At 57.8% G+C, this 93283-nt stretch carries 85 protein-coding genes, 7 tRNA genes and 1 pseudogene (1 of these 93 only partly in view); 57 read left to right on the plus strand and 36 right to left on the minus strand.

Going from position 1 to position 93283, the window contains the following annotated elements:
• Nucleotides 1-486: the 3' portion of a PspA/IM30 family protein gene (locus tag L8V22_RS01500; protein WP_238799763.1), read on the plus strand. 375 nt of this gene lie to the left of the window's left edge; only the last 486 of its 861 coding nucleotides appear in the window; its start codon lies beyond the left edge, outside the window; its stop codon occupies nt 484-486.
• Between the two features lie 74 nt (nt 487-560).
• Here the strand turns inward: L8V22_RS01500 and L8V22_RS01505 are convergent, their stop codons facing one another.
• The 3 genes from L8V22_RS01505 to L8V22_RS01515 are packed head-to-tail and all read right to left on the minus strand — an operon-like array spanning nt 561 to nt 2448.
• The gene (locus tag L8V22_RS01505) at nt 561-1181 is read right to left on the minus strand and encodes an energy-coupling factor transporter transmembrane component T family protein (protein ID WP_238799764.1); all 621 of its coding nucleotides are present in this window, start codon (nt 1179-1181) and stop codon (nt 561-563) included.
• A gap of 11 nt (nt 1182-1192) precedes the next feature.
• On the minus strand, nt 1193-1885 hold the full coding sequence (locus L8V22_RS01510; protein ID WP_238799765.1) for an energy-coupling factor ABC transporter ATP-binding protein: 693 nt from the start codon (nt 1883-1885) through the stop codon (nt 1193-1195).
• Nucleotides 1885-2448 (minus strand): biotin transporter BioY, encoded by a 564-nt coding sequence (locus L8V22_RS01515; protein ID WP_238799766.1) that lies wholly within the window; start codon nt 2446-2448, stop codon nt 1885-1887. The genes L8V22_RS01510 and L8V22_RS01515 overlap by 1 nt, the downstream gene beginning before the upstream one ends.
• A gap of 163 nt (nt 2449-2611) precedes the next feature.
• Between L8V22_RS01515 and L8V22_RS01520 the strand changes: the two genes are divergently transcribed.
• From L8V22_RS01520 to L8V22_RS01540, 5 genes are all read left to right on the plus strand, one after another.
• The gene (locus L8V22_RS01520; protein WP_238799768.1) at nt 2612-2827 is read left to right on the plus strand and encodes a DUF3046 domain-containing protein; all 216 of its coding nucleotides are present in this window, start codon (nt 2612-2614) and stop codon (nt 2825-2827) included.
• 182 nt (nt 2828-3009) lie between these two features.
• Nucleotides 3010-4146 carry a recombinase RecA gene (gene recA / locus L8V22_RS01525; RefSeq protein WP_238799770.1) on the plus strand — a complete coding sequence of 379 codons (1137 nt, stop codon included), beginning with the start codon at nt 3010-3012 and terminating at the stop codon, nt 4144-4146.
• 51 nt (nt 4147-4197) lie between these two features.
• On the plus strand, nt 4198-4800 hold the full coding sequence (recX, locus tag L8V22_RS01530) for a recombination regulator RecX (RefSeq protein WP_238799772.1): 603 nt from the start codon (nt 4198-4200) through the stop codon (nt 4798-4800).
• Nucleotides 4801-4845: 45 nt separating this feature from the next.
• Nucleotides 4846-6408, plus strand: coding sequence for a tRNA (N6-isopentenyl adenosine(37)-C2)-methylthiotransferase MiaB (gene miaB / locus L8V22_RS01535; protein ID WP_238799781.1), 1563 nt, complete (start codon nt 4846-4848; stop codon nt 6406-6408).
• Between the two features lie 22 nt (nt 6409-6430).
• Entirely contained in the window at nt 6431-7057 is a 627-nt protein-coding gene (locus L8V22_RS01540; protein ID WP_238799782.1) for an Rv2732c family membrane protein, read from the plus strand.
• Between the two features lie 38 nt (nt 7058-7095).
• Here the strand turns inward: L8V22_RS01540 and L8V22_RS01545 are convergent, their stop codons facing one another.
• Both L8V22_RS01545 and L8V22_RS01550 read right to left on the minus strand, forming a co-directional pair.
• Complete coding sequence (locus L8V22_RS01545; RefSeq protein WP_238799784.1) at nt 7096-8223, minus strand: GNAT family N-acetyltransferase; 1128 nt, start codon at nt 8221-8223, stop codon at nt 7096-7098.
• Nucleotides 8223-9527 carry a DUF349 domain-containing protein gene (locus tag L8V22_RS01550; protein WP_238799786.1) on the minus strand — a complete coding sequence of 435 codons (1305 nt, stop codon included), beginning with the start codon at nt 9525-9527 and terminating at the stop codon, nt 8223-8225. The genes L8V22_RS01545 and L8V22_RS01550 overlap by 1 nt, the downstream gene beginning before the upstream one ends.
• Nucleotides 9528-9663: 136 nt before the next feature.
• Between L8V22_RS01550 and L8V22_RS01555 the strand changes: the two genes are divergently transcribed.
• From L8V22_RS01555 to dapF, 3 genes are read left to right on the plus strand one after another with little or no spacing between them, the layout of a single operon-like run.
• On the plus strand, nt 9664-10263 hold the full coding sequence (locus tag L8V22_RS01555) for a hypothetical protein (protein ID WP_238799788.1): 600 nt from the start codon (nt 9664-9666) through the stop codon (nt 10261-10263).
• Entirely contained in the window at nt 10263-11159 is an 897-nt protein-coding gene (gene miaA, locus L8V22_RS01560; RefSeq protein ID WP_238799790.1) for a tRNA (adenosine(37)-N6)-dimethylallyltransferase MiaA, read from the plus strand. The genes L8V22_RS01555 and miaA overlap by 1 nt, the downstream gene beginning before the upstream one ends.
• Nucleotides 11160-11164: 5 nt before the next feature.
• A complete protein-coding gene (gene dapF, locus L8V22_RS01565; protein ID WP_238799793.1) occupies nt 11165-12025 on the plus strand; it encodes a diaminopimelate epimerase in 861 nt (286 codons plus the stop codon).
• Nucleotides 12026-12048: 23 nt separating this feature from the next.
• On the opposite strand, the gene L8V22_RS01570 is transcribed toward dapF, so the two are convergent.
• A complete protein-coding gene (locus L8V22_RS01570) occupies nt 12049-12660 on the minus strand; it encodes a hypothetical protein (RefSeq protein ID WP_274707477.1) in 612 nt (203 codons plus the stop codon).
• 35 nt (nt 12661-12695) lie between these two features.
• The gene (locus L8V22_RS01575; RefSeq protein ID WP_238799796.1) at nt 12696-13493 is read right to left on the minus strand and encodes a hypothetical protein; all 798 of its coding nucleotides are present in this window, start codon (nt 13491-13493) and stop codon (nt 12696-12698) included.
• Between the two features lie 75 nt (nt 13494-13568).
• On the opposite strand from L8V22_RS01575, the gene hflX reads away from it, so the two are divergent.
• The 3 genes and pseudogenes from hflX (at nt 13569) to L8V22_RS01590 (ending at nt 17494) form a co-directional block, all read left to right on the plus strand.
• A complete protein-coding gene (gene hflX / locus L8V22_RS01580; protein WP_238799798.1) occupies nt 13569-15062 on the plus strand; it encodes a GTPase HflX in 1494 nt (497 codons plus the stop codon).
• A gap of 30 nt (nt 15063-15092) precedes the next feature.
• On the plus strand, nt 15093-16373 hold the full coding sequence (locus L8V22_RS01585) for a uracil-xanthine permease family protein (RefSeq protein ID WP_269966379.1): 1281 nt from the start codon (nt 15093-15095) through the stop codon (nt 16371-16373).
• Between the two features lie 131 nt (nt 16374-16504).
• Nucleotides 16505-17494: pseudogene (locus L8V22_RS01590) on the plus strand (HNH endonuclease signature motif containing protein).
• 68 nt (nt 17495-17562) lie between these two features.
• Here L8V22_RS01590 and L8V22_RS01595 read toward each other — a convergent pair.
• Genes L8V22_RS01595 through L8V22_RS01605 form a run of 3 tightly spaced genes read right to left on the minus strand, consistent with a single transcriptional unit; the run spans nt 17563 to nt 20968 of the window.
• A complete protein-coding gene (locus tag L8V22_RS01595; RefSeq protein WP_238799800.1) occupies nt 17563-17832 on the minus strand; it encodes an HPr family phosphocarrier protein in 270 nt (89 codons plus the stop codon).
• Between the two features lie 54 nt (nt 17833-17886).
• The gene (locus L8V22_RS01600) at nt 17887-19989 is read right to left on the minus strand and encodes a PTS fructose transporter subunit IIABC (protein WP_238799801.1); all 2103 of its coding nucleotides are present in this window, start codon (nt 19987-19989) and stop codon (nt 17887-17889) included.
• 13 nt (nt 19990-20002) lie between these two features.
• Complete coding sequence (locus L8V22_RS01605) at nt 20003-20968, minus strand: 1-phosphofructokinase family hexose kinase (protein ID WP_238799804.1); 966 nt, start codon at nt 20966-20968, stop codon at nt 20003-20005.
• 196 nt (nt 20969-21164) lie between these two features.
• Here L8V22_RS01605 and ptsP point away from each other — a divergent pair, with 196 nt between their 5' ends.
• A complete protein-coding gene (gene ptsP / locus L8V22_RS01610) occupies nt 21165-22853 on the plus strand; it encodes a phosphoenolpyruvate--protein phosphotransferase (RefSeq protein ID WP_238799806.1) in 1689 nt (562 codons plus the stop codon).
• Nucleotides 22854-22875: 22 nt separating this feature from the next.
• On the opposite strand, the gene L8V22_RS01615 is transcribed toward ptsP, so the two are convergent.
• Together L8V22_RS01615 and lexA are read right to left on the minus strand one after the other, a co-directional pair.
• Complete coding sequence (locus L8V22_RS01615; protein WP_238799808.1) at nt 22876-23658, minus strand: DeoR/GlpR family DNA-binding transcription regulator; 783 nt, start codon at nt 23656-23658, stop codon at nt 22876-22878.
• A 352-nt stretch (nt 23659-24010) separates the two neighbouring features.
• Nucleotides 24011-24715, minus strand: coding sequence for a transcriptional repressor LexA (lexA, locus tag L8V22_RS01620; protein WP_238799810.1), 705 nt, complete (start codon nt 24713-24715; stop codon nt 24011-24013).
• Nucleotides 24716-25443: 728 nt separating this feature from the next.
• Between lexA and nrdR the strand changes: the two genes are divergently transcribed.
• Entirely contained in the window at nt 25444-25902 is a 459-nt protein-coding gene (gene nrdR, locus L8V22_RS01625; protein ID WP_238799815.1) for a transcriptional regulator NrdR, read from the plus strand.
• Here nrdR and hrpA read toward each other — a convergent pair.
• Nucleotides 25899-29786, minus strand: a complete 3888-nt coding sequence (gene hrpA, locus L8V22_RS01630) for an ATP-dependent RNA helicase HrpA (RefSeq protein ID WP_238799832.1) — start codon at nt 29784-29786, stop codon at nt 25899-25901. The two genes, nrdR and hrpA, sit on opposite strands and share 4 nt — an antisense overlap.
• 106 nt (nt 29787-29892) lie before the next feature.
• On the opposite strand from hrpA, the gene L8V22_RS01635 reads away from it, so the two are divergent.
• Nucleotides 29893-30801, plus strand: coding sequence for a hypothetical protein (locus L8V22_RS01635; RefSeq protein ID WP_238799834.1), 909 nt, complete (start codon nt 29893-29895; stop codon nt 30799-30801).
• A gap of 88 nt (nt 30802-30889) precedes the next feature.
• On the opposite strand, the gene L8V22_RS01640 is transcribed toward L8V22_RS01635, so the two are convergent.
• Nucleotides 30890-31834: a hydrogen peroxide-inducible genes activator gene (locus L8V22_RS01640; protein WP_238799836.1), complete on the minus strand. Its 945-nt coding sequence runs from the start codon at nt 31832-31834 to the stop codon at nt 30890-30892.
• 160 nt (nt 31835-31994) lie between these two features.
• Here L8V22_RS01640 and L8V22_RS01645 point away from each other — a divergent pair, with 160 nt between their 5' ends.
• Both L8V22_RS01645 and ahpD read left to right on the plus strand, forming a co-directional pair.
• Nucleotides 31995-32588, plus strand: a complete 594-nt coding sequence (locus L8V22_RS01645; RefSeq protein ID WP_238799840.1) for a peroxiredoxin — start codon at nt 31995-31997, stop codon at nt 32586-32588.
• 97 nt (nt 32589-32685) lie between these two features.
• Nucleotides 32686-33210, plus strand: a complete 525-nt coding sequence (gene ahpD, locus L8V22_RS01650; RefSeq protein ID WP_238799841.1) for an alkylhydroperoxidase, AhpD family — start codon at nt 32686-32688, stop codon at nt 33208-33210.
• A gap of 88 nt (nt 33211-33298) precedes the next feature.
• Here the strand turns inward: ahpD and L8V22_RS01655 are convergent, their stop codons facing one another.
• Both L8V22_RS01655 and L8V22_RS01660 read right to left on the minus strand, forming a co-directional pair.
• The gene (locus L8V22_RS01655; protein WP_238799844.1) at nt 33299-35842 is read right to left on the minus strand and encodes a DEAD/DEAH box helicase; all 2544 of its coding nucleotides are present in this window, start codon (nt 35840-35842) and stop codon (nt 33299-33301) included.
• Nucleotides 35843-35876: 34 nt separating this feature from the next.
• Nucleotides 35877-36941 (minus strand): proteasome assembly chaperone family protein, encoded by a 1065-nt coding sequence (locus L8V22_RS01660; protein WP_238799845.1) that lies wholly within the window; start codon nt 36939-36941, stop codon nt 35877-35879.
• Between the two features lie 242 nt (nt 36942-37183).
• Here L8V22_RS01660 and L8V22_RS01665 point away from each other — a divergent pair, with 242 nt between their 5' ends.
• Complete coding sequence (locus L8V22_RS01665) at nt 37184-38269, plus strand: DUF4192 domain-containing protein (RefSeq protein WP_238799848.1); 1086 nt, start codon at nt 37184-37186, stop codon at nt 38267-38269.
• A gap of 12 nt (nt 38270-38281) precedes the next feature.
• Here the strand turns inward: L8V22_RS01665 and galE are convergent, their stop codons facing one another.
• From galE to L8V22_RS01710, 9 genes are all read right to left on the minus strand, one after another.
• Entirely contained in the window at nt 38282-39268 is a 987-nt protein-coding gene (gene galE / locus L8V22_RS01670; protein ID WP_238799854.1) for a UDP-glucose 4-epimerase GalE, read from the minus strand.
• 2 nt (nt 39269-39270) lie between these two features.
• Complete coding sequence (locus L8V22_RS01675; RefSeq protein ID WP_238799855.1) at nt 39271-39948, minus strand: metal-dependent transcriptional regulator; 678 nt, start codon at nt 39946-39948, stop codon at nt 39271-39273.
• A gap of 223 nt (nt 39949-40171) precedes the next feature.
• On the minus strand, nt 40172-41185 hold the full coding sequence (locus tag L8V22_RS01680) for a sigma-70 family RNA polymerase sigma factor (protein ID WP_238799857.1): 1014 nt from the start codon (nt 41183-41185) through the stop codon (nt 40172-40174).
• Between the two features lie 182 nt (nt 41186-41367).
• Nucleotides 41368-42147, minus strand: coding sequence for a helix-turn-helix transcriptional regulator (locus tag L8V22_RS01685; RefSeq protein WP_238799859.1), 780 nt, complete (start codon nt 42145-42147; stop codon nt 41368-41370).
• A gap of 157 nt (nt 42148-42304) precedes the next feature.
• Nucleotides 42305-43678 carry an L-serine ammonia-lyase gene (locus L8V22_RS01690; protein ID WP_238799861.1) on the minus strand — a complete coding sequence of 458 codons (1374 nt, stop codon included), beginning with the start codon at nt 43676-43678 and terminating at the stop codon, nt 42305-42307.
• A 46-nt stretch (nt 43679-43724) separates the two neighbouring features.
• Nucleotides 43725-45140 carry an SLC5/6 family protein gene (locus tag L8V22_RS01695; RefSeq protein ID WP_238799864.1) on the minus strand — a complete coding sequence of 472 codons (1416 nt, stop codon included), beginning with the start codon at nt 45138-45140 and terminating at the stop codon, nt 43725-43727.
• Nucleotides 45141-45498: 358 nt separating this feature from the next.
• Nucleotides 45499-45942 (minus strand): D-aminoacyl-tRNA deacylase, encoded by a 444-nt coding sequence (dtd, locus tag L8V22_RS01700; RefSeq protein WP_238799866.1) that lies wholly within the window; start codon nt 45940-45942, stop codon nt 45499-45501.
• 43 nt (nt 45943-45985) lie between these two features.
• Nucleotides 45986-47557, minus strand: coding sequence for a DUF7782 domain-containing protein (locus L8V22_RS01705; RefSeq protein ID WP_238799869.1), 1572 nt, complete (start codon nt 47555-47557; stop codon nt 45986-45988).
• Between the two features lie 15 nt (nt 47558-47572).
• The gene (locus tag L8V22_RS01710) at nt 47573-47947 is read right to left on the minus strand and encodes a DUF3099 domain-containing protein (protein ID WP_238799871.1); all 375 of its coding nucleotides are present in this window, start codon (nt 47945-47947) and stop codon (nt 47573-47575) included.
• A gap of 137 nt (nt 47948-48084) precedes the next feature.
• Between L8V22_RS01710 and L8V22_RS01715 the strand changes: the two genes are divergently transcribed.
• Nucleotides 48085-48336 (plus strand): DUF3039 domain-containing protein, encoded by a 252-nt coding sequence (locus L8V22_RS01715; RefSeq protein WP_238800067.1) that lies wholly within the window; start codon nt 48085-48087, stop codon nt 48334-48336.
• Nucleotides 48333-50099, plus strand: coding sequence for a DEAD/DEAH box helicase (locus tag L8V22_RS01720; protein WP_238799880.1), 1767 nt, complete (start codon nt 48333-48335; stop codon nt 50097-50099). Before L8V22_RS01715 ends, L8V22_RS01720 begins: the two co-directional genes overlap by 4 nt.
• A gap of 98 nt (nt 50100-50197) precedes the next feature.
• Here L8V22_RS01720 and L8V22_RS01725 read toward each other — a convergent pair whose 3' ends face one another.
• Both L8V22_RS01725 and ppgK read right to left on the minus strand, forming a co-directional pair.
• Entirely contained in the window at nt 50198-51658 is a 1461-nt protein-coding gene (locus tag L8V22_RS01725) for an RNA polymerase sigma factor (protein WP_238799895.1), read from the minus strand.
• Between the two features lie 199 nt (nt 51659-51857).
• On the minus strand, nt 51858-52616 hold the full coding sequence (gene ppgK, locus L8V22_RS01730) for a polyphosphate--glucose phosphotransferase (protein WP_238799897.1): 759 nt from the start codon (nt 52614-52616) through the stop codon (nt 51858-51860).
• Here ppgK and L8V22_RS01735 point away from each other — a divergent pair.
• A complete protein-coding gene (locus L8V22_RS01735; protein WP_238799899.1) occupies nt 52615-53502 on the plus strand; it encodes an inositol monophosphatase family protein in 888 nt (295 codons plus the stop codon). The two genes, ppgK and L8V22_RS01735, sit on opposite strands and share 2 nt — an antisense overlap.
• A 111-nt stretch (nt 53503-53613) precedes the next feature.
• Nucleotides 53614-53904, plus strand: a complete 291-nt coding sequence (locus L8V22_RS01740) for a DUF4193 domain-containing protein (RefSeq protein ID WP_238799907.1) — start codon at nt 53614-53616, stop codon at nt 53902-53904.
• Between the two features lie 116 nt (nt 53905-54020).
• Here L8V22_RS01740 and L8V22_RS01745 read toward each other — a convergent pair whose 3' ends face one another.
• Complete coding sequence (locus tag L8V22_RS01745) at nt 54021-54479, minus strand: DUF3093 domain-containing protein (protein WP_238800069.1); 459 nt, start codon at nt 54477-54479, stop codon at nt 54021-54023.
• A 142-nt stretch (nt 54480-54621) separates the two neighbouring features.
• On the opposite strand from L8V22_RS01745, the gene dut reads away from it, so the two are divergent.
• The 5 genes from dut to dxs all read left to right on the plus strand — a co-directional run bounded on the left by dut (nt 54622) and on the right by dxs (nt 60108).
• Nucleotides 54622-55095 (plus strand): dUTP diphosphatase, encoded by a 474-nt coding sequence (gene dut, locus L8V22_RS01750; protein WP_238799909.1) that lies wholly within the window; start codon nt 54622-54624, stop codon nt 55093-55095.
• 46 nt (nt 55096-55141) lie between these two features.
• On the plus strand, nt 55142-56089 hold the full coding sequence (locus L8V22_RS01755; RefSeq protein ID WP_238799911.1) for a DUF3710 domain-containing protein: 948 nt from the start codon (nt 55142-55144) through the stop codon (nt 56087-56089).
• A 17-nt stretch (nt 56090-56106) separates the two neighbouring features.
• On the plus strand, nt 56107-56829 hold the full coding sequence (locus L8V22_RS01760; protein WP_238799913.1) for a DUF3159 domain-containing protein: 723 nt from the start codon (nt 56107-56109) through the stop codon (nt 56827-56829).
• Entirely contained in the window at nt 56822-58045 is a 1224-nt protein-coding gene (locus L8V22_RS01765; RefSeq protein WP_238799915.1) for a class I SAM-dependent RNA methyltransferase, read from the plus strand. Before L8V22_RS01760 ends, L8V22_RS01765 begins: the two co-directional genes overlap by 8 nt.
• A 137-nt stretch (nt 58046-58182) precedes the next feature.
• The gene (gene dxs / locus L8V22_RS01770; RefSeq protein WP_238799922.1) at nt 58183-60108 is read left to right on the plus strand and encodes a 1-deoxy-D-xylulose-5-phosphate synthase; all 1926 of its coding nucleotides are present in this window, start codon (nt 58183-58185) and stop codon (nt 60106-60108) included.
• A gap of 21 nt (nt 60109-60129) precedes the next feature.
• Here dxs and L8V22_RS01775 read toward each other — a convergent pair whose 3' ends face one another.
• Together L8V22_RS01775 and L8V22_RS01780 are read right to left on the minus strand one after the other, a co-directional pair.
• On the minus strand, nt 60130-61374 hold the full coding sequence (locus L8V22_RS01775) for an HRDC domain-containing protein (RefSeq protein ID WP_238799924.1): 1245 nt from the start codon (nt 61372-61374) through the stop codon (nt 60130-60132).
• A 1-nt stretch (nt 61375) separates the two neighbouring features.
• A complete protein-coding gene (locus tag L8V22_RS01780) occupies nt 61376-62035 on the minus strand; it encodes a DUF3000 domain-containing protein (RefSeq protein ID WP_420839928.1) in 660 nt (219 codons plus the stop codon).
• Nucleotides 62036-62182: 147 nt separating this feature from the next.
• On the opposite strand from L8V22_RS01780, the gene hemQ reads away from it, so the two are divergent.
• Nucleotides 62183-62884, plus strand: coding sequence for a hydrogen peroxide-dependent heme synthase (gene hemQ, locus L8V22_RS01785; protein WP_238799926.1), 702 nt, complete (start codon nt 62183-62185; stop codon nt 62882-62884).
• A 110-nt stretch (nt 62885-62994) separates the two neighbouring features.
• Here hemQ and msrB read toward each other — a convergent pair whose 3' ends face one another.
• The 5 genes from msrB to L8V22_RS01810 form a co-directional block, all read right to left on the minus strand.
• Nucleotides 62995-63417 (minus strand): peptide-methionine (R)-S-oxide reductase MsrB, encoded by a 423-nt coding sequence (msrB, locus tag L8V22_RS01790; protein WP_238799928.1) that lies wholly within the window; start codon nt 63415-63417, stop codon nt 62995-62997.
• A 9-nt stretch (nt 63418-63426) separates the two neighbouring features.
• Nucleotides 63427-64578 (minus strand): glycosyltransferase family 87 protein, encoded by a 1152-nt coding sequence (locus tag L8V22_RS01795; RefSeq protein ID WP_238799936.1) that lies wholly within the window; start codon nt 64576-64578, stop codon nt 63427-63429.
• A 6-nt stretch (nt 64579-64584) separates the two neighbouring features.
• Complete coding sequence (locus L8V22_RS01800) at nt 64585-65283, minus strand: pyrimidine reductase family protein (protein ID WP_238799938.1); 699 nt, start codon at nt 65281-65283, stop codon at nt 64585-64587.
• Between the two features lie 71 nt (nt 65284-65354).
• Nucleotides 65355-66257 (minus strand): DMT family transporter, encoded by a 903-nt coding sequence (locus L8V22_RS01805; protein ID WP_238799940.1) that lies wholly within the window; start codon nt 66255-66257, stop codon nt 65355-65357.
• Between the two features lie 70 nt (nt 66258-66327).
• Nucleotides 66328-66402, minus strand: a tRNA-Val gene (locus tag L8V22_RS01810).
• 243 nt (nt 66403-66645) lie between these two features.
• Here L8V22_RS01810 and L8V22_RS01815 point away from each other — a divergent pair.
• The 16 genes from L8V22_RS01815 (at nt 66646) to L8V22_RS01890 (ending at nt 76075) form a co-directional block, all read left to right on the plus strand.
• Nucleotides 66646-66721, plus strand: a tRNA-Gly gene (locus L8V22_RS01815).
• A gap of 47 nt (nt 66722-66768) precedes the next feature.
• Nucleotides 66769-66840, plus strand: a tRNA-Val gene (locus L8V22_RS01820).
• Nucleotides 66841-66878: 38 nt separating this feature from the next.
• Nucleotides 66879-66954, plus strand: a tRNA-Gly gene (locus L8V22_RS01825).
• A gap of 30 nt (nt 66955-66984) precedes the next feature.
• A tRNA-Cys gene (locus L8V22_RS01830) sits at nt 66985-67055 on the plus strand.
• A 27-nt stretch (nt 67056-67082) separates the two neighbouring features.
• Nucleotides 67083-67154 (plus strand) — tRNA-Val (locus tag L8V22_RS01835).
• A 43-nt stretch (nt 67155-67197) separates the two neighbouring features.
• Nucleotides 67198-67273: transfer RNA gene (locus tag L8V22_RS01840), tRNA-Gly, on the plus strand.
• 103 nt (nt 67274-67376) lie between these two features.
• A complete protein-coding gene (locus L8V22_RS01845) occupies nt 67377-67604 on the plus strand; it encodes a hypothetical protein (RefSeq protein ID WP_269966380.1) in 228 nt (75 codons plus the stop codon).
• A gap of 200 nt (nt 67605-67804) precedes the next feature.
• A complete protein-coding gene (locus tag L8V22_RS01850; protein ID WP_238799944.1) occupies nt 67805-68371 on the plus strand; it encodes a copper resistance CopC family protein in 567 nt (188 codons plus the stop codon).
• Entirely contained in the window at nt 68371-68973 is a 603-nt protein-coding gene (locus L8V22_RS01855) for a copper chaperone PCu(A)C (protein WP_238799946.1), read from the plus strand. The genes L8V22_RS01850 and L8V22_RS01855 overlap by 1 nt, the downstream gene beginning before the upstream one ends.
• Before the next feature lie 2 nt (nt 68974-68975).
• Entirely contained in the window at nt 68976-70202 is a 1227-nt protein-coding gene (locus L8V22_RS01860; protein ID WP_238799948.1) for a Dyp-type peroxidase, read from the plus strand.
• A gap of 77 nt (nt 70203-70279) precedes the next feature.
• Nucleotides 70280-72343: a threonine--tRNA ligase gene (gene thrS, locus L8V22_RS01865; RefSeq protein ID WP_238799957.1), complete on the plus strand. Its 2064-nt coding sequence runs from the start codon at nt 70280-70282 to the stop codon at nt 72341-72343.
• A 103-nt stretch (nt 72344-72446) separates the two neighbouring features.
• Nucleotides 72447-72932: an HIT family protein gene (locus L8V22_RS01870; RefSeq protein WP_238800073.1), complete on the plus strand. Its 486-nt coding sequence runs from the start codon at nt 72447-72449 to the stop codon at nt 72930-72932.
• Nucleotides 72925-73530, plus strand: a complete 606-nt coding sequence (gene pgsA / locus L8V22_RS01875) for a phosphatidylinositol phosphate synthase (RefSeq protein ID WP_238799959.1) — start codon at nt 72925-72927, stop codon at nt 73528-73530. Before L8V22_RS01870 ends, pgsA begins: the two co-directional genes overlap by 8 nt.
• 36 nt (nt 73531-73566) lie before the next feature.
• Nucleotides 73567-74511 (plus strand): phosphatidylinositol mannoside acyltransferase, encoded by a 945-nt coding sequence (locus L8V22_RS01880; RefSeq protein ID WP_238799961.1) that lies wholly within the window; start codon nt 73567-73569, stop codon nt 74509-74511.
• Nucleotides 74511-75614 (plus strand): glycosyltransferase family 4 protein, encoded by a 1104-nt coding sequence (locus L8V22_RS01885; RefSeq protein ID WP_238799963.1) that lies wholly within the window; start codon nt 74511-74513, stop codon nt 75612-75614. Before L8V22_RS01880 ends, L8V22_RS01885 begins: the two co-directional genes overlap by 1 nt.
• The gene (locus L8V22_RS01890) at nt 75614-76075 is read left to right on the plus strand and encodes a hypothetical protein (protein WP_238799965.1); all 462 of its coding nucleotides are present in this window, start codon (nt 75614-75616) and stop codon (nt 76073-76075) included. Before L8V22_RS01885 ends, L8V22_RS01890 begins: the two co-directional genes overlap by 1 nt.
• Before the next feature lie 14 nt (nt 76076-76089).
• Here L8V22_RS01890 and L8V22_RS01895 read toward each other — a convergent pair whose 3' ends face one another.
• Nucleotides 76090-77283, minus strand: a complete 1194-nt coding sequence (locus tag L8V22_RS01895; protein WP_238799974.1) for a DUF2029 domain-containing protein — start codon at nt 77281-77283, stop codon at nt 76090-76092.
• Between the two features lie 329 nt (nt 77284-77612).
• Between L8V22_RS01895 and L8V22_RS01900 the strand changes: the two genes are divergently transcribed.
• From L8V22_RS01900 to L8V22_RS01960, 13 genes are all read left to right on the plus strand, one after another.
• Nucleotides 77613-78485, plus strand: coding sequence for an acyl-CoA thioesterase (locus L8V22_RS01900; RefSeq protein ID WP_238799981.1), 873 nt, complete (start codon nt 77613-77615; stop codon nt 78483-78485).
• Between the two features lie 93 nt (nt 78486-78578).
• Nucleotides 78579-79334, plus strand: a complete 756-nt coding sequence (locus L8V22_RS01905; protein WP_238799983.1) for a YebC/PmpR family DNA-binding transcriptional regulator — start codon at nt 78579-78581, stop codon at nt 79332-79334.
• A gap of 179 nt (nt 79335-79513) precedes the next feature.
• Complete coding sequence (gene ruvC, locus L8V22_RS01910) at nt 79514-80080, plus strand: crossover junction endodeoxyribonuclease RuvC (RefSeq protein ID WP_238799990.1); 567 nt, start codon at nt 79514-79516, stop codon at nt 80078-80080.
• Nucleotides 80081-80114: 34 nt separating this feature from the next.
• Nucleotides 80115-80732: a Holliday junction branch migration protein RuvA gene (ruvA, locus tag L8V22_RS01915; protein WP_238799993.1), complete on the plus strand. Its 618-nt coding sequence runs from the start codon at nt 80115-80117 to the stop codon at nt 80730-80732.
• A 23-nt stretch (nt 80733-80755) separates the two neighbouring features.
• Complete coding sequence (ruvB, locus tag L8V22_RS01920) at nt 80756-81835, plus strand: Holliday junction branch migration DNA helicase RuvB (protein ID WP_238799994.1); 1080 nt, start codon at nt 80756-80758, stop codon at nt 81833-81835.
• A 73-nt stretch (nt 81836-81908) separates the two neighbouring features.
• The gene (yajC, locus tag L8V22_RS01925) at nt 81909-82271 is read left to right on the plus strand and encodes a preprotein translocase subunit YajC (protein WP_238799995.1); all 363 of its coding nucleotides are present in this window, start codon (nt 81909-81911) and stop codon (nt 82269-82271) included.
• 241 nt (nt 82272-82512) lie between these two features.
• Complete coding sequence (secD, locus tag L8V22_RS01930) at nt 82513-84405, plus strand: protein translocase subunit SecD (RefSeq protein ID WP_238799996.1); 1893 nt, start codon at nt 82513-82515, stop codon at nt 84403-84405.
• A gap of 2 nt (nt 84406-84407) precedes the next feature.
• Nucleotides 84408-85568, plus strand: coding sequence for a protein translocase subunit SecF (gene secF / locus L8V22_RS01935; RefSeq protein WP_238800003.1), 1161 nt, complete (start codon nt 84408-84410; stop codon nt 85566-85568).
• 130 nt (nt 85569-85698) lie between these two features.
• Nucleotides 85699-87288 (plus strand): ABC transporter substrate-binding protein, encoded by a 1590-nt coding sequence (locus L8V22_RS01940; protein WP_238800010.1) that lies wholly within the window; start codon nt 85699-85701, stop codon nt 87286-87288.
• A 54-nt stretch (nt 87289-87342) separates the two neighbouring features.
• A complete protein-coding gene (locus tag L8V22_RS01945; RefSeq protein WP_005324978.1) occupies nt 87343-87888 on the plus strand; it encodes an adenine phosphoribosyltransferase in 546 nt (181 codons plus the stop codon).
• 85 nt (nt 87889-87973) lie between these two features.
• A complete protein-coding gene (locus L8V22_RS01950; RefSeq protein ID WP_238800012.1) occupies nt 87974-90262 on the plus strand; it encodes a RelA/SpoT family protein in 2289 nt (762 codons plus the stop codon).
• Between the two features lie 187 nt (nt 90263-90449).
• The gene (locus tag L8V22_RS01955) at nt 90450-92522 is read left to right on the plus strand and encodes a bifunctional metallophosphatase/5'-nucleotidase (RefSeq protein WP_238800014.1); all 2073 of its coding nucleotides are present in this window, start codon (nt 90450-90452) and stop codon (nt 92520-92522) included.
• Between the two features lie 97 nt (nt 92523-92619).
• Entirely contained in the window at nt 92620-93192 is a 573-nt protein-coding gene (locus tag L8V22_RS01960; RefSeq protein ID WP_238800016.1) for a DUF421 domain-containing protein, read from the plus strand.
• Nucleotides 93193-93283 lie beyond the last annotated feature (91 nt).

Genomic DNA, 93283 nt, shown 5'->3' on the forward strand with positions numbered 1-93283 from the left:
GCGCTGCAGCAGGCTGAAAAGGCTAAGCATGCGGTTCAGCGCAACAACGCCGCGCTGCGTGAAAAGGTCAATGAGCGCTCCAAACTGCTCTCCCAGCTGGAGCAAGCAAAGATGCAGGAAAAGGTTTCCGAGTCGTTGAACTCCATGAACGAGCTGACCGCTAATGGCAACACTCCATCCCTGGATTCTGTGCGTGATAAGATTGAGCGGCGCTATTCCAAGGCATTGGGCCAAGCCGAGCTTGCAGAGAACTCTGTGGAAAACCGCATGGCAGAGGTGCAGCAGGCTGGCGTGCAGATGGCCGGCCACTCCCGTTTGGAGCAAATTCGCAGCGAAATGAACTCCTCCAAGTCCGTGGAAGGCAATAAAACCCAGGCTATTGAGGGCAATAAAGCTCCCGGCTCTGCTGCCGATAGCGCAGCGCAGCCTGGCACCGCTGCCGACGATGCGGTGCAGGCCCGTTTGCGTGAGTTGCGTGGGGAGTAAAGCCACAACTTCTTAGAAATTACCGCCTTCCCCGAAGAAAATCTCTCGGCCCAGGAAGGCGGTATTTTTAGCTCTCAGTCGCCGACGCCTCGGGCTTGTAGTGCTTCACCCATGGCCCGTGCACGCCGGATGGAGCGAATGATGACAGGGGTGCCAAATGCCAAAGGCGACATGCCAGCACCGCGCGCTTTGCGGGCATCGAGGACCTCATAGACGGTTTCAAACATGAGTGGGATGAGCCGAATCGTCAGTGACATGGCTAGGCTGATGTTTTCTACCGGCACACCTACTCGCTCAAGCGGCTGCAGCGATTCTTCTAAAGACTCCATGATGGCGTCCACAGTGGACGTAAGCGTCAGCAAGAATGCGGCCATCATGGCAGCGAAGACATTGAGGAACATCACCGCCGCATAATCGAAGTCCTTTGCCCACCATTGAAAGCTTGCCAAGGGAACCAAGAATAGCAGCGGTGGCCACACTTGGCTCCAAGCAATGCGCAGTGGAATCTGGGCGCAGCCATAGAGAATGACAACAAAGATGACACCGCCAGCTGCCCACGGAATGGACTTGAAGAAGAGGCTGGTGACCAGAATAAAAACGAGTAGGAATGCGATCTTCCAGCTGGGTTTGAGCCGGTGAACAAAGCTGGTGCCGTCAACATAGACCGAGAGCGGGAGATTCGTGCGTCGCTGCATGGCAATCCTTCCTACAGCGGCCGCTGGGCCATGAGGTTTTGGTAGAAATCTATGACCTCCGCTGGTTGTCCATCAGCGGCGATGCGATGGTCATCGATGCAGATGACACGATCAAAATCGCGGAGAAAATCCAGATCGTGGGTGACTACAATCAGCTGCTGCTCCAGCCGTGCGAATTCCCTTTTGATCCGATCGCGGTTGCGCAGATCCAGCAGGGTAGTGGGCTCATCAGCGATGACGAGAATGGGATCGATAACCATGACGGCTGCCAGCGCGAGGAGCTGCTTTTGTCCGCCGGAAAGTGTATGCGGTGAGCGCTCGGCAAGCTCTCCGAGCCCAAAACGCTCAAGAGCAGCATCTACCCGGGCGGTGCGCTCGTGTTTGGGTAATTTAAAGCGGCGTAGCGAAAATGCCACGTCATCGCGCACATTGGGCATCACAATCTGATTTTCGGCGTCCGAAAAGACAAAGCCTACTTTTTCGCGCACCTTTTTGCCCTGCTTGGCGACGTCCATCTGGTCCACCGTCACCGTACCCTTACTGGGAGCTCCCAGGCCGTTAATGAGCCTAGTCAGCGTGGATTTTCCGCCACCATTTTGGCCGATTATTCCTATGCGCTGTTCAGTAAGCGTGAGGTTGATGTCCTCAAGCACGACGGTGCCATCAAAGGCTACCGTGACCGAGGAAAAATCGATGGTGGGCACTAGGAGGCCTTTCGTCCCATTAGATCGGGGAAAGCTGCATGGACACCGAGAGCGATAATGACGGCTACGACAAGCTTCGCGGCATCTACAGGAATGAAGGGCAGCTGGGCGGCAAAGGCCGGTCCAATCTCCAAGCCGGAGCGGATCATGAGGCCAAAGGCACCGCAGATGTACTGGACGGCGAGGCCGACCATGGCAGCAACGGCGAGTACGAGGGTCATGCCGCCCTTGTTCTTGGGGGAGCGGTAGGCGATAGCGCCGGAAATGGCCGGGGAAAGAACGTAGCCGATGATATAGCCCGCGGTAGGCCCCGCCAGTGCGCGCAGCGTGGTTCCGCCACCGGCCAAAACGGGAAGGGCAAGGCCCAAAAACAAGAAAAGGACACCTACGTATCCGCCGCGTTTGCCGCCCAAAATTAAGCCGGCGAGGATAAGCGCTGCATTTTGCAGCACGATGGGGACGCCTGCCGAGCCGATGGGAATGGAAACGAATGCGAGGACAATGACAAGGGCGGTAAACACGGCAACATATGCAATGGTGGTGGCCAGAGAGTTCTCTTTCATGATGAAGAGGTTAGCACTGCATGAAAACTGCAGACAATTATAGGTTTTGAACGATGTTCATTTAGAGCTTCAAGTTGGGTGCCAAAGGAAAGGCGGTGGACGAACAGTTAGCCTTTACCGGGCTGCTGGCGCGGCCTGTCGCACACTGAGTAGGATGGCCCGCATGCGATTGACCGAGTACCACCAGCTCATTGTGGATGAATTTGGCGAATCTAAGGGGAAATGGATAAGCCATTCGCATGTCTTGCCTGACCTAGGTGCAACCCCGGATGAGCTTATCGAACGCGGCGTCGATCCGCGTCGCGTGTGGCTGAGTCTGTGCGATGACTTTGACGTCCCGAAAGAGCGCAGGTTGGGAGTCGATTATCCGTCTTTGTAGCGCCACTTGGAGCGCCTTAGCGGTGTGTCTGCTTTCGAAATTCGAACAGATGTATGTAATATGGCGGAGGTGTCGACGTAGTCGTCTACAGTGGGATGGCGTTGATGGCGGGAACCGTTTGAGTTTCTCAGCAGTCTAATTATGCGTTAGTACATCGTTTTAGAAGATAGGGATGAAAATTTATGGCAACCAAAAAGAAGTCTTCTTCTGCCGCGGCTAAGGGAGATGACCGCCAGAAGGCGCTCGATGCCGCCATGGCCATGATTGAAAAGGATTATGGCAAGGGCGCTGTCATGCGCTTGGGCGATGACAATCGCCCGCCGATTAAGGCCATTTCTTCGGGCAATACCGCCATCGACGTCGCTCTGGGCATTGGTGGTTTCCCGCGTGGCCGCATCGTAGAGATTTATGGCCCTGAGTCTTCTGGTAAGACCACCGTCGCGCTGCATGCCATCGCATCTGCGCAAAAAGACGGCGGCATTGCCGCGTTTATTGACGCCGAGCATGCTCTCGACCCACAGTATGCTCGCCTTCTTGGCGTGGATACCGATAATCTCTTGGTCTCCCAGCCAGATACCGGCGAGCAGGCCTTGGAAATCGCCGATATGCTGGTGCGCTCCGGCGCTATTGACATCATCGTGGTTGACTCCGTGGCGGCTTTGACCCCGAAGGCGGAAATCGAAGGCGAGATGGGCGATAGCCATGTCGGCCTCCAGGCCCGATTGATGTCGCAGGCACTGCGCAAGATGACCGGTGCGCTGTACAACTCTGGCACCACCGCCATCTTCATTAACCAGCTGCGCGAGAAGATTGGCGTAATGTTTGGCTCGCCTGAGACCACCACTGGTGGTAAGGCGCTTAAGTTCTACTCCTCCGTTCGCTGCGATATTCGCCGCATTCAGACCTTGAAGGATGGCCAGGATGCCATTGGTAACCGCACCAAACTCAAGGTGGTAAAGAACAAGGTTTCCCCACCATTTAAGATTGCCGAGTTCGACATTATGTATGGCGAAGGCATTTCCCGCGAGTCTTCCATCATTGATCTTGGCGTAGAAAATGGCTTTATTCGCAAGTCCGGCTCATGGTTTACCTATGAAGGCGATCAGCTGGGCCAAGGTAAAGAGAAGGCACGTAACTTCCTGAAGGATAACCCGGATCTAGCCAATGAAATTGAGCAAAAGATTTTCCAGAAGCTCGGAATCGGTGAGGCCGCAGCCGAGAGTGAAGAAGCTGCCGCGATGGACGTTCCCGGCGCTGATGACCCATTGACCGATGAGTCCGTGGATCTTGTCCCCAATGTCGATTTTGATGACGACTAAAACCGTCTAGCTTCGTACCCCACCGTCTGCATCCCCTTCTGAATCTGCATTATGAATCAGCCCGCCCCCGAAAAGCTCGCCCAACTCCGACAGGCCCTCGAGGCCTATGAGAGTGGTGCGGCTGGGGGCGGGCTTTTTGATAGGGAAGCAGAAGAAGCCAAGGCTAAGGTTCGCTCCCGCGCTCTAGGACTTTTGGACCAACGATCTAGGTCCCGCAAAGAACTTTCTGACCGCCTGATTAAGGCGGATTTCGAACCGGACCTCATCGAGGACGTACTGGATGATTTGGCCCACACAGGGCTAGTGAATGACGCCGCTTTTGCACGAGAGTGGGTGCGCCAGCGTCATAAGCGTCGCGGGAAGTCTCGCTTGGCGCTTAACAGGGAGTTGCGTGAAAAAGGCGTGAGCGAGGCCGACCGTGCTGAAGCTCTCGAGCAAATCGACCCTGCCGATGAAGAGGCAATGGCGCATGCTTTGGCAGAAAAGAAGGCCGGTTCCATCAAGTCCGTTCCGCCGGATCGCAAGGAGCGCGACAAGGCACTACGACGCATCGTGGGTGTACTTGCTCGCCGTGGTTTCAATGAAGGGATGTCGCTGCAGATTGCCATCGCGGCGCTTGATGCGCGGTGCGCTGAATTGCGCGCAGAACGCTAATCGCGCCCTGTGGGATCGCGCCGGAGGAGCAAAGCTTCGACAGTTATGAGATGCTTAGCTTCATGGCTAAACTATGCCGACGTGGAGCAGACAATCGCAGATACCCGTACTTATGAAGTCCGAACCTTCGGCTGCCAGATGAACGTGCACGATTCCGAGCGCATCTCTGGTCTCTTGGAGGAGGCCGGCTACTCGGCAGCTGGCGAAGATGTAGAGCCAGATCTCATCGTCTTTAATACCTGCGCCGTGCGCGAGAATGCCGATAAGCGGCTCTACGGCACCCTGGGTGCCTTGAAGAAGACGAAAGAAAATCACCCGGGCATGCAGATCGCCGTGGGTGGTTGCTTGGCGCAAAAAGACAAGGACACCGTCCTTGATAATGCCCCGTGGGTAGACGCTGTATTCGGTACTCACAACATGGCTGCGTTGCCGACCCTGCTGGAACGCGCCCGCCACAACGATGAGGCCCAGGTGGAGATCGTCGATTCCCTGGAGGCTTTTCCATCCGTCTTACCTGCCAAGCGCGAGTCTGCCTATGCCGGTTGGGTTTCCGTTTCTGTAGGCTGCAATAACACTTGTACTTTTTGTATTGTGCCGTCTCTGCGTGGCAAGGAAGAGGACCGCCGGCCGGGCGATATTTTGGCTGAGGTCAAAGCGCTGGTGGACCAGGGCGTATCTGAAGTCACCTTGTTGGGACAAAACGTTAACGCCTATGGCGTCAATTTCGCCGACCCAGAGATGCCGCGAGACCGCTTCGCCTTTTCTAAACTTCTGCGTGAGGTAGGCAAGATCGAAGGCCTTGAGCGCCTTCGCTTTACCTCCCCGCACCCGGCGGAGTTTACTTCCGACGTCATTGATGCCATGGCCGAGACCCCCGCCGTGTGCCCGCAGCTGCACATGCCTTTGCAGTCTGGTTCGGACAAGGTCCTCAAGGACATGCGCCGTTCCTATCGCACGAAGAAGTTCCTCCGGATTTTGGATGAGGTACGCGAAAAGATTCCGCACGCCGCGATTACCACGGATATCATCGTGGGCTTCCCCGGAGAGACGGAAGAAGACTTCCAAGATACCATGGAGCTTGTGCGCCGCGCTCGCTTTGCCTCTGCCTTTACCTTCCAGTACTCGCCGCGCCCAGGTACCCCGGCCGCGGAGAGGGAGGATCAAATTCCCAAAGAGGTGGTCCAGGATCGCTTCGAGCGACTCGTCGCGCTGCAAGACAGCATCCAGGCTGAGGAGAACAAAAAGCTCATCAGCACGGACGTGGAGCTATTGGTTCAGGCAGGCGGCGGCCGCAAGAACGATGAGACTCACCGCATGACCGGCCGCGCACGCGATGGCCGCTTAGTACACTTCACCCCAGTTGATTCTGAGGGCGCGGATATTTCCGCCGCGATTCGCCCAGGCGATGTGGTCCATACCCAGGTCACTGGTGCGGGTTCTTTCTTCTTGCTTGCCGACGCCGCCGTTACCTCCCACACCCGCACCAAGGCCGGCGACATGTCTGCTGCCGGCGAGACTCCGACCACCGCGCCCATCGGCGTGGGCTTAGGCCTGCCGTCGATTGGTAAGCCCGCTGCTGCGGAATCTGGCGATTCTTGCGGTTGCTAGTAGGGGAGTAGGCTAGTAAGCCATGACTGAGGAATCTTCGACCACCGCGGCCCAAAAAGCAGCTACTGCGGAGCGCAGAGCAGCACAAACAATGGAACTCGGTGGGCACAGGGTGACGCTGTGCATTGCGGTGGTGGCCTATATCCTCTATCTGATTTTGCCCTACGCCGGCCCAGCCCATGGCTGGGAGGCGTTGACCTTCGGCACCACGTCCAGCGGAGTCAGAATTTCCATCATGGAAACCGTCTCCGCGTGGCTCGCTCTTATTGGTTTGGGCATCCTCACTCCGGTGACGATTTTGACCCGTCGAGCTACGTCGGGGCTTATCGCTTGGATGCTGGTGACTGTGTCCTTCTTCGCCAACCTGTGGGGATTCTGGTTCCGCGGCTCTACGGCTGATGGGGCGTCGTTAGGCATGTGGGTTGGAATGCTGGCAACCTTCCTTGCATTTTTGGCCTATAGCATGGTGGCGTTGCGCCGCAGCCCTGAACAAAAGGCCGCCGAAGCTCAAGTGCGTGCCACCGCCGGACAGCTCGATGAGGTGGGCGAGTTCCAATCCAGTCTTGATTACACACCACGGCAGGAGCCGATAGAGGACACTCGCCGCCAGCAAGCCGCTGAGCGACACCGCGCCCAACGCGGCGAGTAAAGCGCGCCGCCGCGTCTTTTTCTGCAACGCCTGCGGCTCTAGGGCCGCAGGCGCAACTCCCAGGCAGAAGAGCGGGAGAGTTCTCTGGCGCCAAGGCTGCGGTAGATGGCATTCATGGCCCCGTCTTTGGCCGCAACAGAACCGTAGCAACGCCGCACCCGTGGCCAATAACGCGCAACCTCATGTAGCGCTGTGAGCTTAGCTAACTGTGCGAGCCCGCGGCAGCGGTGCGGGCGATCGGTGACGGTCAAAGTCCACTCGCATACCGCAGGATTCGCGTCTTCATGCCTAGCCATTTCTGCCAAAGCGAGGATGTCACCCTCCTCGGCGGTGAGCGCGATAAGCAGTGTATGACCGCGGCGAGAACGCAGCCGGCTGTGGGCTTCGCGCAACCGAGTGCGAGTCCACATGATGGGCTCGACCGTCAGGTCTCCGGTTTCCGCGTCTTTAGATGCTAGGGTGAGCAGCCGCATCACTTCGTCGAGGTAGTCTTCCGGGATGTCGTAATCGGGCCACACCTGTGCTGTGATTCCCGCGGGAAGCAGCGCCGCCACGGGGCTTTCGGGGATATCCATGACAAGCTGGTGTTCCGCATGCCTTTGGGTAAAGCCGAGCTTGCGGTAGACGCTTGCCATGGCGTCGTAGTCTGGGTCCGCACCCGGTGGGTGCAAAAGACCCACGTGGGCTACCGTGCGGCCGAGATTCCGGGCCAGCTCCAGTGCTTTCGATCCCATCCATTCGGCGACTTTGCGCCCATCTTCATCGAGTTGCTCTCCGGGGAGAGGCAAATCGCACAAAACGCATTCAATCTCTGCGGCCTCACGCTCTTCTAAAAGCGGCAAGCTGATGTGGATGAATCCGAGATAGTCCAGTTCTGGGCTGGGATCGACCGCCGGAATCAGTGGCAAACCGAGCTCGGAGACTTCGCCAAGGGTGGAATCGCCGTCAACTACTGCAAAGAGATAAGTTTGTGACTCGCTCGACCCTTGTAGCCGCTGCACCACACGGCCTGGCGACGTTGATGCCGCGGCATCGCCGCTTGCTTCCTGGGCTGCAAGGTTGGCCCAGAAGACGAAGCTACGAATGCAATCCGCGGGTTCTTTAGAACGGGCGTCAGCGGCAGATGCATGCGGCGGCCGCGGCGGCGCAATATGGACGAGGTGCACTACTTATCGTTGACGGCATTAGCGGCGGCGTCGGCAAAAGCCTGCCATTGCTCAGCCTGCGCGCGCAGATCAGCGGCCTTTTTTGCATTGCCCTTGGCCTCAGCTGCCTCGGCCTGGGATTTAAAATCATCGACCTTTGCCTGGAACTGTGCCACACGAGCCTGAGCTTCTGGGTCGGTGCGGCGCCATTCGGACTTCTCCGCCTCGGTCACGCGCTGCTCGAGAGCCTCAATCTTGGATTCGTACTCGCGCACCTGCTTGCGGGGAACGAAGCCGATTTCCTCCCACTTTTCCTGCAACTCGCGCAGCTTGGCCTTAGCGCCCTCGATGCCCTTGGAAGGATCGATCTGGCCGTCGTATTCCGCAATCAAGGCGTCTTTGGCCTTGGCATTTTCTGCAAACTCGCGGTCGCGCTCGTGATTGACGGCGTTGCGAGCGTCGAAGAATTTGTCTTGGGCGGCGCGGAAGCGGGCCCAAAGTTTATCGTCCACCTCGCGCGGGGCGCGGCCGGCTGCTTTCCACTCGGTCATCAAATCACGGTAAGCACGAGCGGTAGGACCCCAATCGGTGGATTCCTGGATGGCTTCGGCGCGCTCGACGAGTTCCTCCTTCTTCTTACGGGCAATTGCACGGGCACGGTCGAGCTCGGCGAAGTGGGAACCGCGGCGGCGGTTGAAGGAATCGCGGGCGCGAGAATAACGCTTCCACAGCGCATCATCAGTCTTGCGGTCGATGCCCTTGATTTGCTTCCACTCTTCCAAGATGGCGCGGATGCGGTCGCCGGCGGCCTTCCATTCGGTGGAGTTTTCCGCAATATCTTCTGCCTCAGCGGCCAGCTTTTCCTTGGCGGCAATAGCTTCCTCGCGGCGGCGTTCCTTATCGGCCTGCGCTTGCTCGCCGGCTTCTACGGAGTGTTCGATTACCGCGTTCAGGCGCTGGTCTAAGGCTGCGATATCCCCAATGACTGCAGCAGTTGGTAGGGTTTCGCGCAACTGGGCTGCACTTCTTTTAATGCCGGCAGCCTCGCTGGGATTAGCGCGCAGACGAGCCTCGAGCAGTTCAATTTCGGTGGAGAGATCGTCGTAGCGCGCGCCGTAGTGCTGCAAGCCTTCCTCAGGGGGTCCGGCCTGCCATTCGCCAATCTTGCGCTCGCCCTCCGGGGCAGAAACGAAGACGGAACCATCCGCGGCGACTCGGCCCCACTTGGCCGGGTCATTCTTGCTCGGTGCCTGTACAGGAACGGGCTTTGCGGTGGGGCGAGGTCCCTTCTTGGGCATGGAACCTGGGGTAGGGATGGGAGTCATGAAAAGCCCTCCTATGCATAGATCGCCGCGCGTCACGGCTGCCGGATAAAATCATTGGATACATTACCGCGAATATCCCGCGCGTGCCCAGATTCCATTTAATTACCTCCACTTGGGTAGATAGTATGGAGGAATAATGTTCAATCTCATGGTTATGCCAGCCTCACCGGCGCTGGCCGTGGAGCTTTCTGCAAATGATGCTGCCTCCCGGGCACTGCTTGCCGCTGCCCGCACCCTTGCGGTGGAGGCTGCGGCGGCCGGACTAACCCAGGTAGATATCGTCGGCAGCCAGGATAAGCGCTGGCATACCGCCCATACCGGCAGTTTGCAGGCTTGGGGAGCCGCGACTGACCTGGGCGGTGGCAACTTTCTGCCGGAGATAATGGCCCGCTACGTGCTGCACAGTGTGCCGCAGCTCCACGTCCGCTCGAGCCGGGAGCACATCGGCCAACCGGATTCGGAGGCATTGACCGTCGTCGTGACGGATGGCAGCGCAGGCCTGACCGAGCGCGCCCCCTTGGCGCTCGTTCCCGGCGCGCAGGAGGCGCACGAGTGGTGCGAGGAGGTACTGATGGGGGCGTCGGCAAGCGGGGCAGGCGAGTGGCTTTCCCAGCGCGGCGTAGAAGAGCCCTTACTTTGGGAGGCATTGGCGGGGCTACAGCCGAAGAAGTCGCAGTTGCTTGCTACCGACGCAGCCCTAGGCGTTGGTCGCTATGTCGCAGGATGGGAGGTCTAATGCGCCCGATTGCAGTCTTTGGCCCCACCGCCTCGGGCAAATCTGCCTTGGGTCTGGCGCTTGCGCATGAACTGGACGGTGAGGTGGTCAACGTAGATTCCATGCAGCTTTATCGCGGCATGGATATTGGCACCGCAAAGCTCACTCCGGCCGAGCGCGAGGGGATCCCGCACCATCAGCTCGATGTGTGGGAGGTGACCCAGACCGCTTCTGTGGCGCGCTACCAGCGCGATGCCATCGCGGACGTGGAAGGGATCATGGCCCGCGGCAAAACCCCCATCTTGGTTGGCGGGTCCATGCTCTATGCCCAAGCGCTTGTCGACGACTGGCAGTTCCCACCCACCGACCCCACCGTGCGCGCCAAGTACGAGGCGCGGCGCGTGGAAATTGGCACGGACGCGTTACACGCAGAGCTGGCGCAGGTGGATCCGGCCGCGGCCGCCATTATTGAAGATAAGGACCCACGCCGTACTGTCCGCGCGCTCGAGGTCATTGAACTAACCGGCAAGCCCTATAAGGCCAGCCAACCGCCGAAGAACGCCCCGCCGCGGTGGGGCACCCGCCTGCTGGGGCTGCGCACCACCGCGGATTGGTTGAATCCGCGCATCGAGCTGCGTACGCACCAGATGTTTGAGCGCGGACTTATCGAAGAAGTTGAGCACCTGCAAACTCAAGGCTTGGTGGCCGATTCCACCGCCGGCCGCGCGATCGGCTATGCGCAGGTATTTCAAGCCCAGCGCGGCGACCTCACCTGGGATGAGGCCGTCGAACGCACGATTACCGGCACCCGGCGGTATGTACGCCGTCAACGCTCCTGGTTCAACCGTGATAAACGCATTACATGGCTGGATGCTGCGGGTGATACGACCGCCCAGGCCTTGCTCGCGCTAGGGTAGGGAGCATGAAATTTGCCAAGGGCCATGGAACTGAGAACGACTTCGTCATCGTCGAGGACCCCGCGGCCGCCACGCCGCTTGCACCTGCGCGCGTAGCGGCCCTGTGCGATCGCCGCGCCGGCATTGGTGGCGATGGCTTGCTGCGTGTCGTGCGTGCCGATGCCTTGCTTGCGGCCGGTGAAATCGAGGCGCTGGCCGAGGACATCGCGCCCGATGCCTGGTTCATGGATTATCGCAACGCCGACGGCTCCGTGGCCGAAATGTGTGGAAATGGCACCCGCGTTTTCGCTCACTGGCTGCGTTCGCGTGGCCTCGTGGAGGAAGACGAATTCACCATTGGCACTCGCGCCGGTGCGAAACGCGTTAAGGTGCACTCTTTTGATGAGCACGCGGCCGAGGTCACCGTGGAAATGGGCCCGGCCGAAGTAATGGGCGTGTCCACTGCTTCAATGGCTGGTGAGAGTTACGCCGGTCTGGGCATAGACATGGGCAACCCTCATCTGGCGGCCGTGGTTCCGGGTTTAGAAGCAGAGGAGCTGGCGGCAAAAACTCTGGAGCAGCCCGTCATCGATGATGCTTTCTTCCCCGCTGGCGTGAATGTGGAGATTGTGACCCCTCTGCGCGACGGCCACGTGCACATGCGTGTCTTCGAGCGCGGAGTAGGAGAGACCCGTTCCTGCGGAACCGGCACTGTGGCGGCCGCGACTGCCGCGCTTGCCGACGCCGCCGTTGACCACACCACCACCCCTCATGGCACCGTGCACGTACACGTGCCCGGCGGTGAGGTGACCGTGGAAATCTATGAGGGCGGCTCGCGCCTGACCGGCCCGTCCGCCATTATCGCCACCGGCGAGACCTCGCTGTAGACCGCGGCCTGCCCGGTGAGTGCTTAGGCGCTGTGCCCTTCGCGTTGTTCGTCCTCGAAGGCTTGCTCTTCGAGGGCTTGGCGGCGCAGGGTGCGGTTTTCCACTTCGTTCTTTTCATATTTCGGCCCGAGCGCAAAGGCAGCGCGGCGGGCTGAAAGCCATGTTTCTTTGAGCTCGCGGGCCCTTCCATCGGTTACCTTGAGCAAAGAATCCAGCTCGTTCGTGCTGACCTCTTCCGCGTTCACGCGCAGGTTCAACCGGCGCAGGAAACGCCGGGCGCCCGACAGCTCATAGTGGAAGGCTTCGATGCTGGGGTCAGAGCAATCCAAATCTAAAAGCGCCGGCCGGTAGAGCGTGCGGTCTGCGATTTTTTCGGCTGCCTCGGAAGATTGGAAGTCTTCGTATTCTGCAATGACGTCTTCGATATCTTCGGCAGAGAGGCGAATTGAGCCGCGTAGCGCCGCCTGCTCAGAAGCATCCGGGCGGGTATAGAGCATGAGCAGGGCTGCCGCAATCAGCAGCGCTGCGATGAAAAGACCAGGGATTTTGAGGGTCGCCACAACCGCTACTGATCCCACTAATATCAGCACAAGAACTAGTACGCGCCGGTTCCGCGCGTTTTCAGGAAATGGCATCCACACAGCTACTCCATTAGGCCTTTGCGTCCGTTTTAGTGGCCGCCGCAGCCGCAGCCGCCGGAGCCACAACCGCAGCCCGCACCATCGCCGCAACCGCCGCTGGGCAGCTCGATGGAAGCGGTAAGCATGGCGGTGCCGGCCACGATAGAGTCCTTCGCCGGCAGCTCTTGGACCTCTGCGGGAAGGCAGAGGTCGAAGGGGAAGAGGCCATCCATAACGAGGTGGGCGAATTTCTCGCCGGTGAGCTCGTTGGTGCGCCATTCGGATTCCATGACGCGGGCCGCGAAGGTAGCGGCCGGAGTGGGAACTTCCGCCCCAGAACCGGAAGAAATTACCTTCGCTCCAGCGGACTCAAAGAGCTCTGGGAATTCGCCCTTGGCCTCCTCATAAGCTGCAGCGGACTCATAGGTGCGCACATCAAGGCCCATCGCAGTAAGGGAAATTTGCTGCCATTGCTGCAAGGGTTCGTCGACAAGCAAAGGCCCCTGCGCCAGGTTCGCGGTGGCCTGGGCGATGGTGGTACCGAAAGGATCGATGATTTCCAGTAGAGCAAGAACATCGTTGACCATCTCCACGTGGGCGAACCCCTGCGTGACGGCATTAAAGCCAATGAAGGTGGCAAAAGGCTCTACCGCGAGGACATTGAGCTGCGCACCCGAGGGATCAGTGAACTGAATTAGCTGGCCCCCGCGAACCTCACCGGTGACGGCCAAGCGGTCGCTAGCGATGGCGGCTTCGACGGCATCTTGCCAGCGTTCGAAATTGAGGCCAATGGCCTGCATCTCGGTATTCTGCTTCACCCCGGTGTCCTTAACGTTCATGCTCGCCATTGTATCGCCTTGTGGAGCCAGTTAAGAATCTGCAATTCCCGCTTTCGGCCGCAACGTGTCAAAATGGACGGTAGTATGACCGAATTTTCCCAGCACAATAACGACGATCTCCTCGCCCGCGCATTCCGCGATAACGATGCCCCGGCCGCGCCGGAGGCGACACCCACCACTGGTGACCTCGACCTGGCAGAACGCAACGCTTTTCGCCGCGTAACCCGCGAGACCACCATCCGCGCCGCGGACACCACCGACGGCTACGAGGTGGAGTACCGAAAGCTGCGCCTCGAGCGCGTCATTTTGGTCGGCGTGTGGACCGAGGGCACCGTGGCCGAGGTGGAGGCCACCATGGATGAGCTAGCTGCGTTGACCGAGACCGCCGGTGCCGAAGTAGTAGAAATGATCTACCAAAAGCGTGATAAGCCAGATTCTGGCACGTTCATCGGCTCCGGAAAGGTCAAAGAACTGCGCGATATTGTCGAGGCTACCGGCGCCGATACCGTGGTCTGCGATGGTGAGCTTAACCCCGGCCAGCTCACCGCACTCGAGCGGGCGCTCAATACCAAGGTCATCGACCGCACGATGCTCATCCTTGATATCTTTGCCCAGCACGCCAAGTCCAAAGAGGGTAAAGCCCAGGTGTCCTTGGCGCAGTTGGAGTATCTCTATACCCATACCCGCGGTTGGGGCGGCAATCTCTCGCGCCAGGCGGGCGGCCGCGCCGGTTCCAACGGCGGCGTGGGACTGCGCGGTCCCGGTGAGACCAAGATTGAGACCGATCGCCGTCGCATCCGCACCGAGATGGCTCGCCTGCGCAAAGAACTGCGCGCAATGAAGACTGCCCGTGAAGTCAAGCGTTCCAAGCGCCAGCGATCGACCATCGCGCAGATCGCTATTGCGGGCTACACTAACGCCGGAAAATCTTCGCTCATTAACGCCATGACCGGTGCGGGCGTGCTGGTGGAGGACGCGCTTTTTGCTACGTTGGATCCCACCACTCGCCGTGCCACGCTTGCAGACGGCCGCCAGCTTGTCTTCACCGACACCGTCGGCTTCGTTCGCCACCTGCCCACGCAGCTAGTCGAGGCCTTCAAATCCACCTTGGAGGAGGTGCTGGCCGCCGATATCATGCTGCACGTGGTCGACGGCTCTGACCCATTCCCGCTCAAGCAGATTGAGGCGGTCAACCAGGTCATTTATGACATTGTCGCTGAGACCGGCGAGCAGGCCCCGCCGGAGATTATCGTGATTAACAAGATCGATCAGGCCGATCCACTCGTGCTCGCCGAGCTGCGTCACGTTCTCGACCACGAAGACGTGGTCTACGTATCTGCGCGCACAGGCGAGGGAATCGATGACCTAACCGCGCGCGTGGAGCTCTTCCTCAACTCTCGCGATAGCCACGTTAAGCTGCAAGTTCCTTTCACTCGCGGCGATGTGGTGGCCCGCGTTCACGCCGAGGGCACGGTGCGCCACGAGGAGTATACGGCCGACGGCACGCTTGTCGACGTCCGCCTTCCCACACCCGTCGCCCGCGAACTTGCCGAATTCATCGTGGAGGAAGTTTCTTAAAACCGCCCGGGTGATCCATAATTAAGGCTCGTGAGCTTAAAAGGTTGGACCGTCCATGGAGACGGTAAGAAGATTGCACCGGGCGCGGTTGTAGCGCCGGAAGAACGACTCAGCTGGGGCCGCACTATCGGCATCGGTATGCAGCACGTGGTAGCCATGTTCGGCGCCACGCTGCTAGTTCCCACCTTGACCGGATTCCCCGTCAATACGACGCTGCTCTTTTCCGGCCTCGGAACCATTTTGTTCCTACTTATCACGCGCAATCGCTTACCGTCCTATCTCGGCTCCTCTTTCGCGTTCATCGCACCGCTATCTGCTTCGCAGCAGTACGGTATCGCCGCGCAGGCCGGTTCCATTCTGGTCACCGGCCTCGTCTTGGCCGCTGTCGGTGTGGCCGTAAAATTTGCCGGGCGTCGCGTACTGGACGCCGTCATGCCTCCGGCCGTAACCGGTGCGATCGTGGCGCTTATCGGACTGAACTTGGCGCCGAATGCGGCGTCGAACTTCGCCTCTCAGCCGCTCGTGGCCGCGGTGACACTGCTCGTTATCCTGCTGGCTACCGTCGCTGGTCGCGGCATGATCTCGCGCCTGTCCATCTTGCTTGGCGTGGTTATCGGTTGGATCTTCGCCGCGCTGACCGGCAACCTCGGCGATGACGCCGTCGCAGCCATTGATGCCGCCCCGTGGGTAGGTCTGCCGGAATTCCACGCGCCTTCCTTCAACCTCTCCGCCATCGCCGTGGCACTGCCTGTGCTGGTGGTGCTCATCGCGGAAAATGTCGGTCACGTCAAGGCCGTCTCCGAGATGACTAAGCGCGACCTCGATGACCTGGCCGGCGACGCCCTGATTGCCGACGGCCTCGCTTCCACCCTCGCCGGCGGGTTCGGCGGTTCCGGTACCACCACCTACGCCGAAAACATCGGCGTCATGGCCGCGACTCGCGTGTATTCAACTGCCGCGTACTGGGTGGCTGCCTTTACCGCCATCCTGTTGGCCTTCGTGCCGAAATTTGGCGCGCTAATTTTCACCATTCCTACCGGCGTTCTAGGCGGCGCCTGCATCGTGCTTTACGGGCTCATTGGCATGCTGGGCGTGCGCATCTGGATGGACAATAAGGTCAACTTCAATAACCCGGTCAATCTGACCGCGGCCGCGGTGGCACTGATTGCGGGTATCGGTAACCTTACCCTTAGCGTGGGTGGGGTCTCCCTCGAGGGCATTGCGTGGGGCTCGGTGGGCATCATCGTGGCCTATCCGATTATGAAACGCCTCTACGATTCCGTCGGCGAGGGCCACGCCGCCAAGTATTAATTTTCCTGTTGTGGATAACTGCCCCTCGTGCGCCCGCGGCGGGCATTGTTGTTGACGGGCCAACGTGGGTTATCCACACCGAGTTGCTAAGTGGCTGGTGCGGTGCTGAGCAGCCTGTTTAACTCAGCGGCATGACCGCATTGGACGCATACTTAAATGCCGTGAGCAGCGGCATGGACATCGTCGCCGCCGCTTACGGGCTAAGTGATCGCGCGCTCATTGCGCGAGGCGCTTCCGATATCGCCGCGCGTGATCTGCTGCGTTTGTGCGATACCTACTTCGGCCGGTGCGGCTTTCCTGCTAAACAACGGGCAGCGAGAAAAACGACGCATTCCCTCGACGTTCTGCAGCTTATTGAGAAATATGCCCTGCGCTTGCCGACGCAGCGCGAGGCCTGGACCCTTCGCTCCGAACTATGTGCCTTTCGCGGCAGCGCTACGGCGCTTGAAAAACGTGCGCGAACCCTGGTACGCGAGCTTCGCCCGCGTCGCGCGCCAGAAAAGGGAGTGCGCATTACCCGCCGCTCCGGCGGTCCGTGGTCGCTGACCATTACTGGGGATTCGGCCGACGTGGCGGATATGCACGCTGCCTTGGATTCCAATAAGCCACTGGAATCTGCCAAAGATCTTTTTCTCGGCAAGGCAAATGGGGCGCGGGCGACGGTGACAACGCAGGTGGTACTCACCTTGGATGAGCTCGACCGAATCGTCGACGGCGGCGGCGAGGAAATTACCCTTCAACTCACCAATGGCGCACGAATGACAGGTGCTGAGCTGGTGGCGCGGACGCTGAGTGACCACGGCTATGTCACGCTCGTCCATCCGCATGAAGGGCCGGTGAACCTCTACCGGACCTCTCGCTTAGCCAACGACAAGCAGCGGTTGATGGCGGCTGCGGTGAATCCGGTATGCCCGTGGGAGAGCTGCAATTACCCTGCAGATAAGTGCCAAATTCACCACCTGAAGGCCTAGAAACATGGCGGCGAGACCAATGCTGCGAACCTCACGACGTGTTGTCCTTACCACAACGGCGTCAACGACGATGATCCCAATGCCCCGCCTCGCCGCGGCCGACTTGCGCGTGTACGCGGGAAGGTGACATGGGTGCCACCGTGGGGATAGGTGGCGCCGGCAAGCAAAAAGCTCCCCGCCGCACGGGTGGGGAGCATTTAGCCGATCCGTTTTAGAGCTTAGGAAGCATCCAAGTCCTTCTCGATGAGAGCAGCAATCTTTTCGACTGCTTCTTCGCTTTCAGAGGTAACGGTAACCTCATCGCCCTGCTCGGCGCCAAGAGCCATGATCATCAAAGAAGAGGCTGCATCGGTCTCATCCTCATCATCATCGCCGACCAAGTTGAGGAAGATATCCTCATCGAACTCGCTGGCAGCGTCCGCAATAATAGATGCAGGACGAGCGTGAAGGCCTACGGAAGAGCCAACCTTTACAGTCTTGGAAGCCATGAAAAATATCCTTTCTTATGGGGATTGATGCAATCCAGTGTACGAGTGTTTGGTTTAGGCCGCCACGTTCCGAGCGGCTTCTTCGACGGCCTTATTGGGCCAGAACTGCTTCATCGCCAACACCGCCGCGGTCGAGACAACCACGCCGGCCGCAATGGCGACGAGATAGCCCCAGAACGGGTCGATGGCGAAGAGGACGAACACGCCACCATGCGGCGCACGGGAGCCGACCGACAAGGCCATCGAAATCGCGCCCGTCACCGCGCCGCCGGCCATCATCGAGGGGATAACGCGGAACGGGTCGGCCGCTGCGAAGGGGATGGCGCCTTCCGAGACGAAGGAAAGACCCAGTAGCCACGCCGACTTGCCGTTTTCCTGCTCGGCCGGGGTAAACAGCGACTTGCGGATGAACGTAGCCAGCGACAGCGCAATCGGTGCAACCATGCCGGAAGCCATGACAGCGGCCATAATTTGCATGGAGGATTCGTCGCCGGTGGACAGTCCGGCCGTGGCGAAGAGGTAGGCCGCCTTATTAACGGGACCGCCCAAGTCGAAGCACATCATCAAGCCGAGGATGATACCTAAGAGCACGGCCGAGGAGCCGGACATAGACGACAGCCAATTTTGCAGGCCGTCCATGATAGCTGCCAGCGGTGCACCCAGCAGCAGGTACATTGCAAGGCCGACGATTAGCGAGGTCAGCAGTGGGATGATGACTACTGGCATGAGCGAGCCCAGCCAGCGCGGCACCTTCCAATTGCCAATCCACATAGCGATAAAGCCCGCCAGAAGGCCGGTTACCAGGCCACCGATGAATCCGGCGCCTAGGGTGACTGCGATTGCGCCGCCCGCGAAGCCTGGGGCGATGCCCGGACGGCCGGCAAGCGCGTATGCGATATAGCCCGACAGCGCGGCGACGATAAAACTCATCGCAGCTTGGCCGACGGCGAAGAGAACAGCGCCGAGATACAGCAAGAGCCCAGAGCGCTCAAAGTGCATGGGCTCGCCATCTACAGTTACGTCATGGCCAGGAAGATTGCCTAGTGAGAAATCCGTAGACAGCGCCTTCCAGCCATCGGCCATATCGGCGCCGCCGAAGAGGAAGCCTAGTGCGAGCAACAGGCCACCGGCCGCGACGAACGGGACCATATAGGACACGCCAGTCATAATGGCCTGTTGGATGCGCTTGCCCCAACCAAGCGACTTACCTTCCTCTTCCGCATCGGCGCGGGTGGCCGTGCCGGAAACCTTGTGGGCGTGGGGGTTGTGGGCGGCGGCAACGGCCTCGTCGAGCATGGTGCCGGGCTCGTTAATGGCGCGCTTGACGCCGGATTCGATCACCGGCTTGCCGGCGAAGCGTTCGCGGTCGCGCACGCCAACGTCTGTGGCAAAGATAACGGCATCGGCCGCGTCGATTGCGGCTTGGGAAACGGACTCGTTATTCGACGAGCCTTGGGTCTCCACGGTCAGCGATATGTCATCGCGCTCGGTCGCGGTTTGGGTGAGGGCATCGGCCGCCATGTAGGTGTGCGCGATACCGGTAGGGCAAGCGGTGATGGCCACGATGCGGGTGACTTCAGTAGAAGTCTTTGCGCTGGCGGTGGTCGCGGCCGAGGACGTGGCGGCGGAGGTGCCAGCAGCAGCGGGTCCTGCGGTGGTGCCCTGAGAAGCCGACTCTTCGGCCGGTTTCTTCTTCGGTTTTTCTGCGTTGACTACATCCAGTACGAGTCGAACGATTTCTTCCTTGGTGGGTGCGCTGCGCAGTGCCTCGAGGAAGTCTTTGCGCACTAAGGCACGTGCCAACTTGGATAGAATCTTAAGGTGGGCTTTGCCACCGCCGGCCGGAGCGGCGATGAGGAATACTAGCCGGGCGTCGCCGTCAGGGCCGGAGAAGTCCACACCGCGGCTGAGGCGGGCAAAAGCGAGGGTAGGTTCAGTAACTGCCTCGGAGCGGCAGTGTGGAATGGCAACGCCGCCCGGGACACCGGTACCGGCCTTGGCCTCGCGGTCGATGGCGGGCTGGGCCAATCCGGCAATATCGGTGGCTCGGCCGGTGGCATGGACCAGTGTCGCCAGGTTGGTAATAACGGAGTCCACGCTGTCGCCGAAGTCGGCGTCGAGCGCGACTAGGTCGGAAGTGATGAGGTCGGAAGCCATGATGCGGCACTCCTTAGGCAAGCGAGTTTACAGGGGTATGTGCGATATCAAGTTCTTCTGGGCGGGGGAATTGGGTACCCTGCTTGGATGCAGCAGCGGTTCCGTAGGCCACCGATTGCGCGAGGCTATCGGCCGGTGACTTTCCGGCGGTGTGGCCGAGAAGGTATCCAGCGAGTGCAGCGTCCCCAGCGCCCACGGTGGACTTCACGGTGGCCGGTGGGGGAGTTGCAGCCCAAGCGCCGTCGTCATTTACTAGGACTGCGCCGGCGCCGCCGAGTGTGACAAGTACCTCGGCTATGCCCTGCTTGACGACGTCGCGAGCCGCGCGAACCACCCCCGAATAATCGCCGCTGGCAGCTTGTTCCTCCAATTCGCGCCCGTCCGTGCCCGTGAGTTGGCCGAGTTCTAGGCCGTTGGGCTTAATGAGATCCGGAGCGGCGGACTGGAGATTTTTGCCGATAGCTTGCATCGGGGCATCGGAAGTATCAACGGCAATGCGGGCCTGTGGTGCGGCTGCGCGGACTGCGGAGATGAGGTCGCAATACCAATCGGTGCCTACGCCACGCGGCAGCGAACCGGCGAGAACCACCCAATCGGCCGCAAGGGCGCGGGCAGTGAGTTCGGAGGTAATTGCCTTGGAGTCGGCGTCGGAAAGCACGGGGCCTGGACCATTGACCTTGGTGGTGGTGCCGTTAGGTTCGGTGATGGTGGTGTTGACGCGAATGGGGCCGTTCATAGTAATAGAGGAGGTGGGGAGCCCAGCTGTGTGGATAAGGTTCAGAAAAGAATCTGAGTCGTGGGCTGGGAAAATCGCCAAGGTGGGCACGCCGGCCAAGTGTACGGCGTGGGTGACGTTGACGCCCTTGCCACCAGCAACCTGTGTGACTTCGCTAGCGCGGTGGACATCACCGCTGGTAAGTGGCTCGCTGAGTACAAGGGTGGCGTCGATACTGGGATTCGGGGTCAGCGTAAGAATCAAGTCGTCCCTTTCGCAGGTTGTATATTGGGGCCGAACGCCGTTGGAGGGGAACCTTTTGGGTGTGGCCCGCCCTTAATGTTGATTCTTGTCCGATTGTGCCCGAAAGTCAACAGGATTCCTGTGGTATACATTGCTTTTCTATCCGATTTGTGATGTTCTGGAACATAAAACTGCTATCTTCGAAGGAAGTACGCTCATGGAAAACGCGTCTGAGTCCACAATCAAAGGCACCGGTGTCGTTGCCGGAGTCGCCTACGCCGAAGCCGTGTGGGTCCGCCCTCGTCCCGCCCTGCCCACCGAGGGCAGTATCGACCCAGAGCAAGCGAGTGAATCTGAATATGACCGCTTCCTTGCTGCCGTAGATACGGTCGCTGGCCGCCTAGAGCAGCGCGCGGCTGCCGCGGAAGGCCAGGCAGCGGAAGTTCTGACCGCAACGGCAGGTATGGTCAAGGACCGCGGTTGGCACAAGGCAGTGCGCAAGAATATCCGCACCGGAAGGAATGCAGAGTTCGCTACTGTCGGCGCCACCGATAAGTTTGTCACCATGTTCGAGGCGGCCGGCGGAGTGATGGCAGAGCGCACCACCGATTTGAAGGATGTGCGCGACCGTGTCATCGCAGAACTACGCGGTGAAGACGAGCCGGGCCTGCCGCTGGTAGATGGCGAGGCTGTTTTGTTCGCGGATGACTTGGCACCAGCCGATACCGCAACGCTGGATACCAAGCACATCAAGGCCCTGGTAACCGAGCTGGGTGGTCCTACAAGCCATACGGCCATCATCGCGCGTCAGCTTGACATCCCGTGCATCGTGGCGGTCGGCTCTGCGCTGGCCGAGATCGAAGGCGGCACGCTGGTATTCGTCGATGGCGCAGTGGGCACCGTGACCTCTGGAGCCGACGAAGAGACCTCCACCAAGGCCGTTGCCGAGTATCGTGAGCGTGCAGCACGCGTGGCCCAGTGGCGCGGTCCGGCCGAAACTAAGGACGGCCACCGCGTGCAGCTGCTCGCCAACGTCGCTGATGGCAACGCCGCCCGAATCGCTTCGGAGTCTCAAGCAGAAGGCATCGGCCTGTACCGCACGGAATTGTCGTTCCTCTCGGCAAATGAAGAGCCCAGCGTAGACGAGCAGGCGAAGATATACGGCAAGGTCTTTAGCGCCTTCCCTGAGTCGAAGGTTGTTGTGCGCACGTTGGACGCAGGCTCCGATAAGCCAATCTCTTATGCCACGCTAAGCTCTGAGGAAAACCCAGCCTTGGGTGTTCGCGGTCTGCGCATTGCGCGCGATAACGAGGCGTTGCTTACCCGCCAGCTGGACGCCATTGCGCAGGCGGCCGCGGGCCGCGATGACGCCGCCTCTACGTGGGTTATGGCACCAATGGTGGCGACCTCCACCGAGGCGCAGTGGTTTGCCAACCTCTGCCGTGAGCGTGGCCTGACCGCCGGCGCCATGATTGAGGTCCCAGCTGCAGCGCTTATGGCAGATAAGATCATGCCGCATCTTGACTTCGTGTCCATCGGTACCAATGACCTCACTCAGTACACGATGGCTGCAGACCGTCTGTCTCCGCAATTGGCTTACTTGACCGACCCATGGCAGCCGGCCGTGCTGCGTCTTATCCAGCACACTTGCATTGTGGGGCAAGCCAACAATGTTGCGGTGGGCGTATGCGGCGAAGCAGCAGCTGACCCGATGTTGGCGTGTGTGCTTACCGGACTGGGCGTGAACTCGCTGTCTGCAGCCTCTACTGCCGTAGCGGGCGTAGGTGCGCAGCTGGCAGAAGTCACTCTGGAGCAGTGCCAGCAGCTAGCCGAGGTGGCTTTGGATGCGGAGAGTCCTGATGCTGCCCGCACCGCAGTAGTAGAGCGCATGGAATCCTTCGCCTAGACCAAGGCGAAGGATCGGGGGACTATTCGCCGGCGAGCACGACCTCAATTTCGCGCTCGCGCAGCGCCTCCACAAAGGAATCGGGGGCGGCAGTGTCAGTAATGACGACGTCGATATCTGCAGCAGGGGCAAAGCTCACTAGGTAGTCGTTGCCCAGCTTGCTGGAATCGCACATCACCACAACTTTGTGTGCGTTGGTAACAAAGGCGGACTTGATGGCTGCCTCTTGGGAGTCGGCCGTCGACAAGCCGTGATCTAGGGTGAGAGCATTGGTACCAATGAATGCGACGTCGGCACGCATCAGCGCCAGCGTGCGCAGCGCGGTATTGCCAACAACAGCTTGGGTGATCGCGCGGACCGTACCGCCAAGCAGCTGGACATCGGGCACCCCATTGCCTGCTAGGGATAAAGCAATGGGCAAACTATTGGAGACAATATTGAATTGTGCCTGAGGATATTGCTGCCCAATGAGCTCTGCGAACGCATTAATGGTGGTGCCCGCGTCAAGGAAAATGCTGCCGCCTCCCTGTGGCAGATAATCAAGCGCTGCTCGGGCGATGGCCGCTTTCGCGCCGGAGGCGGAGCGCTGTCGAGTATCCAGGGTAAGTTCCGCAGTCTGAAAGGACTGGGAAGCCACGGCGCCGCCGTGCACGCGATGGACGACGCCCTCGCGGTCTAGTACCGCAAGATCTCGTCGAATGGTCTCGGCTGTGACTTCAAAGCGCTCTGACAGTTCGGTGACATTGACGCGGCCTTCGACGGCTGTAAGGGACGCAATTTGTCGACGCCGTTCTTCTGCGTACATGATTCCTCCTAGGGCTTAGAGTCATCGCGGTATGGGGGTAAAAGTCTCCCCATTTGGTGGAAATGAAAATCCAGCGATGTTGTTTTACTTAGCCCATTGTCTCAAAATTCGGGAGTAACCGGACTAAAGCAGAAATTTGCACGGCTCTAACTAGGCTGCGAAACCGGAAAATGGCTGGTAGAGGCAAAAGTGGGAAAGTGGGAGTTTTGTCTCTTGCGCTGCCCGAGTTCGAAATAGTGCCAAAATGGGGGTGCTACATATGCTGGCGCGCCAATGGATAATGGGCATAGATAATCCCCGCAAAACCTGGTGTGGCTTTTGCGGGGATGGAAAGTGGGAGTTGGGAAAACTCCTAAAGCTTGCGGAATACGGATACGACCTTGCCCATAATCTCGGCATCATCGCCGTTAATGGGCGAGTAAGCATCGTTGTGTGGAAGCAGCCATACTCCCGAGGAATCGCGGTGGAATTCCTTGACTGTGGCTTCGGAACCATCAAGTAGTGCGGCGACGAACTCGCCCTCTTCAGCAACCGACTGGGAGCGAATAATCACCCAGTCGCCGTCAAGAATTCCGGCATCCCGCATCGAATCGCCGACCACCTGCAGCATATATAAATCGCCGCCGCCAACGACCTCGTCAGGCATAGGGAAGTAGGTGTCGACGTTCTCCTCGGCAGTAATGGGGGCTCCTGCAGCGATACGACCGACTACAGGGATATAAGAAACAGCACCTGCTGCCTCAGGAACCTGTGTTTCGGGCTTAGTCGGTTTGCGGCCCGGCTTCTTAGCGCCATCATCCGTATTGAGGTGACGAACGTCTACAGCGCGTGGTTTATTGGGGTCTCGCCGCAAAAACCCCTTCTCTTCCAGTTGCTTTAGCTGATAGGCGACCGAGGATGTTGACTGTAGTCCTGCTGCATCACCGATCTCGCGAATGCTAGGCGGATAGCCGCGCAGCATGACGGCATCACTGATGACATTCAGAATTCGCCGTTGACGTTCGGAGAGGGAAGCGTAATCGGATTTCTCGGTGGTCTTCTTTGGCTTGCGGCCCATTGCTGGCTCCTAGAAAAGGGGTTGGGTGGCTTCTTTGATGGTCAGTTGGCTGGTGGCATAGAAATCGCCTCACGTCATTTGTAGCACGAAAAGTACAAATGTTCGAGATTTACAGATTGGGGTGGACAAGTTTTCGAAGCGGTGCTATAAATCGAACATACCAACTAAATCGAACATTATGGCGACTGTGTTTCGGTCTGTGTCGGGCGGAATGCCTACGTTGAACTCGGTCGACGAAAGGAAAGTCATGTCTCTGCTAACCAATTCTCGCAATTACCTGGTTAATCGTAGCTCTGTAGAACCTTTAGTGGTTCCTTCCGCGTCTGTCTGGGATGTAGAGGGAGGTGACCGTAGGCCTACTCGTGGCGAAGTTAACTCGCGATACGTTCGAACTCTCCGGGTGGAACCTCGAGCGACATGCCGTTCGAACCGAGTGGTGGGTATGGGCCCTGAAAAACCTGCGAGAGAGATTCACGGTGATATTCACAAGTCGAACACAGGTAACTACGCCTTGGGTGCAGTATTTGGTATTGCAGTCTTTTTGGGCACGTTGTTGGGTGGATTAGCGGGGTCGGAAGAAGATGGCGCACCGCAACAGCCGGTTTCTGAAGTGCGACAAGTCGAGACTGCGGTTTCGGGCTAGATAGGTCAGCGAGCCAGGCCCGGTGGTCGCCCAGAACCGAAGGTGAGTAAACTACTGGCGTAACGATGTCAGTGAAAGGACCACTGTGTATTGCCCCTTTTGCCATAATGAGCAATCCCGCGTCATCGATTCTCGCGTGGTCGATGCTGGAGCGTCGATTCGCCGCCGGCGCGAGTGTGCTTCGTGCAGGGGTCGCTTTACTACAGTTGAAAAGGCCGTCCTGCTTGTGGTGAAGCGAAACGGTCTGGCGGAGCCTTTTAGTAGAGATAAATTGATTCGCGGTGTACGCCGAGCCTGTCAGGGGCGGGACGTTAGCGATGATGCCCTGAAGAAGTTGGCGCAAGAAGTGGAGGAGACAGTGCGCAGCCACGGTTCCTCACAGGTCAACGCCAATGAGATTGGCTTGGCGATTTTGGAACCGTTGCGCGACCTTGATGAGGTGGCTTACCTGCGCTTCGCTTCCGTGTATAAATCATTTGAAAGCGCTGACGATTTTGAATCTGAGATCCGCCTCATGCGTAGGCGCGACCGCGAGGATTTCTAGCGCAGTTTGTCCACCGCCTTTTGTATGCGACGGAGAGAAACTGCGTGAGCTGTGCCGAGCCGTTGAGCGAACAGGGAAACCCGAAGTTCTTCTATCATCCAGCGTATGTCTTTGACCTCACGGGTCTTTTCGCGTCCCGCCGGGAGGTTACGTAAACGGTTGGCGAGGTAGGCCTTAGCGTTATCTACCTCGGCTTGGCGGTCTGCGTCGCGGTCCGGATCCAGGTTCATGTCTTCGAGGCGAATGCGCATCGCTTGGATATATCGGGGGAGATGACGCAGGTGGGATATGCCATGGACCGTGATGGCATTAGGGGGCAGGAGGAAATCTAGTTGCTTGAGCATGTCATCGATGGCTGGGCCATCCCAGTGGGCGAGTTCTGCCCGCAGATTGGAGTACTCAGCGAGACCTGGGGCGATGGCTACTACCGCTTGGCGCACGCGGCCTGGAACTTGGGGCTTGACGGTGTCCTTGAGCTTTTGGAACGCGGAAGGAGTGCGGACCGGTCCGCCGGCTTCTAGCATTAGGTCGCGAATGGCTGCGACGCGGGCGTCATTGACCAAGCCATCGGCGCCGCCGTGGGGATAGGAGTCGACGGCAACACGTTGTTGCAGCGGCAGGCCCTTGACCATTTGTGCAGTATTGACCGCAACGTCGCGCATAAGGAGGGTGAGCGTGGTGGTGACCATGGCGGCATCTGCGGCCGCCTTGGTGGGATGTACCTTGAGCTCGACGCCATCCTTTGTGGCGACGAGGGCGGGGTAAGCCGTGACTTCGTGGCCGTCGACAGTGGTCGTGACCGTGTCATCGATGGCACCTAGAGTATCGTCGGTCCACTCGCTGACAGCGGTGGACTCAGCGGTACGGGAGACGCGGGACACGGAGGACTTGATGTGCCCGGCCTGACGACGGATGAGCCCTGCGAGGTCACGGTCCGAGTCGACTATTTTGCCGCGTTTGTCGATGGCACCGTAGTTCATCCGCAAGTGTGCCGGCAGCTTGTGGGGCTGGAAGTCGGTAGCGTTGATGCCTTGGCCGCCGAGCTCGCGGAGGACGTCGGCAAGCTGCTGGGTAATGGAGCCTTCATAGGGAATGAGGCGATCGATGGCACGCTCGGCGAATTCGGGCGCGGGAACAACAGTGCGGCGCAGGGCCTTAGGCAGGCTGCGGATGAGCTCGGTTACGAGCTCGAGACGCAGGCCAGGGACGAGCCAGTCGAAGCCTTCAGTGTCCAAGCCGGCGAGCATGGGGATGGGGACCATAAGGGTGACACCATCGAGTGGATCGCCGGGTTCAAACTTATAGGTTAGTTCGTAGTCGATGGATCCCTTGCGCCAGTGGTCCGGGAAGGCTTCTTCGGTCACCTCATGGGAGTCATCGATGAGCTTTTCCGGATCAAAATCCAGCAAATCAGGGTTGCGACGGCGTTCCTTTTTCCACCAAGAGTCGAAATATCGGCCGGTGGTTACCTTCGCTGGGATGCGCTGGTCATAGAAATCAAAGAGGGTGTCTTCGTCTACGATAAGGCCGCGTCGGCGTGCCTTTTCTTCGTATGCGGCGGCGTCGTCAAGCGCTTGGGCATTGGTTTTGAAGAAGGCGTGGTGCGTATTCCAATCGCCGACTATGAGGGCGTTGCGGATGAACATATCGCGCGCGGCGGTGGGATCGACGCGGTGGTAGGGCACGGTGCGGTCGGCCACGATGGGCACACCGTAGAGTGTGGATTTCTGGTGTGCGATGGCAGCAGCGCGTTTGCGGGACCAAGTGGGCTCGGAATAATTGTGCTTGAGCAGGTCTGCGCCGAGCTTTTCTACCCAGGCGGGATCGATAGCGGCGACATCGCGTGCCCAGAGGCGGGATGTTTCCACCAGCTCGGCAGCCATGAGGAACTCTGGCGGCTTTTTGGCCAGCGCGGAGCCGGGAAATACCAGGAATCGGGTATTGCGTGCGCCTTGGAATTCTTTGGAATTGCCGTCGCGAGCGCCGATATTGGATAACAGACCCGATAGGAGCGACATGTGAATATCATCGGAGCGGCGCTCGGTGCCTTCTTGGTAGGTCCAGCCTAGCTGCTTGGCGACGTCCTTGAGTTGGCGTACCAAGTCGAACCACTCGCGGATGCGCATGTAGTGGAGGAATTCCTGCTTCATGCGCTTGCGGAATTTATTGCCGGATTGCTCGTTGCGGGTTTGCTTGATGTAGTCCCAAAGCTTGAGCATAGACAAGAAATCCGAGGTCTTGTCTTTGAATCGGGCGTGGGCTTGGTCGGCCTGTGCTTGGAAGTCGAGAGGGCGCTCGCGTACATCCTGAATGGTCATGGCGGCGACGATCACCATGACGTCATCGAGGCATCCGTTGGTATTGGCTTCAATGAGCATGCGTGCCATGCGGGGATCTAGTGGAATGCGGGCGAGGTCGCGGCCAGTGGCGGTCAGTGCAGGCTTATCGTGCTTGTCGTGGAGAGCCCCTAACTCGTGGAGAAGGGTGAGACCATCGCGGATCGCCTTGTGCTCGGGTGGCTGGATGAAGGGGAATTGTTCGATATCACCTAGCTTGAGAGAGACCATTTGCAAGATGACGCTGGCGAGGTTGGTGCGCAGGATTTCTGGGTCGGTGAATTCGGGGCGGCTTTCAAAGTCCTGTTCGCTATAAAGTCGGATGGCGATTCCGTCGGCCACACGGCCGCAGCGGCCGGAGCGTTGGTTAGCGGATGCCTGAGAGATGGGCTCAATTGGCAGGCGCTGGACCTTGGTGCGCGTGGAATACCGCGAGATGCGGGCGGTACCGGTATCAACAACATAGCGGATGCCAGGCACGGTAAGCGAGGTTTCCGCAATATTGGTGGCCAGCACAATGCGGCGGCCACGGTGCTCGCTGAATACTCGGTGCTGTTCTTGGTTGGACAGCCGGCCAAAGAGGGGAGTGACTTCGACGTTTTTCCATTTCTTGCCTTCGATGGCTTCCATGGCATCGCGAATATCCCGCTCGCCAGGGAAGAAACAGAGGATATCGCCGTCGCCTTCGCGCATGAGCTCTTCGATGGCCTCAGTCAAACCGTCGAGCGGATCCTGGTCCACGATCTTCCCACCGGCTTCAAATTCGAGGGGACGGTAGCGGATTTCAACGGGGTAGGTGCGGCCGGAGACTTCGATGATGGGGGCGGGCTTGCCGTCGGCGTCGGCAAAGTGAGCGGCGAAGCTTTCTGGATCAATGGTCGCGGAGGTAATGATCACCTTGAGATCTGGGCGCTTGGGCAAAAGCCGCTTCAGATAGCCGAGCAGAAAGTCGATATTAAGTGAGCGCTCGTGGGCCTCATCGATGATGATGGTGTCGTATTTATTGAGGAAGCGATCACGCTGCATCTCGGCAAGCAGGATGCCATCGGTCATGAGCTTAACCGCGGTGGTCTCAGAGACGCGGTCATCAAAGCGGATGGCGTAGCCGACGGATTCGCCAATCTTTTGATCCATCTCGGAGGCGATGCGTTCGGCCACGGTGCGCGCTGCAATGCGGCGCGGCTGGGTGTGGCCGATTAATCCGCGGCGGCCGCGGCCCAAATCCAGACAAATTTTTGGGATCTGGGTGGTCTTACCCGAACCGGTCTCACCGGCGATAATGACAACCTGGTTATCCCGGATGGCCGCGGCAATATCGTCTCTGCGGGACGTGACGGGGAGGGAGTCGGGGTAGGTGATGGCGGGAACGGCGGCGTCGGTAAGTGCGACTCGCTCGGCCGCAGCACGGATATCAGCGCCGATTTCTTGCAACGCCTTAGGGGCGCGGGCTTTTTTCAAGCGGCGTCGGAAGGAGCGAGCTTCAGCGAGAGTGACATTGTCGAGTGCAGCGAAAAGTTCATCGCGGGAAGGGGTTTCATTCATAGTCATGACTAGGCACAGAGTTTACCTGCCCGCCAGAAATGAGGAAAAAGTTGTTAAAGTGGCAATACTTATTCATGCACTGATTGGCATTCCTTAAGGAGGGACCCCGGTTATGACGAACCCGTATTCGGGCGGAAATGATGATTTTCCGCGCTATGAACCGACAGATCACCCCGAAGACCGACCCAACTATGGCCAGCTTCCGTCTTATGACGGCAGCCATGAAGAAAACACCCAGGGCTATGCGGGCTACCAAGCAGGCCAGCGTCCTTATACCGGTAAGGTCTCTGCAGTAGACGCCGTTTCTTGGGCGTTTAGGACCGTCTTTGGCAATTGGAAGCTGTGGATCTTGGGAGCCCTAGCGCTTTTTGCTCTAAGCATTGTTCTTGTTGTGGTTGCAGCTGGCATCAATGCTGCGGGCGACTCCGGCACGGGTCAGGCAACCGCGGGCTCTTTGGTCTCTCAACTCATTTCGACTGTCCTAAGCCTTGTTTTGTCGCTGGTAGTTATGCGCCTGGCGCTTTTCCAGATTGATGACTCTCGCACCGGTTGGGGCTATCTTTTTAAGAACGTGCGCTGGTGGCAGCCGCTGGTCATCATGCTCGTCATCGGGGCGGTGTCGATGTTCATTGCATTCTCTGTAGTAGGTGGAACCGTCACTGGGCTGCTTGGTGACGCCGAGAATCTCACGGAGGAAGAAGCAACTGCGGCAGTATTAAGCGTCATGGGCATCATGGGCGTACTTTTGGTTATCAGCTTCTTTATTCAGCCGCTCTTCTCGCTAATGCAATGGTTCGCCGCCGACGGCGATAGCGTTGGTGACGCCGTGAAGAATGGCTTTCAGGCAGGTAAGAACAACTACGGTCAAATGTTGCTGCTCGCAATTTTGAACTTTTTCATCATTATCGGCGGCTTCTTGCTTCTGGGTATCGGCCTCATCGTGGCTTATCCGGTTACGCTCTTGGCGCAGGCGCATATGTTCCGCCAGTGCGCCGAGCGCAATACGATCCCGCAGGTATAGCACTAGATAGGTAAAGGCCACCGTTCCCTTTATGGGGCGGTGGCCTTTGGCGTGCTTGGCGACGTCGCAGCGCTCTTGGCCGGCGCGCCTACTGCTGAGAGCGTTCCAACGCCTTGTCGTAGGCGGAGGTGATAAGCGTGCCAAATTCGCGGAATTCCTCGCTGCGGGCAGCGGAGGAGCGGAATACGAGTCCGACCTCGCGCTCGGCTGTGACGTCGGGGGCGAAGTGGGCTATGGCGACATCCTTGCCATGGCATTCGGTGGCTAGGGCAGACTCGGGGACAAGGGTGCAGCCCAGCCCGCCCATGACCAGCTGCATGATGGTGGTTAGGGAGGAAGCGCGGGTAACAGAATTGGTGGCCTCGGCCGGGTTGATATTGGCATGACGGCAGAGATCGACGACCTGATCGCGCAAGCAGTGGCCGTCGTCAAGCAAGAGCAAATCTAGGTCCTTAAGCTCTGCGAGCTGGACATCTTCGCGGCCGGCGATGGGGTGATCGGGAGGGCAGACGATGGAGAATTTCTCCGTGTACAGCGGGCTATCTACCATGCCGGTGGCCTCTGAAGGAAGGGCCATGATGGCAAGGTCCAAGTTGCCGTTGCGCAGGCGGGTAATGAGGTGCTGGGTTTGCTCTTCTACAAAGCGAGGCTCGAGATCCGGGTAGGCCTCCACAAGCATAGAGAGAAGATCGGGGAGAATGTAGGGGGCGATGGTGGGGATAACGCCGATGGTTAGCGGTCCGGCAAGGGTGCCGTTGGCGCCGCGGGCGTGGGCCAGGAAGGTATCGGCAGCCTCGAGGGTGGCCTTGGCATAGGGAAGGAGAGTCTCACCGGCCGAGGTGACGATGACTTTGCGGGTGGAGCGCTCGATGAGCTGCAGGCCTAGACCCTGTTCGAGGGCAACGAGGCCCTGGGAAAGGGAGGGCTGGGAAATCTCTAGTTTGGCGGCCGCTGTACCGAAGTGCTTGTTTTCCGCAACGGTGACAAAGGTGCGCAGCTGAGCAAGTGTAGGGCGATACTCTTTATTATGCATGCCTATCACTCTAACACCTACCTATAGGATTTACTATTGACGCGAGCGGAAAAGATGGTATAACTGATCGTGTTGGGCCGGACACGGTCCGGCCCCGCTGCTTGCACGCCAAGCGGCAGGAAACTTAGAGGAAAAGCCTTTGCTTAAGGAGTTGAAGACTATGCCTATTATGACCGTCGGCGAGAAGTTCCCAGAGTTCAACCTCACCGCCCTGACCGGTGGCGATCTGCACGACGTCAATGCTAACCAGCCGGAGGATTACTTCGAGCAGGTTTCCCTGGATAAGTACGAGGGCAAGTGGAAGGTCGTCTTCTTCTACCCGAAGGACTTCACCTTCGTCTGCCCGACCGAGATCGCTGCCTTTGGCAAGCTGGACGAGGAATTCCAGGACCGCGATACCCAGATTCTTGGCGGTTCCACCGATAACGAGTTCGCTCACTTCAACTGGCGCGCAACCCACCCAGAACTGAAGGAAGTTCCATTCCCAATGTTCTCCGACGTGCGCCACGACCTCATCCGCGCACTGGGTGTAGAAAACGCTGATGGCGTTGCTGACCGCGCTACCTTCATTATCGACCCGGATGGCGTTATCCAGTTCGTGTCCGTTACCCCGGATGCCGTTGGCCGTAACGTAGACGAGGTGCTGCGTGTGCTCGACGCCCTGCAGTCTGAAGAGGTCTGCGCTTGCAACTGGGAGAAGAACGACCCCACCAAGAACATTAATAAGATGGACGTCGTTCAGTCCGCTCTCTAAGTCTCGCTGAGATGCAGGTTTACCCCGCTTTCGTGGCGGGGTTTCCTTTTAAATCCAGCGCAGAAAATTCCTATCAAAACCTCGAAGGAGAAAAGCTATGTCTATTGATAATCTGAAGTCTTCCCTGCCGGAGTACGCTAAGGACCAGAAGCTCAACTTGGGTGCCTTGACCCGCTCTAAGGACCTCGATGAGGAGCAGCTCTGGGGTTGCCTGCTGGCGTCTGCTGCCGCAACCCGCAATGACACCGTGCTGTCTGAAATCGCCGAGGAAGCTAAGGAACATCTCTCCGAGGAAGCTATCGAGGCAGCCTATGGTGTAGCTACTGTTATGGCGATGAACAACGTTGCCTACCGCGCTAAGGGCTGGTTGGGTGATGATTACGCACAGGTGAAGTTCGGCCTGCGTATGAATATCATCTCCAAGCCAGGGGTAGACAAGGCTAATTTCGAGCTGTGGAACACCGCAGTCTCCGCCATCAACGGCTGTGAGCATTGCCTGGGTGCCCACGCTCACGAGCTCAATGAAGCCGGCCTGAGCAAGGAGCAGGTCTGGGAGGCCGTCAAGGTCGCAGCCGTTGTTCAGGCTGTGGCACAGGCGATCCAGATTGAGGCTGCACGCTAAAATCCTCAGCTTATAGCCGCCCTCGCGCTTGCCGATGCCCCTCATTCCGGGGCCGCGGCAGCCAGGGCGGTTTTGTCGTATCCGTTGGCTAGTACTCCACGCTTAAGTCCGCTAGGCGGACTTCACCAGCCTCGTCGGAGGCATCGAGATCCACCGTAGCGACAAACTGGTAGGCGTGGTCGTCGGCCGGATCCTTGATGATCTGGCGCACGGACCAGACTCGCGAGTCAGTATCGGTCAGGCGGAAGAACTCGGGCCCGCGAGCCGCAGGGCCGGAATCGATATCGTCGTACTCATCGAAGTAGTCATCCAAGATGGCGCCGAAGTCCGGTACCTCGTCCAGATAGTCGAGCAGTTCCGCCAAGCGGTCTTCCTTTTCTAGCGCGAAGAGCTGCACCAACCGGAACATGTAATTGCGCACCATAATGGTAAAAGCACGACGATTGGCGGTGAGGGCGGTGGGATCCTCCACGCCAAAAGCAAGCTCGCGATCCACCGTGTCTTGGTCAATGGGGGAGTCTTCGCCTGCCATCTGCGCCCATTCGTCGACAAGCGAGGAATCTACCTGGCGGATGAGCTCGCCCAACCAGACCACGATGTCCTCGAGCTCTGGGGTGTTGTACTCGTCCGGAATAGACTGCTTAAGGGTACGCCAGGCGTCGGTCAGGTAACGCAAGATCACGCCCTCGGAGCGGGCCAAACCGTACGTGGCGACCAAATCCGAGAAGGTCATAGCGTTTTCGAGCATGTCGCGCACGACGGATTTGGGCCGCAGCTCGAATTCCTTTACCCACGCATTGGTCTCAGCAAAGGTATCGTAGGCCTGCTCTAAAAGCTCCTCGAGTGGCTTCGGCCAGGTGATATCCTCCACGATATTCATGCGGTCTGTGTAGTCCACCCCGTCCGCCTTCAGCGCGGCAATCTCTTCGCCGCGGCGTTGCTTCTGCTGGGCGATGAGCACCTGGCGCGGATCATCCAAAATGGATTCGAATACAGAAATAACGTCGAGATTATAGGTCTCTGCTTCCGGATCTAGCAGCGAGAGTGCGGCCAAGGCGAATGGCCCCAGCGGCTGGTTGAGCGCAAAATCGCGGGGCAGCTCTCGCACTAGGTGGTAAGGGCGGCCGTAGATATCCAACCCTTTGGTGGATTTTTGCACGACTCCTGAGTCCAACAGCCCGCGGAAGAGATCCAGAGCAGTGAGAATGTCCTTATTCTGCTTGCTGCGATTATCGTGATTGTCCCGCAGCAGGTGGCGCATGTGCTCATAGCCATTGCCATGTCGTGCCAATACATTAAGCAGCATCGAGTTAGAAACGCGGAATTGGGAGGTCAGCTGCTCGGGTTCAGCTTCAGTAAGTCGCGCGAAGGTCTTTTCGGACCACGAAACCTCGCCTTCTCGTGCGGACTTCTTCTTCAGCTTCTTAAGCCTTTTGGGGTCGTCGCCGATCCGGCGGCGCTCTTTGGCATTTTCAATCTCGTGCTCGGGAGCCTCGACCACAACAGTGCCCTCGGTGTCATAGCCCGCGCGGCCAGCACGCCCCGCAATCTGGTGGAACTCGCGCGATTTCAGGATGCGCTGGCGCTGACCATCGAACTTGGCAAGCCCAGTCATGAGAACGGTGCGGATGGGAACATTAATACCTACGCCCAGGGTATCGGTGCCGCAGATGACCTTGAGCAGTCCCTTTTGCGCTAGGCGCTCTACAAGGCGGCGATACTTGGGGAGCATGCCCGCGTGGTGGATGCCGATTCCTTTGCGAAGGAGCTTGGAAAGATCCCTACCAAAAGCAGTGGTGAAGCGGAAACCACCTATTTCCTGGGCAATGGTCTCTTTTTCTTCTTTGGTAATAATCCCTGAAAGGGAGGTGAGCGCTTGGGCGCGCTCAGCTGCCTCGCGCTGGGAAAAGTGCACCACATAAATGGGAGCCTTCTTATCGGCCAAGAGCTCTTCAATGGTCTCGTGCACCGCACTAAAAACATAGGAAAAGTCCAACGGCACGGGGCGGGTCGTGCCGGCAACGAGGTCGGTGGCACGACCGGTGCGACGAGTGAGGTCTTCTTCCAACCACGTGGTATCGCCCAGAGTGGCGGACATGAGTAGGAACTGCGCCTTGGATAGCTCTAGAAGCGGCACCTGCCAGGCCCACCCGCGGTCTGGCTCGGAGTAGTAGTGGAACTCGTCCATTACCACCTGATCGATATTGGCCTCAGCGCCATCACGAAGAGCTATATTGGCCACGATCTCGGCCGTCGCGGCGATGATGGGAGCGTTGCCGTTGACGGTGGCATCGCCAGTCATCATGCCCACATTTTCGGCGCCGAAAATATCGCAAAGGGCAAAGAACTTCTCGCTCACTAGTGCCTTAATCGGAGCGGTATAAAAGCTGCGCTGGCCGCGGGCCAAGGCAATGAAGTGCGCAGCATTAGCCACCATAGATTTTCCGGAGCCAGTAGGCGTGGCGAGGATGACATTATCGCCGGCCAAGATGCCGAGCGAGGCTTCTTCCTGAGCCGGATACAAACTAATGCCCCGGCCGGTGGTCCACGAGGTAAAGGTATCCCAAATCGCCTCGTCCACGAGGGATTCGGGTACTTCCGTTAAATCTGGCAGCAGCTGAGATAAGTTCACCCCCACCACCTTAGCGGCGATGGGGGTGGGTTAGTTAGATATCGTCACCTAAGTCGCCCTCACCCTGAGCAGGATCGGGGCCATCCTCGCCATCGTCGTCCTGTGAGTACTCATCCTCGGCGGAATCTTCGCGGTCATCGATCTCGGTATTGATGATCTGCTGGCTTTCTTCTTTATCCAAAGAGGCCAAGAAGGCTTGGAATTCTTCGCTGATTTCTTCGCCGGTAGGCACGGCTTCCTCGCCTGGCATGATCGCCTGCGGGTGCTCTCTGCGGTAGCGCTCCATATATGCGTCATACTGCTGTTCGAGCTGCTGCACCACGCCCTCGATTTCTTCCGAGCCACCAACTTGTTCTTCCAATTGGTTTTCCACCCGGGATATATCCGCCTCGATGCTACCCAAAGGAATATTGAGGCGTGCCGCCCGAGCCACCGAATCAAGCAACTGGAACGTAGCCTGTGGATAGGGCGAAGCCGCTAGGTAGTGCGGTACGTGGACGGTATAGCCAGCCACGGTGCGGTCCTTATCGGCCAGTGCCTTTTCCAAATAAAGCGCAGCAGAGCCAGGGACCATCATGGTGGAATCCATCGATAACATGTGCTCGGTTAGGCGAGAGGACGTACCATGCGCCGTGACCACCGTGGGGCGGGTATGTGGCACGGGCATCGGCGCAGCATAGAGCATGATGGTGTCCTCGATGTTGAACTTTTCCACCAGCTTAACCACAGCCGTAGTAAATGCCTCCCAGCGCATATCCGGCTCCGGGCCAGATAGAAGGAGGAAGGTTTTGCCGGAGTTATCCCGCAGGACCTTAATACCGAGGTCCATCGACTCGATTTCTAACGCCCGATCCTTGTCAATCGTGATGGCGGGGCGACGTGAGCGGTAATCAATAAGTTCATCAGAGTTAAATGACGCCAATTGGCGGCCTTCCAAGGCGGCCTTGAGATGGTCCGCACTTGCCTCGATGGCCTGGCCAGCGTCAGCATAACCGTGCATGGCAACAATCATGGTAGGGCCTTGTCCGTCACCGGAATCATCCCTAATCACCGGAGCCGGGTACTCCAGCTCATACATGCGGCGATCTTCTTCGTGCATGTTGTGTTACCTCCTTGCATTCTTACCTAACCCAACACCGCGGGCGTCCTCATTATTCCCGCCCGCGCTGCGAGGTTAAATAAACAATTGTGCCCCAAACTGTCGCGCATTGCCAGCGCAATCCCGGCCGGGGTGTGGACAAGCCGCTTTCCGACGCCCCCTTTACCCACCTATCCACAGAACACCACGGTCGCTCGTGCTCTGGCCTATACAAGCCTGCATGCGTAGCAGAAGCTGGGGCCATGAACATTACAACACCAACGCAGCCCATCCGTACGCCCGGCGATATCCTCGCCAATATTCCAGGAATCCTCGGATTCTTTCCCTCCGAATCAGTCATCCTCATCTCCATCCAGCCCAGCCCCCATGGATATAGCATTGGACCAGTAGCCCGCCTCAACTTGAACGATATCCCCGACGCCTTGCACGAAGTGATGGATGCATTTCATTGCGGAAACCCCGAAATCATCTTCTGCTTCGTCCTCTCACAGCGTAAAGAAGAAGAGCTTTGGGATATTTTTCACTCCCTTTACCGCTTTCAAGACCGCTCAGGACTGGGCATCGATGCCTGTTGGCTGGCCGAAGAACTATCAACTGATACCGCATATGACCTCATTTTTGGCCACGCCACCGAAAGCGGTGAAGGCCCGCTGCAGAATTGGATGGAAGGTACCATTCCAGCCATCTCGACGAGCCACTCGATGCGCGCCTGCGTAGAAAATGGCCTGCTCCCAGAACTTAATCGCAAAGACTTGGTCCGGCGCTTTAAAGACCCGAACCCGTACTTCGGGGAGGAAGAAATCGGTTCCATGGAACGCTGCGCTAAAGAGATAGCCGGACAGCTGCGTGCCGGGCACGGATACGGAACTACAGATCCAGTGCAATTGGTCAAGCACCTCATTTCCGATGTCCGCTATGTGCTCAGCGAGGTCGAATCGCTGGAGGAGACCTTGGAAAATGAAGAGTTGCTGTGCGTAGCAGCCATGTGGATGTCTACCACGTGGACCCGTGACCTAGTCATTGCTGAGCTAGTGTCCGCACCGCAGGAAGCGGGAGACCTCCTTTTAGCGGTGGCGCGTACTTTTCAAGGGCCCATCCGCTATAACGCCCTTGCCTTGTATGCGGCTAGCCAGGTATCCCATGAATTTGGAATTTATGCCGGTCCTGCACTTTCCGTGGTAGTAGAAGAGGCGCCCCATCACAATTTGGGGCGCCTCATAGCGCAGGGATATCGCAGCGGAATGGGACAGCGGCTAGTCTCCAGCCTGTGTCACGGTTGCGAGCTAGCGCGCGAAGCGGCGGGCCTTCCAGTCTCTAGCTCTGCTTAGAAACCGCGGCGTCTAGGACTGCTGTGCGGAATGTGCCTTATCGCCTAGCTGTCGGGTGAAATTCCATGCGTCGGTGACGATGGTTTCCAAGTCCGTGCGGGTGGGGTTCCACCCTAGCTCCCGCTTGATCTTCTCAGAGGAAGCAATGAGTGTGGCTGGGTCGCCTGCGCGGCGCGGAGCCACCTCGGCAGGGATTTCGTGGCCGGTGACCTTGCGGCACATCTCAATGACCTGCTTGACGGAGTACCCGTCACCAGAACCTAGGTTGTAAATGCGGTGCTTACCTGAATGATTGGATTCAAGAGCAAGCACGTGGGCATCGGCGAGGTCGCGAATATGGATATAGTCTCGGACTGGAGTGCCATCTGCGGTATCCCAGTCATCACCGAACATGAAGATCTTATCGCGGTGGCCTAATGCCACCTGCAGCACGATGGGGATGAGGTGGGTTTCTATCTCGCGGTTTTCACCGATATTCCCGTAGGCACCGGCCACGTTGAAGTAGCGCAGGGAAGTAGCGCCCAATCCATAAGCGTGGGCGAAAGAGGTGATCATGTAATCGATGGCCAGCTTGGTGGCACCATAAGGATTGGTGGGCTGGGTCGGCATCTCCTCCGTAATCGGCACCTGGTCAGGCTCACCATAGGTTGCAGCGGTGGAGGAGAAAACGAGGTTTTTAACATCGTTATCCCGCATGGCGTTGAGCAGCGTCAGAGTCGTTACGACGTTGTGCTGCCAGTACTCACCCGGCTTTTCCACGGATTCGCCCACTAAAGAGCGCGCGGCGAAGTGAATAACGCCCTCGAAGCCACCTTCTCCTAGGACTTCGGCGGCCTTGTCCGCCACGTCGCCTTCGACGATGCGGGCGTCCCCAGGGACGGCTTCCCGGTTGCCGGTGGAAAAATTATCAATGATGGTTACGTCATGGCCTTGCTCGACTAGTACTGCGGCACAGACGCTGCCGACATATCCGGCGCCACCGGTGACAAGAAGTTTCACGGTTATACCTCCACGCGCACTGCGTGCGCCAAATCGTCCGAAAGCACTACGCTGCCGCCTTCCGGTGTCGACAAGGTAATTGTGCCGCTGTTATTGACTACCGTCACCTTGGCGCCCACGCGAATGCCAGCATCGGTGAGTTCCTGGAAGGTTCCATCATCAACCTGCAAGATTTCATTGACTTGAATGACGGTGGCAGCAACCTGCTCGCCATTGGGGAGATCGACCGCGCGCGTGCCTTGGTCAGGCTGCGGAGCATCGAAACCAAGTGCAGACAGCGCCGGAATAGGATTACCAAATGGCGACCGAGTCGGATCATCGAGAACAGCCACCATGCGCTTTTCTACCTCTTCGCTCATCACGTGCTCCCACCGGCAGGCTTCGTCGTGGACCTTGGCAATGTCGAGCCCGAGGACGTCGGTAAGCAAACGCTCTGCCAAACGGTGCTTGCGCATGACTGCGGTAGCCAAGCCACGGCCCTTGTCTGTGAGATCCAAGCTGCGGTCGGTGCGCACGTGCAAAAGGCCATCGCGTTCCATTCGAGCCACAGTTTGAGAAACCGTTGGCCCAGACTGCTCCAAACGCTCCGCAATGCGAGCGCGCAGGGGAGTAATGCCTTCTTCCTCTAGCTCGTAGATGGTGCGTAGATACATCTCCGTTGTATCAACTAGGTCCCTCACGTGGGCATACCTTTCTGTGTGAATACAGTTTCGCGGCAAACTTCCCGACCAAGGACGGGAAAGCGCTTTCTAGACTCTGCAGTCCAGATTAGCCTACCTAAGTCTTTGCTCGCCGTGTCGAACTCTGCCGCTGCCTTTCTAACGCCAAACCCCGAGTCCATAGCCGCATTGTGCCGAATGGACTCGGGGAGAGGGTCTAGCCGCGGAAAGCGGCCAACCCGGATTAAAGAGCGTATTCGCGCAGACGATCGGCGCGGTTGCCATCGCGCAGCTTCGCCATAACTTCGCGCTCAATTTGGCGCACACGCTCGCGTGACAGGCCGAAGCGGCGACCAATCTGATCCAAGGTGCGCGGAACACCATCATCGAGGCCGTAACGCAGGCGGATTACGTCTTGTTCGCGCTTTTCCAAAGTGTCAATCACACCGCGAATATCGGAATGGCGCATGGATGCTACGACCGCAGTTTCCGCATCGGTAGCCTCGGCGTCTTCGATGAAGTCACCCAAAGGAGCCTCTTCATCGGTACCTACCGGCATATCGAGAGAGACTGGGTCACGCGACTGGCGCAGCAGCATCTCAATCTTGTTTTCATCAATGCCGGACTCCTCCGAGAGCTCCTCATTGGTAGCCTCGCGGCCCAGAGATTGATACATTTCGCGCTTGATGCGAGACAGCTTATTGACCTGCTCGACCAAGTGAACTGGGAGGCGAATGGTTCGGGACTGGTCAGCCATTCCGCGGGTAATCGCTTGGCGGATCCACCAGGTGGCATACGTGGAGAACTTGAAGCCCTTGGCGTAATCGAACTTCTCCATGGCGCGAATAAGACCGAGATTGCCCTCCTGGATGAGATCTAGCAGCGGCATACCGCGGCCGGTGTAGCGCTTTGCCAGCGAAACCACGAGGCGTAGGTTGGCTTCGAGCAGGTGGGAGCGTGCCTTTTTACCTTCGCGGGCGAGGATTTTCAGGTCGCGCTTTTCTGCACGGGTGAGCTTTTCAGCGTTATTGAGCTTGTACTCCGCGTACAATCCAACTTCGATGGTCTGCGCGAGTTCTACCTCATCTTCCGCGCTGAGCAGTGCGGTCTTGCCGATGCCGTTGAGGTAGACACGTACGAGGTCGGCAGAAGGATTGTCGTTGGTTTGGTTGCGGCGAGATCCGCGATCTACTTCCTGTTCCTCATCAGTAGCGGCACCTGAAGTGCCTTTGGCGGTGGTGGCAGATGTCTTCGTCATAATGAAGCCTCCTGAAATTGTCGCCGGTTTCACAAGGTACAACGGCGTCTTTAATAATTTAGTTCCCGTTGCGGCAAGAATCGCTAAAACGAGACGTTCCCCATGTCACAAGCCCACCTTTTCGGGGGAGATGCGTCATGGGGAACGAAATTGAACCGACGTTGACCAACGCCGTGGAACTATTAGCCGCGCACTTTTACGAGATAGCGGTAAATAGTGGGTTCTGAGACACCGAGGCGCTCTGCTGCGGCCGCAATTCCGCCTTTAAGGAGAAAGAAGCCCGTGTTCTCGAGCTCTGAAACCACTTCGAGGCGTTCATCGCGTTGCATGCGATTAACCGGGGTGCTCTGCTTAGAAATAGCTGAATCCAGCATGGAGTCCACAAGGTTTTCGACGTTGGAGCGAAGTGACTCGCTCACTTCCTCGTCTGATGCCTCTTTTACTGCTGCTTCATTATCTGGAGCCGGGTCTGGCACAGCGACGGGCCGCTGTGGCTGCTCGTCTGCTCCAGGATAGCCGCCGAAAGCCTTGGATTTATCGAATGCGGGATCATCGGCATTGCCGATCAGTGCTGCGGCCGCATCGCGGATGTGCACCAATTCGGATACATCAACATTTATGCACAGCATTCCGCGCATATGTCCGGAATCGTCTCGGATGAAGTAGCTAGAGGAGCGGCAAATCTTGCCTTCCGCATTGACGGCGCGGTAGCCGGTCATCATAGGGATTGCTGCGGCATCGCCCTGTTTCATAAACCATAGAGCGAAGTCGGTCACGGGTCCGCCAAGTTGCCGGCCAGAGATGTGGCCATTTGCGATGGCCATGATCGATTTATCGGGGACGTCGAGATCGTGGAGCACGATTTCGGTGTTGGGGCCCATTGCCTTTCCGAGGAATTCGACGAGGGGAATATACTGCTCGAGGAAATTTTCTTCGGAGGCATGGCCGCTAGGGAAATTCATTAGCTGAAGCATGTCCTTTAATTCCTGTCAGGTTATAGAGAATGTAACACACGGAATCGATTCGATGGAAGGAGGGAACAGTGGCAACTAAGCCGGGTGAGCACAAGCGGCTTAGTGCTGTGCTCACCCGGCTCATCGCTTCTCTACAGGGTGGACTCTATCCACACACCGGGACTGGTGGGTGAACTGCTAGAGCCAAGCCACCTTGTGAGGTCTCCCTGTACTTGGCGTTCATATCCTTACCCGTCTTGTACATGGTCCAGATGACTTCGTCCAAAGAAACGCACGGCTTGCTCTCACGCTCTAGCGCCATGCGGGCACTGGTGATGGAGTCGACCGCAGCAACAGCGTTGCGCTCAATGCAGGGTACCTGAACTTGTCCGAGGACCGGGTCACAGGTCAAGCCAAGCTTGTGTTCCATGCCAATCTCAGCTGCGATGCATACCTGCTCTGGGGTAGCGCCCATGAGCTGGGCGAGTCCGCCGGCAGCCATGGAGCACGCTACACCAACTTCACCCTGGCAGCCGACCTCAGCGCCAGAGATGGAAGCGTTCATCTTGTACAAGGAAGCAATCTGGTTGCAGGCGAAGATGTAATCAGCGAACATCTCCGTGGTAACTGGCTCGACAAACTTGTCGTAGTAAGCCAGAACTGCGGGGACAACGCCGCAGGCACCGTTAGTCGGAGCGGTAACAACGCGGCCGCAGGCTGCATTCTCTTCGGAAATAGCCAATGCGAACATGTTGACCCAGCTGAGGATATTCAGACCATCGTGCGGTTCGGACTGCTCGAGGCGACGCTTAAGGGCAGCGGCGCGACGGGGGACAAGCAGGGAACCAGGCAGCGGACCATCGGTAGAGGAGCCGCGCTTGATGCCGGTGTACATGACATCGCGAACCTTCCGCAGGTGCTCATTGACCTCATCTTCGGAGCACAGTGCCAATTCGTTGGCCAATCCCAGCTCGGGGAGGGTCATATTGTTCTTCTCGCATAGCTCGAGCATTTCTGCAGCGCTGGCGTATGGGAAGGGGATATCAACCTTGACGTCCTTGCGCTTGGCAAAGTCCTCCTGCTTGACGATGAAGCCGCCGCCGACTGAGTAGTAGGTCTTGTGCAGGATGTCCTCTTCGCCAGCGAAGGCGATAAGGCACATGCCGTTCTCGTGCATCGGGAGGTATTCGTCGTGGAAGAAGAAGCCGCCGTCCTTGGGGAATTCTACCTCGCGGGTGCCGCCCAACATGAGCTTTTCGCTGCTGCGGACGTTCTTCATGAATTCGGAGATGCCGTCGATGTCAACGGTCTCTGGCTCCTCACCGGCCAAGCCGAGGAGGATGGCTTTGTCAGTGGAGTGGCCGATACCCGTGAGAGAGAGGGAGCCGTAGACATTTGCCTGAACTCGGGTGACCTTGTCAAAGAGGTCCTTTTCCTTGAGCTCGTCTACGAATGCCTTGCCGGCCTTCATTGGCCCAAGGGTGTGTGAGCTTGAGGGGCCGATACCAATCTTGAACATATCGAAGATGCTGATGAACATTGTTCTTTCCTTGAATCCTCTGCGATTTTCTCGTCTGCGGCGGTGCTTAGAAGGCGTGGACGATGGAGTAGATGATGGTTGCTAGGGCGACAAGGCCCATGAAGAAGACGAAGTAGTTGGAAGCCTTGCCCTTGTAGCGCTGGAGAGCAGGAACCTTGTGGATGGCGACCATTGGGATGATGAAGAGCATGATGGCAATCGTTGGTCCACACAGGGTCTCAATCATGCCCAGGATGGAGGGGTCAGCCCAAGCGACGAGCCAAGCGGTAACCAGCATGAAGATGAGGGTGATGGTGTCGAGCTTGTGAGCAGACTGAGCGTCATCCTTGCTTGCGTTCTTGCTGCTCTTAACGACGAGGCCCTCGAAACCTTCGGCGGCGCCAAGGTAGTGACCCAGGAAGGACTTAGCGACCGCAATCATGGCGATGATGGGGGCAATCCACTGGATGAGCGGGTTGTCGAAGTGGTTAGCCAGGTAGGACAGAATGGTGATGTTTTGTGCCTTAGCTTCTGCCATATCAGCCGGGGAGAGGCTCAGGGCGCAGGAGAAGACGAAGAACATAACCACGACGACCATGAGGATTTCTGCGCGGAGCAAGGTCTTGCGGGACTTGGCTTCTGCGAACTTACCGTAGGTCTGGCGGCGGTCAACGGCGAAGGAGGAAATCATCGGCGAGTGGTTGAAGGAGAAGACCATAACCGGAACCAGGAGCATCAGGGTAACGCCCATGCTGTGGCCAGAGGCTTCGCGAGCAACGTTCAGGTCGAAGGAATCGAAGAGCGCGGTATTCCACTTCGGGATGAGGTAAAGGGAAAGCAGAACCAGGATGCCGATGAACGGGTACACCAGGTAGGACATGACGTGCACTACGACGTCCTTACCCATGCGGACAATCAAGATGAGGCCACCAACGAGCAAGAGAGAGGTAAGCCAACGGTGTGGCGGGGTAACGCCTAGCTGGTGCTCTAGGAAGGAGTTGACGGTGTTGGTGATGGTGACCGAGTAGACCAGCAGGATGGGGTAGACCGACAGGAAGTACAGGATGTTCATGAGAACGCCGGCCTTCTTGCCAAAGTGCTCTTCCACGACGTCCGTAAGGTCACCGTCTGGCTTGGAGCTAGACAGAACCAAGCGGGTCATTCCGCGGTGAGCCCAGTAGGTCATAGGTAGTGCTACAACCGTCATGATGAGCAGTGGAATGATGCCGCCGATACCGGCGTTAATAGGGAGAAAGAGGACGCCGGCGCCGATTGCGGTGCCGAACAGGGAGAGCATCCATACGGTGTCTTCCTTATTCCACTTCGGCGCACCCTTTTGGCCATCGAATGGGGTATCAATGCCGGGCGCTGGTGAAGCTTCCTTTGCAGCAGGTGATGCTTTGGAGGTCTTGAGGTTTTCGGGCATCTCGGCCCCGTTTTCTGGGTGCTGGGCCTCGTTGCGCCGCTTGAGTGAGTGGGACATTTTCTTTCCTACATCTAGTTGGTCGGCCGAAGCGGTGGGGCTTCTGCAACCGTGACTGAGAAAAATTTTCTCACTCAACTTTGCGTTAGTAGGACTTTGAGGAATTATCTCGCATCCCGCGTATCCAGCCCTTTTTGCTTCGCTGTGCCTTCAGTATAGAACAGAACCTCGCAGGGTGATAATAAATTATCGCACTGCAAGTAGGGCATTTATCACTCTCTGAGAATTTGCATTCCGCAGCACTTTATGCCCCGCTCTACACCTAGACCGAAAAATGGCGTATATCACGGAAACGTTTTCAAAAGGGCCTGCTTAACAGGTTTTAATTTTGCAGGTGGAGGAAAATGGGGGACGCGGGCTAGGTCTCAACCAAGACAGTGAAAGGGCCCTCATTTACAGAGGAGACGCGCATTTTAGCCCCGAATTGACCTGTTTCTACTGACACGCCGCGCTCTTTAAGATGCTCAATAATCGCTGTAATGACCGGTTCAGCTTCCGGACCTGGCGCGGCATCTGCCCACGAGGGGCGTCGCCCCTTGGCAGTTCGGCCGTACAAGGTAAATTGGCTGACCACAAGCACTGGCGCTGCGGCATCGATAACTGAGACTTCGCCGTCCAGAATGCGCAGTTCTGCAATTTTGCGCGCCATTTTCTCCGCCCGCGGCCGCCAATTATCCAGATCCTCGCGCGAGACGCCCACGAGAGCGAGGAGTCCGCCGGTAGTGGGGCAATCAATGGCCCCTACGGTTTCTCCATCGACGGTTACTGTAGCTTCCGAAACCCGAGTCAAAACTGCGCGCAAGGCTTATTTCTCCTTATATCTAGCGGATGGGGCAAAGGTGGGACTAGTTAAGGTCCGTTGAACTGGTGTCCAAGAGAAGATCTGCCGGGATAAGCAGACCGTGGCGGACCATATCTATGACGGCGGGAAGGGCAGCGGCGGTAATTTCTTCTTCGTCGAATCCGTGCGCCGCCGCATATAGCCCGATGGTTTCTTCTAGGTTCAGCCCCTGCGGGTTGAGCCCAGCGACAATCGCCGCGATGTGTTCATCTACCTCGTGGCTCCAGCGCGGGCCGTCCGAGCGGGTCAGGCGCAGGGCAGCCCGGGTGAACCCCTGCCGCAAATCTTCATCTGGGGTGCTGATGTCTTCGCGTGCCAAGCCGGGCCGTACCTGGAAGTGCTTTCCCTGCAGTTCGCCCGGTACGAGATCACGCAGCCAGGCCACACGGGCAAAGTATTCTTCAACTTCGGGACCAAGCGGATCGCTAAAGGCCTGCGGCATTTCTTCGGCCAAGATATCTGCAGGTTCATCGTCACCAATGCGTTGGATAGCCACGAAACCAAAACCAATGCCATTTACTTCGTGGTCCTGGAAATGCTCGAGCCAGGCGCGGGAGCGCTCTTGCCCCTCAGAGGAGCGAACATCGAGGGATTCATCTTCGAGCCAGGTGGATACATAGAGTGCGGGATCTGCCACGTCACGCTGAATGATCCAGGCAGCGATCCCCTTATCCGGCAACCAGGAAGCAACGCGTTGCTGCCATGTTTCGCCGCTGGTGTGCACCCAGGCAGCCAGAAGGTGGGCGGTTCCGCCGGGGGTTAGGTGTTCGGTGGCTTGTGAGACAACCAATTCGCTTGCACCGTCGAGGTTCAACCCGGAATCGCGGTAGACGTGGCCGACCTCAGGCAGACCTACAACAAATGGTGGGTTAGCCACGAGGCGGTCGAAGCGGCGGCCAGCTACAGGTTCGAACCACGAGCCTTGTAGAAGTTCCACCTTGTCGCCCTGACCCGCGGCCGCAATGGTGGCCGTGGCCAAATCCAATGCCCGCTCATGTACGTCAGTCGCGGTGATTTTTTCTGCACAATCGATTTGCCCCAGCAATTGGACACCCGAGCCGGTTCCCAAATCGAGAAGGCTGCCGACTGGGCTTACTGGCGTGGACTGCAACAAAGAGAGACTGGCCGCGCCTACCCCAAGCACGTGGTCAGGGCCAGGTACGTGTTCCACTAGGGATGCATCAACGTCGGAGAAGATGAGCCGGTTAGCGCCCACTATATTGTGGGGGCGGATGTCGAGGGCAATGTAGGCCTTGCCGTGGGCGTCGGCAAGCGCGACGTTGGCATCCAGCAATTGGGTTGCTAGACGCGCTCCTACGGCCTCACCCAAAAGCGTGGCTGGCAGGTGCTCGTGCAGGAGGAAAAAGCGGATCAACAAGTCCATCTGAGATTCGCTGTTCGCAGATAGCGCCACAGGTGCCGGTTCGCCGCGGAACAAGGCTTCGGTAACTTCCGGCCCTAGGTGGCCGGCCACGCCATCGGTAGTAAAACCGGCAGTGGTAAAGACATCTGAAAGTTCTGGGGCCAGCTTGGCTAGTGCCGCGGCATTGAAATCGGGTCCAAAAGCAGTCGTCATATGGGCAGGCTTCCTTTACTCTTCTTCGTGGTCGATGATGTCGTGTTTGGCCTCAATCGGCCGAGCCGTGCCGCTGGAGACCTGTGGTGGGTGTGTCTGGCCATAAAGCTGCCGATTCATGGCCGGCTTGTACACGTTCTTTTCGCGCTTGTCTTTCTTTTCTCCCCGGCCGTTGCCAATTACCACGGCGATCCATGGGAGGGGAAAGGTCACGCCCACCACGATGGCGGCCAGTAGCCACCAATGCATATAGAGGAAAACGCCTGCTATGAGCAAGGAAGGAACGCGCAAGAACTGGAAGATTCCGTACTGAATTTCGCGGCGCTTGCGATCCTGGCCAGGCGTGAGCTTGGCATCTGTGATGAGGTAGCGCTCTTTTTTGCCAAACAACCTAGACCCAGCTCCCCTCGTGTGAAGCGGAGATCCCTCGATAAGGGGAGAGGGGTGCAGCGGCTAGCATGCATGACGTGTACATGTTCTCCAAGGGTAGACGCATGACTCGCAAAGTTCGATGCCGATGCGGCAAAATGGAGCACGTGACTACGACTACGAAGACAATTGAACGGCCAGATATTCGTGAAGACACTTCGACGACGGATAATGACACGCCGAAGTTCTTCCATTACGTCAAAAAGGATCACATCCTCGATTCCGCAGTGAACGGCAAATACGTCGTTGCGCTGTGTGGCGAGACCTTCCCGGTGACCAAGCAGGCAAAGCCGGGTTCTCCGGTATGCCCCGATTGTGAGCGCGTTTATAAGGGTCTGCGCCGCAAGTGAGGACCTTTAAGAAGACGAACCTCCGCGCCTGGCAGCAATCCGCGCTCGATAAATTCCTCGCCACTAAACCGCAGGATTTTATGGCGGTGGCGACCCCAGGCGCCGGAAAAACCACCTTCGCGCTGCGCATTGCCACCGAGCTCATGGAAGACCGCACGGTCGAGCGCGTCATTGTGGTCGTGCCGACCGAGCACCTCAAAACTCAGTGGTCTAGCGCTGCCGCCCGGGTAGGTCTGGCTTTGGATCCCGCGTTTAGCAATTCCTCCGCGGTCAATCCTTCGATGGATGGCATCGTGGTGACCTATGCACAGGTAGGAATGCACCCCTTTAAACACCGCGCGGTGGCTTCTGCTCGGCGCACGTTGGTGATCCTGGATGAGATTCACCACGCCGGTGATGCCAAGAGCTGGGGCGATGGTGTCAAGGAAGCCTACGACGATGTCAACCATCGCTTGGCGCTTACCGGTACGCCTTTCCGCTCCGATGATTCGCCAATTCCATTCGTCCAGTACGTCGACGATGGGGAGGGCCACAAGGTCTCTCGCTCGGACCACACTTATGGCTATGGCGATGCGCTTGCCGACGGCGTCGTGCGCCCCGTTGTCTTCCTTTCTTACTCCGGCGAGGCCCGCTGGCGGGATTCGGCTGGCGAGGAACATGCCGCCCGCCTGGGCGACATTATGAATGCGGAGCAAACCGCCCGTGCCTGGCGCACCGCGTTGGACCCCAAGGGCGAGTGGATTCCTGCTGTGCTGCAGGCAGCGCATACCCGTTTGATGCAAATGCGGCGCAATATGCCGGATGCCGGCGGACTCGTGCTGGCATCGGATACGACAACCGCACGCGCGTATGCCAAGATCCTCAAGCAACTTTCCAATACGCCGGTGTCGGTGATTTTGTCTGATGACCCCGGTTCCTCAGACCGCATCCAGGAATTTTCTGAGTCCACCGATGAGTGGATGGTGGCGGTGCGCATGGTATCTGAGGGCGTGGACGTCCCGCGCTTGGCGGTAGGCGTTTATGCGACGTCCGCCTCGACCCCGCTGTTTTTCGCCCAGGCCATCGGCCGCTTCGTGCGCTCTCGCATGCCGGGCGAAACCGCTTCCGTTTTCCTTCCTTCGGTGCCTGTCTTGCTGGGCTTGGCAGAAAATATGGAAAAGTCCCGCGATCACGTGTTGGGTGAGGAAAAGCCGGACAAGGAAGGCTGGGACGATGAACTGCTAGAGCAGGCGAATCAGAAGAAGACCGAACCGGACATGCTGGAGAAGTCTTATGAGTCGCTAGGCGCCGAGGCTGAATTCTCCGGACTGCTCTATAACGGTTCCCAGTTCAACACTGGGGACATGACTACCGATGAAGAAGCCGACTTCCTTGGTATTCCCGGGCTGCTCGATGCGGACCAAGTCAAGGACTTGCTGCGCAAGAAGCAATCCGAGGAAATGGACCGTCGCGAGGCGGAGGAAAAGGCGCGGCGCGCGGCTGAGGCCGAGGAAGCTCACCGTCGCAAGCTTTATGGCATGGACTATGCGCCGGCCTCGCGGAAGAAGGCTGTGGAGGCGGAGTCAAGCGATACCGGGGTCGTCGATGAGCTAGGTCAGCTGCGCAAGGAACTTAACACGGTAGTATCCATCGCCGCCCAGCGCTCCGGACGCCCGCATGGTGCTATCCATACCGAGGTCCGCAAGGCCTGTGGCGGCCCGCCCACCGCGCTGTGCAATGCCGACCAGCTACGCGAGCGCATCGAATACCTGCGCAAGTGGTAGCTCGCAAGTGGTAGCTCGAGTAACTTTGCCGTTGAGGAGCTAGAAATTAAGCCCGCACCGAAATGGTGCGGGCTCTATTTCTCGTGCGGTTGCAGTGATTAGTCGAGGTAATCGCGCAGAACCTGAGAACGAGACGGGTGGCGCAGCTTCGACATGGTCTTGGACTCGATCTGGCGAATGCGCTCGCGGGTAACCCCGTAGACTTGACCGATCTCGTCTAAAGTGCGCGGCATGCCGTCGGTCAGGCCGAAGCGCAGACGAACCACACCAGCTTCTCGCTCGGATAGGGTAGTCAGCACGTCTTGGAGCTGATCTTGCAGCAAGGTAAAGGATACGGCGTCGACCGCAATGACAGCCTCGGAGTCCTCGATGAAGTCGCCCAACTGCGAATCGCCTTCGTCACCGATGGTCTGATCCAAGGAAATGGGCTCGCGGGCGTACTGCTGGATTTCGAGCACCTTTTCCTCGGTGATATCCATCTCCTTTGCCAGCTCTTGCGGGGTGGGCTCGCGGCCCAGGTCCTGCAGAAGCTCGCGCTGGATGCGGCCCAGCTTGTTGATGACTTCCACCATGTGCACCGGGATGCGGATGGTACGGGCCTGGTCTGCCATAGCGCGGGTAATGGCCTGGCGGATCCACCAGGTGGCGTAGGTAGAGAACTTATAGCCCTTGGTGTAGTCGAATTTCTCTACGGCGCGGATGAGACCCAAGTTGCCTTCCTGAATGAGGTCCAAGAAAGCCATGCCGCGGCCGGTGTAGCGCTTAGCCAAGGAAACCACCAGGCGCAGGTTGGCCTCCAGCAGGTGGTTTTTGGCCTTGCGGCCATCGCGAGCGATGCTGCGCAGGTCGCGCTTTTCCATAGGGGAGAGCTTGGCAGCCTTATCGCCTTCGGCGCGGGCTTTTTCCATCTCATCCATGCGGTGCTGCGCGTACAGGCCGGCCTCAATGCGCTTGGCTAGGGAAACCTCCTGCTCGGCGTTGAGGAGGGCCACCTTACCAATCTGCTTGAGGTAGGCGCGTACGGAGTCAGCAGAAGCGGTTAGTTGGGCATCCTTGCGCGCCTGGCGCAGCGCCGCGGATTCTTCCTCATCCCAGACGGAGGAGGAGTCTTCCTCTTCTTCCTCATCGTCTTCGTCCAAGTCCTCTTCGAGGTCATCGTCCTCGAGGTCTTCACCGGCTTCGAAGTCATCATCATCTTCGATATCCGCATTGGTGGGATCGAAGTCGACGTTCTCGTCGCGCTCGTCCTCCTCGAGCTCGTCATCTACCTCCGGCTGTGCCTGCTTCTCGGACTCTGCCGGGGACTCCTGCTTTTTCGCCGCGGATTTCCGGACCGTCTTCTTGGTGGCCTTCTTGGCAGACTTCTTAGTGGTCTTCTTGGCCGACTTTTTAGTGGTCTTCTTGGCTGTTTTCTTAGCGGTCTTTTTCGCCGTCTTCTTAGCCGTCTTTTTCGCAGTTTTCTTTGCCGTCTTCTTGGCGGTCTTCTTTGCAGGAGTAGATGCCTCAGCGGCGTTTTCGCCCTCGCCGAGTGCCTGGTCTGAAGATTCAGTGGCTGCCACGTACGCCCTTTCGACTTGCTTTTTGATTGAAACAGCTCAGTGCGCCCTTGTCGGGCGCTCGTGCATCAATGTGATGTTAACGCGTTGTGGTCTTATGCAGGCCAGACGCGCCCTAGAGCTATTTAACTTAGGATCGACCGCCCAGTATAGAGGATCTTTCCTTTCTGCCGGTGGATAGGGTCACCCACAGGGTGCGCATTTACGGTTTCAAACCGTTTACTGCCGCCATTGCGGCGCCGACAATTCCTGCGCGATTGCGCAGTTGTGCAGGCATAACAGGGGTATCAATGTCAAGGTGGGGTCCCCATTTTTCAAACTTGCGCGAGATTCCACCCCCGATGAGGAAAGCCTGCGGGTTGAACAGCTTTTCATATTCCGCAAGAACCTTGTTGAGACGCTTTGTCCATTGTTTGTATTTGAGGTCTTCGCGGTCCTTTACGGCCGAAGACGCAAGCTTTTCAGCTTCATCGTCGCCCACGATCATGTGTCCCAGTTCAGTATTAGGAAAAAGTTGGCCATCTAAAAAGAAAGCCGAGCCGATGCCGGTGCCGAGCGTTAGGAAGATAACGGAGCCTTGCTTGGCGATGCCCTCTCCGTAGGCAACCTCTGCTAGGCCCGCCGCGTCGGCGTCGTTTAGCACAGCAAAATCTGCATCTAAGTAGTCGGCAAATAGCTCTGTGGTCTTGACCCCAATCCAGTCCTTGGAAATATTCGCAGCGGTCTCGACTTCTTGATTGCGAACCACGGAAGGCAGGGTGATGCCGACGGGACCGTCCCACTGCTTTTCCCGCACGATTTGAGCTACTACCTTGGCGACATCATGCGGCGTAGATGGCTGGGGGGTGGCGATTTTCATACGCTCGCCCACGAACTCGCCGGTGGCAAGGTCCACCTCAGCGCCTTTAATGCCGGAACCGCCGATATCGATGCCAAAGGAATGGCCAGAAAGTGTAGTCATGCCCGACAGTCTAGAAGAAGGCACAATAGTTGGCATGACTGAGCAGATCGATTTTCTCCAATTGCGAGATTTTGCCGTCTCTACTGCCAAGCGCGCAGCCGAATTGATTACCTCGCGGCGCGCAGAACTTGTAGCCGGTGATGGTATCGCGGCGCATACCCAGACCAAGTCCAGCAACGTCGACCCGGTAACGGAAGTCGATACCGCTGCAGAGGATTTCATCGCCACCACCATTCGCACCGCACGTCCAGGGGATGGAATTTTTGGGGAAGAAGGCTCCAATGTGGACTCCACCAGCGGTGTTACCTGGATTGTGGATCCGATTGATGGCACTGTGAATTTCCTCTACGGAGTGCCAGACTTTGCAGTTTCCATCGGTGCGGAATATCAGGGGCGCCTAGTAGCTGGCGCGGTGGTCAACGTGGCACGTGGGCGCACTTATGCAGCCGCGGCCGGACAAGGGGCCACGGTTACCGGTCCAGACGAAAAGCCCCACCTGCTTCGCTGTGGCCAAACATCAGATCCCGCGTTGGCCTTGGTAGCTACCGGCTTCGGCTACGGTTCCCAAAGAAGGGCAGCGCAAGCACAACTGCTTACTAAACTTTTGCTCGAAGTGCGTGATATCCGCCGTATTGGCGCTGCCGCGTTGGACTTGTGCCGCGTGGCTGAGGGCACTGTCGACGCTTACTTTGAGCACGGTATTAATGCCTGGGATTTTGCCGCCGGGGCAATTATTGCCCGCGAGGCAGGTGCGGTGGTGCACCATCCTGGCTTTGATAAAGGTTCCGCTCAAGGTGAGCTCACATGGGCTGCGGGGGCAGATTTGGCCCCCGCCTTTGAAAAGCTTTTAGCAGCACACGGCGCTACGGGCGCGTTGCGGGGGTAAAAGTTTCTCGCGCCGGCGAGCGGTGAGATGACATCTAGCCATTTGTGCTTTACTATGCGCGATCGATAAAACCCATTCCTTAAAGCAACTTGACCATAAGGGGCGTGCATTATGGCCACCGATTATGACGCACCGCGCCGCCGCGCGGAAGATGAACTCGAAACTGATTCCTTAGAAGGACTCAAAGCCGCGGAGAGCGACAACAACGGCATGGATGATGACGGAGAAATTGTCGAAGCCTTCCAGCCGCCATCGGTCGATCTCACCGGTGAGGAACTTAATGTTGAGGTAGTACCTCGTCAGGAAAACGAGTTCACCTGCGCATCTTGTTTCCTTGTGCAGTCCAATAAGCGCTACTCCCACGATGAGGACGGCCAGCCTATCTGTAAGGATTGTGCCTAAAAGGGACACTTGGCAGATACTAAACCCCGCACTCGGCAAAAGTTTTTAAAGCCGAATGCGGGGTTTGTTTTCGCCATCAAAATTACGGTGGCGCTAGGCCATTAAGTCGTTGCGAACTAGTGCTGGTCCGGGACGAAGGCGTGGAGCAAAGCTTCCGGATCCTTTGAGGCGATGAGCCAATAAGGAGTATCGTCCTCAGGATCATTGAGCACCATCATGGCGTGTTCATCCACCCAAGCGTGGGAAACCAGGAACGCTGCGGGATCTAACTGCGGGCCCAGCGCATTGCGTCGCGCAGACTTAGGGACGGTAATAGACCGCGAGACCACATCATTGGGCAGTTGGGCATCTTTGACTGTGAGCCAACGCGTACCATCTGGGTCGCGCTCTACCTTGACAACTGTATTGGACCACGTAATTAGTACCCAGACGGCGATAGCGCCAAGCAATACCGCGGGAATAACAATCCACCACACGGAGCGGTTAAGGCCGGCAGTAGCGGAAGTAAGTGCCACGATGGCGGCTGCGAAAAGCCAAAAGTACCAAGGGACCCACTGGCGTTCGTGGTAGAGCACCTGAGGGGCCTCCGTGCCCTGTGCCGAAGCGGCGCTCGAGGGTGTCGGAGTTGCGGAAGTAGCAGATGAATCAGACACGTCTAGTCAGTCTAGTCCACAGGGGGCGCAGAATGAACCTCCCAAGGCAGGTAGGATTGGCCAAGTGACTGACTCGTTTCCACATTCTCGACCAGAAAGCCCGTTTGGGGACATTAAAGTAAAGCGTTTGGATAAGGAGCTTCCCCTACCGCACCGTGCCCACCGCGGCGATGCAGGTGCGGACCTCTACGCGGCAGAAACGCTGACCCTGCAACCCGGTGAGCGCGCTCTCGTCGGCACGGGGATCGCAATTGCGCTGCCGCTAGGAACAGTCGGTTTGATTCATCCACGTTCCGGCCTCGCCGCTAAGCAGGGGCTGTCCGTTGTCAATACCCCGGGAACTGTGGATGCGGACTACCGCGGGGAGATCAAGGTGTGCCTTATCAACCATGACCGGCATACCCCAATCGAAATCGAGCGCGGTATGCGTATCGCCCAGCTCGTGGTTCAGCGCGTAGAGCTGGTTGGTTTTGCTGAGGTTGAAGAATTGGATGACACCGTCCGCGGAGCCGGCGGCTATGGCTCCACCGGTGTGTAGCTAAAGCGATAGAGACTCCACGAAGCTTTTAGGAAGGACGAAAACCATGGGAATTTGGCCCTTTGGAAAGAAGAACAAAGAAGAAAAGAAGACCCAGGACATGCCTGCGGCAGATAACGAAGAGCCGTCAGCCCCAAAGTCTGCTGGCAAGGAAGCACAGGACTCTTATGCTCCGGTAGAAGATACCGCAGCAGATGCAGCGGCGGCCTCTGGTAATCAGCCTCGAGAATTCGCCCATGATGCCATTAACGGCCAGACTGGCCCCTTCGATGGCGATTCCGTAGATATTGAGACCTTTGACTTCAGCGATTTTTCCATTGGCGTATTGGATCTGGGCTCCCTGCGCATTCCACTTCCTAAGGAATCCCAGGTGCAGGTGGAAATGGGCGAGCAAGGCCCACGGATGCTGCACATCGTGACCAAGGTAGGACGAATTACTCCGGTAGCCTTCGCCGCTCCACGTAAGCCAGGTCAGTGGGCAGAATCCGTGGAGGAAATCAAGGAAGGCATGAGCCGCGATGGGCTTAATGTTGCTACCGAACCGGGCCCTTGGGGCGCTGAGGTCGTAGGCAAAAATGACAACGGTCAGGTACGTGTCATTGGGGCTGATGGTCCTCGCTGGATGCTGCGCATGACCCTAGCAGCACCGTCTGGTATGGAAGCTGAACTAGCAGAACTGGCCCGTGAGGTAGCTGCGCGTACCTTCGTCTACCGCGGCGAAGATCCCATCTTGGCGGGAAATGCGTTGCCGGTCATCATGCCCGAGCAACTCGTGGAGCAAGTAAAGAAGGCCATGGACCAGCGTCAGCAGGAACAGCAGGCAGCTGCTAATGCCCAAAACCACCCCGAAAACAATGTGGGCGGCCCAGACCCTGCCGCAGAAGCAGAGACGGAACAACACCTGCGCGATTTGGGCGGCACCCCACAGGAGGGTGAGAATGGATCGTCCCCGCGGAATCCCGATGAGGGCTCTGCACCTGATAGTCAGAACTAAACAAAGCAGTAAACCACGTGACACACTCTTCCTCGCCGCAATCCTTGCCGGACGCTAAGACTCTTGAGTCTGATGAGGCTCAGTCTGAACCGACTTTGTTAGAACAGATGGGTGGCTTTTCCGGACTCGTTTCGGCCACCTTGCCGGTAATTGTGCTGATTCCTGTCAATAATTTCTTCGGGCTGGGGCCAGCCTTGGCAGCTGCGCTAGGCGTGGCCGTCATCATCGCTATCTGGCGGGTGGTCCGTAAAGAGACCCTGCAGCCGGCCATATCGGGTCTACTGGGAGTGGCTCTGTGTGCAGCCATTGCTTGGTTTACCGGTGATGCAAAGGGCTATTTCTTGTACGGCATCTGGATGTCGTTGGCGCTGTGCATTGCCGCGGTATTATCAATCCTTTTCCGGTGGCCTGCAGTGGGCGTTATCTGGAAGGGGATTAACGGCGAGGAAATGCTGTGGCAAAAGATCCCACAGGCGCGCCGGGCTTATGCCATAGCTACCGGCGGATGGGCGGTAATTTTTCTCGCTCGCTTTGTAGTTCAGCGCGCCATCTATGATGCCGATGCAACCACAGCTTTGGGCGTGACCAGGATCTTGATGGGGTGGCCATTGACCCTTCTGATCACTGCGCTCACCGTGTGGATGGTGCGCCGCGCGGATGCTGCCGTTGAAGCGGCCACGCCAGCAAGAGAGGGTACCCACGCAGAACCACAACAGGAGTCTGAGGCAGAAAATGACTGAATCTACGATTAGTCGTGGCGATATTCTTGAGGTCACCATCGACCGCATGGCGCACGGTGGCGAAGGCATCGGCCAGGCCCCCGATGGGCGCGTAGTTTTCGTTCCGCGCGCATTTCCAGGCGATGTCGTTAAGGCTACGGCTGGCCGCGTAAAAAAGTCGTTTATTAAGGCGGACCTAGAAGGCGTAATTGCCCCGGGACCTGTGCGCGTACCATCATCGTGCCCAGCTGCCGCACAAGGAGCAGGTTGCTGCGATTTTGCAGAGCTAGATCCAGCCGCCGAAACCGGCATCAAGGCAGCGATCTTATCGGAGCAATTGCGCCGCACAGGTGTAGTAACCGGTGAGGGGCTGGAAATTGAACAAAACACCCTTGAACCGGTGAGGGGATGGCGCACTCGGGTGCGGTGGGGCGTCGACCAGCAAGGGCGAGCTGGAACCCGTGAGCGTCGCTCAAATGAGCTCATAACAGGGGCCGCCTGCACGCAGCTAGCACCGGGGTTGGCTGAAGGCCTTGTCGGAGAAGGTGCTCGTCGCTTTACCCCAGGCGCAGAGGTCATTGCCGTTTTCGATGGTGAGGGAAATCGCCACGTAGTAGAAACCCGCAAAGCCCCGCGCGGTCGCCGCGTGGAAACTATCCGCGAGGTGGTTGAAGGAAACGGCAAGGTGCAAGAATACGTAGGCGGGCGGGAGTTTAGGTTTCCCGCCACCGCCTTTTGGCAGGCGCATAGGAACGCGCCGGCGGTGTATACCCAGCTGGTAGCGGACTGGCTCGGCGGCCGCGACTACCAGGAGCACACAGCTTGGGATCTCTACGGTGGCGTGGGCCTTTTTGTTCCGGCACTGGCCACTGCGGTGCATGGCAAGGTCATTTCCGTGGATTATTCGCCAGCAGCAACCGCGGGAGAGCAGCCGGGCCTTGCGGAATTTGATGTGGAAGTAAAGTCCGCGAAGGTGGAGCAAGTCGCTGAGCAACTTCCTAAGCCTGGCGCTGTAGTCCTAGATCCCCCACGCACTGGCGCGGGAGAGGACGTGATCCGCTCCGTGGCTGCTGCCGCACCCCAGGCAGTCATTCACGTGGGATGTGACCCTGCCACCTTCGCCCGCGATTTGGGATACTGGGATCGGTTCGGATACGAAATCGAAAAGATGGCGCTAATCAACGCATTTCCCGGAACACACCATTTCGAAACGATTGCGCTCATTACGCCCGCCTAGTGTGCCGCATGGGCGCCCGGCTGTAGCTGGGGGCGAAGCCGCGCTGTCCCAGAACTACGACCGATATAATAATTACCAACCGGCGCGGGTACGGTAGAAAAGAAGAACTAAGCACAGAAGGAGTTGAAGGCCGCTCCATGACTATCTTGGATACCATTAACTCGCCGCAGAACCTCAAGGCACTGTCTGCAGACAAGCTTGAGGAGCTTGCGGCAGAGATTCGGCAGCGCCTCATTGAAAAAGTGTCCGTCACGGGCGGACATTTGGGGCCCAATTTGGGAGTGGTGGAGCTAACCATCGCGTTGCATCGCGTATTTGATTCTCCGCGCGAGCCCATCATTTTTGACACCTCGCACCAGTCCTACGTGCATAAGATGCTGACTGGCCGCACGGATCAGTTCGATACGTTGCGGCAAAAGGACGGCCTTTCCGGCTATACGGACCGCGGCGAGTCCGAGCATGACTGGACCGAATCCTCCCACGCTTCGGCGTCGCTGTCGACGGTGGACGGCTTGTCTAAGGCTTTAAAGATTCGCGGCGATGGTCACCGCAATGTCATTGGTGTGGTCGGCGATGGTGCTCTCACCGGCGGCATGTGCTGGGAAGCGCTGAATAATATTTCCGAGGACAAGGACCGCAATGCGGTCATCGTAGTCAACGACAACGGTCGCAGTTATTCGCCCACCATCGGAGGTATCTCTGAAAATCTCGGTCGCATCCGCTCACAGCATGGCTACGACGAGCTGATGGAGCAGGGCAAGCGCCGCCTGAAGCAAATGGGTTGGGTCGGTGAGCGAGCCTTTGATGCTCTCCATGCTATGAAGGAGGGAGTCAAGTCCACGGTCTTGCCCACCGAGATGTTCCCGGAACTGGGCATGAAATATATCGGACCCATCAACGGTCATGATATCGATAGCTTGGTCCACGCCCTGACTTATGCCCGCGATTATGAGGGGCCCATCATCGTGCATGTGGTTACTGAGAAGGGACACGGCTTTGCCCCGGCCGTCAATGAGCCAAAGGATCAGATGCACTCCACCGGTGCTATCGATCCGGTCACCGGTGTGGCTAAGGGCACCAAGCAGCCTGGCTGGACGGCGGCCTTTTCGGAAGAGCTTTTGGCCGCTGCCGAAAAGCGCGAAGATATTGTAGCCATTACCGCTGCTATGGCAGGTCCTACTGGGCTTTCGCCGTTCCAAGAGCGCTTCCCAGAGCGTTTCTTTGATGTAGGCATCGCTGAGCAGCACGCCATGACCTCTGCTTCTGGTTTGGCGCTTGGAGGCATGCATCCCGTCGTGGCAGTGTATTCCACCTTTTTAAATCGCGCCGTGGATCAGGTCATTATGGATATTGCGCTGCTGAAGCTGCCAGTAACCATCGTGCTCGACCGATCCGGGGTTACCGGTTCCGATGGAGCATCGCACAACGGCGTGTGGGATATGGCTCTCATGAGCATCGTACCGGGCATGCATATTGCTGCCCCGCGCGATGGTGCGCGCCTGCGCGAGCTCTTCCGCGAGTCACTAGAGATCGACTCCGGCCCGTCTGTAGTCCGTTTCCCCAAGGGTAATCTGCTACCGGATATGGAAGCAGTGGATACCTTGGGCGATGGCGTAGACATCCTCCACTACGGCGAGGCCGATGCTGGTGAGGACACCCCTGAGGTGCTTATTATCTCCATCGGTGCGATGTCCGCACGCAGCATCGAGGCAGCAAAGCTGCTGGGAGAGCAGGGTATTAACGTCACCGTTATCGACCCGCGCTGGGTTGCACCGGTAGCAAGTTCCGTTGTGGCCCTCGCCGCCGACCACGATCTGGTGGTTACGGCAGAAGATGGCTTGATTCGCGGCGGCATTGGCTCCATGATTTCGGAGGCCCTCGGTGCAGCTGAAGTAGATACGCCCGTGCGCCGGCTCGGCGTACCGGGGTACTTCCCCAAGCACGGTTCCCGTGGCGAGGTGCTGGAGGAGTTCGGTCTGACTCCGGAGCTCATGGCGGCGTCGATTAGCGAGTGGCTGGAAAACCTCACCGCAGATGCCAATGCGCTAGGAGAAGAAAACTAAACCTAGCGGGGATAAGCAGTGTTAGAAAAGTCCGTCTACGATGCGTGGGGTGGTCATTTCTATTTGCCATTCGCGCGAGCCTTCTGCCCGTAAGAAGGTGGCGACGTCGTCTGGCTGGCGGATGGTGCCGGCAACAGAATCAGGCCCGCGGTGGCGCTTATTGGCTTGCATGCCCACCTTCGCCCACACTGCGGCACGGAGGGCGGCCGGGCGGATAAGAAGCTCGGAAGGCATACCTAAATCAGTGGCGAGATCCGCGATGTCCGCGCGAATGGTCTGGTATATCTCCCACAGGTCTGGGTAGTCCTTTGCCCAGATGGTTTTGGAGGGAACTGGTTGCGGAGCGCGGTGGATACGAGGCCGCTGCTGCGGGGGAACAGCGCGTGCTTGATTAAGTACCGCCATCCAGCGGGCGGTAGCTCCCCTTTGTCGGCGCGGAAACCCCTTGATGCGGGCAAGTTCGCCGCCGGTGGTGGGAAGGGCGCGCGCAATTTCTACCAGCGTCTTATTTGCTAGTACTCGGCCGGGTGCAGTATCGGTGCGCCGTGCGATAGCGTCACGCTTGAGCCACAGTGCCCGAGCGGCGGCGAGCTGGCTGCCGCTGCGGAGGCTGGAAGTTCCTTTCAGATCCCGCCATGTTTGCGGTTGGGGAGCAGTGTCACCGGCATGTTCTTGGACTATGGCGGAAAACTCTTCCAGTGCCCAGTCCATTTTGTCTTGTTCGGCCAAGATATCGCGCAGAGATTCGGCCAGCTCGAGAAGCAGCTCTACATCTAGTGCGGCATACGCCTTGAGCTCCTCGCTAAGCTGCGGGGTTGACCAATCAGCGTCGCCGTAGCCCTTTTCCAATTCGACGTCGAAAAGCTCCGCGACCATAGTGGCCAGATTGGGGCGTTCAAAGCCAGCGAGCCGCGCCGCTAGCTCGGTATCAAAGACGGAGGCAGGGAATAGTCCGAGCCACCCGAGGCAAGGCAAATCCGAATGAGCGGCATGAATTATCCATTCCGTCCCGTTGAGCACTGGGGCAAGGGCGGATGTGAGCTCTTCCCGGTGGCCTTCCGGGGCAAAGAGCATTGTGCCCGCGCCGCGCCGGCGAATCTGCACCACGAAGGCGCGGTCATCGTAGCGATAACCGGAGGCGCGTTCAGTGTCAATAGCAAACGGGCCCGTACCTGCGGCTAGGCGGGCCGCGGCAGCGGTGAATTCCTCCGGGGTGGCAAGGGTTGGTGGAATGCCCTCTAGCGGCCGGCTGCGCAATTCTGGCATTCTAGCGGCCGAGCTCGGTAACGCCTTCTGGGGGGAGGCCGGCAACGTTGGCTAATACCTTTGCAAAAGCCTGTACGTGTGGTGCCAGATCGAGTCCTTCGGCGGTCCACGAAGCACGCATTTCGATTTGGTACGCGCGTGGTGGGCCGCCAATCTCGCCAAAACGCACGGACGCGGTGGAGGTGACGGTGCCGCCCAAGTTGGTGTGGCCAGCGCCTTCCTCTTCTAGGCCTTCATTGAGCCATTGCCAGGCCACATCGGGCAAGAGCGGATCGCCTGCTACGGCATCGTCCATATCGGCCTGAATATAAGCCACCAAGCGCATAGCACCTTCCCAGGCTTCCTCAGCGCCCGGATCATGGAGCAAGATGAGGCGGCCAAAGGCATCGCCTTCTGTATCAGTGGGCACGATGTCAGGGCTGTCTTCGCTTCCCACCTCAAGGCCGATCGCGTGGCTAAACGGCGCAAGCCGTTGCGGTGGGCGAATGGAGCCGAGGGTTATCTCGGGGCGCAGGTCGGCCGCGTGCATGGACTCCACTGCTTGGGTGAAAGCGGCGGGGGTGGCTGGCTCGTGGCTGTCCGCCTGCCCGTGCAAAGGGGTAGGGGTGGAAGCCTCGGCGCTGCGTGGGGTGGTCGATTCGGAATTGCTCACGACGTTCAAGCTATAGTTTCGCGGCCTCTAGCTGGGGGAGGCGCGCCGATGTGAGAGTGTGTCGCCCTCCCTGCGGTGGGAGAAGTGACAAGGTGTCATATCCAACTTATGATGGATATGTTCGTTTACTCAGAGGCTTCTGCAAAGGAGAACGCAATGGCGAAGCTTGACTACAAGGAACTCAACGCAGTTCAGCAATATTCCCAGCACGCAGTCTTCAAGGTGATTCCGGGCGCACTCGGCACCGAGCGAGCGGAGATCATTGCCCAAGCGCAACAGTTCTTCGCCGACGTCGAGAAGGCAGGCAAAGTAACGGTGCGCGGCATCTATGACCTCACGGCTATGCGTGATTCTGCTGACTTCATGATTTGGTGGCACGCTGAGGAATTCTCTGATTTACAAAAGGTCTTTGGGGATTTCCGCCGCGAGACTGTCCTTGGCCAGGTCAGCGAAGTGACCTGGGTAGGCAACTCCTTGCACCGTCCGGCAGAGTTTAATAAGTCGCACCTGCCGTCGTTTATCATGGGTGAGGAGCCTAAGGAGTGGATTTCGGTGTATCCCTTCGTTCGCTCTTATGACTGGTACACGATGGATGATGAAAAGCGCCGCCGTATTCTGATGGAGCATGGCATGCAGGCGCGCGACTATCCTGATGTGCGCGCGAATACCGTCCCAGCTTTCGCATTGGGCGACTATGAGTGGATCTTGGCTTTCGAGGCGGATGAGCTCCACCGCATCGTCGATCTGATGTATCTGATGCGCTACACCGAAGCTCGCCACCACGTGCGCGAGGAGATTCCCTTCCACACTGGCCGCCGCGTGAAGGACGTAGCAGAACTCATTGCAGTACTGCCCTAAAGGGAGCGTCGCCTAGCAGAAGCACTGCTTGGCGACGTCCCAGGCTGCGCCCCGTCACTAGCCTCTTAGCTAGGCTGCCGACGAGGCGCTTTGTTGTATATAGCCCTCCTTTAAGCTGTGTCTCCTTCTACCGGCTTTTCCTCCAAGTCTAGGCAGATGGAATTGATGCAATAGCGCAAGTCAGTAGGGGTATCGTAGCCCTCGCCCTCAAAGACGTGGCCTAGGTGCGATTCGCAGTTGGCGCACAAGACCTCCACGCGGCGCATGCCTAGCGAGTTATCTTCTCGCTCGATGATTTTGTCTCCTGCTAGCGGGGAGAAGAAGGACGGCCAGCCACAATGGGACTCAAACTTTTCCGTGGAACGGAAAAGCTCCGTCCCACACGCACGGCAAGAATAAACGCCCTTTGTGGTCGTATTGGTGTACTCGCCTACATGGGGCGGCTCCGTACCTGCCTCACGCAGAACATAGTATTCCTCGGGGCTTAAGCGCTGGCGCCATTCGGTATCAGCAATGAGCTTGAAATCGGTCATGGGCCGAGTCTAAACCGCTCTGCGCGCGGCACGCCACCAGCCAGCGACCGTAGCGAAAATTGCGACGATAAGCAGCGCCCATCCTGCCGTGGCCGTGAAAAAATTCATCCAACGCCCAGCATCCGGGTGCGCTGTAGACGCCCACGAGACCGGAGCCAAAAAGAGAAATGCCGCCAACCACGCTCCCGCGGAATGAAACACCGAGCGCGGGAGAACAACGGTAAACATCAGCGGGAAGAGCCACATGGAATAGTACTGCTGGCCCAAGGAAGATAGGAAGAAGATTCCCACCATGATTGACCCGCTCGTCGTCAGCGCCCACAAGGTCGAGTCGGAGTTGCGCCAGCGTAAAAGCCCGAGAATCGCTGCAGCCGTAAGGGCGGCAAAAATCAACCACACGGCCCAATACAACCCAGTACTAAAGTCGACGTAGGCGTGGAAACCTGCCCAGGAAGAGTTGGCATAGTCACGAGTTTCCGAAAGATAGGGCAGGAGTTTTTCTAAAAAGCCGCTCGCGCCCGGCACTACCGGCCACGCCAGTAGGTTGAGAATCACCGGAACCCCGATGCCGCCGGCGAGGCTGCGCCACTGGATCTTTACTAAGGGCAGGAAGAGCAATGGCGCAAATTGCGGCTTAATCACGATGGCCAGGCCAATGACCACGCCTGCCACCCAGCCCAGCCAAGGGGTGTGCTCGGCCCGCAAGAAGGCCCACAAGAACACAGCCATGCACAGCAAAAGAATGCCGTTAATATTGGTAAAAGCGAGTGTGTTGGTCACCGACTCCGTGACAAACGCCAATGCAATAGATACTGGCCAAATGGGGGAAGTAAGCTTGCGGTCCACTATAAGGGTAAGCACCGCCAGTGCCGCGACGATCGCGGCTGCATTTGCCACGATGAATAGTCCTCGCGCGAAGGAGAAGTCTAGATGCCCTAATGGCGCAAGCAGCAGCGTGGCACCCGGGGTGTACAGATATAGCGGGTCCACGTGGTTATAGGCCTGCTCGTAGACCGGCTGGCCGCTAGACATGCGCGCCACTGCGTTATACACGGTGGTGAAATCATCCGTTGGCGTGCCGTTGCGCGCAATGATGAATACGCGATGTACAACAAGCAGGATGGCCACGGGCCAGGCGGCGGCATTGATTCGGGAATTCACGGCCCCTTAGTCTACGTCCTTGTGGTCGCGGGAATACCGCAGAAACACCGTGCCATCCGTATCGGCTGCGACATTGTCCAGCTGCATGCGGCGGTGGGAATGCTCGCCCTTAAAAGTAGCCATGGGAGTTTCGACGCCGGTAGACAGATGAGGATCCAGGGTCAAATACATCTGGTCAATCGCATCGGCGTCCACTAATTGCCCAATCATTCCTGGACCGCCTTCACATAGCACGCGCTTAAACCCGCGGTCCTTCAAGACGGATAGGTAGTCCCGCACGCCTCCCTCACCGGCATCGCAGACCTCCGCCCCCGTGCTTTGAATAGCCTCGAGTCGGGTAACGATGTCTTCATCCTCCCAGCTGCTGTGTGGGACCAAGATGATAGGTGGGGTAGTGAAGTCGTTAAAGAAGTCCGAATCGATATCGAAATCTAGGCTGCGGGATGGAACGGCGATAGGAGCTGGGCGCGAGCCATCGGTGCTAGGCACAACGCCCGAGTAGTCTTCTGCACGCACCGTTTGCGCGCCCACCAACACCACGTCTGCCCACTCCCGCAGAGCTGCAAAAAGCTGTCCATCGGTGTCATTTCCCATGTCTTCTGAAACATGATTCATCGTCGCTGAGCCAGTCAATGTGCTGACCATATTCGTGCGGACGGTGAATGCGTCGTCGGAATCAGACCCCAAAAGCGATGAGATATCCATGCCACCACAGTGTAGCCAAGCCACTAGATCCCCGGCATGGTAAAGAGTTGGCCACAGCCGCAACAGAGGGGCTACACCAAGCGGATCAGGATGACTCCAATCAAAATAACTGCAATGCCGATAATTTGACGCAGCTCTACGCGGGCACCACGCATACGATCAATAAGAACAGAACCCAACATAGAGCCAAGAAGAGTCGCCACCACAGTAAGTCCCGTGCCAATCTGTGGAACCAAGGCCGCGTTGCCAAAGACAAACAAGGCGCCTAGGACGCCGCCAACCCACATCCACCATGGGTTAGCCTTTCCCTCGGGACGCTCGATACGGGGGCGCCAGCGCAGGACAGTATTGAGAATAACGAGTGCAGAAACGCCAATCGTAAAAGACACTAAGGCCGCGCTGACGGGTGACCCGGTGATTTGACCCAGATGACCATTGATGGCGGACTGGCTTGCGGTAAAGCAGCCAAAGACGAATCCGGCTAGGCGCCACAGCCACAAAGAAACAGCGGAGTCTTCGCTCTTCGTAGGCGCGCCGGGCCCGGCGACGATGGCGATTACCCCACCTAACACAACCAGCGCCCCAAATGCGCGCACGATGGTTAGTGGGGAAGCAGGGGAGTCAAAAAGCCCCAAGTGGTCAATGACGAGCCCCATCATGATCTGGCCTGCGATGGGAAGGACGACGGTCTGGACTGCGCCCAAATGAGGAAACAAGAGGATGTTTCCAGTAAGAGCCACCACTCCAAGTAAGCCGCCAAGCCAAATCCACAGCGGTTCGCCGAATGCCCGGGAAATTCCGAAGTCACCGCCGGTGACTGCCGTTGCGATAATGAGCAAGGTCACCGTGCCCACGGCAAAGGAAATAAGCGAAGAAGAAAATGGGGTGCCAGTTGATGCGCGCAGGCGCGTATTAACCAGGGTCTGTATGGGGAGAACGAGTCCGGCTATAATGCCTAAAAGAATCCACAACACGTCGGGACACTTTACAGATATACAAAGAAACCCGCCCAGTCTCCTTTAGATTGAAGCTAGGGGCGGGAAATGGTGGTCCTAACTGGGATTGAACCAGTGACCTTTCCGGTGTGAACGGAACGCTCTCCCACTGAGCTATAGGACCTTGCGGGGGTTAAATTTACACCTGTGTAATTTGAAATACCTAATTGGCTGGGTAGGCGGCGCCTTTGAGGAGTCATTTGATTGGCGATTTCTCTCGATGAATTACACCGGTGTGTTTTTGAAGGGACCAGAGGCGAAATTTCAGCGGCTAAAAGAATGCTGCTGGGCTGGGGATTTGGAAACTGGGGCGGAGCACGATAATGTTTCTTCTCGCACCGCAACGATACAAATTTTGCGGCGCAATGCGGATGTAGCGCAGTTGGTAGCGCATCACCTTGCCAAGGTGAGGGTCGCGAGTTCGAGTCTCGTCATCCGCTCCACGCTTTTCTAAGGATGTTCCTGCGAAGAGTGATTCTAAATGAATAGCGCGCGATTAGCTCAGTGGGAGAGCGCTTCCCTGACACGGAAGAGGTCACTGGTTCAATCCCAGTATCGCGCACAAGGACTTTGTCCTAGAAACCGGGCTTGGTTTCGCATGCGGATGTAGCGCAGTTGGTAGCGCATCACCTTGCCAAGGTGAGGGTCGCGAGTTCGAGTCTCGTCATCCGCTCCAGCACTGTATTGTGTGAGGCGGTATCGCCACGGTGGAATGGCCGAGTGGTGAGGCAACGGTCTGCAAAACCGTGCACACGGGTTCGATTCCCGTTTCCACCTCAACTTCTTAATGCCCTCGGGCATTAAGCGCGATTAGCTCAGTGGGAGAGCGCTTCCCTGACACGGAAGAGGCCACTGGTTCAATCCCAGTATCGCGCACTAGAGTCCCGATGGGACTCGCCAACAAATCTCGGTTTGTTATGCGGATGTAGCGCAGTTGGTAGCGCATCACCTTGCCAAGGTGAGGGTCGCGAGTTCGAGTCTCGTCATCCGCTCCATATAGCCGCTCCCGAAAGGGGCGGCTTTTTCTATGTCTTCTGCCGTGTGTGGTGCGATACGCTTGCCCTTAGAAAGTCAAAAACACTCGACGGAGGAGGGATGATGCCACGCACACTGGTGGTGCCGCTAGTAGTGGGAGCTTGCGGCTGCGCGTCTTTTGTTTCGGGAACTGTGCTTTTCTTTGTGGGCCTTAATGTGGCAGATGCGGGTGACGGCGACGGCAGCGCGGCGTTTCCTTTGGCACTTATCGGCGTAGGTACCGTCTTGTTTATTGCTTCACTGATGACTTCTGGTCCGCTTTTTAGTGCCCGAAAGATGGAGCGGGACTAAAGCGAGGCCCGTTGGAATTGAGTCAACTTGCCTTAGATAGTGATAAATACCTCTTTTTATTTCCAAATAGGAACTCCTTCCCACCTCAAGCCGACAAATGTCTCGACGCCCTGCTTGTCGCGATTGCTGTTCTAGCAAGCCCCGCGGCTAGTATGTCTGACAATTCAACTTGTGCATTTCCAACAGCAAAGGAGCTATCTATGGGCTACCGCTTACCTTGGCTGCGCCGTACGGCCGCAGCAGTAGGCACTGCAGCACTGGTTCTTGGCGGGTCGTTGCCTGCCGCAATCGCGCACGACTCCGTTATTGGTGGTTCGGTCAAAGACGGCGAACAACTCGATGAGTTCCCTAAGGAAATCACCCTCGAGTTTTCTGGCATTCCCAAGGAAGATTTCAATACCTTCGCCGTGACCAACGCGGATACGGGAGAGAAGCTTTTTAGCCAAGAGCCGAAGCTCCATGAACGGGACCTCACCATTGAAACTCCAGCGGACGTCAATCCTGGCCCAGGCAACTACCAAGTTGGTTTCCAAATCACGTCCTCGGATGGACACGCTACCCGCGGCGGAGTGAAATTTTCCGTCAAGGGTGAGGCCTCAGAGAACACCGAGGCGCCCGATTCTAAATCGATAGAAGCCCGCGGCGATGAGGGCCTGTCAATGCCGCTGAAAATCATTCTGGGGGTGGGCGGCGTTCTGGCAATTGCCGCAGTAGTTGCCCTATTTATTGCCAAGTCTCGTCGCATTGATTCGGAAGGTGAAAAATAATGTCTAAGATTTCTAACATTGCCCTTGTAGGCCTGACAGTGGCCGGCCTCGCCCTGGCAGGTTGCTCCCCACAGAACCAAAATGACTCCACCGAGTCGAAGGCGGATGCCACCACCAGCGCTGCGGAGAAGTCCTCCTCCGCCGCAGCCGAGGACCTGACCTTCGAAGATGCCGTTGTGCGCGCCAATGAGGACAAGGACATGACTGCCATTTTTGGCACCCTGGTGAACCACACCGATAAGGACATCGCTATCACCGGTTTTTCCACCAGCCTTAATGCCAAGGTGAACCAGATCCATGAGACTGTTGACGGCAAGATGCAAGAAATGTCGAGCCCGTTGGTGGTTAAGGCCGGCGAATCCCACGAACTTGCACCGGGCGGTGACCACTTCATGCTCATGGAAATGGAAAGCCACATCGCTCCCGGCGAATCCCTTGACCTTAAGGTGAAGCTTGAAGGCGGCGAAGAGCTCGATCTGGGTGAGATCCAAACGCGTAGCATGCCTGCCGGGGATGAGGACTACGGCGATATGGAGGGCCACGATATGTCCCACATGGAGCACGGAGAAATGTCCCACAACAAGGAAGGCCACGACCACTAGTCATGTCTGGATTCAGCAGAAGGGGCTTTCTCACTGGCGCTGCGGTATCGACTAGCGCCTTCGCGTTGGCAGGCTGCAATATCCAGGGGTCTTCCCCAGGTGCTGAGGCCCAGGAGCAGCCCGCGCTTGCCGACGCCCTCGTGGCTTTTGACGGCGAGCATCAGGCGGGCATTGCTACCGCAGAGCAGGCTCACCTGAATCTGGTGGGGTTTGACCTTAAAAGGGGCGTCGACAAGCGGAAGTTTGCCAACCTCATGAAGCTGTGGACCGAGGACGCCCGCGCGCTGTGCACCGGGGAGCCGCCGCTAGGTACGCTGGAGCCGGAAATGGTGCAACAGCCCGCCAACTTGACCATCACCTGTGGTCTAGGCCAGAAGGTTTTCTCCCTGCTCGGCGTGGAGAAACCACACTGGCTGGGAGGTGTGCGTTCCTTCGACCGCGATAAGCTGGAACACAAGTGGGGACAAAGCGATATCGTCTTGCAGATTTGCTGCGATGATCCTCTGATGAATACCTACGCCCTGCGTCATATGGTGCGTGCCAGTGAGCATTATGCCAGTGTGAAGTGGCTGCAGCAGGGGTTTATTAATGCCTATGGCAGCCAAGAAAAGGGCGCTACCGCGCGCAATATGTTCGGCCAAAAGGACGGCATCGTTAATCCGCGCAGCGAGGAAGATTTTGCGGCCCAAGTGTGGATCGATAAGGGGCCGAAGTGGGCGCAAGGCGGAACGGCGATGGTAGTGCGTCGCATTCGCATGAATGTGGATACGTGGGAGAAGCTCGATCGCTCCTCCCGCGAAAATGCGGTGGGCCGCAAGCTTGACACCGGCGCCCCGCTTACTGGAGAGGATGAGTTTGATGCCGCGGACTTCAACGCGGTGGATGACTATGGTCTGCCGGTGATTGATAAAAACTCACACATGGCCCTTGCCGCCCCGCCGGCGGATCATCCAGAGCAGCGCATCCTGCGCCGCCCGTATAACTATGAGCTGGCTCCCGATGGCAAGGAAGGGCAGCTGTCCAATATCGGCCAGGTTTTCATCTGCTACCAACAGGATCCCACCAAGCAATTCGAGCCTATCCAGGCCCGTTTGGATAAATCTGACCTGATGAATGAGTGGCTGACCCATATCGGCTCCGCTATGTATTTCTGCCCGCCGGGCACCCTCGATGCGGATGGACGCGAATCATGGTGGGCAAAATCGCTTTGCGAGCACGCAGGGTTGTAGAATAGCTATCCGTAAATTTAAATAGCGGAAGCGGCCAGGTATGCCGCCGACGCACGAGCGCAAAAAGGAGCGCGATTATGGCGGAACTCATCCCCGCAGTACCGGTCAATTACGATTCCTTCACCGTACCCGCCGGCCAGGCCGTGGGTGCAGCAATGCGAGAGCTCAACCTTCCCAACAAGGGCCCAGAGGCTGTCGTAGTCGTTCGCAGCGAGGACGGCACTCTCTTTGATTTGTCGCATACCCCCGACACGGAATCCACCTTCACCCCGGTTGCCGCCTGCGAGGAAGACGGCCGCGCCGTCGTCCGCCACTCTTGCGGTCACGTCATGGCACAGGCCGTGCAGGCCGAGTTCCCCGGTACCAAGCTGGGCATCGGCCCGGCCATTGAGAATGGCTTCTACTTCGATTTCCAGACCGCTGAGCCTTTTACCCCAGAAGATCTCAAGGCGATTGAAAAGCGCATGAAGAAGATCATCAAGGGCGGCCAGCGCTTTGAGCGCCATGTCTACGAATCTGCTGAGGAAGCGAAACAAGCGCTTGCCGGAGAACCCTTCAAGCTCGAGCTGGTCCAAGACAAGGGCAACGTCGACCCGGACTCCGACGAGGCCGCAGAGGTTGGTTCCGGCGATCTTACCCACTATGACAACATCAACCCGCGCACCGGGGAAGTAGAGTGGTTCGATCTTTGCCGCGGACCGCACGTCCCGACCACCAAGTACATCCCGGCCTTCACACTGACCCGTTCTTCTGCCGCCTATTGGCGCGGTGATCAGTCTAAGGCTGGCCTGCAGCGCATTTACGGCACCGCTTTTGAGTCCAAGGAAGCTCTGGAGGCCTACCAGACCATGGTGGAAGAGGCGGAAAAGCGCGACCACCGCCGCCTGGGCCAAGAACTAGACCTCTTCTCCTTCCCAGATGAGATTGGCTCCGGTTTCCCTGTATTCCATCCGAATGGCGCCACCGTGCGTATGGAGATGGAAAACCACTCCCGTAACCGCCACGTGCAGGCCGGCTACTCCTTTGTCAACACCCCGCATATCACTAAGGGAGACCTTTTTAAGAAGTCGGGCCACCTCGACTTCTACGCCGATGGTATGTTCCCGCCAATGCAGCTCGACGGCGAGTATGACGAAGAGGGCAATACCGTCAAGGAGCCGCAGGACTACTACGCCAAGCCCATGAACTGCCCGATGCACAACCTGATTTTTGCATCCCGTGGCCGTTCCTACCGCGAGTTGCCGCTGCGCCTATTTGAGTTCGGCACCGTCTACCGCTACGAAAAGTCCGGCGTGGTCCACGGTCTCACCCGTGCCCGCGGTTTTACCCAGGACGATGCGCACATTTACTGCACCGAAGAACAGCTGGAAGAAGAACTCACCAAGGTCCTCGACTTCATCATTTCCTTGTTGAAGGACTACGGCCTGTCTGATTTCTACCTGGAGCTTTCCACCAAGGATCCGAATAAGTTCGTAGGTTCCGATGAGATTTGGGATCGCTCTACTTCCATCTTGCAATCGGTCGCGGAAAAGTCCGGCCTCGAACTGGTACCGGACCCAGCAGGCGCAGCATTCTACGGCCCGAAGATTTCGGTCCAGGCCCGCGATGCTATCGGCCGTACCTGGCAGATGTCTACCGTGCAATTGGACTTCAATCTGCCGGAGCGCTTCGAGCTGGAATACACTGCGTCTGACGGAACAAAGAAGCGCCCGATCATGATTCACCGTGCGCTCTTCGGCTCCATTGAGCGTTTCTTCGGTGTGCTGCTGGAGCACTATGCCGGCGCCTTCCCAGCATGGCTGGCACCGCACCAGGTGGTGGGCATTCCGGTGGCCGATGAATTCTCCCCGCATCTCGAAGAGGTTGCCGCGCAGCTGCGCCAGAGGGGTATCCGCGCCGATGTGGATACCTCTGATGACCGCATGCAGAAGAAGATCCGCAATCACACCACTGCTAAGGTCCCATTCATGTTGGTCGCTGGTGCCCGCGATGTGGAGGCCGGTGCTGTTTCCTTCCGCTTCTTGGACGGTACCCAGGTCAATGGTGTGCCAGTGAACGAAGCCGTGGAGCTCATTGCTGCTTGGGTAGCAGAGCGCAATAACGAGCAGCCGACCGAAGAGCTCATCAGTGCCCGACGCTAAAAAGACGCACCACACCGACAGCGCCGCCGCTTCCCAAAGCCAAGCGGCGGCGGAAGAAGCCTTCGTTGACACAGGCGCCGGCGAGCCGGATCGTCTAGAGCGGCTGTGGGCTCCTTATCGCATGGCCTATATAGCCAAGCGTTCTAAGGATCCCTTTGTTGCAGCGCCCCAAGGCAGCGACGAGGACGGGCTTATCATTGCTCGCGGCAAAACCGTATACGCATTGCTGAACCTGTTTCCGTATAACGCTGGGCACCTAATGGTGGTGCCTTACCGGAAAGAATCGCAGCTTGAGAATCTCACTCAAGAGGAGTCTCAAGAGTTAATGGCGTTTGCGCAAAAGGCGGTTAGGGTGCTCAAGCGAGTCTCGCGCCCTGAAGCTATTAACGTAGGCCTGAACTTGGGTCGCGCTTCAGGAGGCTCCGTGGGAGATCACTTGCACCTGCATGTGGTGCCAAGGTGGCCCGGGGATAGTAACTTTATGACTGTCCTCGATGGGACTAAGGTATTACCGCAGCTTCTGCAGGATACGCGCCGCGTGCTGGCAGAGGGTTGGCGCGAGATGGAAGAGGAGGATTCGCGTGCTTAGCGTGCATGGGCGAAAGCCCGCCGCCGTGGTGGTGGAACCTATAGCCAAGGCCTTTTTGAAGTTAGGCCTGACCCCGAATGTGGTCACGGTTGTGGGAACCATTGTCACCATTGCCATCTCGGTGGTCCTCATTCCAACCGGGCATCTTTTTGCCGCAGCCGTTTTATCTGGCCTCTTTGCAGCCTTCGACATGCTTGATGGCACCATGGCGCGTCTGACTGGCAAAGCTACTGCCTTTGGTGCGACCTTGGATGCTTCGTGTGACCGTATTACTGACGGCGCACTGTTTAGCGCCATGGCCTGGTGGTTGATTTATTCCGCGGATTCTTCCCGCATTACGGTCATTGCTTGCTTTGTCACCTTGGTATGTTCCCAGGTCATCTCCTATATCAAGGCTAGGGGAGAAGCATCCGGTTTCAAGATGGTTGGCGGCCTAATTGAGCGCCCGGAACGGCTTATCTTGGGCTTGGGCGGCATTGGCCTTGAGGGCCTTGGCGTTCCGCATGCCATCGAGGTAGCACTGTGGATCCTTGCCGTCGGTTCTATCTTTACCGTGTGCCAGCGCATGGTTATCGCTGCCCGCCAGGAGCAGCACTAGCTCGCGCTGCACCACCTAAACCAGGAGGTTTACACCATGTGGGATAAAGAGGACCTCTCCGCGGCCGGATACCTCGCGGGGTGGAAGGTGGTGCGTCGGCTGCCTGATCGGATTGCGCGGGTGTTGTTTCGGTGCGGCGCAGACTTTGCTAGCAGGAACGGCCGCGGAATGGATGGCTTGCGCCGCAACCTTGCCCGCGTGGTGGGGCCAGAAAACGTTACCCGCGCACTGGTGCGCGATTCTGTTCGGTCCTATATGCGCTATTGGATGGAGGCCTTCCGCTTGCCGGCCATCCACAGTGATGCCGGGTTGCACGAACGCTTGCTCAGTGGCTTAGAAGGCCTTGAGCACTTTGATGCTTCCGCCCAGTCTGGGCGTGGCACCATTTTGGCGCTGCCGCACTCGGGTAACTGGGACATGGCGGGCGTCTTCCTCGTCGGCCATTATGGTCAGTTCACCACCGTTGCGGAGCGGCTCAAGCCTGCCGTGCTTTTCGACGCCTTTGTGAACTACCGCGAAACCCTTGGCTTTGAGGTTCTTCCCCTCACCGGCGGCGCAACCTCGCCTTTCGCGCGCCTTAAAGAGGTACTGGAGGCCGGCGGCGTGGTGTGCCTGCTGGCTGAGCGTGACCTCACCCGAAGCGGGGTCAGCGTGAATTTCATGGGAGAAGAGGCCAACATGGCCGCAGGCCCCGCGCAACTTGCTCTGGAAACTGGCGCCGCCCTCCACGTTGTGCACTCGTGGTTTGAAGGCGAAGGATGGGGGCTATCGGTGTCTCCGGAGCTCGAGGTAACGGACCTGCAGGAGACTACCCAGCGCATGGCCGATAGCTTCGCTGCGAATATACGCCGACACCCGGAGGATTGGCACATGTTGCAGCCACAGTGGAATGTCGATATTAAGCGGCGTCGGCAAGCGCGCGCTGTCAACAAGGCCTGTGATACCCGGCAAACTGGTGCACGGCAGGAAGGCGAGAAATAATGCGCATCGGAATCGTGTGCCCTTACTCCTTCGATGAACCCGGCGGAGTTCAAGCCCATATCCTTGATTTAGCGACGGTGTTTATTGAGCAAGGGCATCATGTTCAGGTCATCGGTCCTGCTTCGGCGTCCACCCAACTGCCGGATTTCGTAGTTAAAGGCGGCCCAGCGTTTCCCATCGCCTATAACGGGTCAGTGGCGCGCTTGTCCGTCGGCCCTCAGGTAACGCGCAAAGTAAAACGTTTTATTAAGGATGGCGACTTTGATGTCTTGCACATCCATGAGCCAAATTCCCCGAGTTTTTCTATGACCGCGCTGGCCGTAGCCCAAGGCCCGTTGGTGGCGACATATCACGCCTCCGCCTCGAGCTCGCTGGTGTTGACCCTCGCCAAGCCTTTCCTCGCTCCCTTCCTGGAGAAGATTCGAGGCGGTATTGCCGTATCCGATATGGCGCGACGGTGGCAGGTAGAGCAATTGGGCGGGGACCCCGTCCTCATTCCCAATGGCGTGGATACATCTGTATACGCGCAGGCGCGGCGACGCAGCCCGGTAAAGGCTCCCGGTGACCCTTTAGAAGTGGTCTTCTTGGGGCGTCTGGATGAACCGCGCAAAGGCCTGGACATTCTGCTCAGCGCGCTCCACCAAGTGCCCCCCGATATTCGTGTCACCATCATGGGCGGGGGCCGCGCCCGCGAGGTCGATGGCGTAGACTTTGTCGGCCGAGTCAGCGATGCTGAGAAGGCAGAAATCCTCGGCCGCGCCGATGTGTATGTGGCCCCAAATACCGGGGGCGAGAGTTTCGGCATTGTCTTGGTAGAGGCCATGGCGGCCGGCGCAGCCGTCGTCGCCTCTGATCTGGAAGCTTTCCGCGCGGTGTGCAACGCCGACTCCGACGAGGTAGCCGGTGCACTTTTTCGCAACGAAGATAGCGGGGATCTGGCCCGTGTTCTCAATGAGGTACTCGATGATGCCGACTACCGGGCCCAGTTGGTGCGCAACGGTGTTCAGCGTGCCCGCACTTATGACTGGGACCATGTGGCAGCAGCCGTTATGCAGGTCTACGAAACCGTCCAAGACGGAACCAAGGTAAGGGTGAAGCGTTGATGGCCATTGAAATTGCGCTAGTACTCTTCTTGCTCATTATCGTCGGTTCATGGGCGCTTTTTACCGCCCAGCGTCTCAACTCGCTGCACATCCGCACCGATGCCTCGTTGGCGCAGCTGCAGGCAGCGCTAGACCGCAGGGCAGCGGTAACGGCGGCGGTGGCGCCCGAATTGGCGGCCCTAGCCCAGCGGGCCGAATCTACCGAGCTCTATCAGGGGAATTTCGAACCACGCACCATGATCGAGCGGGAACTATCTGCCGCTATCGTGCGGGAGTTTCCCGCGGAGCACCGCCCTGCTGCGCTTGCCGACGCCGAGGGGCGCATCCAGCTCGCTCACCGCTTTTATAACGAAGCGGTCAGCGATACACGTGCCCTGCGTCTGCGCCCTGCGGTCCGGCTTCTTCATCTCGGTGGCACCGCAAAGCTGCCGGAATATTTTGACTATATGCTGGCTGATTAGCCTGCTGAGCTAATTTAAGACGCGAGAGAGTGCCGACCCCGTCGGGGGCGGAATACCGGCTTAGCCTCAGTGCTAGCGGTCGCCCCATTGACTGGACTGGAAGGCTCTTGCTGCTGGTGCAGTTCAGCGCGTTCTATCTTGGCGGCCAAAGCGACCTCGACCCCGAACCAAATCAGCCCGATGACGGCCATGGCGACAATGAGAATATTGCGGGCGACCAAGAGGTAGACAGCGAACATGTTCTCGCCCACGTGATTCCAGATGTAGTCATAGTTAAACGGGTAGACCAAGGTTCCCAATCCCGCGGCGATGATGGCACAGCCCGCTATTAGGGCTTGAAATGCCCGCAGGGATGCGAAGCCGTGCGGGAGGCGTTGGCGGATGACCACGGCAAGCAATGGACCTAGCCAGACGATGTATTGCGGAGAGAAAACCTTATTGGTCGCGATAAGGAGCAGCACCATAACGGTAAAAAACGCTATGGTTGTGCGCGTGGTCCATCCGCCGGCGCAAAGCCGGTAGAGCGCCCAACTCACCGCAAGTACGAGCATGATAATGATTGCAATGGTACTCCACCTCATGGCGGTATCCACGCCGGGTCCGGAGATCTCAAAACTCTTGGAAGCGGCGTAGCCCAGGTCCCATCGGCCGGGATTGCGGTGGGCTTGCAGCAGCAGGAATGTCGCCGGGATGGATTCTAATTGGAGACCGCGCACCCCCTGATAGTCCAGGGGAGAAAGCAGGCGTTCGGTGCCAGAGGTAGCTATCGTGACGGCGCATACTGCAACGATGGTGCAGAAGAAGGCGAGCAAGCGTTGCCAGGTTGCGGAACTATTAAAGCGGCTTACCAAGCCAGCGGCGAGCACCCCTGGCCATAGCTTCATCGTGGTGGCAAATCCTAGCAGCGCCGAGGCAATGAGTGGACGGGTAGCCAGTAGGGCAGCCGCGCCAGCCACGGCTACCGCCGGGAAGATATCGAGGCGCCACACAAAGGTATGGCCAGCCGCGGTGCCGAAGAGGACCCAGAACCAGGCGGCCCAAAATGCGCGCGGGTGGGCGGGATGGTGGCGCAGTAGCAAGGCTAAAAAGGCGGCGTCAACAAGCAGCGTCATGATGGTGAAGCCGATATAAAAGGTGGTGATGTTTTCACCGGTGAGCCACCCCAAGATCACCGTAGGCCAGGTGCCGGCGTGGGGATATTCGGTCATTTTGGTCGGGTCATCGCCATAGCGACCCGCAAAATAATACGCGACATCGCCCCTGGGACTGTGATCAATCTTGAGTAGATATATAAGACACAGGCGGGCGATAACCCACCCAATCCAAACTGCAGGAACAGAAGCGAGGCGTTTCACCCAAAAGACTTTATTCAAATAGTTCTCACTTCGGTAGCAGACATAGTTTCTTCCGGAAAAGTCTTCCCCTCTGTGCCAAAAATGGGGGAGAGATTGTGAGAATAGAAATCGGCGCCTCGACCCTTTAGTAGTGTGGACGGCAATTGCTTGCGGAAGTGATATAGAACATAGGGAGTGTGGAGATGGCGGCCATCCGCGAGATTTTGACCATAGACGAAACGGGAACGGACGATGTCTTTAGTGGCCCGGCGGTGGAGTCACGGATTGAGCGTACCTTTGGTGGACATATTGCCGCGCAGGCGCTGGCTGCGGCCCAACGCACCGTTTCCGGGAAAGAGGTTCACTCCTTGCATGGCTATTTTGTGAGCCCCGGTGACGCGAGGCGGCCGATTGAGTTGCGGGTCGAGCGCATTAGGGATGGCAGGTCCTTTGCCAACCGGCAGGTACGCGCCTATCAAGGCGGCAGGTTACTCTTCTCTGCCATGGTGAGCTTCCACCGTAATGGGGACTGCGGCCCGCAGCACCAAGATCCCATGCCAGAGGTACTTGGGCCCGAAGAAGTAGCTGGTATGGGTGGTGGTGCGCCTTACTCCACCCGCATCATCCTCAAAGAGTGGGAAGAGTGGGATATCCGCTTGGTGCCAGAAGATGGAAGAGATCCTGTGGCAGCTGAGCGCACCGGTGCAGGATTTCGTCATATCTGGTTTCGCAATACCGGTCAGCTTCCGGAGGAGCCGGCTTTCCACCGTGCCGCGCTGACGTATATGTCCGATATGACTCTCATCCGCTCCGCACTTCTTCCGCACCAGGGAGAGAAAGTGCAGTTGGCAAGTCTCGACCACGCCATATGGTTCCTGCGACCTTTCCGCGTGGATGAGTGGCTTTTATATGAACAAGTATCGCCCTCAGCGGCTCAAGGAACCGCAATTGCGCGCGGCAAGCTTTTCACTGAACGGGGTGAATTGGTGGCATTGGTCAACCAAGAGGGGCTAACTCGCTTTCTGGATGAAAAGCTGGGTAGCGGCTCTGCCCACGGCAATTGGCACAACGTGTAATTATGCCCCGCTTAAAAGGGGGTCGCTTTCACGCATTCATGCAGCACACGTATAATTGCCACCAGTTTCAGCACCCGATTAGAAAGGGACTACATGTCAGGCCACTCGAAATGGGCAACTACCAAGCACAAGAAGGCTGCCAACGATGCCAAGCGTGGCAAGGAATTTGCCAAGCTGATCAAAAACATCGAAGTGGCGGCCCGTACCGGCGGTGGTGACCCAGCGGCTAACCCAACCCTTGATGACATGATCAAAAAGGCCAAGAAGGCCTCCGTCCCTAATGACAACATCGAGCGTGCTCGCAAGCGTGGTTCCGGCGAAGAAGCCGGTGGTGCGGACTGGGAAACCATCATGTATGAGGGCTACGGTCCAAACGGCGTAGCCATGCTCATTGAGTGTCTGACGGATAATCGCAACCGCGCGGCAACCGATGTTCGTACCGCGATGTCTAAGAATGGCGGAAACCTGGGTGAGTCCGGATCCGTGGCCTACATGTTTACCCGTACCGGGTTCGTCTTGGTAGAAAAGGGCGGACTCACCGAGGACGATGTTTTGATGGCCGTGCTCGAAGCCGGTGCAGAAGAGGTTAAGGACCAGGGCGAGAAGTTTGAAATTGTCTGCGCGCCGACGGATGTGCAGGCCGTTAAAGACGCCCTAAAGGAAGCGGATATTGAGGTCGATGACTCCGATAATGATTTCCGCGCCTCCGTTGAGGTGCCGCTTGGGGCCAATGACGCCAAGAAGATTTTCCGCCTCATTGATGCTCTGGAAGACTCTGATGACGTGCAAAACGTCTACACCAATATGGACCTGTCCGATGAGGTTCTTGCCGAGCTGAACGAGGACTAAGCACTTTCGCGCTGCAAGGGTCATTAGCGCCGGTAGCGTTCCGCGGGCATTGTTCGCCGGAGCGTTGCCGGCGCTTCGCTATGGTTAGGCTGGATGCTACTCTTGTAGAACACCTGTGTGTAGTCCATAATGGGGCAGTAGGCCGTGCGAAGTGGTGCTGATATGAAAGTGGGGGAGAAATGAACCTAGAAGGGATGCGCGTGATGGGCATTGACCCGGGCCTAACGCGCTGTGGACTTTCCGTGGTTCAGGCTGGTCGCGGCCGAGCAATTCTTCCCGTTTCTGTAGGTGTGGTCCGCACGCCTAGCGATAAAGACTTAACTGAGCGGCTCCTGCGTCTGTCGGTGGCAGCGAAGGAATGGATGGAAGACTATTCTCCGGATGTGGTTGCGATCGAGCGCGTCTTCGAACGCGGACAGGTGTCTACCGTCATGCAAACTGCCCATGTCGTAGGAGTGTTAGTGCTGGCCGCAGCCGAGCGCGATATTCCGGTGTACATGTACACCCCGTCCGAGGTGAAAAAGGCCATCTCTGGCAATGGACGCGCAGATAAAAAGCAGATGACCACCATGATCACCCGTATCCTAGGGCTGACGGAGCCACCCAAGCCTGCCGATGCCGCCGACGCGCTCGCCCTGGCAGTGTGCCACTGCTGGCGGGCCCCTGCCATCGTGCGCATGGACCATACCGGTCTTGGGCTGGGGGCGAAGACGAGTGGCGTGCGCGGACAGGGTAAGAAGCGCTAGGTAAGTTGATTGAGAGTAGAAGGATAGAAAGCCAATGATTGCTGCACTGCGTGGAGAGGTAATCCATATCGGACTCGATCATGGGGTCATCGATTGCGCAGGCGTGGGCTATAAATTTTTGGCCACGCCACAAACTCTGGGCACCTTGCGTCGCGGGGAACAAGCTACGGTGCTTACTAACTTGGTCGTCAAGGAAGACTCCCTGACCCTTTATGGCTTTAGCGCGGATGAGGACCGCGAGATGTTCCAAGTTCTGCAATCCGTGTCCGGCCTAGGTCCAAAGCTTGCTTTGGCGGCGCTTTCGGTCATGGGGGCAGGGGAGCTCGCTGCGGCGATTGGTGCGGAAGATGTGAAGGCGCTGCAGTCTATCCCAGGCGTCGGCAAGCGTATGGCTCAGCGCCTAGCATTGGAGCTTAAAGATAAGGTGGCGGCCTTTGCACCAAGCGAGCCCTCCACTGCAGGTGCTAGCGATACTGCCGTCGCGCCAGCCGGCGGGGCCGTGGTAGAAAGCGTGACTGAGGCGCTCATTGGCCTTGGGTTTACTGATAAGGCGGCGCGCCCCGTGGTGGAATCGGCTCACGCGGACAACCCCGACGCCGATACGTCCTCTCTCCTGCGTGCCGCGCTGGCGCAGTTGGGCAAGAAGAAGTAACGGCAGGCAGGAAGGTAAAAATCATGTCCGATATAGAGCGCACCGAATTTAACCTCCCTGAAGGCGTTGATGCTGCGCATGCCTCGCAGCGCAATAGCGATGTGGAGGCGACCGCTCACTCCGAGGAGCATGATATTGAACGGTCCTTGCGCCCGAAATCACTAGATGAGTTCATTGGCCAACCCAAGGTGCGCGAGCAGCTCTCGTTGGTGCTCAAAGGCGCGAAGAACCGCGGGGTTACGCCGGATCACGTTCTACTTTCCGGTCCGCCTGGCCTGGGTAAGACCACTATGGCGATGATTATCTCCCAGGAATTGGGGACTTCGCTGCGTATGACCTCCGGGCCGGCATTGGAACGAGCCGGTGATTTGGCCGCGATGCTTTCAAACTTGATGGAAGGAGACGTCCTTTTCATTGATGAGATCCATCGCATTGCCCGGCCGGCAGAAGAAATGCTGTATATGGCAATGGAAGATTTCCGTATTGACGTCATCGTGGGAAAGGGCCCCGGTGCTACTTCCATTCCGCTAGAAATCCCGCCTTTTACTCTGGTGGGAGCGACAACGCGCGCCGGAATGCTTACCGGTCCTTTGCGAGATCGCTTTGGTTTCACGGCGCAGATGGAGTATTACGATACGGCTGACTTAACCCAGGTGATTAAGCGTGCAGCTCATATCTTAGATGTGGATATTGAACACGAGGCGGCGGTGGAAATTGGCTCTCGTTCGCGTGGTACCCCACGTATCGCTAACCGCTTGTTGCGCCGCGTTCGCGATTATGCCGAGGTAAATGGCACAGGCCTGATTGATCTTAGTGCGGCGCAGGGCGCGCTCGAGGTCTTCGACGTGGATGATATGGGCCTTGACCGTCTAGACCGGGCGGTGCTCAACGCCTTGATTAAGGGGCACGGTGGCGGACCAGTCGGTGTGAGCACCCTTGCCATTGCAGTGGGCGAGGAGCCCTCGACGGTGGAGGAAGTGTGCGAGCCTTACCTAGTGCGGGCCGGAATGGTGGCGCGTACGGGACGCGGCCGCGTAGCTACCGCCGCTGCGTGGCGGCACTTGGGACTTACTCCGCCGGAGGGCGCAGCCGGACTCTTTTAATTCTGAGGTGATTCTGCTTAGTGGTGCACCCTGGGGTTTCTGCGTCCACCGCTGTCTGGCACACTAGGAAGCTATGGAAATCATTATTCTCATCATTATTGGCGTCCTATTCGTCATTCCCTCTTTCATGGCCATGCGAAAGCAGCGCCAACGCCAAAATGATATGCAGACCCTCCAAAATTCCCTCCAGCCAGGTGACGCTATCGTCACTGCAGGTGGCGTGCACGGCGTGGTACGTAGCACGAGCGAGAAGAGCGTGGACCTAGAAATCGCCCCGGGCGTGGTGGTTACTTTTGACAAGATGGCTGTAATTCGCACCGAACAAGAGGCTAACGACCTTGAACGCCCTGCGGCTGCCGGAGATACCAGGGGTGATGTGCAAAACGACCTGCCCGATGAAAAGTACCCTCCTTTTAACGACGGCGGGAAGAACTAAAACCTCACCACTTTCTAAGAGGTTCCTTAATGTTTGCTAGGTGTGAGGGAACTTCACGGAGCGTAGACCCCATCACACTTTCGGCCTATTCTGGCCCTCGTTAAGGAAAACTCCGCCTTATGACGTACGATTGTGCGTTGTTGACGTGCCTGCGCCATTCGGCTGGGCCGTATTTAATGTTTAAACACCCTGCTATAAGCAGCACAGGAGATTATCGTTGTCCGCATCATCGCGTGGCGCTATGAAAAATAGCAAACGCCAATGGCCGAAGCGCGCAATAGCGCTCTTCGTTCTCATTGTGGTTGTTATCTATGCGCTTATCTTTTTAACTGTCAGCCGTCAAAGCACCCCGAAGCTTGGCATTGACCTGCAAGGCGGTACTCGCGTAACGCTTGCCCCACAAGGCGAGGAACCCACTCAAGACCAGCTTAAGCAAGCTCGCACCATCTTGGAACAGCGTGTCAATGGCATGGGCGTTTCCGGCTCTGAGGTTGTCATCAACGGCAATACCTTGGTCATTACCGTGCCGGGCGAGGACGCCTCCCAGGCACAGGCCGTAGGTCAGACATCGCAGCTGTTTTTCCGACCGGTGGCTAAGCCATCTATGCCGGACATGGGCAAGCTCAATAAAGAGCTGGAAGACATGGCCAACCGCTGGGTGAAGTATGGCGTAATCAGCGCCGACGAGGCTAATAAGCAAATGGAGCAGGTCACCAAGGCCCTCGCTGAGCAAGAGGCGCAGATGAGCGGAAAGAAGCCGAAGGAGCAAAAGGCTCCTAAGGTCAGCGCCAAACCCCTTGAGGAGCCAAGCAACTCCATTGAGCAGACTAAGCGCCGCGATGAAGTCGCGGAGATGCTGCTAAAGGACCGCCAATCCGAGGATCCGACGACCCAGGCCGCAGCCTCTGCGCTGATGACCTGCCAAGGCAGTACTGATCCTCTCGCCGGCGCAGATGATCCTTCCAAGCCCTTCGTTACTTGTGATTACTCCAACGGTAACCCATATGTTTTGGAACCAGCACCCCTACTCAACGGCATTAAGGATGAAAACGGCACCCGCCTGACCGGTAACGAGATCGATACCAACTCCCCAATCGAAGGTGGCCTTAACGGTCAGTCCGGCCAGATGGAGATCAATTTCTCCTTCAAGACCGGCAGTGGCCCGAACGGCTCCCAGACGTGGGCGGACCTCACGCAGGAACATCTCAAGGACCAAGTTGCCATCACTCTTGACTCTGCAGTTATCTCTGCACCGGTCATTCAGGGCGCAACTCCAGTAGGCTCCGCTACCTCTATTACTGGTGATTTCAGCCAGGAGGAAGCACAGAACCTGGCGAATAACTTGAAGTATGGCGCACTGCCGCTGTCGTTCGCCGGCGAAAATGGCGAGCCGGGCGGTACTGTTGAATCCATTCCGCCGACATTGGGTAAAGCCGCGCTGCAGGCCGGCCTCATCGCGGGCCTCGTAGGCTTGGTACTCGTGATGGCATATTCGCTGTACTATTTCCGCGCGTTGGCTGGCGTGTCCCTCGTCTTCCTCATCGCTTCCGGCTTGTTGACCTATGGCGCCTTGGTGCTGCTGGGTCGGTGGATCGGCTACTCACTGGATCTCTCCGGTATTGCCGGTCTGGTCATCGGTGTTGGCGCAACGGCTGACTCTTTCGTGGTTTACTACGAGCGCATCAAGGATGAGCTGCTGGAGGGACGCACTTTCCGCTCCGCAACGCACAAGGCGTGGGAGCGTGCGCGTGCCACCATCGTCACCGGTAACGCGGTGACCCTCATCGGATCCGTTGTGGTGTACTTCCTCGCCATCGGTGAGGTGAAGGGCTTCGCCTTTACCATGGGCCTGACTACGGTCTTCGACCTCGTCGTCTCCTTCTTGGTCATGGCGCCGCTGATGCAGTTAGTGGGCCGCCGTCCAGCAGCAGCCAAGCCTTCGATGAATGGCCTTGGCGGTATCTACGCATTGGTAGAAGAGCGGCGCGAACGTGGCTATTTTGGTGGGGGACGTCGCCAAGCAGGCTCTGCTGAGACCTCCGACTCCACGGAGGCAGCCACCAAGGAAACGGCAGGACATACTGCCGCAGGAACCGCACGTCCCCTCGATGCTGCGGAAGATGAGGAGAAATAAGCATGGCTGTTTCGACTAAGCACAAAATTTCCCGAATGGACCGCCTCTACGAGGACGAGAGTGGTTATGACTTCATCGGCCGCACCAAGCTCTGGTACGGCATTTCCGCAGCGCTTGTCGTGGCGGCAGTGGTGGCGATCCTCATTCGCGGTTTCTCCCTTTCGATTGATTTCGAGGGCGGCACCACCTTGTCCATGCCGGCAGGCGATCTCAAGGAAGACGAAGTAAGCCAAGTCTTTGAAGACTCCACCGGCATAGAACCCGAGCAGGTACACATCGTTGGCGCTGGCGACTCCGAGACTTTGGAAATTGTCTCCGAGCGCCTGAGCCAAGAGGACGTGAACGCTGCTCGCACGGCTATCTATGACAATTTCAAACCGGAAGATGAAAACGGCAGGGCCACTCCGGATGCCATCGGCTCGTCCACAGTTTCTGAATCTTGGGGGTCTTCGATCACCCAGCGCATGCTCATTGCCATGCTGGTCTTCCTCGTCGCTGCCACCGTTTACGTGGCCATTCGCCTGCAGAAGAACATGGCTTTTGCCGCCATCATCGCGCTGATTGCGGATGGCGTGGTTATTGCCGGCATCTACGCCCTCTTTGGCTTCGAGGTTTCCCCAGCCGTCATCATCGGTCTGCTTACCGTTCTGACCTTCTCCATGTATGACTCGGTCATCGTCTTTGACAAGATCAATGAGAATACGGAAGGCCTCGAGGGCCAGCGCAAGAAGACCTTTGCTGAGCTGACCAACCTGGCGATTAACCAAACCGTCATGCGTTCGATTTCTACCTCGGTGATTTCCGCGCTGCCTATCATCGCGCTCTTTGTCGTGGCTGTCTGGCTCATGGGCATCGGTACCCTGCGCGATTTGGCACTTATCCAGCTCATTGGCGTGGTCGAGGGTATTTTCTCCTCCATCTTCTTTGCTACGCCGCTGGTCGTGACCTTGGCTAATATGTCCAAAAAGATTAAGCGCCATAATAAGCGAGTAGCGGACTACCGTGCCGGCAGGGATGAGAAGAACGCGGAAGAAGATGGCGTACCCGCAGCTGAGCGCACCGTGGTTTCTCCAGTAAGTGCGCAGTCCAACCCGGTTGGCAATGAAACCGATTCGGTGGAGTCTACCGGGCACCCCGGCGCAACGTGGCGGCCGGGTAGGTAGTTTCTGGTAGTAAAATTCAGGTGGATCGCTAACTGAAGTGAGGGCAACAACCGTGGTCAAAGCAAAGAGCAGTTCTGGAGAACGTCATTGGAGTAGGCGGGCCCTTGCTTCGTGCGTATCGGCACTCGCTTTGGCTGCTACTGCCTGTAGCGGGCAGGGCGGCGAAGATGAGTCGCCGACTTCGCCCCAGGAACCAGAATCCTATGGATATTTTGGCTACCAGGTAAATTCCCGCTTGGCCACTACCAATGCTGGTACCTCCTTTGGTAATGCCACCTCCGCCGGATTGTTGTCTACGCGGTTGTACCCGGGCCTTTTCGTGCCCGGGCCCTCTGGCGAATTGATTCCCAATGCGGACCTTGTTGAGACTGAAGAGCTTCCGCCCGTTGCTGGCAGCGACCAGCGTAGCGTCCAGCTAACCTTGGAAGAAGATGCTGTTTTCTCCGATGGCACTCCCGTGACTTGTGATGACTACTTTTTGGCGTATGTAGCCGGTACCCACCCAGCTGAGTTCGCTTCGCATATGCCGCTGATGAATGACATCGCAGAATTCAGCTGCAAGCCGCAAAGCAAATCTTTCACCTTGACCTTCAATAAGGATCAAGGTCAGCGCTGGCGCCATATGTTTGGTGCCGGTACCGTTATGCCCGCCCATGCGCTAGCGCAAAAGGCCGGACTGAGCATTGAGCAGCTCAATGCGGCTATGGCTGCCGGGGACATGCAATCGCTTGCACCTATTGCAAAAGAGTGGCGGTACGGCTTTTCCGTGGCCAAAGATCAACTTGACCCTAAGCTCCAAGTTTCCTTCGGCCCTTATGTCATTGACAAGGTAGGCGATGAGGGTGAAGTGATCCTCAAGGCGAATGAAAAGTACTTTGGCGACGCCCCGGCCGAGGAGCACATTGTAGTTTGGCCTGCCGATGCTGACGCGGAGAAACTTGCGGATAAGGGTGCGTTGCGTGTGGTTGATGCCTCCAGCGACAGCCCTGACTGGCTTGAGAGCACCAAGGACCAGACGGGGGAGTCTCCCTACGAAGTCACCCCGATGGTCGGCGAGCTGACGGACACGCTTACTCTGTCTGAAGCCGGCGTATTCGCGGAACCGTGGGCACGGGAGAGCTTCGCTGCCTGCGTCGATCAGCAAGCGGTTGCTCAGGCGAGTACCGCGGCCTCTGGCGTGGAGGTGCCTCCAGCATATTTGCGCACCGTTTCCGCCACTAACCCAGTCTCCGGTGGTCTCGACAAGGTGGGCAAGGAACACCAGGGCACCGATCTGGCGAAGGCGGGCAGCCTCAGCGGCACGACCATTAAAGTCGGCTACTTGGGACCAGACAAGCGCTATGCGGCCATGGTCGAACAGCTCCGTGCATCTTGTGAACCAGCCGGTATTACTATTGAGGATGCGTCTGCGGAGTTTATGTCTCAGCACTACCTGGAAATGGATCCAGAGACCTGGGCGCCTACCGTTGATGCTTTCCTCGGACCGGTAGATCCCCAAACGGAGTATTCCACGGTGGAATCAAGCATGAAGAATTCCGCGGAGCTTAAAAAGACAGAAGAGGCTTTGTGGAAGGACGTTCCGTCTATTCCGCTTTCCGCACAGCCGCGTGTTTTTCTAGTCCGCCGCGACGTGGAAGGTGTCCTGCCGTACACTGGCGTCTCGGGCATCGGTTGGAATATGGATCGCTGGCGCAGCACCGCCCAAGCCGAAAAGAAATAGGACCCACAACCGCGGCCTATCACGACCTCTCGCAAATATTTCTCAAGGAAGATTATGAGTTCGCACTACGAATCAGCAGCACAGGCACTCAAGGATAAGGTTCGCCTCGTTCAAGACTTCCCAGAGGAGGGCATCCTCTTTGAAGACCTCACCCCGGTCTTGGCGGATCCAGAGGCATTTCGCACCGTGGTGGACGGCTTAGCAGCTGCCTGTGAGGAGTTAGGCGCGGATATGATCGGCGGCCTGGATGCCCGTGGATTCCTATTAGGCTCGGCCGTGGCCTACAAGATGGGCTTGGGTATCCTAGCCATCCGCAAGAAGGGCAAGCTTCCGCCTCCGGTATATACCGAAGAATATGAGCTGGAGTACGGCTCTGCGGCGCTGGAGATTCCGGCCAGCGGCGTTGATATCAAAGGCAAGCGCGTTGTGCTTGTCGACGACGTCCTAGCCACCGGCGGCACCCTCCACGGCGCTAAGCTTTTGCTCGAGTCGGCAGGAGCCGAGGTTGCCGGCAATGTGGTGGTGCTGGAAGTCAAGGGCCTTAACGGACGTGAGCGTTTATCCGGCCCACCGCTTATTGTGTTAAATGCCACAGACTAAGATGGGATGTCTAAGCTAGTTCCCACGATCTAGAGGACATGAGGCCACAAGGCTCGTGGCACTGTGAAGGGCGGTAGATTTGGCCATGGACAAACCCGTAAAACGCCAGACCGGCGGCGGAATGCGCAGCATGTCGGCTCGCCTTGCCCGTTCGCTCACCGGCGGCCGGGTCAAGGTGAATCCGGTGCTGGACCCGTTGATGTCCATCCACCGCAAGTTTCACCCCAAAGCCGATGCGGACTTGCTCAATCGCGCCTACGACACCGCCGAGCGGCTCCATGAGGGGGTTTTCCGCAAATCCGGAGAGCCTTATATCACCCACCCGCTTGCCGTGGCGACGATTGCGGCGGAAATCGGCATGGACACCACCACCATCGTGGCGGCCCTTTTGCACGACACGGTGGAGGATACGGACTACTCCTTAGAGGATCTCACCCGCGATTTTGGTCCCGAGGTGGCTCGCTTGGTGGACGGTGTGACCAAGCTGGATAAGGTGGCGCTGGGCTCGGCCGCCGAGGCAGAGACTATCCGAAAAATGATCGTCGCAATGGCCACCGATCCCCGCGTACTGGTCATCAAGGTAAGCGACCGGCTACACAATATGCGTACGATGCGGTTCCTTCCGCCTGAAAAGCAGGCCAAGAAGGCGCGACAAACCCTTGAGGTCATTGCCCCTTTGGCTCACCGTCTAGGTATGGCAAGCGTTAAGTGGGAGCTGGAAGACTTATCCTTTGCCATCCTGTATCCAAAAAAGTATGACGAGATCGTGCGCATGGTCGCTGACCGGGCTCCCTCGCGTGACCGGGCGCTCAAGGAGATCATTAGCCAAGTCAGCGCGGCATTAAAGGAAAACGGCATTGAAGCCGAGGTTATGGGCCGTCCAAAGCACTACTGGTCCATTTATCAAAAGATGATCGTGCGCGGCCGTGACTTCGCGGAGATTTTTGACTTAGTGGGTATCCGGATCTTGGTCGAAGATGTCAATAGCTGTTATGCCGCCATCGGTGTGGTGCACTCGATTTACCAAGCTCTGCCCGGACGCTTTAAGGACTATATTTCCTCGCCGAGGTTTGGCGTATATCAGTCATTGCACACCACCGTCCTAGCAGATGGCGGCGCGACGCTAGAGGTTCAAGTCCGCACCCATGAGATGCACTACAATGCCGAATTCGGCGTGGCCGCTCACTGGCGTTATAAGGAAACTAAAGGGAAGAACTCGGGCCACCAAGAAGAAGTGGACCAGATGGCCTGGATGCGCCAACTTCTGGATTGGCAGAAGGAAGCTGCTGATCCTAATGAGTTCTTAGACTCCCTGCGGTATGACCTTACCGCCAAGCAAATCTTCGCCTTTACCCCCAAAGGCGACGTCGTAAACTTGCCGGCCGGTTCTACTCCAGTGGATTTTGCTTATGCAGTACATACTGAGGTGGGACATAGGTGTATCGGTGCCAAGGTCAATGGCAAGCTCGTCGCGCTCGAGTCGAAGCTAAAGTCCGGCGACAAGGTGGAGATCTTCACCTCTAAGGATCCGAACGCTGGTCCGTCCCGTGATTGGCAGGACTTCCTGGTGTCTGCCCGTGCCAAGACTAAGGTACGGCAGTGGTTTGCCAAGGAGCGCCGTGAAGAACACTTGGAGGCCGGACGCGACGCACTGGCCACTGAGGTCCAACGTGGTGGCTTGCCCATGCACCGCCTGTTTACTGCCAGCTCCATGAAGCAGGTTGCGGAGCAACTTCATTACACCGACGTCGACTCGCTCTATACCGCCATCGGCGCGGGCCATGTATCTGCCCAACACGTTGCCAATCAGTTGGTTGCCATGTTCGGTGACCGGGACGATGCCATTGACACTTTGGCCTCGCGCACGCCGCTTTCTGAGATTGAGCACTCCCGTGCCCAGCACACCGAAGATTCCGCTTCGGGTACCGGCATTTTGGTGGAAGGCAGCCCGGACGTGATGGCCAAGCTGGCTAAGTGTTGCCAGCCCGTTCCAGGTGATGCCATCTTTGGCTTTGTAACTCGCGGCGGCGGAGTGTCCGTGCACCGGGCCGACTGTACCAACGCAGAAAAACTCAAAGCAGAACCTGAGCGCATGCTGGAGGTGACTTGGTCTTCCGGTACGTCGGCGACGGGCGCTTTCTCTGCAACCCTGCAATTGGAAGCTCTTGACCGCCAAGGTCTTCTCTCGGAGCTCACCCGGGTGATGAGCGATCAGAATATTAACGTATTGACCATGAATTCCAATCGCGGTGATGACCACATCGCGACGGTACGGTTTACCTTCTCTGTGTCAGACACCAAGCAGTTAGGTACGTTGATGACGACGTTGCGCAATACCGAAGGCGTCTTCGACGTCTACCGAGTTACCGCCTAACGCACTTTGTTCTTACCCTAAAGGAGGGGAGAGGCAAGCAACGTGAAGGCTTCGGGTGGGTTACGCCTGCGTGAATTCTTGGCTGCTGCAAGGTAAAGCTCCAGCAGAAAAGCTTAAATTCTTCTGCCAGGTAGTTAGCAAAGCGATATAAATTATCCTGTCGCTTTCTACTATCTAGGAGTACCTCATGCAGTTTCGTCGCATCGGCCAGCTCGTGGCCGCCACTACCGTTTCCGCAGTCGCTCTCTCCGGCGTGCAGGCGGTGGCACAGGAGAACAAGACCACCATCTCTGTCACGAATATCACCGATATTCACGGTCACTTGGAAGACCAAATTGGTGATCCCGCCAAGGCTGGCGATGAGATGGGCGTGGCGCGACTGCAGTCCCTTATCAAGCAGGTAAACGAGGGCCAAGAATTCAATCTGACCTCCTCGGGTGATAACATAGGCGGCTCTGCGTTCGTATCGGCAATTTCCGATGATAAATACACCCTTGAAGCCCTCAACGAGATGGGCATGAAGGTATCCGCAGTAGGTAATCATGAGTTCGATAAGGGCACTGAGGATCTCACGGAGCGCATCCAGCCCAACTCCAAGTACCCAATTTTGGGAGCCAACGTGCTCAAGGACGACAAGCCTCTGCTTAAGCCGTCTCACGTTGAAGATCTAGACGGCGTCAAGGTCGGTTACGTAGGAACCGTAACGGAGAACACAAAGTACAAAGTTTCTGCAGCGAAGATCCCAGGCGTATCCTTCACTGATCCAGTAAAGGCCACCAATGAAGAGGCCACTCGCCTGAAGGAGTCCGGCGAGGCAGACGTTGTGGTTGCATTGTTCCATGAGGACGCCCAAGAATATGCCGAAGGATTCAACAAGGACGTAGACGTGCTCTTCGGTGGTGATACTCACCAGCGCACCAAGGGGGAGATTCCGCGTGAGGGTGCACTCCCGCTGCAGTGGGCGCAGGGCCATGAGTACGGCAAGCTGCTTAACGACGTCGACATTACCTATGACAAGACCGCAAAGAAGGTAACCGACATCAAACTCAGCCAATACGATGCTACGGACGCGGCCTCGGTTGAGCCGGACGCTGGCCTCGCTTCCGTGGTGGAAAAGGCACAGAGAGAAGCCGAAGTTGAAGGCTCCAAGACTGCCGGCACCGTCACTCAGGATCTTTTTCGCGGTTCTGACGAAGGCGCTGAGGCAGGCTCTAACCGCGGCGTAGAATCTACCCTTAATAATTTCATCGCTGATGGACAGCGCTACGCCATGAGCAAGCAGGTGGGTGAGGACATCGAGATCGGTGTAATGAACGCCGGCGGTGTGCGCGCCGATTTGAAGGGCGGCGAAGTTTCCTACAAGGACATCTTCGAGGTACAGCCATTTGGCAACTCCGTGATTACCGCCAAGATTTCCGGTGAAGAGTTCATCAAGGCCTTGGAGAACCAGTGGCAGGAAGGTAGCCGCCCGCGTCTAGCTATGGGCCTTTCCAACAATGTCCAGGTTGTTTATGACCAGAAAGCCGGCAAGGGTGAGCGCATAAAGTCCGTGACCATCAACGGTGAACAACTCGACCCGAATAAGGACTACTCCATCGCACTGTCTTCGTTCCTTGCCTCTAGCGACGAGGATGCAGGCGGTGACGGGTATTTCAACGCTGGTTCCATCAAGGACAAGAACGATGTGGGCTACATGGACACTCAGGCCATGATCGATTACATCAAGTCAGGCGAATCTGAGGTTCGCACCGGCCAGGGCCAGATCGGTGCCCACGTTGAGGGAGAGGTAAAACCAGGTGAGGAAATCACCGTGCACTTGTCGAGCCTCAATTACTCCACCAACGGTGAACCGATGGCGAAGAAGGCGACCGTAAAGCTGGGCGATGCTGAGCAAACCGTTGACATCGATAACGCTGCTCACGAGGGCGATGCGCAATTTGGAGAGCGCGGGCGCGCCACGGTGAAGCTCACCGTTCCAAAGGACCTCAGCGGAAGCCAGAACCTGGAAATCACCACCGATGCCGGCACCAAGGCAACGCTGCCTCTCGAACTAAGCGGCAACGCTTCCTCGGAACCGGGTGCAAAGCCTGAACCTAAGGGCTCTTCCTTGTCCTCTAACGGCTCTTCTGCGGGTGGTGCAGTATTTGCCATCATCGCGGCGCTGGTCGCAGGCGTTGCCGTTGTGGGCATGAACCCCCACATTCTTCCCGCCCCAGCACGCAAGATGATCGAGGACTTGCGCAAGCAATTCCATATCTAAGCCATTAGTCGTTAGGCGGAGCGGTTCTTCCTGAACGGGGGAGAAGTGCTCCGCCTTTTTCTGTACAGCTTGCAGTAGCCAGGTAACCTAACCAACCGTGGATCTTCTAGACCTCTTTCTGCGCGAAATTACCTATCAACTCGGCATTGAATGGCACCGTATCCCCGTTGTCGTGCTGGCCACCTTGGGTATATACCTCTCCTTCATGGTCTTGGTGAAGGTTTTTGGCTCTCGAGTGTTAACTTCCATGACGGCCTCAGATGCCATCATCATTATTATGTTTGGCGCGGTCGCAGGCCGCGTTATCGTGGGAAATCCTCCGACCTTAGCTGCCGGTGTTATCGGCCTAACAACCCTGATGGCGCTAGAAGCCGCGTTCGGCACTATCCGTAAGGTAGTGAAGTGGACGCGCTTTCTTGACCGGCGTCCAGTTCTCCTAGTCTTTCGCGGGAAGATGGTTGAGGATAACTTGACCCTAGCGCATATTACTAAGTCAGATATTTATTCTGCGGCCCGCAAGGCAGGCATTAGCCGCATGGAGGACGTCCAGATTATGATCCTGGAGCCCACGGGTCATATTTCCGTGATCAGAATCGGGCAATCTATCGACCCTGAGCTTTTCAGGGACCTGGTGGGGTCTGAGTACATAGAGGACGCCAAAGACCTCTAGACTGCAGCTCAATGTCGGGCGAAGAAGCTCGGAACCATTAGCTGTCCGGGCCACTCAAAGCATATGAAAAAGCCGCTGCATCCCAGCAATG

Source organism: Corynebacterium yonathiae (assembly GCF_027570195.1).
In the GTDB taxonomy this organism is placed as follows: domain Bacteria; phylum Actinomycetota; class Actinomycetes; order Mycobacteriales; family Mycobacteriaceae; genus Corynebacterium; species Corynebacterium yonathiae.

Coding starts and splice junctions, on each gene's coding strand:
- miaA (WP_238799790.1), top strand. CDS start 10,263: ATGCGCCCGATTGCAGTCTTTGGCCCCACCGCCTCGGGCAAATCTGCC.
- L8V22_RS01520 (WP_238799768.1), top strand. CDS start 2,612: ATGCGATTGACCGAGTACCACCAGCTCATTGTGGATGAATTTGGCGAA.
- hrpA (WP_238799832.1), bottom strand. CDS start 29,786: ATGACTATGAATGAAACCCCTTCCCGCGATGAACTTTTCGCTGCACTC.
- L8V22_RS01735 (WP_238799899.1), top strand. CDS start 52,615: ATGCCCGACAGTCTAGAAGAAGGCACAATAGTTGGCATGACTGAGCAG.
- L8V22_RS01955 (WP_238800014.1), top strand. CDS start 90,450: ATGCAGTTTCGTCGCATCGGCCAGCTCGTGGCCGCCACTACCGTTTCC.
- L8V22_RS01845 (WP_269966380.1), top strand. CDS start 67,377: ATGCCACGCACACTGGTGGTGCCGCTAGTAGTGGGAGCTTGCGGCTGC.
- L8V22_RS01680 (WP_238799857.1), bottom strand. CDS start 41,185: ATGACGAAGACATCTGCCACCACCGCCAAAGGCACTTCAGGTGCCGCT.
- L8V22_RS01695 (WP_238799864.1), bottom strand. CDS start 45,140: ATGTCCCACTCACTCAAGCGGCGCAACGAGGCCCAGCACCCAGAAAAC.
- L8V22_RS01715 (WP_238800067.1), top strand. CDS start 48,085: ATGGAGCACGTGACTACGACTACGAAGACAATTGAACGGCCAGATATT.
- ruvA (WP_238799993.1), top strand. CDS start 80,115: ATGATTGCTGCACTGCGTGGAGAGGTAATCCATATCGGACTCGATCAT.
- ptsP (WP_238799806.1), top strand. CDS start 21,165: ATGGAAAACGCGTCTGAGTCCACAATCAAAGGCACCGGTGTCGTTGCC.
- L8V22_RS01905 (WP_238799983.1), top strand. CDS start 78,579: ATGTCAGGCCACTCGAAATGGGCAACTACCAAGCACAAGAAGGCTGCC.
- L8V22_RS01640 (WP_238799836.1), bottom strand. CDS start 31,834: ATGCATAATAAAGAGTATCGCCCTACACTTGCTCAGCTGCGCACCTTT.
- L8V22_RS01690 (WP_238799861.1), bottom strand. CDS start 43,678: ATGTTCATCAGCATCTTCGATATGTTCAAGATTGGTATCGGCCCCTCA.
- L8V22_RS01505 (WP_238799764.1), bottom strand. CDS start 1,181: ATGCAGCGACGCACGAATCTCCCGCTCTCGGTCTATGTTGACGGCACC.
- L8V22_RS01575 (WP_238799796.1), bottom strand. CDS start 13,493: ATGGCGAGCATGAACGTTAAGGACACCGGGGTGAAGCAGAATACCGAG.
- L8V22_RS01615 (WP_238799808.1), bottom strand. CDS start 23,658: ATGTACGCAGAAGAACGGCGTCGACAAATTGCGTCCCTTACAGCCGTC.
- L8V22_RS01900 (WP_238799981.1), top strand. CDS start 77,613: ATGGCGGCCATCCGCGAGATTTTGACCATAGACGAAACGGGAACGGAC.
- L8V22_RS01665 (WP_238799848.1), top strand. CDS start 37,184: ATGAACATTACAACACCAACGCAGCCCATCCGTACGCCCGGCGATATC.
- hemQ (WP_238799926.1), top strand. CDS start 62,183: ATGGCGAAGCTTGACTACAAGGAACTCAACGCAGTTCAGCAATATTCC.
- L8V22_RS01800 (WP_238799938.1), bottom strand. CDS start 65,283: ATGGATATCTCATCGCTTTTGGGGTCTGATTCCGACGACGCATTCACC.
- L8V22_RS01890 (WP_238799965.1), top strand. CDS start 75,614: ATGGCCATTGAAATTGCGCTAGTACTCTTCTTGCTCATTATCGTCGGT.
- hflX (WP_238799798.1), top strand. CDS start 13,569: ATGACCGAATTTTCCCAGCACAATAACGACGATCTCCTCGCCCGCGCA.
- recX (WP_238799772.1), top strand. CDS start 4,198: ATGAATCAGCCCGCCCCCGAAAAGCTCGCCCAACTCCGACAGGCCCTC.
- secD (WP_238799996.1), top strand. CDS start 82,513: ATGAAAAATAGCAAACGCCAATGGCCGAAGCGCGCAATAGCGCTCTTC.
- L8V22_RS01855 (WP_238799946.1), top strand. CDS start 68,371: ATGTCTAAGATTTCTAACATTGCCCTTGTAGGCCTGACAGTGGCCGGC.
- L8V22_RS01945 (WP_005324978.1), top strand. CDS start 87,343: ATGAGTTCGCACTACGAATCAGCAGCACAGGCACTCAAGGATAAGGTT.
- yajC (WP_238799995.1), top strand. CDS start 81,909: ATGGAAATCATTATTCTCATCATTATTGGCGTCCTATTCGTCATTCCC.
- L8V22_RS01860 (WP_238799948.1), top strand. CDS start 68,976: ATGTCTGGATTCAGCAGAAGGGGCTTTCTCACTGGCGCTGCGGTATCG.
- L8V22_RS01765 (WP_238799915.1), top strand. CDS start 56,822: ATGACTGAATCTACGATTAGTCGTGGCGATATTCTTGAGGTCACCATC.
- L8V22_RS01880 (WP_238799961.1), top strand. CDS start 73,567: ATGTGGGATAAAGAGGACCTCTCCGCGGCCGGATACCTCGCGGGGTGG.
- thrS (WP_238799957.1), top strand. CDS start 70,280: ATGGCGGAACTCATCCCCGCAGTACCGGTCAATTACGATTCCTTCACC.
- L8V22_RS01635 (WP_238799834.1), top strand. CDS start 29,893: ATGACGAACCCGTATTCGGGCGGAAATGATGATTTTCCGCGCTATGAA.
- L8V22_RS01950 (WP_238800012.1), top strand. CDS start 87,974: ATGGACAAACCCGTAAAACGCCAGACCGGCGGCGGAATGCGCAGCATG.
- ahpD (WP_238799841.1), top strand. CDS start 32,686: ATGTCTATTGATAATCTGAAGTCTTCCCTGCCGGAGTACGCTAAGGAC.
- L8V22_RS01515 (WP_238799766.1), bottom strand. CDS start 2,448: ATGAAAGAGAACTCTCTGGCCACCACCATTGCATATGTTGCCGTGTTT.
- dxs (WP_238799922.1), top strand. CDS start 58,183: ATGACTATCTTGGATACCATTAACTCGCCGCAGAACCTCAAGGCACTG.
- L8V22_RS01895 (WP_238799974.1), bottom strand. CDS start 77,283: ATGACCGAATATCCCCACGCCGGCACCTGGCCTACGGTGATCTTGGGG.
- L8V22_RS01570 (WP_274707477.1), bottom strand. CDS start 12,660: ATGCCATTTCCTGAAAACGCGCGGAACCGGCGCGTACTAGTTCTTGTG.
- L8V22_RS01660 (WP_238799845.1), bottom strand. CDS start 36,941: ATGCACGAAGAAGATCGCCGCATGTATGAGCTGGAGTACCCGGCTCCG.
- recA (WP_238799770.1), top strand. CDS start 3,010: ATGGCAACCAAAAAGAAGTCTTCTTCTGCCGCGGCTAAGGGAGATGAC.
- L8V22_RS01850 (WP_238799944.1), top strand. CDS start 67,805: ATGGGCTACCGCTTACCTTGGCTGCGCCGTACGGCCGCAGCAGTAGGC.
- L8V22_RS01600 (WP_238799801.1), bottom strand. CDS start 19,989: ATGGCTTCCGACCTCATCACTTCCGACCTAGTCGCGCTCGACGCCGAC.
- lexA (WP_238799810.1), bottom strand. CDS start 24,715: ATGGGCCGCAAGCCAAAGAAGACCACCGAGAAATCCGATTACGCTTCC.
- L8V22_RS01645 (WP_238799840.1), top strand. CDS start 31,995: ATGCCTATTATGACCGTCGGCGAGAAGTTCCCAGAGTTCAACCTCACC.
- ppgK (WP_238799897.1), bottom strand. CDS start 52,616: ATGACTACACTTTCTGGCCATTCCTTTGGCATCGATATCGGCGGTTCC.
- miaB (WP_238799781.1), top strand. CDS start 4,846: ATGAGATGCTTAGCTTCATGGCTAAACTATGCCGACGTGGAGCAGACA.
- msrB (WP_238799928.1), bottom strand. CDS start 63,417: ATGACCGATTTCAAGCTCATTGCTGATACCGAATGGCGCCAGCGCTTA.
- L8V22_RS01885 (WP_238799963.1), top strand. CDS start 74,511: ATGCGCATCGGAATCGTGTGCCCTTACTCCTTCGATGAACCCGGCGGA.
- L8V22_RS01540 (WP_238799782.1), top strand. CDS start 6,431: ATGACTGAGGAATCTTCGACCACCGCGGCCCAAAAAGCAGCTACTGCG.
- ruvC (WP_238799990.1), top strand. CDS start 79,514: ATGAACCTAGAAGGGATGCGCGTGATGGGCATTGACCCGGGCCTAACG.
- L8V22_RS01685 (WP_238799859.1), bottom strand. CDS start 42,147: ATGAATTTCCCTAGCGGCCATGCCTCCGAAGAAAATTTCCTCGAGCAG.
- ruvB (WP_238799994.1), top strand. CDS start 80,756: ATGTCCGATATAGAGCGCACCGAATTTAACCTCCCTGAAGGCGTTGAT.
- L8V22_RS01595 (WP_238799800.1), bottom strand. CDS start 17,832: ATGGCTTCCAAGACTGTAAAGGTTGGCTCTTCCGTAGGCCTTCACGCT.
- dapF (WP_238799793.1), top strand. CDS start 11,165: ATGAAATTTGCCAAGGGCCATGGAACTGAGAACGACTTCGTCATCGTC.
- L8V22_RS01740 (WP_238799907.1), top strand. CDS start 53,614: ATGGCCACCGATTATGACGCACCGCGCCGCCGCGCGGAAGATGAACTC.
- L8V22_RS01775 (WP_238799924.1), bottom strand. CDS start 61,374: ATGCCAGAATTGCGCAGCCGGCCGCTAGAGGGCATTCCACCAACCCTT.
- secF (WP_238800003.1), top strand. CDS start 84,408: ATGGCTGTTTCGACTAAGCACAAAATTTCCCGAATGGACCGCCTCTAC.
- L8V22_RS01755 (WP_238799911.1), top strand. CDS start 55,142: ATGGGAATTTGGCCCTTTGGAAAGAAGAACAAAGAAGAAAAGAAGACC.
- L8V22_RS01550 (WP_238799786.1), bottom strand. CDS start 9,527: ATGACTCCCATCCCTACCCCAGGTTCCATGCCCAAGAAGGGACCTCGC.
- L8V22_RS01705 (WP_238799869.1), bottom strand. CDS start 47,557: ATGACGACTGCTTTTGGACCCGATTTCAATGCCGCGGCACTAGCCAAG.
- L8V22_RS01555 (WP_238799788.1), top strand. CDS start 9,664: ATGTTCAATCTCATGGTTATGCCAGCCTCACCGGCGCTGGCCGTGGAG.